At 62.3% G+C, this 115,343-nt stretch carries 104 protein-coding genes (1 of these 104 running past the window's edge); 39 read left to right on the top strand and 65 right to left on the bottom strand.

The genetic code is table 11. The annotated features are described in order from the left end of the window. Positions 1–1,497: the 5' portion of a TRAP transporter large permease gene (locus tag O4H53_RS14140; RefSeq protein WP_269364656.1), read on the bottom strand. It extends 480 nt beyond the left edge of the window; the window shows 1,497 of its 1,977 coding nt (coding positions 1–1,497); it begins with the start codon at positions 1,495–1,497; the stop codon falls past the left edge of the window. Then, entirely contained in the window at positions 1,494–2,507 is a 1,014-nt protein-coding gene (dctP, locus tag O4H53_RS14135; protein WP_269364654.1) for a TRAP transporter substrate-binding protein DctP, read from the bottom strand. The genes O4H53_RS14140 and dctP (O4H53_RS14135) overlap by 4 nt, the downstream gene beginning before the upstream one ends. A 386-nt stretch (positions 2,508–2,893) precedes the next feature. On the opposite strand from dctP (O4H53_RS14135), the gene O4H53_RS14130 reads away from it, so the two are divergent. From O4H53_RS14130 to O4H53_RS14115, 4 genes are all read left to right on the top strand, one after another. Then, positions 2,894–3,649, top strand: a complete 756-nt coding sequence (locus tag O4H53_RS14130; protein WP_269364652.1) for an IclR family transcriptional regulator — start codon at positions 2,894–2,896, stop codon at positions 3,647–3,649. 114 nt (positions 3,650–3,763) lie between these two features. Beyond that, complete coding sequence (locus O4H53_RS14125; protein WP_269364650.1) at positions 3,764–4,573, top strand: CoA transferase subunit A; 810 nt, start codon at positions 3,764–3,766, stop codon at positions 4,571–4,573. Beyond that, positions 4,570–5,352 carry a CoA-transferase gene (locus O4H53_RS14120; RefSeq protein ID WP_269364648.1) on the top strand — a complete coding sequence of 261 codons (783 nt, stop codon included), beginning with the start codon at positions 4,570–4,572 and terminating at the stop codon, positions 5,350–5,352. Before O4H53_RS14125 ends, O4H53_RS14120 begins: the two co-directional genes overlap by 4 nt. Beyond that, the gene (locus tag O4H53_RS14115; RefSeq protein WP_269364646.1) at positions 5,349–6,545 is read left to right on the top strand and encodes a CaiB/BaiF CoA transferase family protein; all 1,197 of its coding nucleotides are present in this window, start codon (positions 5,349–5,351) and stop codon (positions 6,543–6,545) included. The genes O4H53_RS14120 and O4H53_RS14115 overlap by 4 nt, the downstream gene beginning before the upstream one ends. Positions 6,546–6,554: 9 nt before the next feature. On the opposite strand, the gene O4H53_RS14110 is transcribed toward O4H53_RS14115, so the two are convergent. The 12 genes from O4H53_RS14110 to O4H53_RS14055 are packed head-to-tail and all read right to left on the bottom strand — an operon-like array spanning position 6,555 to position 18,530. Further along, on the bottom strand, positions 6,555–7,637 hold the full coding sequence (locus tag O4H53_RS14110) for an alpha/beta hydrolase (protein ID WP_269364645.1): 1,083 nt from the start codon (positions 7,635–7,637) through the stop codon (positions 6,555–6,557). A gap of 20 nt (positions 7,638–7,657) precedes the next feature. After that, complete coding sequence (locus O4H53_RS14105; protein ID WP_269364643.1) at positions 7,658–8,536, bottom strand: intradiol ring-cleavage dioxygenase; 879 nt, start codon at positions 8,534–8,536, stop codon at positions 7,658–7,660. A gap of 14 nt (positions 8,537–8,550) precedes the next feature. Then, positions 8,551–10,308, bottom strand: coding sequence for an FAD-dependent oxidoreductase (locus O4H53_RS14100; RefSeq protein WP_269364641.1), 1,758 nt, complete (start codon positions 10,306–10,308; stop codon positions 8,551–8,553). Then, entirely contained in the window at positions 10,308–11,354 is a 1,047-nt protein-coding gene (locus O4H53_RS14095; protein ID WP_269364640.1) for a branched-chain amino acid ABC transporter permease, read from the bottom strand. The genes O4H53_RS14100 and O4H53_RS14095 overlap by 1 nt, the downstream gene beginning before the upstream one ends. Next, positions 11,355–12,218, bottom strand: a complete 864-nt coding sequence (locus tag O4H53_RS14090; protein WP_269364638.1) for a branched-chain amino acid ABC transporter permease — start codon at positions 12,216–12,218, stop codon at positions 11,355–11,357. Then, positions 12,215–12,925, bottom strand: a complete 711-nt coding sequence (locus tag O4H53_RS14085) for an ABC transporter ATP-binding protein (RefSeq protein WP_269364637.1) — start codon at positions 12,923–12,925, stop codon at positions 12,215–12,217. Before O4H53_RS14085 ends, O4H53_RS14090 begins: the two co-directional genes overlap by 4 nt. Further along, positions 12,922–13,653, bottom strand: a complete 732-nt coding sequence (locus O4H53_RS14080) for an ABC transporter ATP-binding protein (RefSeq protein WP_269364635.1) — start codon at positions 13,651–13,653, stop codon at positions 12,922–12,924. The genes O4H53_RS14085 and O4H53_RS14080 overlap by 4 nt, the downstream gene beginning before the upstream one ends. 1 nt (position 13,654) lies before the next feature. Then, complete coding sequence (locus tag O4H53_RS14075; protein WP_269364634.1) at positions 13,655–14,935, bottom strand: ABC transporter substrate-binding protein; 1,281 nt, start codon at positions 14,933–14,935, stop codon at positions 13,655–13,657. 48 nt (positions 14,936–14,983) lie between these two features. Then, positions 14,984–16,057: a maleylacetate reductase gene (locus O4H53_RS14070; protein WP_269364632.1), complete on the bottom strand. Its 1,074-nt coding sequence runs from the start codon at positions 16,055–16,057 to the stop codon at positions 14,984–14,986. After that, complete coding sequence (locus O4H53_RS14065; RefSeq protein WP_269364630.1) at positions 16,054–16,692, bottom strand: alpha/beta hydrolase; 639 nt, start codon at positions 16,690–16,692, stop codon at positions 16,054–16,056. Before O4H53_RS14065 ends, O4H53_RS14070 begins: the two co-directional genes overlap by 4 nt. Further along, a complete protein-coding gene (locus O4H53_RS14060) occupies positions 16,692–17,648 on the bottom strand; it encodes a VOC family protein (RefSeq protein ID WP_269364628.1) in 957 nt (318 codons plus the stop codon). The genes O4H53_RS14065 and O4H53_RS14060 overlap by 1 nt, the downstream gene beginning before the upstream one ends. Positions 17,649–17,666: 18 nt before the next feature. Further along, positions 17,667–18,530, bottom strand: coding sequence for a dioxygenase family protein (locus O4H53_RS14055; protein ID WP_269364626.1), 864 nt, complete (start codon positions 18,528–18,530; stop codon positions 17,667–17,669). Between the two features lie 81 nt (positions 18,531–18,611). On the opposite strand from O4H53_RS14055, the gene O4H53_RS14050 reads away from it, so the two are divergent. Then, complete coding sequence (locus tag O4H53_RS14050) at positions 18,612–19,562, top strand: LysR family transcriptional regulator (RefSeq protein WP_269364624.1); 951 nt, start codon at positions 18,612–18,614, stop codon at positions 19,560–19,562. Between the two features lie 45 nt (positions 19,563–19,607). On the opposite strand, the gene O4H53_RS14045 is transcribed toward O4H53_RS14050, so the two are convergent. From O4H53_RS14045 to O4H53_RS14030, 4 genes are read right to left on the bottom strand one after another with little or no spacing between them, the layout of a single operon-like run. Then, positions 19,608–20,642 (bottom strand): extracellular solute-binding protein, encoded by a 1,035-nt coding sequence (locus O4H53_RS14045; RefSeq protein WP_269364622.1) that lies wholly within the window; start codon positions 20,640–20,642, stop codon positions 19,608–19,610. Positions 20,643–20,687: 45 nt separating this feature from the next. Beyond that, positions 20,688–21,491, bottom strand: a complete 804-nt coding sequence (locus O4H53_RS14040; RefSeq protein WP_269364621.1) for an ABC transporter permease — start codon at positions 21,489–21,491, stop codon at positions 20,688–20,690. After that, positions 21,484–22,407, bottom strand: a complete 924-nt coding sequence (locus tag O4H53_RS14035; RefSeq protein WP_269364619.1) for an ABC transporter permease — start codon at positions 22,405–22,407, stop codon at positions 21,484–21,486. The genes O4H53_RS14040 and O4H53_RS14035 overlap by 8 nt, the downstream gene beginning before the upstream one ends. Beyond that, on the bottom strand, positions 22,397–23,473 hold the full coding sequence (locus tag O4H53_RS14030; RefSeq protein ID WP_269364618.1) for an ABC transporter ATP-binding protein: 1,077 nt from the start codon (positions 23,471–23,473) through the stop codon (positions 22,397–22,399). Before O4H53_RS14030 ends, O4H53_RS14035 begins: the two co-directional genes overlap by 11 nt. Before the next feature lie 100 nt (positions 23,474–23,573). On the opposite strand from O4H53_RS14030, the gene O4H53_RS14025 reads away from it, so the two are divergent. From O4H53_RS14025 to O4H53_RS14015, 3 genes are read left to right on the top strand one after another with little or no spacing between them, the layout of a single operon-like run. Beyond that, entirely contained in the window at positions 23,574–24,251 is a 678-nt protein-coding gene (locus O4H53_RS14025; RefSeq protein WP_269364617.1) for a TetR/AcrR family transcriptional regulator, read from the top strand. After that, the gene (locus O4H53_RS14020) at positions 24,248–25,897 is read left to right on the top strand and encodes an amidohydrolase (protein WP_269364616.1); all 1,650 of its coding nucleotides are present in this window, start codon (positions 24,248–24,250) and stop codon (positions 25,895–25,897) included. The genes O4H53_RS14025 and O4H53_RS14020 overlap by 4 nt, the downstream gene beginning before the upstream one ends. Further along, positions 25,887–26,366, top strand: coding sequence for a DUF3237 family protein (locus O4H53_RS14015; protein WP_269364615.1), 480 nt, complete (start codon positions 25,887–25,889; stop codon positions 26,364–26,366). Before O4H53_RS14020 ends, O4H53_RS14015 begins: the two co-directional genes overlap by 11 nt. A 61-nt stretch (positions 26,367–26,427) precedes the next feature. Here O4H53_RS14015 and O4H53_RS14010 read toward each other — a convergent pair whose 3' ends face one another. The 9 genes from O4H53_RS14010 to O4H53_RS13970 form a co-directional block, all read right to left on the bottom strand. Next, positions 26,428–27,099, bottom strand: coding sequence for a GntR family transcriptional regulator (locus tag O4H53_RS14010; protein ID WP_269364614.1), 672 nt, complete (start codon positions 27,097–27,099; stop codon positions 26,428–26,430). 153 nt (positions 27,100–27,252) lie between these two features. Beyond that, complete coding sequence (locus O4H53_RS14005; RefSeq protein ID WP_269364613.1) at positions 27,253–28,014, bottom strand: SDR family NAD(P)-dependent oxidoreductase; 762 nt, start codon at positions 28,012–28,014, stop codon at positions 27,253–27,255. Positions 28,015–28,085: 71 nt separating this feature from the next. Beyond that, the gene (locus tag O4H53_RS14000) at positions 28,086–29,468 is read right to left on the bottom strand and encodes a glutamine synthetase family protein (protein ID WP_269364611.1); all 1,383 of its coding nucleotides are present in this window, start codon (positions 29,466–29,468) and stop codon (positions 28,086–28,088) included. Beyond that, on the bottom strand, positions 29,468–30,865 hold the full coding sequence (locus O4H53_RS13995) for a transaminase (RefSeq protein ID WP_269364610.1): 1,398 nt from the start codon (positions 30,863–30,865) through the stop codon (positions 29,468–29,470). The genes O4H53_RS14000 and O4H53_RS13995 overlap by 1 nt, the downstream gene beginning before the upstream one ends. A 247-nt stretch (positions 30,866–31,112) precedes the next feature. Continuing rightward, positions 31,113–32,780, bottom strand: coding sequence for a sulfatase-like hydrolase/transferase (locus tag O4H53_RS13990; protein WP_269364609.1), 1,668 nt, complete (start codon positions 32,778–32,780; stop codon positions 31,113–31,115). A gap of 61 nt (positions 32,781–32,841) precedes the next feature. Beyond that, positions 32,842–34,200, bottom strand: a complete 1,359-nt coding sequence (locus O4H53_RS13985) for a TRAP transporter large permease (protein ID WP_269364608.1) — start codon at positions 34,198–34,200, stop codon at positions 32,842–32,844. After that, positions 34,197–34,706: a TRAP transporter small permease gene (locus O4H53_RS13980; RefSeq protein ID WP_269364607.1), complete on the bottom strand. Its 510-nt coding sequence runs from the start codon at positions 34,704–34,706 to the stop codon at positions 34,197–34,199. Before O4H53_RS13980 ends, O4H53_RS13985 begins: the two co-directional genes overlap by 4 nt. A gap of 13 nt (positions 34,707–34,719) precedes the next feature. Beyond that, positions 34,720–35,742 carry a hypothetical protein gene (locus O4H53_RS13975; RefSeq protein ID WP_269364605.1) on the bottom strand — a complete coding sequence of 341 codons (1,023 nt, stop codon included), beginning with the start codon at positions 35,740–35,742 and terminating at the stop codon, positions 34,720–34,722. Positions 35,743–35,813: 71 nt separating this feature from the next. Further along, a complete protein-coding gene (locus O4H53_RS13970) occupies positions 35,814–37,271 on the bottom strand; it encodes an amidase family protein (protein WP_269364604.1) in 1,458 nt (485 codons plus the stop codon). 261 nt (positions 37,272–37,532) lie between these two features. Between O4H53_RS13970 and O4H53_RS13965 the strand changes: the two genes are divergently transcribed. Then, positions 37,533–38,246, top strand: a complete 714-nt coding sequence (locus O4H53_RS13965) for a TetR/AcrR family transcriptional regulator (RefSeq protein WP_269364602.1) — start codon at positions 37,533–37,535, stop codon at positions 38,244–38,246. Between the two features lie 26 nt (positions 38,247–38,272). Here O4H53_RS13965 and O4H53_RS13960 read toward each other — a convergent pair whose 3' ends face one another. Further along, positions 38,273–39,940, bottom strand: a complete 1,668-nt coding sequence (locus tag O4H53_RS13960) for an amidohydrolase (protein ID WP_269364601.1) — start codon at positions 39,938–39,940, stop codon at positions 38,273–38,275. Between the two features lie 310 nt (positions 39,941–40,250). Here O4H53_RS13960 and O4H53_RS13955 point away from each other — a divergent pair, with 310 nt between their 5' ends. Continuing rightward, positions 40,251–41,414, top strand: coding sequence for an ATP-binding protein (locus O4H53_RS13955; protein ID WP_269364600.1), 1,164 nt, complete (start codon positions 40,251–40,253; stop codon positions 41,412–41,414). 308 nt (positions 41,415–41,722) lie between these two features. Then, on the top strand, positions 41,723–42,898 hold the full coding sequence (locus tag O4H53_RS13950; RefSeq protein ID WP_269364599.1) for a M24 family metallopeptidase: 1,176 nt from the start codon (positions 41,723–41,725) through the stop codon (positions 42,896–42,898). Positions 42,899–42,925: 27 nt separating this feature from the next. Here O4H53_RS13950 and O4H53_RS13945 read toward each other — a convergent pair whose 3' ends face one another. The 7 genes from O4H53_RS13945 to O4H53_RS13915 form a co-directional block, all read right to left on the bottom strand. Further along, positions 42,926–44,686, bottom strand: a complete 1,761-nt coding sequence (locus O4H53_RS13945) for an ABC transporter ATP-binding protein (protein WP_269364598.1) — start codon at positions 44,684–44,686, stop codon at positions 42,926–42,928. Then, on the bottom strand, positions 44,683–45,525 hold the full coding sequence (locus O4H53_RS13940; RefSeq protein ID WP_269364597.1) for an ABC transporter permease: 843 nt from the start codon (positions 45,523–45,525) through the stop codon (positions 44,683–44,685). The genes O4H53_RS13945 and O4H53_RS13940 overlap by 4 nt, the downstream gene beginning before the upstream one ends. Then, positions 45,522–46,526, bottom strand: coding sequence for an ABC transporter permease (locus tag O4H53_RS13935; protein WP_269364595.1), 1,005 nt, complete (start codon positions 46,524–46,526; stop codon positions 45,522–45,524). The genes O4H53_RS13940 and O4H53_RS13935 overlap by 4 nt, the downstream gene beginning before the upstream one ends. Continuing rightward, the gene (locus O4H53_RS13930; protein WP_269364593.1) at positions 46,523–48,058 is read right to left on the bottom strand and encodes an ABC transporter substrate-binding protein; all 1,536 of its coding nucleotides are present in this window, start codon (positions 48,056–48,058) and stop codon (positions 46,523–46,525) included. Before O4H53_RS13930 ends, O4H53_RS13935 begins: the two co-directional genes overlap by 4 nt. 26 nt (positions 48,059–48,084) lie before the next feature. Beyond that, entirely contained in the window at positions 48,085–49,038 is a 954-nt protein-coding gene (locus tag O4H53_RS13925) for an arginase family protein (RefSeq protein ID WP_269364591.1), read from the bottom strand. 125 nt (positions 49,039–49,163) lie between these two features. After that, on the bottom strand, positions 49,164–50,972 hold the full coding sequence (locus tag O4H53_RS13920) for an acyclic terpene utilization AtuA family protein (RefSeq protein ID WP_269364589.1): 1,809 nt from the start codon (positions 50,970–50,972) through the stop codon (positions 49,164–49,166). 247 nt (positions 50,973–51,219) lie between these two features. Then, positions 51,220–52,140, bottom strand: a complete 921-nt coding sequence (locus O4H53_RS13915; RefSeq protein WP_269364587.1) for a helix-turn-helix domain-containing protein — start codon at positions 52,138–52,140, stop codon at positions 51,220–51,222. A 196-nt stretch (positions 52,141–52,336) separates the two neighbouring features. On the opposite strand from O4H53_RS13915, the gene O4H53_RS13910 reads away from it, so the two are divergent. The 13 genes from O4H53_RS13910 to O4H53_RS13850 all read left to right on the top strand — a co-directional run bounded on the left by O4H53_RS13910 (position 52,337) and on the right by O4H53_RS13850 (position 65,799). Further along, positions 52,337–53,350 carry a carbon-nitrogen hydrolase family protein gene (locus tag O4H53_RS13910; protein ID WP_269364585.1) on the top strand — a complete coding sequence of 338 codons (1,014 nt, stop codon included), beginning with the start codon at positions 52,337–52,339 and terminating at the stop codon, positions 53,348–53,350. 178 nt (positions 53,351–53,528) lie between these two features. Next, complete coding sequence (locus tag O4H53_RS13905; protein WP_269364583.1) at positions 53,529–54,809, top strand: ABC transporter substrate-binding protein; 1,281 nt, start codon at positions 53,529–53,531, stop codon at positions 54,807–54,809. Beyond that, on the top strand, positions 54,806–55,558 hold the full coding sequence (locus tag O4H53_RS13900; protein WP_269364582.1) for an ABC transporter ATP-binding protein: 753 nt from the start codon (positions 54,806–54,808) through the stop codon (positions 55,556–55,558). Before O4H53_RS13905 ends, O4H53_RS13900 begins: the two co-directional genes overlap by 4 nt. Further along, positions 55,555–56,274 carry an ABC transporter ATP-binding protein gene (locus tag O4H53_RS13895; RefSeq protein ID WP_269364580.1) on the top strand — a complete coding sequence of 240 codons (720 nt, stop codon included), beginning with the start codon at positions 55,555–55,557 and terminating at the stop codon, positions 56,272–56,274. Before O4H53_RS13900 ends, O4H53_RS13895 begins: the two co-directional genes overlap by 4 nt. After that, the gene (locus O4H53_RS13890; RefSeq protein WP_269364578.1) at positions 56,271–57,179 is read left to right on the top strand and encodes a branched-chain amino acid ABC transporter permease; all 909 of its coding nucleotides are present in this window, start codon (positions 56,271–56,273) and stop codon (positions 57,177–57,179) included. Before O4H53_RS13895 ends, O4H53_RS13890 begins: the two co-directional genes overlap by 4 nt. Next, on the top strand, positions 57,176–58,165 hold the full coding sequence (locus O4H53_RS13885) for a branched-chain amino acid ABC transporter permease (protein ID WP_269364576.1): 990 nt from the start codon (positions 57,176–57,178) through the stop codon (positions 58,163–58,165). Before O4H53_RS13890 ends, O4H53_RS13885 begins: the two co-directional genes overlap by 4 nt. A gap of 11 nt (positions 58,166–58,176) precedes the next feature. After that, positions 58,177–58,962 carry a coniferyl-alcohol dehydrogenase gene (locus O4H53_RS13880; protein ID WP_269364574.1) on the top strand — a complete coding sequence of 262 codons (786 nt, stop codon included), beginning with the start codon at positions 58,177–58,179 and terminating at the stop codon, positions 58,960–58,962. Positions 58,963–59,065: 103 nt separating this feature from the next. After that, a complete protein-coding gene (locus tag O4H53_RS13875) occupies positions 59,066–60,475 on the top strand; it encodes an FAD-binding oxidoreductase (protein ID WP_443069605.1) in 1,410 nt (469 codons plus the stop codon). Continuing rightward, positions 60,472–61,302: a sulfurtransferase gene (locus O4H53_RS13870; protein WP_269364573.1), complete on the top strand. Its 831-nt coding sequence runs from the start codon at positions 60,472–60,474 to the stop codon at positions 61,300–61,302. Before O4H53_RS13875 ends, O4H53_RS13870 begins: the two co-directional genes overlap by 4 nt. 117 nt (positions 61,303–61,419) lie before the next feature. Beyond that, on the top strand, positions 61,420–62,445 hold the full coding sequence (gene dctP / locus O4H53_RS13865) for a TRAP transporter substrate-binding protein DctP (RefSeq protein ID WP_269364570.1): 1,026 nt from the start codon (positions 61,420–61,422) through the stop codon (positions 62,443–62,445). Continuing rightward, positions 62,442–62,957: a TRAP transporter small permease gene (locus tag O4H53_RS13860; protein WP_269364568.1), complete on the top strand. Its 516-nt coding sequence runs from the start codon at positions 62,442–62,444 to the stop codon at positions 62,955–62,957. Before dctP (O4H53_RS13865) ends, O4H53_RS13860 begins: the two co-directional genes overlap by 4 nt. Then, positions 62,957–64,255 carry a TRAP transporter large permease gene (locus O4H53_RS13855; protein ID WP_269364566.1) on the top strand — a complete coding sequence of 433 codons (1,299 nt, stop codon included), beginning with the start codon at positions 62,957–62,959 and terminating at the stop codon, positions 64,253–64,255. Before O4H53_RS13860 ends, O4H53_RS13855 begins: the two co-directional genes overlap by 1 nt. Positions 64,256–64,335: 80 nt before the next feature. Further along, positions 64,336–65,799, top strand: coding sequence for an MFS transporter (locus O4H53_RS13850; protein WP_269364564.1), 1,464 nt, complete (start codon positions 64,336–64,338; stop codon positions 65,797–65,799). A gap of 216 nt (positions 65,800–66,015) precedes the next feature. Here O4H53_RS13850 and O4H53_RS13845 read toward each other — a convergent pair whose 3' ends face one another. From O4H53_RS13845 to O4H53_RS13830, 4 genes are all read right to left on the bottom strand, one after another. Beyond that, a complete protein-coding gene (locus tag O4H53_RS13845) occupies positions 66,016–66,675 on the bottom strand; it encodes a DsbA family protein (protein WP_269364562.1) in 660 nt (219 codons plus the stop codon). A 152-nt stretch (positions 66,676–66,827) separates the two neighbouring features. Continuing rightward, positions 66,828–67,727 (bottom strand): nitrilase-related carbon-nitrogen hydrolase, encoded by a 900-nt coding sequence (locus tag O4H53_RS13840; RefSeq protein WP_269364561.1) that lies wholly within the window; start codon positions 67,725–67,727, stop codon positions 66,828–66,830. 83 nt (positions 67,728–67,810) lie between these two features. Further along, positions 67,811–69,205 (bottom strand): amidase, encoded by a 1,395-nt coding sequence (locus O4H53_RS13835; protein WP_269364560.1) that lies wholly within the window; start codon positions 69,203–69,205, stop codon positions 67,811–67,813. Next, positions 69,198–69,398 (bottom strand): hypothetical protein, encoded by a 201-nt coding sequence (locus O4H53_RS13830; protein WP_269364559.1) that lies wholly within the window; start codon positions 69,396–69,398, stop codon positions 69,198–69,200. The genes O4H53_RS13835 and O4H53_RS13830 overlap by 8 nt, the downstream gene beginning before the upstream one ends. 248 nt (positions 69,399–69,646) lie before the next feature. Here O4H53_RS13830 and O4H53_RS13825 point away from each other — a divergent pair, with 248 nt between their 5' ends. The 5 genes from O4H53_RS13825 (at position 69,647) to O4H53_RS13805 (ending at position 74,967) form a co-directional block, all read left to right on the top strand. After that, a complete protein-coding gene (locus O4H53_RS13825; RefSeq protein WP_269364558.1) occupies positions 69,647–71,038 on the top strand; it encodes a phenylacetate--CoA ligase family protein in 1,392 nt (463 codons plus the stop codon). 5 nt (positions 71,039–71,043) lie between these two features. Then, complete coding sequence (locus tag O4H53_RS13820; RefSeq protein ID WP_269364556.1) at positions 71,044–72,420, top strand: MmgE/PrpD family protein; 1,377 nt, start codon at positions 71,044–71,046, stop codon at positions 72,418–72,420. Beyond that, the gene (locus O4H53_RS13815) at positions 72,417–73,235 is read left to right on the top strand and encodes a CoA transferase subunit A (protein WP_269364554.1); all 819 of its coding nucleotides are present in this window, start codon (positions 72,417–72,419) and stop codon (positions 73,233–73,235) included. Before O4H53_RS13820 ends, O4H53_RS13815 begins: the two co-directional genes overlap by 4 nt. Beyond that, complete coding sequence (locus O4H53_RS13810; RefSeq protein WP_269364552.1) at positions 73,235–73,969, top strand: CoA-transferase; 735 nt, start codon at positions 73,235–73,237, stop codon at positions 73,967–73,969. The genes O4H53_RS13815 and O4H53_RS13810 overlap by 1 nt, the downstream gene beginning before the upstream one ends. 71 nt (positions 73,970–74,040) lie before the next feature. Next, on the top strand, positions 74,041–74,967 hold the full coding sequence (locus O4H53_RS13805; RefSeq protein WP_269364550.1) for a LysR family transcriptional regulator: 927 nt from the start codon (positions 74,041–74,043) through the stop codon (positions 74,965–74,967). Between the two features lie 108 nt (positions 74,968–75,075). Here O4H53_RS13805 and O4H53_RS13800 read toward each other — a convergent pair whose 3' ends face one another. From O4H53_RS13800 to O4H53_RS13790, 3 genes are all read right to left on the bottom strand, one after another. Further along, entirely contained in the window at positions 75,076–76,782 is a 1,707-nt protein-coding gene (locus O4H53_RS13800; protein ID WP_269364548.1) for a thiamine pyrophosphate-requiring protein, read from the bottom strand. 86 nt (positions 76,783–76,868) lie between these two features. Next, positions 76,869–77,621 (bottom strand): IclR family transcriptional regulator, encoded by a 753-nt coding sequence (locus O4H53_RS13795; protein ID WP_269364546.1) that lies wholly within the window; start codon positions 77,619–77,621, stop codon positions 76,869–76,871. Continuing rightward, positions 77,621–78,598, bottom strand: a complete 978-nt coding sequence (locus tag O4H53_RS13790; RefSeq protein WP_269364544.1) for a LysR family transcriptional regulator — start codon at positions 78,596–78,598, stop codon at positions 77,621–77,623. Before O4H53_RS13790 ends, O4H53_RS13795 begins: the two co-directional genes overlap by 1 nt. Positions 78,599–78,727: 129 nt before the next feature. Here O4H53_RS13790 and O4H53_RS13785 point away from each other — a divergent pair, with 129 nt between their 5' ends. Genes O4H53_RS13785 through O4H53_RS13765 form a run of 5 tightly spaced genes read left to right on the top strand, consistent with a single transcriptional unit; the run spans position 78,728 to position 84,058 of the window. Beyond that, positions 78,728–79,768, top strand: coding sequence for a TRAP transporter substrate-binding protein (locus tag O4H53_RS13785; RefSeq protein ID WP_269364542.1), 1,041 nt, complete (start codon positions 78,728–78,730; stop codon positions 79,766–79,768). 14 nt (positions 79,769–79,782) lie between these two features. After that, a complete protein-coding gene (locus tag O4H53_RS13780; RefSeq protein ID WP_269364540.1) occupies positions 79,783–80,295 on the top strand; it encodes a TRAP transporter small permease in 513 nt (170 codons plus the stop codon). Then, complete coding sequence (locus tag O4H53_RS13775; RefSeq protein WP_269364538.1) at positions 80,288–81,646, top strand: TRAP transporter large permease; 1,359 nt, start codon at positions 80,288–80,290, stop codon at positions 81,644–81,646. The genes O4H53_RS13780 and O4H53_RS13775 overlap by 8 nt, the downstream gene beginning before the upstream one ends. A gap of 21 nt (positions 81,647–81,667) precedes the next feature. Further along, positions 81,668–82,564: a ketopantoate reductase family protein gene (locus O4H53_RS13770; protein WP_269364536.1), complete on the top strand. Its 897-nt coding sequence runs from the start codon at positions 81,668–81,670 to the stop codon at positions 82,562–82,564. A 48-nt stretch (positions 82,565–82,612) separates the two neighbouring features. Then, positions 82,613–84,058, top strand: a complete 1,446-nt coding sequence (locus O4H53_RS13765; RefSeq protein WP_269364534.1) for an aldehyde dehydrogenase — start codon at positions 82,613–82,615, stop codon at positions 84,056–84,058. Between the two features lie 120 nt (positions 84,059–84,178). Here the strand turns inward: O4H53_RS13765 and O4H53_RS13760 are convergent, their stop codons facing one another. The 7 genes from O4H53_RS13760 to O4H53_RS13730 all read right to left on the bottom strand — a co-directional run bounded on the left by O4H53_RS13760 (position 84,179) and on the right by O4H53_RS13730 (position 91,993). Next, entirely contained in the window at positions 84,179–85,048 is an 870-nt protein-coding gene (locus tag O4H53_RS13760) for a TauD/TfdA dioxygenase family protein (protein ID WP_269364532.1), read from the bottom strand. Between the two features lie 98 nt (positions 85,049–85,146). Continuing rightward, positions 85,147–86,058 (bottom strand): LysR family transcriptional regulator, encoded by a 912-nt coding sequence (locus O4H53_RS13755; protein ID WP_269364530.1) that lies wholly within the window; start codon positions 86,056–86,058, stop codon positions 85,147–85,149. Between the two features lie 114 nt (positions 86,059–86,172). Beyond that, positions 86,173–87,207 (bottom strand): ABC transporter substrate-binding protein, encoded by a 1,035-nt coding sequence (locus tag O4H53_RS13750; RefSeq protein WP_269364529.1) that lies wholly within the window; start codon positions 87,205–87,207, stop codon positions 86,173–86,175. Between the two features lie 35 nt (positions 87,208–87,242). Next, the gene (locus O4H53_RS13745) at positions 87,243–88,343 is read right to left on the bottom strand and encodes an ABC transporter ATP-binding protein (protein WP_269364527.1); all 1,101 of its coding nucleotides are present in this window, start codon (positions 88,341–88,343) and stop codon (positions 87,243–87,245) included. Between the two features lies 1 nt (position 88,344). Beyond that, complete coding sequence (locus O4H53_RS13740) at positions 88,345–90,126, bottom strand: ABC transporter permease (RefSeq protein WP_269364525.1); 1,782 nt, start codon at positions 90,124–90,126, stop codon at positions 88,345–88,347. 36 nt (positions 90,127–90,162) lie between these two features. After that, positions 90,163–91,488 carry an LLM class flavin-dependent oxidoreductase gene (locus tag O4H53_RS13735; RefSeq protein WP_269364523.1) on the bottom strand — a complete coding sequence of 442 codons (1,326 nt, stop codon included), beginning with the start codon at positions 91,486–91,488 and terminating at the stop codon, positions 90,163–90,165. A 28-nt stretch (positions 91,489–91,516) separates the two neighbouring features. After that, positions 91,517–91,993 carry a flavin reductase family protein gene (locus tag O4H53_RS13730; RefSeq protein WP_269364521.1) on the bottom strand — a complete coding sequence of 159 codons (477 nt, stop codon included), beginning with the start codon at positions 91,991–91,993 and terminating at the stop codon, positions 91,517–91,519. A 305-nt stretch (positions 91,994–92,298) separates the two neighbouring features. Between O4H53_RS13730 and nthA the strand changes: the two genes are divergently transcribed. From nthA to O4H53_RS13710, 4 genes are read left to right on the top strand one after another with little or no spacing between them, the layout of a single operon-like run. Next, the gene (gene nthA, locus O4H53_RS13725) at positions 92,299–92,910 is read left to right on the top strand and encodes a nitrile hydratase subunit alpha (protein WP_269364519.1); all 612 of its coding nucleotides are present in this window, start codon (positions 92,299–92,301) and stop codon (positions 92,908–92,910) included. Then, a complete protein-coding gene (nthB, locus tag O4H53_RS13720) occupies positions 92,910–93,557 on the top strand; it encodes a nitrile hydratase subunit beta (protein WP_269364517.1) in 648 nt (215 codons plus the stop codon). Before nthA ends, nthB begins: the two co-directional genes overlap by 1 nt. Further along, complete coding sequence (locus O4H53_RS13715; RefSeq protein WP_269364515.1) at positions 93,547–93,999, top strand: nitrile hydratase accessory protein; 453 nt, start codon at positions 93,547–93,549, stop codon at positions 93,997–93,999. The genes nthB and O4H53_RS13715 overlap by 11 nt, the downstream gene beginning before the upstream one ends. A gap of 45 nt (positions 94,000–94,044) precedes the next feature. Continuing rightward, complete coding sequence (locus O4H53_RS13710) at positions 94,045–94,959, top strand: LysR family transcriptional regulator (RefSeq protein ID WP_269364513.1); 915 nt, start codon at positions 94,045–94,047, stop codon at positions 94,957–94,959. A 20-nt stretch (positions 94,960–94,979) separates the two neighbouring features. On the opposite strand, the gene O4H53_RS13705 is transcribed toward O4H53_RS13710, so the two are convergent. The 16 genes from O4H53_RS13705 to O4H53_RS13630 form a co-directional block, all read right to left on the bottom strand. Further along, complete coding sequence (locus tag O4H53_RS13705; protein WP_269364511.1) at positions 94,980–95,717, bottom strand: helix-turn-helix transcriptional regulator; 738 nt, start codon at positions 95,715–95,717, stop codon at positions 94,980–94,982. 100 nt (positions 95,718–95,817) lie between these two features. Continuing rightward, entirely contained in the window at positions 95,818–97,191 is a 1,374-nt protein-coding gene (locus O4H53_RS13700; RefSeq protein ID WP_269364509.1) for an amidase family protein, read from the bottom strand. A 2-nt stretch (positions 97,192–97,193) separates the two neighbouring features. Then, the gene (locus O4H53_RS13695) at positions 97,194–97,889 is read right to left on the bottom strand and encodes an ATP-binding cassette domain-containing protein (RefSeq protein WP_269364508.1); all 696 of its coding nucleotides are present in this window, start codon (positions 97,887–97,889) and stop codon (positions 97,194–97,196) included. Then, positions 97,886–99,622: a branched-chain amino acid ABC transporter ATP-binding protein/permease gene (locus O4H53_RS13690; protein WP_269364506.1), complete on the bottom strand. Its 1,737-nt coding sequence runs from the start codon at positions 99,620–99,622 to the stop codon at positions 97,886–97,888. Before O4H53_RS13690 ends, O4H53_RS13695 begins: the two co-directional genes overlap by 4 nt. Then, on the bottom strand, positions 99,609–100,460 hold the full coding sequence (locus tag O4H53_RS13685; protein ID WP_269364505.1) for a branched-chain amino acid ABC transporter permease: 852 nt from the start codon (positions 100,458–100,460) through the stop codon (positions 99,609–99,611). The genes O4H53_RS13690 and O4H53_RS13685 overlap by 14 nt, the downstream gene beginning before the upstream one ends. 5 nt (positions 100,461–100,465) lie before the next feature. Then, complete coding sequence (locus O4H53_RS13680) at positions 100,466–101,626, bottom strand: substrate-binding domain-containing protein (RefSeq protein ID WP_269364504.1); 1,161 nt, start codon at positions 101,624–101,626, stop codon at positions 100,466–100,468. A 259-nt stretch (positions 101,627–101,885) separates the two neighbouring features. Then, entirely contained in the window at positions 101,886–102,788 is a 903-nt protein-coding gene (gcvA, locus tag O4H53_RS13675) for a transcriptional regulator GcvA (RefSeq protein WP_269364502.1), read from the bottom strand. Positions 102,789–102,946: 158 nt separating this feature from the next. After that, positions 102,947–104,149: a 3-oxoadipyl-CoA thiolase gene (gene pcaF / locus O4H53_RS13670; protein ID WP_269364500.1), complete on the bottom strand. Its 1,203-nt coding sequence runs from the start codon at positions 104,147–104,149 to the stop codon at positions 102,947–102,949. 76 nt (positions 104,150–104,225) lie between these two features. Beyond that, entirely contained in the window at positions 104,226–106,292 is a 2,067-nt protein-coding gene (locus tag O4H53_RS13665; RefSeq protein WP_269364499.1) for an acetate--CoA ligase family protein, read from the bottom strand. A gap of 10 nt (positions 106,293–106,302) precedes the next feature. Further along, a complete protein-coding gene (locus O4H53_RS13660) occupies positions 106,303–107,103 on the bottom strand; it encodes an enoyl-CoA hydratase/isomerase family protein (protein ID WP_269364497.1) in 801 nt (266 codons plus the stop codon). A gap of 33 nt (positions 107,104–107,136) precedes the next feature. Next, entirely contained in the window at positions 107,137–108,486 is a 1,350-nt protein-coding gene (locus O4H53_RS13655) for an MmgE/PrpD family protein (RefSeq protein WP_269364495.1), read from the bottom strand. Continuing rightward, positions 108,483–109,715 (bottom strand): CaiB/BaiF CoA transferase family protein, encoded by a 1,233-nt coding sequence (locus tag O4H53_RS13650; RefSeq protein WP_269364493.1) that lies wholly within the window; start codon positions 109,713–109,715, stop codon positions 108,483–108,485. The genes O4H53_RS13655 and O4H53_RS13650 overlap by 4 nt, the downstream gene beginning before the upstream one ends. A 72-nt stretch (positions 109,716–109,787) precedes the next feature. Beyond that, positions 109,788–110,783 carry a Bug family tripartite tricarboxylate transporter substrate binding protein gene (locus O4H53_RS13645; protein ID WP_269364491.1) on the bottom strand — a complete coding sequence of 332 codons (996 nt, stop codon included), beginning with the start codon at positions 110,781–110,783 and terminating at the stop codon, positions 109,788–109,790. 138 nt (positions 110,784–110,921) lie between these two features. Then, positions 110,922–112,418 carry a tripartite tricarboxylate transporter permease gene (locus O4H53_RS13640; protein ID WP_269364488.1) on the bottom strand — a complete coding sequence of 499 codons (1,497 nt, stop codon included), beginning with the start codon at positions 112,416–112,418 and terminating at the stop codon, positions 110,922–110,924. Positions 112,419–112,430: 12 nt separating this feature from the next. Then, the gene (locus O4H53_RS13635; RefSeq protein WP_269364486.1) at positions 112,431–112,934 is read right to left on the bottom strand and encodes a tripartite tricarboxylate transporter TctB family protein; all 504 of its coding nucleotides are present in this window, start codon (positions 112,932–112,934) and stop codon (positions 112,431–112,433) included. A gap of 165 nt (positions 112,935–113,099) precedes the next feature. Continuing rightward, entirely contained in the window at positions 113,100–113,981 is an 882-nt protein-coding gene (locus O4H53_RS13630) for a LysR substrate-binding domain-containing protein (protein WP_269364485.1), read from the bottom strand. A gap of 130 nt (positions 113,982–114,111) precedes the next feature. Between O4H53_RS13630 and O4H53_RS13625 the strand changes: the two genes are divergently transcribed. Then, complete coding sequence (locus O4H53_RS13625; protein WP_269364483.1) at positions 114,112–115,269, top strand: acyl-CoA dehydrogenase family protein; 1,158 nt, start codon at positions 114,112–114,114, stop codon at positions 115,267–115,269. Positions 115,270–115,343 lie beyond the last annotated feature (74 nt).

Raw genomic sequence — 115,343 nt, 5'->3', positions numbered from 1 at the left:
CTCGGGCGTGTCGCGCAACCGGTAGGATTTGCGCAGCACCAGCACGAGGGCCGCAAAGACAGCGCCGACGGCGGCGGCTTCGCTTGCCGTGAAGATACCGGCGAACATGCCGCCAAAAATGACCACGAACATGATGACAGCCGGCTGCGCCCGCCATCCGCAGCGCAGGATCTCGCGGGCGTCCCAGCTGGCCTCGCTAGGCGCGCTGTTGGGCGAAATGGCAAGGAACAGAAAAACGGCGATGATATAGAGCATGATCGTAATCAGAGCGGGCACGAAGATTGCCGCATACATCAGCCCGATCGACTGCTCTGTCATCATCGCATAGATGACCACGACGGTGGAGGGCGGCACAAGCTGGCCAAGCGTGCCACCGGCGGCGATAACACCGCTCGACAAAAGGGGCGAATAACCACGGCTCTTCATTTCCGGGAAGGCGGCCTTGCCGATGGTGGCGACGGTGGCGACAGAGGATCCGGTCAGCGCGCCAAAGCCCGCGCATCCCCCGATGGTGCCCAGGGCGAGCCCGCCGCGGAACGGCGCTGAAAGCGCGGAGGCGAAGTTGTAGATGTCGGCCGCCATGCCGGACCGGACAGCAAGACCGCCCATGATCAGAAAGAACGGCACAACGGCGATGTCATAGCTCGACAGCAGGGTCATGGTTTCACTGCCAAGCGTGGCAACGGCACCTTTGACGCCAAAGATCAGTGCGACCCCCAGGATCGAACAAAGCGTCAGCGTGGCGGCAACCGGGACAAAGGTAAAGATCAGCACCCAGATCAGGGCAACGATGGCCAGCATCGAGGCAACCATGTTGCCCATGAAATAGGCCCCAAAGCTCAGCGCGATCCAGGTGAAGAAGGCCAGGATCAGCACGCCGGGCACAAAGACCAGTGCAATCGCAACCGGCCAGCGCGCATGTGTTTCAAGCGCGAGGCGCAGGGCGACAACCAGCTGGGTCGGGATGGTCAGCAGAAATAACAGGGCAACAGCAGCATAGAAGGGACCGACCGGAACTTCATTCAGGATCGTGTAGGTTCCCCTGTTCAAGGTCGATTGCGCCTGCAGCGTCACGCCCCAGAAGATCAGGACGAGCGCACCCAGATACAGCACCGCACCAATCCCGCGCAGGTAGCGCACTGCCCGGGGCGACAGGATCCCCGCCATCATGTCCACTTCCAGCGTCGCGCGCTGTGACAGGCCAGCCGCCAGCACAGCGGCGATGGAAACGGGAAAGACCGTGGAAAAGATCTCGTTGATGCCGGTGAGCGGAGAGCTGAAGATTGCCCGCATCACGATCACATCAAGTGTCTGGATCAGCGCTGTGACCAGGATGGCGACAACCCCGATCAGAGCGATCAGCCGGTTGAACCCGGCCAATCTGGTATCAATGCGGGCCAGCAGCCCGTCGATCTGGCGACCATGATGTTCCGATCCGTACAGTTCGACATGACGGTCGCGCACATTGGTCGGAATTGTCATGGTCGCCTCGCTCACTTCGCGGCTGCCTTGTAGCTTGCCATGAAGGCGTCATAGGTTTCCTGCACGCCGTCACCCTTCTTGAGCCATTCCTCGACAACCGGGGCAATTGCATCCTTCCAGATCTTGTATTGTTCGGGCGACAGCTTGTGCCAGGTCAGCCGACCGTCAGCCACCATTTCGTCCGAGAACTTTTTCTGGATACCGGTCTGTCCAATCGCCAGCATCTCGGTCAGCGCCATGCCGGAATGCTTGTCGACGATGGCTCTCATCTCCGGCGACAGGCCCTCGTATTTTTCCTTGTTCATGATGATCGCAAAGGGCGTCATGCCAAAGGTGATGTCTTCGATCCCATGCTTGAGGTAGTCGGACCACTTGTAGGTATATTGGGTGATCTCATTGCCGGAAGAGGCCTCAACCACACCGCGTGAAATCGCCTGGTAGCCTTCGGAGAAGGGGATCGAGACTGCCGCTGCACCGAGCTTGTCCATCGCCATCACCATGTTGGCATCCTGGGCGCGAACCTTCATGCCTTTGAGCTGTTCGACATCCGAGATTGGTTCACGGCTGAAGAAACGTGTCGGCAGAACCGTGTAAAGTGCCAGGATCTTGACCTCATCCAGAGAGGGGTCGAGCAGGCCTTTCTCGTAGGTTTCCGCCAGCGCGATCGAGGCGGCTTTCATGTCGGTCACATCCGTCGAGGGCAGCGTGGTCACCAGCGTCCGTTTCAGCGGAATACCCGAGATCGGAAGCCCTGCGACCCCCATGTCTGCAACGCCCTGAACAACGCGTTCCCAGGTGTTTGTCGCATCCGCAAACGGCGGCGGAAAATTGGTGATGGTCAGTTCGCCAGCCGCCTCTTCATTGATGGCGTCCACCCATTTTTTGTATGTGAGCTGATAAAGCGGGCTGTCGTTCGGCTGTCCCGATGCAAAGCGCAGGGCTTCCTCGGACTGCGCTCCGCCGGCCATCGCCAGGGAAATAGTCGCAACCAGAACCGACGATATGATACGTCCAGAATATTTCATGTTTTCTCCTCCAGCGGTCACAGGACCGTCCCGTAACCCGATGCCCGCGCTTGCGGTGCATGCGGCCGAGTCCAGCCAAACCTGAGGCCGGACCGCGACCTGCGACCCTCGTCATTGAGCGTGATTGCCGGTGACGCAGACCGCGACAAACCTGAGCGCCTCCTATTCACTCAAGCCTTGTATGCAAAATGCAATACTCCAAACCGCTCTGTCAAACGAATTATATGGTTTAAAAACAACATGCTATGTCATAATCGCGCAGGTTGTATCAAATTAGAATACTCTGTTCCATATGGCAGAACACTTTCAACTGCCTCGGCGAACAATCGGGGCCGCCCCGGGCGAGGGTCATTGCGTTTTCCTGTCAGCCGATGGATGTTTCAGAAATGGACAAGGCATTCACAAAAGGCATTCGGTTGATCGAGGCGCTGGCAAACAGTGACCGCCCGCGTGGCGTCACGGATCTTGCCGTTGAACTGGAACTGACCAAGAGCAACGTTCACCGCCTGCTGGCGACGCTCCAGGCGAATGGTTTTGTCCAGCAGGTGCCGCATCAAAGCACATATGAGCTGACCATCAAGATCTGGGAGCTGGGATTGCGCGTGCTGCGCCGCGTGGATCTGGTCAGCGCCGCCCGCCCCGCCATGCAGCGACTGGCCGAGCTGACGCATGAAACCGTGCATCTCTCCATTCTGCAGGGTCAGGACGTGGTCTATATCGACAAGGTCGAAACCAACCATCATGTCCGCGCCCATACCCGCATCGGCGCACGCGCGCCCGCCTATACAATGGCCACGGGAAAGGCGATGCTTGCGCAGATGCCAGACGCCTATCTGGATGTGCTCGGCCCCGAACTGACCGCTTTCACAGCAACAACGCGGACCCGATTGAAAGATCTGCGCGCCGACCTGGACAAGATCAGGCGCCAGGGATACGCGATTGTGCCGCAGGGTGAATGGCGCGACGGCATCGCCGCCTGCGCCTGCGCGATTCTGGGTCCCAACGGCAGGCTGGCCGGTGCCATCGGCATCTCTGGCCCTGATGTCAGACTGAAAACGCGACACCTGCGCGAGTATTCGCAACATGTCGTTTCCGCAGCAAAAGACGCTTCCGCCAGCCTGGGATACTTCGGCGACAGCTGACCGCCTCCGGTCTGCATGCGCGACCAGATTGACACATCTGCGCCTTCTTGTAACTTTGGAACAGTGGTTCATAATATGGAACACACAGGTTTCTCATCACGAAGAGGTACACCCATGTCGACCGACGTGCACAGACTGGCCGCGCAAATCGCATCGGGAAGCACCGTTGCGGTTCCTGTAGATTATGCCGGCGTCTCCATGGCGATGACCCGCGCGCTGATCGAAATCGGCACATCGGACCTGACGCTGATCTGCGTGCCCACCGGTGGGATGCAGGCGGATATGCTGATCGGGGCCGGGCAGGTCCGCGCGGTCGAGACAAGCGCCGTGAGCCTCGGTGAAGCCGGGGGCGCGCCACGTTTCAATGCCGCCGTCAGGGAAGGCAGTATCGGCCTGCGCGATGCCACCTGCCCCGCGATACATGCGGGCCTTATGGCCGCCCAGAAGGGCGTTCCTTTCATGCCGATGCGCGGGCTGATCGGCAGCGACCTGCTGCGCAACCGGCCCGACTGGACCGTGATCGACAACCCGACATCCGAAACACCCGATCCCATCGTGCTGATCCCCGCGATCCACCCCGATACCGCGATCTTCCACGCCCCGATGGCCGACCGCGAAGGCAATGTCTGGATCGGCCGGCGTCGTGAACTCGCGTCAATGGCCTATGCCGCGCGCCAGACCCTGGTCACCGTCGAACGGATCGTGGACAAGCGCCTGCTTGATGACGAAACCCTGGCCGCCGGGACCCTGCCAGGGCTTTACGTCACCGATATCGCCATAGCTGAAAAAGGTGCCTGGCCCTATGGGTTGTGGGGCGAATACCCCACCGATCAGGAGGAGATCGCGCGCTACGCCAAAGCTGCGCGCAGCGATGACGGCTTTGCCGACTATATCGGCGCCAACAAGGCGGAGGTGATGGCATGAGCCACGACATGTCCCCCGCCACCCCGCGCGAGATCCTGATCTGCACAGTCGCGGGTCTGCTTGACGGATGCCGCTGCGTCGCCGTCGGCGCAGCCTCACCCGTACCCGCTGCCGGTGCCATGCTGGCGCGCGCCCTGCGCGATACCGCAGGCGAACCGCCGCTCAGGATCTCTGTTCTCGGGTCCGAGGCCCATAACTTCTTCACCAATGGCTCTGCCGAACTCTTTGATGCCGCAGGACAGGGCCGGATCGACGCGTTCTTTCTGGGCGGAGGCCAGATCGACCGGCACGGCAATATCAATCTGGTCGGAGTTGGCGATTACCCACGCAGCGCGCCGCGCTGGCCCGGCAGTTTCGGATCGGGCTATCTCTATTACGTGGTGCCCCGTGTGATCCTTTATCGCGAAGAACACAGCCCGCGCGTCTTCGTCGAAAAGGTCGACTTCATCTCGACCCCGGGCACCAGCGACCCCGGTGTCTATCGCCCCGGCGGACCCTATGCGCTTCTGACCGGCAAGGCGCTGTTCGACTTCGACAAGGACAAGCGCGGCTTCCGTCTGGCGTCGCTTCACCCCGACCATACGCTGGAAGAGGTGACAGCGGCGACGGGCTTTGCCTTCGACCACGACCCAGATCCGGCCACGACCCCCGGCCCCGACGCGGCAACGCTGCAGCTGCTGCGCAGCCGCGTGATGGACGAACTTTGCGAAACCTACCCTGCATTCGCCGCCGAACTGCGCGCGCGCATCCAGACCACCGACAGAAAGGCCACCGCGTGACCAAAGCTCAGACGTCCCCGTCCGGTGCCCTTGCCGGTCTTCGCGTGATTGATGCCAGCCGTGTGCTGGGCGGCCCATATGCCGGGCAGATCCTGGCCGACCACGGCGCGGATGTCATCAAGGTCGAACCGCCCTCGGGCGATGAAACGCGAGGCTGGGGCCCCCCCTTCAAGGACGACGCGGCAAGCTATTTCATCGGCGTCAACCGCAACAAGCGCGGCATGGCCATCGACCTGCGCCAGGAAGCCGGTCAGGCCTTGCTGGGCAAGCTGCTTGAGACCGCAGACGTCTTCATCGAAAACTTCAAGACCGGCACACTGGATCGTTGGGGCCTGTCGGAAGAGGAAATCGAACGCCGGTTTCCGCGCCTTGTCCATTGCCGCGTGTCCGGCTTCGGCGCGGACGGCCCGCTGGGCGGCATGCCGGGCTACGACGCCGCAATTCAGGCCTCTGCCGGGATCATGAGCGTCAACGGAGAGCTGGGTGGTCAGCCGCTGCGTGTGGGCCTGCCGGTCGTCGACATGACCACCGGGCTCAATGCCGTGATCGGCATCCTGATGGCCATCAACGAACGCCACAGCAGCGGCAAGGGCCAGTTCGTTGAAACAACGCTTTACGACTGCGGGTTCTCGTTGCTGCATCCACATCTGCCCAACCATTACCTGTCGGGCAAGGTGCCCGGACGTTCGGGCAACGCCCATCCCAACATCACGCCCTACGACACTTTCGCCACGGGAACGGATCCGATCTTCCTGGCTGTCGGGAACAACCGCCAGTTCGCCACGCTTTGCCAGATGATCGGGCGCGAAGCCCTGACCGGAGACGCCCGTTTTGCCGACAACAGCGCGCGCAACCAGAACCGCGATGCGCTGAAGGCTGAACTTGAGGCCGCCATGGCCAAACATGATTGCGCCCAGCTGGCGGATGATCTGCTCAAGGCCGGGGTGCCCTGCGGCATGGTGCGTTCGATTGATCAGGTAATCGCCGATCCACATACACGGCATCGCGAGATGGTGGTGGACATCGAGGATTATCGCGGCACCGGCAGTCCGATCAAACTGTCCCGCAGCCCCGCGCGCTACGACCGCAAGCCGCCTGCCTTTGCCCAACATGGTGCAGAGGTGATGGAAGAGCTGGGTCTGGACGCCGAGAGCTTTGGTGACGCGCTGATCAAACCCGACAAGACAGACTGAAGATCTCAGTCACGAAAGGCCGTTGTCGGTCAGCCAGCCCGCAATCAGGGCCGCGATCTCGCTGCTGTTGCGTTCAAGCATCATGGCATGGCCGTTGCCGTGAACCCCATGCTGCTCCAACCGCATATGCGCCACATCGGCCCCGGCCTGCGCCAGGAAATCGACCATGGCGTGATTGTCCATCGACATCCAGGAGGCCTCCGCCGTGACAACCACAATCGGAAAACCGCATAGGTTGGGCAGGCGGCGGATGGGTTCTGCCTGTAGGTGGCAGGGAACGGCGCCTTCGAAGGGGGCGGATCGCACCTCGGTCGCGATATCTTCGGGCCGCGCGGCGGGCGGATCAAACGTCATGGGCGCAGCAGTGATCCCCCAGGAAAGCCGCCCGCCGCCCCGTTCGGCAAAGGGCGGGCCCAGCGGCTCGACCGCGACAATCCCCGCCACAAGGTCCGGGCGCGCGTCCGCCATCAGCCAGCCGGTCGGCCCGCCTGCACTATGTGTCAGCAGGATCGCAGGCCCGATCAGGTCCAGCAGTTCCGCCCCGGCGGCCTGACAATCCCGGTGGCTTTGTTCCATATCGGCGGCCATGGGGCCCGCACCGGCGAAAAAGACATCGAATGCCGGATCCCCCAACTGCCCGCTGCCGGGCCATTTGTCATGCAGCGCAGCGGTTGCATATTGATCGGGATAGGCTTCGGGCCGCGTGAACAGTTTCTCGATCATGTCCGCGACCGGAGGCGGACCCATCTCGCCCTGCACCGCGGGATGATGCGGCGACCGTCCATGCCCTGGGCGGTCCACCACGTAAACGGCATAACCGCGCCGGACAAACCAGTGCATCCAGCCCTCGCTGCCGTCAGCCGTTCCGAGAAAATCGGTCCCCTGCCCGCCACCGCCGTGGATCATCACCAACGGCAGCGGATGGCGCAGGTCCGCCGGTATCCAGTATTCCACATACATCTGACCGCGCAGGGCCTTGCCCGCCGGCAGATCGACGGTCTGCGCCCCGGTCCAGAAGAACCCATGCGCCGCAAGCTGCAGGTCCTCGGTCGAGCGCGCATGAAGCTCAGCGGGCCGAAACGATAGGGTCATCACAGGTCCTTAAGCCGGGGTCAGGTGCGGGACAGGACGAAATCATGCACGACATCGAAATACGGCGTGTCGAATCCGGCTTCCGTGATCCGGTCAGGCGCCTCGATCAGCGCGAACTTGGCCATCAGGCTGTCCTTCACCCCAAAGACCGCATCGGTTTCGATATAGGGATCGTCCGGGTCAAAGATATGAGTGGTCAAGGTCTCGAACCCCTCGGCCTCGATGATGTAGTGCAGATGCGCCGGGCGATAGGGGTGGCGGCCAAGCGCTCCCAGCATCTTGCCGACGGGGCCGTCGTCCGGGATCGGGTAATACTTCGGCTTCACGCCCCGGAACCAGTACGCGCCCTTGTCATTTGTGCGGAACACGCCGCGCAGGTTGAAATCGGGCTGGATGCCCTTTTGCTGCACGTCATAGAAGCCTTCGTCGTTCGCCTGCCAGACGTCGATCCTGGCATTTGCAATCGGCGCGCCCTCAAGGTCCAGGATCCGGCCCCGCACCAGCATCGGCTCGCCCTTCTGATCCAGGCAGATGTTCGCGCCCAGTTCCCGCTCGGGCGCGCCATCCACGTGGAACGGCCCGAGCACCGTGGATTCCGATGCGCCCGATGGTTTGCGGTTGTTGATCGCATCGACCAGCATCGACACGCCAAGCACATCCGACAGCAGGATGAATTCCTGCCGCCACTCGTCGCACATATGACCAGTTTCGGTGAGGAACATGATCGCCTTCAGCCATTCATCCTGCGTCGGTTCGATCTCTTTCACCGCCTCATGCAGCTTGCGGATGATGACGTTCATGACCTGCGCCAGCCGTTCGTTCCCGGCCTCGGCATTGCGGCTTGTCACAACCTCGACCGAGCTCTCTTCGGTGAAATAGGCGTTGCTGTCCTTCGGCATCTGCTGCCTCCCTTTCAACGGTTCAGAATAGAAGTGAGCACCCGCCGCAGATCCTGCGCGGCATCGCCGCTCAGGGTCTCGCTGCGCCAGGCCACATGATGATCCGGACGGACCAGAACACAGCCATTGTCGCGGATTTCGCGGGCGCGGGCCCAGTCGCCCGTGTGGTCCTCGTAATCGCGGCGCGGCCCGATGACATGAACATCAAGCGGGAGCCCCAGTTCATCGGCGATCTGCCCTGCGGCCTCCGCCCAGTCTTCACCGCCGATCCCGGTCAGGAGGGTGAACCGTCCGTGTCCGCAAATGTCGAGGGTCGAGAGCTTGCGGCCGTCGCGGGCGAACAGCCAGACATGGGGCAACCGCGCACCGGGCCATGTGGTGGGCTGGTAGTGCAGCTCTGGATCGCGGGCGAATGCAGGCTCGGGCTGGCCATCCGTGACCACGGCGCTGGAGGCATACCGCTGGTTCATCTCAACGCCGTGACAATCGAATTCGTAGGATTTCAACTCAATGGCCTTGCGCAGGGCGGCACGCTGCGCTTCGGCGGCGTCGGAGGCATCGGCGCGGGCGGACATGTTCTGCTGAATCTTCTCCGGATCTACCCCGCCATCCATGCCGAGCGCCTCGAAAATCGGGCCGAATTCGCCAATCGACTTGTTGGCGCGGGTGACGATCTGGCGTGCAACCGGCGCGCGTTCTTCCGAATAGCTCTCAAGCAGCCCCGGCCCCGCCTGCCCCTTGAGGACCGCAGCCAGCTTCCAGGCCAGATTGAAACCATCCTGAATGGAGGTATTCGATCCCAGACCGTTCGAGGGCGGATGCCGGTGTGCGGCATCGCCCATGATAAAGACCCGGTCCTTCTGCATATGCGTGGCGAACATGTCGTTCACCGTCCAGACATTTGCGCTCAGCAGTTCGATCTCAAGCTCGGGATCGCCGACAAGCTGCCGCGCGACACCCTGCGCGAATTCGGGCGTCACATCGGGTGCGGGTTCGTTGATGTCATAGCCCCAGACAATCAGCCATTCGTTCCAGGGCCGGACCATGCGGACCAGTCCCATACCGATGCCGCCCACATCCGCACCCGGCTGCATCACCCAATAGAGAACCGAGGGGCGGTGCGCGACAAGGTGCGAAAGGTCGGCGCGGAACAGGATGTTCATCGACCCGCCGACACCCATCTTGCCTTCGAACGGCAGGCCCAGATGCTCGGCCACGGCGGAATTGCCGCCATCGGCACCGACCAGGTATTTCGATCTGATCCTGATCTCCCGCCCCGACAGCCGGTCGCGGCAGGTCGTGGTGACCCCGTCGGCATCCTGTTCATGCGATAGATACTCGGTGCTCATCCGCGTCTCGGAGCCACGGGAACAGGCGGTCTTGAACAGGATCGGCTCCATGAAGGTCTGGGGCAGGTCGTTCATCCGGCAGGGCGAGGACAGCAGATGCTCGGCCATGCTTTCGGGATGGGTGCCCCAGCTGCGCATCCGGCCCAGTTCCTCCCCGGCGAGGCTTTCGCAAAAGACATTGTTGCCCATCAGCTCTTGCGAAGTTGCGTGGAGATAGGCCTCTTCCTCGACGCTTTGGCCCAGATCGCGCAGCACCTCCATCGTGCGCTGGTTGGTGATATGTGCCCGCGGCGTATTGGCCAGCCAGCGGTAGCGGTTGATCATCATGTTCGAAATCCCGTAGCTCGACAGCAGCGCACCGGTAGCGCCGCCCGCAGGCCCGGTTCCGACAATCAGGACATCCGTCTTGTATTCGGTTTCCATCAGTCTTCCCTTTCTTTCAATTTCAAACGGCGTTGGATCGGGAACAGCGCGAAACCCGTCCGTCCGGAGATCAGCCCCCACAATCCACGAGGGGCAAACAACATGACAAGGATGCCCAGAAAGCCCAGCACCATCAGGTACCAGGTGCCGAGATCCGCAAGCAGTGACTGAAGCAGGAAAAAGATGATCACGCCGATGATCGGCCCCTCTATCGTTCCGATGCCGCCGATCACCACAATGAAGATCACATAGGCCGTCCAGTCGATCACCGAAAAGGCGCTGTCCGGTGACACCCTTCCGTTCTGCATGAAGATCAGCCCGCCGGCGATCCCCGCACCCACCGCCGAAATCACATAGACCGCCAGCTTGATCCGCCTTGCGTCCAACCCCACCGAGGCCGCCGCCTGGGGGTTATCGCGCATCGCCGCCAGCGCCAGCCCTGTCCTGCGCCGCATCAGCCAGTAGATGCCGCCGATGGTCGCCACGACGAGGCCAAGCGCCAGCCAATAGGACACGACGTCCATCGCCGCCGCCGCACGCAGGCCGGTCACCTCTTCGACCCACTCCGTGCCCCACATGTTCCGGCGTGCCTCGCGGGGGAGCGATGTGCCGGTGCCGCCTCCAACCGCTTTCCATTGCGCAAAGCTCAGCCGGGCAACTTCGGCCACCACCCATGTCCCGATGGCGAAATATGCGTCGTTCAGGCGAAAGACAAAAACGGCAGAGACAAGCGCAAGCACAAGCGCCGCCAGGGCCGAAACCGCCAGCCCCGCGACGGGATTGATCCCCCAAAGGATTGCGGCCGCGAAGACGCCATAGGCACCGGCCCCGACGAACATCTGCTGCCCGACGCTGACCAGGCCGCCGTAACCGGCAAGCAGGTTCCAGAACTGCGCCAGCGTCAGCATGGTAAAGACGAAAAACAGGTCCTGCATCAGGCTGCGCGATCCGAAGAAAGGCAGCGCGGCAAAGACGATGACAATCACCAGCACAACAAGCGCTACGACCCAGCTTGATCCGTGACCGGTTTGTACACGATACCGCATTCAGCGCCCCCCTGCCGGAAACAGGCCACGCGGACGCACCAGAAGGATGACCAGAAAGGCCAGATGGCCCGACAGGATCTGCCATTCGGGGTTGATCGCAGCGCCCATGGTCTGGGCGACGCCGATGACGATGCCGCCGATCAACGTCCCCCACAAACTTCCCATCCCGCCGATGATCACGGCCTCGAAAGCATAGATCAGCCGCGCCGGGCCGATGGTCGGATCGAAATTGGCCCGCATGCCCAGATAGAGCGCGGCAATGGCCGCCACGACCATGCCCAGACCTGTGGCAACGGCAAAGATATTGCCGGGCCGGATGCCCATCAGACTTGCCGTGTCGGGATCGTCGCTGGTGGCGCGGAAGGCCCGGCCAAGTGCGGTGCGGTAGAAGATCAGTTGCAGCGCCAGGGTCACGAGTATCGCGGTTGCAAAGGTCAGCGCCGGCATGACCCCGATGGTGACCGGCCCGACCGAGAAAGACGCGATCTCGAGCGATCCTGCCGGTATCCGGCGGCTGTCGGCGTTGAACCCCTCAAGCAGCGCATTCTGGATCACCACCGACAGGCCGAATGTGACCAGAAGCGGCGGCAGCACGTCCGCGCCGACGGTGCGGTTCAGGACCATCTGCTGCAACAACCACCCCACCCCGAACATCAGTGGGGCCGCCAGCAAAAGTGCGACGAACGGGCTGAGGTTGAGCGCCGTGACCAGCACGAGGATCAGGTAGGCCGCCATCACGATCAGATCGCCATGCGCCAGGTTCACCACCCGCATGATCCCGAAGACGAGGCTCAGCCCCGCCGCGAAAAGTGCGTAAAGGCCGCCCAGCAGGATGCCCTGAACCAATGTATCCACCCAGATCATGCCTGCACCCCGAAATAGGCATCATGCATGGCGGCGCGGCTGATCTCGCCCGGGCGGCCTTCCAGCGTGACGCGCCCCTCCATCAGGCAATAGACCCGGTCCGCGATGCCAAGCGCCTGTTCGATATTCTGTTCCACGATGATCAGGCTCGCGCCCCGTTCAAGGATCGAGGGCACCGCTGCATAGATGTCGCGGATCACCACAGGCGCGAGGCCAAGGCTGATCTCGTCGCACAACAGCACCTTGGGGTTCGACATCAGCGCCCGCCCGATGGCGACCATCTGCTGCTGCCCGCCCGACAGGGCAAGCGCAGGGTTGGCGCGTCTTTCTTTCAGGACCGGGAACAGGCCAAAGACCTCCTCCAGCGTCCAGGGACCGGCACGATCGCTGCGCCAGCCCCCGATCAGAAGGTTTTCCTCGACAGTGAGCGAGGGAAACAGCCTGCGCCCCTCGGGCACCAGCGTGATGCCTGCGCCATTCACGCGGTCTGCCGAAAGATGGCCGATGGGCGCGCCATTCAGGCGGATCATCCCGGGCGCCTGCCGCACCGACCCGGCGATTGACCGCATCAGCGTCGATTTTCCGGCACCATTCGCCCCGATGACGGCCAGGGTCTCACCCTCGGCCAGGGTCATGTCCACACCGTAAAGTGCCTGAAAATCGCCGTAGAAGGCGGTCAGGCCGGATGTTTCAAGAAGCGTGCTCATGCTTCGATCCCCAGATAGATTTCCTGAACCTCGCGGCTGGCCATGACCGTGTCGGGGGGGCCATCCTGAATGACACGCCCGAAATCCAGAACGATCAGCCGCTCAACCACCGAATTGAGCGCATGCAGCACATGTTCGATCCACACGATGGTGGTGCCGCCCGCATGCAGCTCCTTGATCGTTGCGACAAGCGAGGTGCATTCCGCCTCGGTCAACCCGCCCGCGATCTCGTCCAGCAGCAGAAGGTCCGGGCCCGTGGCCAGGGCCCGGGCCAGTTCAAGCCGCTTGCGTTGAAGCAGGTTCAAAGAGCCTGAAACCTGATTGGCGCGATCCAGCAGACCGGTCCGTTCCAAAATCGAAACGCAGTCTTCCGCCGCCTCGCTTTCGCTGATGCCGCGGCCCTGAGAGGCCGCGACAAGCAGGGTTTCGAACACTGTCAATTGCGAGAACGTCTGCGGAATCTGGAACGCGCGCCCCATGCCCATGCGGCAGCGCTGGGTCAGGCTGGTCCCGGTGACGTCCCGGCCGTTCAGCCTGATCTGTCCCTGATCCGGCGCAAGATTGCCCGCAATCAGGTTGAGCAGGGTCGATTTGCCTGCCCCGTTCGGCCCGATGATGCCCAGGGCCTGCCCTCGCGGCAGGTCAAGCGTGACCGCATCGGCCACCACGAGGGAGCCGAAACGTTTGGTCACACCCTCAAGCGACAAAAGGGGGCCCTTGTCCGCCATGTCAGCTCAGCGCTTCCATGCTGCCCTGCGTGGGAATGTCCGGCGCCGTCTGGTTGTCGACGACCAGAAGCTCGAAGCTGCCATCCTCCTGCCGCCGCCATTGCCCGCCAACCAGCGGGGTCTTGCAGACATTGGTCGCCGCAAAGGGCGGAAGGCCTTCGCCGTTGAAAGCGATCCGGCCCACGATGGTCTCAAGGTCCGTCGCGGCAATCGTCTCGGCGACACCGTCCGGATCGGTCGGATCATCCGCGCGTTCGATGACGTTCGCCGCCATTTCGAAAAGCGAATGGATATAGCCGATGGGCTGAGTCCAGGGCCGCCCCGTCGTCTCGGTAAAATTCGCCGCAAGTGCCTCGCAGCTCTGACCGGTCAGGGACGAGGTGAAGGGATGGTTCCTGGACCACCAGACCTCTGAGCTGAGGTTATGCCCCGACTCTCCCAATGTCTCGACCGATTGCGGGAACAGGATCGCCTTCGCCACCGTGATCGCCTTGGGGGAAAAACCCTGCTGCGCTGCCTGGTTGCGGAAGGTCGTGAAATCCGGCGGGATCACCACGCCGGTGACAATGTCGCAATTCGCCTGTTTGAATGCGTTGATCTGAGCCGAGAAATCGTCTGTCAGGTTCTGGTAGCGACCGGGATCGACCGTCTCGTAGCCATCCTGGGCAAAGCCGGGTGCGACGCCGTTCTGGGGGTCGCCCCAGGCGTTGCCGTCCGCATCGTTGGGGAACAGGCCCGCCACCTTCTTGTTGGTGTCCAGCTGATCCCACATGTTGGTGAAGACCGCGATGACATCTTCAAGCCCCCAGAAATAATGGAAGGCATAGTCGAAAGGCCGCCAGCTTGCCGGGTCTCCGGGATTGCCCTGCTGCCCGATGAACCAGGGCTGCCAGGGTGCCATGGTCGAAATGCAGGGGATGAATTCATTCTCGCATACCGTCGTCACCGGGTTCGTCGTTTCGGGCGTCGAGGCCACCAGCATGAGGTGCACGCCATCCTCGATGATAAGCTCCTGCGCCGCGTCTGCAGCGCGGTTCGGATTGGACTGGCTGTCCTTCACCACAACCTCGACGTCCATGCCCTTCTCCGCCGCCACGCGCTTGAACATCTCCAGCGCAAAGGTGTCGGATTCCGCAAAGCCGGCCAGCGGCCCCGATTGCGGCGAGACATAGCCGATCTTGATGCGGGTCCCCTGCGCCAGTGCGGGCATGGCAAGCCCGCCCGCGCTGACGGCAAAACCGGCCGCCGCGCCTGTCTTGAGCAGTTTTCTGCGATTGATCATTTTTCTTCCTCCCTAAGTGCCTGACATTTTCGCGTCAGGCGGTTCCGTTTACTCTCCCTCGGGCCGCGAACCCTCCCAGGCAGCCTGAAGCAGGTTTCTGATGTCGCGGCGGTCGAAGGGCCGCGGATTGGGGTAAGGCGCGCGGGTCGCAATCTCGGCGGCGCGGTCCAGATCAGCCTCGCTCAGCCCAAGGTCGCGCAACCGCAGCGGTGCCCCCGCCCCCTTCGCGAAATCCCACAGGCCACCGCCGACCGATCCGCCGAAAATTTCGGCGACCGGGGCCAGAAGCTCAGCTGTGGCGGCGGCATTGAACCCTGTCGTATGCGGCAAGAGGATCGCATGGGTTTCCGCATGTGGCATACCGAAGGACCCGCCGATGACATGCGCCAGCTTGTGATGCAGCGCCATCGACACATAGCCAAGCGCGGTGGAGCAAAGCCAGGCACCGTAGAGCACATCCGTTCGCGCCGCCCGGTTTTGCGGGTCCTCGGTGACCCTGTGCAGGCTGCGCTTGAAGACCCGCATCGCCTCCACCGCCATCTGGCTGAGGATCGGGTTCCGGTCTTCGGCATAGAGCGCCTCGATCCCGTGCGAGATCGCGTTGAGTGAGGAGGTCACAGTCATCCCGACCGGCAATGTCAGCGTGGTGTCGACATCGTAGACCACGGTTTCGGGCCTGATCGAAGCGTCGCGGCGGGTGGTCTTTTCGCCATCCACCGTCTCACCCAGAATGTCCGTCATCTCGGACCCCGCATAGGTGGTCGGGATCGCGACATGGTCCGCGCCGGTCCTTGTGGCAATTGCCTTGCCCAGCCCGATGGTCGATCCGCCGCCATAAGAGACGACGCAATCCGCGCCTGCCGTCTTGTAGGTCTCCATCGCCGCCTCGGTCACCTCGATCGGCGTATGCATGGTGGCCTCGGTGAACGTCCCGGCGGAGAGGCCGCCAAGTTCCCCGGCCAGCGTCCCCGCGGCCTCGGCCTGTGGCGGGGTGGACAGCACCAGCGCGCGGGACCGGCCAAGCGCCTCGATCTCCTCACCAACACGCGACAACGTACCCGAGCCGAAGACGACCCGCGTGCGTATGCCGGGGAAGGTGAAACCTTGCATCAGATCGCTCATGACGCCGCCTCCAGCGCCCTCTGTCCCGCAACCGCCGCTTCGAGCATCTCCGAAAGCGTCTCTATCTCGACATCGCTCACCTCATGGCCACGGCCGGGAAAGATATCCATCCGCAGCCGTGCGCCGCATTCCGATAGCTCGCCGACAAGTTTGCGATGCGCCCAGAGCGGGATCCAGGGATCGTCGTCGCCATTTGTGGTATAGACCGGCAGCCCGGCCAGATCCGCGCGGACAAGGTCATCCTGCACCGCGCCCACCCGGCAGGCCGTCAGCAGCGCCGCCGAGGTAACCTTGCCGCCCCGCATCAGCCATTCCGCGGCCATGCAGGCGCCCTGCGAAAAGCCGATGAGGACAAGCGGCAGGCCGTCCTGCCGCGCCGCGTCGATGCAATTGCCGATGGCATCCAGCGCCGCATCGAGTTGGCGTGTGGTGCCCTCTTCCAAAGGGTCAACGGCCTTGGCGTCGTACCAGGCCTCCCCCTCGGACTTGGGCAGGACATAGTGAACATCCGCCACCTCCAGCCGGGACAGGATCATGTCGATCATGTCCTGCTGGGTCTGCCCGCGTCCGTGCACGACGACACAAACGGCCCTGGCCGTCTGTGCCGTCGCACCTTGATGGAGCGTTTCTGCCATCACGCGAATTCCGCCTCTTCGAGGCCTTCCATCAGCTCTTCCTTCTTGCCCTCGAACCAGGGCGGGAAGACAAGCGTCTGACCGATGGCATCGGCAGGCTCATCACGCGCCCAGCCTTCGGGCACCGTCCAGGCAAGCTCGAACAAAGCGCCGCCGGGGCTGCGCACATAGCAGGATTTGAAGTACATCCGGTCCTTCTGCTCCGAGATGTCGGTAAAGCCGAGGCCCTCGATATGGGCGCGCAGCTTCATCTGGCTTTCCTCATCGCCGGTGTTCAGCGCCATGTGGTGGATGGTGCCGCCGGCAAGCGTCCAGGTGCCCTGTTTTTCGTTGGGCTCGTGCAGGACTTCGACCCGCTGGATGATGCCATTGTCGTCCGGCACCCGGAAAACGAGGCCCTCGTCGCTGTCCGCTTCCTTTTCGAGCGGCAGCGCAATGGTCATGAAATCGTCCATCGCGGTGCGGTCCGTCACGGCCACGGCCCCGCCGTAGATCCCCTTGATCCCGTGTTCCTTGCCGATGCCCTGATCGTCATTGGTGATCGGGCCGCGCGGATCGTCGGGGCTTTCGACCAGCTCATGCGGAATACCGCAGGGATGGGCAAACACCACCCGGTCCGCGCCGAAACGCGAAATCCTGGTGGCCTCGATGCCGCGCTCGTTCAGGCGGTTCACCCAGAAATCGGCGGCACCCATCGGGATGGACTGCATCACGATCTTGGCCTGGTTTGTCCCGCGTTTGCCGTAGACGCCCGGCTTCTTGAACGGAAAGGTGGTGATAATGGTCGAGGCATCGCCATTCTTCGACCCATAGTAGAGGTGATAGACCGGCAGCACCCCGTCAAAGAGCACCGTGCGCTTGACCGAATGCAGACCCAGGGTCTTGGTGTAGAAATCGAAATCCTCCTGAGCGCCATGTGTCGATAGCGTAAGGTGGTGATATCCGCTGATTTTCATTGTTTCCTCCTGATTGCTTCAGCTCTGAATGTCTTGGGACCGGTTCGAGGCCAGAACGAAGCGGAACTCCGTTCGCAGGCCGCCATCGCCGGTTTCGGTAAATTCGGCCAGCAGCTCGGGTCGCACGGCAAGGAGCGGGTCGTCCGCGATGCAGGGATCGGTGCGGTCGAAAATATGGGTGGTCAGCGTGCGGTGCCCGGGGGCGCTGATCCGGAAATGGATATGGGCGGGCCGGTCAAGACCAAGATCCAGCAGTTTCATCAGCGCGCCAACGGGCCCGTCATCGGGCACGCGGTAGCCTGCGGGCCGCACCGTGCGGATCGAGACCCGACCCGAGCCTGGCACCCGGTAGCGACCGCGCAGGTTGAATTCGGGCTGCGCGTCAGGGTCCTGGTTCTCATAGATCCCATCGCCATTCGCCTGCCAGACTTCGACCACCGCCCCTTCGATCGGACAGCCGTCGAGGTTCTGCACATGCGCCACAACCTCCAGCGGCACCCCGCGTCCGTCGAGCGAGATCGACTCGCCATCCTTTCGAAACGCCACATCCGGGCGATAGAACGGGCCGGTCAGTGTCGGCGGAGTAAGGCCTTCGGCCTTCGGGGCCAGTTGCGCCTCCACCTGGCTCGTGACACCCAGCACGTCGAACAGCAGAACCCATTCATGGCGCGTATCGTGACAGGCTTCGCCCACGTCCGTCAGAAACGCTATGATCTGCTGCAGTTCCATGCGTGTGGGCTGAAGTTTGGCAATGATGTCGCAGATGGCGTCGACCACAAGGCGCACGGCCTGCGCGGCCCGTGGGTCTTCGGCATTCTTCAGGCGTTGCGCAAAATCCTGCGCGACATACGAGCGCCCTGAAATCGACTCTGCGACCATCATTCAAACTCCTCCCGACTCAACGGTATTGTGAGAAATTTGCCTTGTGGATTATTATTTTCACTTCCATCATAACAAACTGGTATGAAGATCGAAGAACGCCATCTCGCTCAACTGGCCGCCGTGGTCGACCTTGGCAGTGTCACCCGCGCGGCCGAGATGCTTGGCGTCAGCCAGCCAGCCATCTCCCGCGTGTTGACCTCGCTTGAGAAGCGGCTTGGGGAACCTCTGTTCGAGCCGGGCCGCCGCCCGCTTCGACCCACGCTGCTCGGCGAAACCCTTGCGCTCCACGGCCGTCAGATCCTCGAAGCCTCGCGTCAGGCGACCGAGGCCCTGCGCAGCCTGCGCAGCGGCAGTTCAGGCACCGTGAAGGTCGGCGGGGTGCCCTTTTTCATGGATGCCTACATCAGCCGCATGATCGGCACGTTCCATGTTCAGGAACCCGGCATCCGGGTGGACCAATCCTATGGAAACCTGCCGGAGCTGCAGAAGCGCCTGTTGTCGCATCAGCTGGATTTCGCGATCTGCCCGCTCGGTGTGGTCGAGGCGGCGCCCGAGATGGAGTTCACCGAGATCCTGCCTGCCCGGAACGTCCTGGCCTGTCGCCGCGGACATCCGCTGCACCGGCGCGGCCGGATTTCGACACGGGACCTGGTAGACTTCCCCTGGGTCGCGCCGCTGCCCGGCTCCCCGCTTTTGGCGGATCTGCATGCGATCCTGCTGGCGGTCGGCATGAATGACATATCTGTGCGCTATTCCGGCGGATCGCTGATGTCCGTCTACAACTATCTCGAAGAGACCGACGCGCTGACCGTCCTGCCGCATTCGGTCGTCTTCGCGCATCGCAAGGCCCACGACATTTCAGTGCTGCCTGTCAAAATTCCGCAACCTGCCCGCAGTCTGGGCATTCTTCGCGCGAAGAACGCCCAGTGGACGCCCGCCGCGCAAAAGCTTTTCGAACATGTGACCCACGATTTCCGGCACCTCAGCACCATGATCGCGCGGCACGAAAACGCAATTGTCTGGGGCAATTGAGGGTGACGGGATCGGCACGTGCGTCGCGCCGATCCCGGGTGAAAATCACCGTGTCAGTTCGGTCCAGATCCGGGTGTAGAGGTCTTGCGCCTCGGGCGGGCAGAGGGTCTGCTCGATCGCGGCACCTTGCAGGGCCTCGGGTACATTGAGTTCGGGCGCATTGACCAGTTCGGGATCCATGAATTCTTCGGACCCCACAATGCCGTTGCTGTACATCGTGTAGTTCGAGATCATCGCGGCATTCTCTGGTGCCATGATGAAGTTCATGAACAGCTTGGCGTTCTCGACATTGGCGGCATCGGACGGGATGGCGACGTTGTCCATCCATTTCATATAGCCGCTTTCGGGCCAGCCATAAGCGAAGCCATCGTTCAGCCCCCGCACACGGGCAGCGGCACCGTTCCAGAAGATTGTGGCGTTGAGGTCCTCGTTGATGAACTTTTCGAAGGACGGATAATCGACCGAGGCCCAGTTTTCCTTGGCCTTGAGCAGCAGGTCGCGCGCCTTGCTGAGGCTGTCGCGGTCGGTGGTGCAGGTTTCCGCGCCGATGTAGCGCAATGTCATGTCGATCGTGTCGTTCATCGACGGCACCAGGTTGATGCTGCCCTTCAGCTCTTCCGGTGGGTCAAGGAAGATCGCGGCGGTGTTGATGTCGCCGTCATAGACCTTCTTGTTGACCATGACGCCGGTGGTGCCCCAGACCCAGGGCACCGTATACTTGCGGTCGGGGTCGGTGGGGATGGATTTCCACTGCTCCGCGATGTGTTTGAAGTTTTCCATCTCGGTCGGGTTGCTTTCCATCAGCAGCCCCTGATCGACGTAAGCCGGGATGAAGTAGCCGCTGACGATGATCACGTCCATGCCGTGACCGCCGGCCTGGATGCGGGCGATGGCCTCTTCATTGGCGACAAAATCGGTCAGCGTGACCTCGACGTCGTATTCTTGCGAGAATTTTTCCAGCAGGTCGGGCGGGGTGTAGAGCCCGAAGTTGTAGAGGTTCAGCTTGCCTTCGGCCGTGGCGGATTGCGCGCACAGTGCCAGTCCTGCGGCAAGTGCTGCGCTGGTGGGGGTGAGTTTCATGGAAAAGTCTCCGATGTTGGATTGGGGTTGGCGGTTTCTTGTTGATTATTCCTTGGTGCGGGTGACGACCCACGATGCGGCGACGATGGAGATGCTGGCAAAAAGCAGCAGCGCCGAGATCGCGTAGATTTCCGATGTCAGATTGCGGCGCAGTTCGCCCATCAGGTAGGTGGGCAGGGTTTCCTGACCCGGCGCCTTGACGAAGCTGCTGACCACGACGTTGTCGAGCGAGATCACGAAAGCCAGCATGAAACCGGCGAGAATGCCCGGCAGCAGCAGCGGCAGCGTGACCCGCCGGAAGGTGTAGAACCGGCTGGCATAGAGATCCATCGACGCGGTTTCCAGCGTCAGGTCCATGCCCGACAACCGCGCGCGGATCGGCAGAAAGGCAAAGGGGATGCAGAATGTCGTATGTGCCGCGATCATATAGCCGAGGCCCTGGTAACCTGTCGCCTGCTTGAGCTGCGCCAGCACGATCATGAGGGCGATGGCAAAGACGATTTCGGGCACCAGCAGGGGCTGATTGAGAATGACAAAGATGCTGCCCTGTCCCTTGACGGGTCGACCACGGGTCACCGCAAGCGCGGCCATGGTGGCAAGGGCGGTCGCAATGCTGGAGGCGGTGGCTGCCACGATCAGGGAATTGAGCGCAGCATTGCGGAAAGCTGCATTTTCCGTCGCCGCCGCGAACCAGCGCAGCGATGCGCCCTCCCACTGGCCCGCCGTGTCGCCGCCGTTGAAGGCGTTCACCACCAGGATCAGCACCGGAACATAGAGCGCCAGAAAGGTGACGCCTGCAATGAGCGCGGCTCCGGGAACATGGGTGACGTCAAAACGTTTCTCAGCCATTGGCCTGATCCCCTTTCGCGGCGCGGCGGGCGTACCAGATCAATGCGCCCAGCACGACAAGTGTGAGCGTGATCGACAGCGCAGCGCCCAGCGGCCAGTTGCGGCCCTGTCCGAATTGCAGATCAATCAGGTTGCCCCACATCATCGCGCGTCCTCCGCCCATCAGACGCGGCGTGACATAGGCGCCGAGCGCGGGAATGAAGACCAGTATCGACCCCGCAATGATGCCCGGCCACATCAGCGGCAGCACCACCCGGCGCAGGCAATAGAGCCGCGAGGCGTAAAGATCGTAAGCTGCCTCGGACAGGCGGAAGTCGAACTTCTCGATCGCGGCATAGACAGGCAGTACCATCAGCGGCAGGTAGACATAGGTCATCCCGACCAGCACGGCCCCGTTGGTGAACATCATCTGCAACGGTTCGTCGATGATGCCTGTGGCCAGCAAGATCCGGTTGAGCGTGCCGTCAGCGCGGATCACCTCCTGGATCGCGATGGTGCGGACAAGCAGGTTCGTCCAGAACGGCACCGTGATGAGGAACATCCAGAAGCCGCGCGAGGATTGCGGGCGTGTCGCGATGAACCATGCAGTGGGGATGCCAAAGACGAAGGTAAGCGCGGTAGTGGCCAGGGCCAGCGCGATGGACCGGCCCAGGATCGACAGATGCGCGGTTGCCGGGATCAGGCTGTCGTCAAAGAAGTCGCGTTCGAAAAACACCGCGCGCCATCCGTCGAGCGAGAATCCCGGCTCGACACCGGCGTACTGGCCCGCTTGCATGAAGGAATAGGCGACCATGACGGCCAGCGGCGCGATGGACAGCAGCGTGATCACCGTCAGCGCGGGCAGCGCAAGTGACCAGCGCCGCCGGGTCTCATTCCGGATCAGGGCGCTTTCGCTGGCGGAAGCGTCATGCGGCATCTGCGGTTTCCTCCGGCAGGACACGCAGCGCGTCGATGGGCAGGGAAACCGTCACGCTCTGGCCTTCGGTCAGGGGCGTTGCGGCGTGGGATGTGTTTGGTGCGCGCAGGCTGAGGGTACTGCCGTTTTGCAGGCGCAGGCTGACATGGGTATCGGTTCCGGAGAACACCAGTGCCTCGATGCGGCCATCGAGGGTGATGGCCTTTTCGGCAGTGGCTCCAACCACAACCTGTTCGGGGCGGATCATGATCGTGACCGGCCCCCCGCCCTTCGTATCGCGCGGCAGAGGCGCGGGCGGGCAACCTGCCAGGATCAGCTTGTCATCCACAATGGTGCCGGGCAGGAAATTTGCCTCTCCGATGAATTCGGCGACAAACCGGTTTGCAGGATGGTCATAGAGCGCGCGGGGGCTGGCCACCTGTTGCAGCGTCCCGCCTTCCATCACTGCGATGCGGTCCGACATGGTCAGCGCCTCGTCCTGGTCGTGGGTGACAAAGATGAAGGTCAGTCCCAACTCGCGTTGCAGGCGCTTGAGCTCGACCTGCATCTGCTTGCGCAGCTTGAGATCAAGCGCGGAAAGCGGTTCATCCAGCAGCAGGATGCGGGGCCGTGGGGCCAGTGCCCGCGCAAGCGCCACACGCTGTTGCTGACCGCCCGACATCTGGCTGCTCTTGCGGTCGCGCAGATGCGCCATCTGCACGATTTCGAGTATCTCATCCACCCGCGGGGCGATCTCAGCCGGATTGGTGCCCCGGGCCTCCAGCCCGAAGGCGACGTTCTGCGCCACGGTCATATGCGGAAACAGCGCATAGCTTTGAAACACGGTGTTCACGGGGCGGTGGTTCGGCGGGATCATCGCAATGTCCTTGCCGTCCAGCACCAGCTGCCCGCCACTGGGTTGCTCAAAACCAGCAATCAGCCGCAGCAGGGTTGTCTTGCCGCAGCCGGACGGGCCGAGAAGCGTGAAAAACTCTCCCTCCTCGATGGTGATGTCGATGGACTTCAGCGCGTGAAAGGCACGCGCGCCTGAGCCGAATTTCTTTGAAAGCGAACGTATGTCGAGCATGTGCAGCATCCTTGCGAATTGCCCGAAAGTTATTGACATAAATTTTTTAGTCAATAAAAATTTTTATGAAGACAAATGTTAATGCCGTGAAGAGAGCCAGATGCCCCAAGATGCAGAACCCGGATTGCGTGATCGCAAGAAAGCCCGGCGCCGCGATGATATCATCGCGGCGGCAATCGAGCTGTTCGGGAAGAAGGGCGTCGACGCGACCACAATCGCGGACATCGCCGAAGCCTGCGACGTGTCGGCACCCACGATATTCAACTACTTCGGATCAAAAGACGGCATCCTTGTCGCCCTCGTCGAGGAAGGCACCCAGCGCAAGCGCGAGCGCGGATCACGCAGGCCGCGTCTGGAGGGGGTTCCGCTGGCCACCATCGTGCTGGACCTGTTCTCCGAGGTCTCGCAGGAAACCCTGGATATCGCTTCGCGGCGGGTCTGGCGCTATGCCGAAGCCGCGGTGATCCGGCGGCCCGAGACGAATCTGTCGGAGCGGTTCCGCGATACCTCCCACCTGTTGATCGAATCCATTGTGGAGCGGTTGCAAATCTACGAACTGCACACACGGACCGGCACGCCGATGGACATCAACTACCTTTCGAGCGTGCTCTATGACCTGTGGATGCCCTGCTATCTGAACCTGATCACCGACCCGCAGATGACACTGGCGGATCACGACGCAATGCTGTTGCAGCGGATCACACCCTTTCTGACCTATGTCTTCGACGACAGCACCCTGACCGCCACGCGCCTCAGCCGGACGGAAAAACGCGCATGACCCCCACCCTCGTATTTACAAACGCCAGCGTTCTGACGATGGACCCTGACGCCCCCCGCGCAACCGCGGTGGCGATATGCGGTGACAGGATCACCGCCGTTGGCACCGACGCCGAGATCGCGGCCATGGCAGGGCCGGAGACAAGCAGGATCGACGCAAAGGGCCGGACTCTGTTGCCCGGTTTCGTGGAATCGCATGTGCATCTTTTCATGGGCGGATACAATGAAACCGTGATCCGCGCAGACCGGGTCAGCGGATTCGAGGCATTGCGCGCAGAGGTTGAGGCATATTCGGCGGCCCATCCCGACCTGACCCTGCTGCTGGGACAAGGAGCCGATTATGCCATCCTCGGTGCAGGCCGGCAGCTGGACCGGCAGGTATTGGATGAGATTTGTCCCGACCGTCCGCTGGCCATCATGGCCTATGACTTCCACACCGCCTGGGCCAATACCGCAGCACTTGAGGCGGCGGGCCTGTTGCAGGGTTGCGACCTGCCGCGCGGCAACGCGGTGGTGATGGGCGCGGACGGCAAGGCCACGGGCGAGCTGCACGAGAAGCTGGCGATCCTGCCGGTGCTGGAGCTGCGCAATCTGGGCGGACGTGAATCGCTCGGCATGTCGGGGATCGAACCGCCGGTGCCGCCGACACAAAAAGAGCGGGCAGAAGACCGCGAGACCCTGAAGGTCGGCCTGCGCCATGCGGCGCGTCACGGCATCACGTCGATGCACAACATGGACGGCAACCGCTACATGCTGGAGGTCCTGCGCGAGATCGAGGACGAGGGCGCGCTGATTTCGCGGCTGCGGGTGCCGTTCCACCTGACGGCGGAAATGGACCTGTCGGAACTGGACCGCGCAAGTGCCATGACCCGGGATTTCACGGGTGACATCCTGTGTTCAGGCTTCGTTAAGATTTTCCTCGACGGGGTGATTGCAAGCGGCACTGCGGCGATGCTTGACCCCTATGCCAACCGCCCCGACCACTGGGGCGACATGCTGTTCACCCGCGAGGATTTTATCGCGGCGGCGGTAGAGATTGATAAACGTGGCATGCAGATCGCCATCCATGCCATCGGGGACGCAGCCGTGCGGCTGGCGCTGGAGGGATACGAGGCCGCCGCGCAAGCCAACGGTCCGCGCGACCGGCGTCACCGGATCGAACATGTTGAGATGCTGCACCCGGACGATCTGGGGCGCTTTGCCGAACTGGGTGTCATCGCCTCGATGCAGCCGCCGCACGCCCCGCTGCGCGCGGATGAGACCACCGTGGGGATCGGTCCGGACCGGGCGGGCATGGCCTATGCCTGGCGGACCATCGCCGACACGGGCGCGGTCGTCGCTTTTTCCTCGGACTGGCCGATTGTGCCGATTTCTCCGCTGGCAGGCATTCAGGCGGCGATGACGCGGCAGAACTGGGTCGCGGGATTGCCGGACCAGCGGCTGACCCTGCACGAGGTCTTGGCGGCATACACTTGCAACGGCGCGTATGTGGGTTTCGCGGAAGGGCTGACCGGAACAATCCGGACCGGCATGAAGGCGGACCTTGCCCTGCTGTCAGCCGATATCGAGAACACCGCCATCGACCGCATCGGTGGGATGGAAGTTGACCTGACACTGTTCGACGGGAGGGTTACCCATGAACGCTGATTGCCCCGACATCACGACGCTGGGTGCCCCCTTGTCGCCCGGAAAACCCCGCCTGACACGGATCTGTTCGATCCAGGCCGGGATTGGACCGGCAACCGAATTCGAGACCACCCGCGGCACCGGCCGCGCATTATTCCCGATTATCGGAGGAGAAGCTGTTGGCGCAGGCTGGCGCGGCACGATCCTGCCCGGCGGTGCCGATTTCGCCCGCCGCCTTCCCGACGGGACCTATGAGATTGAAGCACGCTATTTCCTTGAGCTTGAGGATGGAACAATCCTGATGGTGCACAATGCGGGGCGCATGGTGCCGCAGGCGGACGGCAGCTTTCACGGACGCACCCGGGCGGAGCTGGAGGTGCCCGCAGGCCCCCACGCTGGTTTAGGCGACATGGTGCTGTTTGGAACTGCCTATGCCCCTGCCGGCGATGATAATAACGTCTTCATCGAACTCTGGCATGCCGAGAGCTGAGGCGGGGATCACATCCGCCCTACCCACGATAACGAACGGTGCCCCGCGATGTCCCGTCAGTTTATTCCGGGTCGTGGATCTTTTCATCCGGCCTGTCATCCAGCGTCTGCTTCAGCAGATGAACGCCATCGGCAATGTCTGCCCTGATGGCCAGCCCCAGCGCTTCGGCGTCGTTGCGCCGGATCGCCTCAAGGGTCATCTGGTGCTTGTCCACGATGTCGGATTTCTCTTCCATCTTGAAGACGCTGCGCATGAAAGGGCCGAACTGCATCCACACGCTTTCCAGCAGCGGCACCAGCACTTCTGACGCGCCTGCTCTGTAGAGGGTAAAGTGGAACTGGTAGTTCTCCTGCATATACACCCCGGCGTCACCCGTGGTGTAGCTGTGGTTCATACGCTGGTCGCAGGCTTCCATTTCCGCGATTTTTTCCGCTGTCATGAACGGCAGGGCGCGCATCGCACACAGCGGTTCCAGCTGTTGTCGGGCCTGCATCAACTCGTCGAAGCGACGGCGGGTCAGCGCCGGAACGCAAAAGCGGCCGTTGCGCTGAACCTCAAGGGCGCGTTCCCCGACCAGCCGCGTGATGGCGCCGCGCACGGGCATAAGCCCCACATCCATCGTCTGGCTGATGTCGCGGGCATTCACATTCGTGCCCGGCGCAAACTGCCCCGAAATCAGCTGCTCGCGCAGCGTCTGATAGATCTGTTGGTGCAGGGTCGAAATATCGCGCATACAGGTCTGCCATTGCTTTCGTGATCCGGACGGCTGCGGCGGCATGACGGGTCCCGCGCAACAAAGATGTCCAACATAGGTCGGTTGGTGCCTCAAGCCTAGCCAGTCAAGATGTCTTTGCCAATTCGGTCAGGCCCGGAGCCCCCTTGGCATTCATCCGATTTGAACCTTGCTCTCTTGCAGGATGTTGCCGCCGTCCACGACCAGCATTGATCCGTTCACATAGCTTGCCTCTTCAGCGGCGAGAAAGGCAGCCGCCGCCGCGATTTCGTCAGGGCGTCCGGCACGGCCCAATGGCGTATGGCGTGCGGCGATCCGCTCTTCTTCGGTCGAGGCGCCGGTGTCGACCCAGCCGGGGGCCACCGCATTGACCGTGACGCCAAAGCGCCCAACCTCCAGTGCCAGCGCATGGGTCATGCCGACCATGCCGGCCTTGGCTGCGGAATAGGCCGCCTCGCCTTCGTTCGAGACAAGCGGCCCGGTCACGGAAGCGATATTCACAATCCGCCCGATGCCCCGGTCGGTCATGTCGCCAAGAAACGCCTTGGTCACAAGGAATGCGGTCTTGAGGGTCACATCAATGCCGACATCCCAATCGGCTTCGGTGAGGGACAGAAAGCTGCGCTGTAGCGCGGGGGCGGCGACCGACCCCATACCCGCATTGTTGACCAGCACATCGACGCTGCCGACCTCGGCCCGCAGGCGCGCGACCTCGTCCGCTTTGGTCAGGTCGGCGACATGCGATGTGATCTGGAAACCCTCGGCGCGCAACTCTTCTGCGCGTTCGTGAACCCGCGCGCTGGCACCGGCAATTGCGACCGAGAGCCCGCGTTTTGCAAGCGTTCTGGCAATTGCCACACCGATGCCGTCACGCGCACCGGCGCCGGTGACCAAGGCCGTTTTGAGTAGGGTCATGTTGTTTCGCCTGTCCAGGTCCATCTCCCATCGCGGACAGTAGTCTGCGATGGGAAACCGGTGTTTGCGCGTCAGATCGTGTTGCTGAAATAGTCGAATTCTTCTGCCGTGACCTCGGCGATGAAGCGGTCGTATTCCGATTGCCGCAGCGCCAGAAACACATGTGCCATCTTCTCTCCCAGGGCTTGCCTGAGGAAAGTGGAGCCTGACGCGCATGCAATCGCGGAGGCCCAATCCGCAGGCAGCCCATAGGCGCTGTCTGCGTCATAAGACGTCGCTTCGGCCTCTGGCTGCACTTTGTCGCGGATGCCCTCGTACATCCCGGCCAGCACGCCCGCCGCCACGAGATAGGGGTTGGCATCGACACCGGGTGTGCGGTGTTCGATGTGGCGGTTGGCAGGGTTCCCCGCGGGGACCCTGATGGCGACGCTGCGGTTGTTGCGGCCCCATGTGGCAGCCGTAGGCGCATAGCTGTTGCGTCCGAACCGGCGCCATGAGTTGATGTTGGGCGCATAGAGCAGCATGGACTCGGCCAGCGTCTTTTGCAGCCCTGCCACAGCATTCAGCAACAGCGGCGCGAGGTCCCCGCCCGTATCCGCCATCAGGTTCTTGCCCGCCTCATCCGTCAGGCTGGTGTGCAGATGCATCCCCGAGCCGGAGCGCCCGCCAAAAGGCTTTGCCATGAAGTTCGCCCGCATCCCGTGACGGATCGCAAGGCCGCGTACCAGCCGTTTCAGCATCACCAGATCATCCGCCGCGCGCAGCCCGCTGTCGCGGTGGCGCAGGGTCAGCTCATACTGTCCGGGTGCGTATTCGGAGATCATGGTTTCGACCGGCAGGCCCTGCGTTTCGGCATGGGCATAAAGCTGGGCGATGAAGGTCTGCATGTTGTCCAGCGGATCCAGACTGTAGACCTGATTGGTCTGGTTCAGGTCGCCCGTGATCGGCATCCGCGCGGCCTGCGGGCGGCCATCGGCATCGCGGGTGGCGTCCAGCAGGTAGAACTCCAGTTCAAAGGCCATGACGGGGTTCATGCCGATCTGGTTGAAGGCCTCGATCTGGCGCGACAGCGCATGACGTGGATCGGCGCCCATGCGCGTGCCGTCCAGTTCATAGAGACTGACGCGGACTTCGCCCCGTTTTGGTGAGGTCCAGGGCAGTTCCACCAGCGATCCGGCAATTGGCCAGGCAATGCGGTCCGCATCGCCGTCGTCCCAGACCAGACCGGTTTCGTCCACATCCTCGCCCGTCACGTCGAGGCCGAGGATCGAGCCCGGCAGGTGACGGCCGGATTTGTACAGGCCCAGCAGTTCGTGACGGCGGATGATCTTGCCGCGCGCGATCCCGTTGGGGTCGATCAGCACAAGGTCAAAGGCGGAGATGTCCGGGTGTTTGGCAAGAAAGGCTTCGGCTTCTTCGATCGAGGCGGCTTCACTCGGTCTGGTGTCGGTCATCATATGCCCTCCTGCGCGACGAGACGGGTCAGCACGTTTTCATAGGCGCTCAGCAACCCCTCGACCTGTTTGTCGGTCGTGGTTGGCGCGACCAGCACCATGTTGTGGAAGGGCGTCACCAGATAGCCTTGGTTCAGCACGCCGATGTGCAAGGCATGTTGAATGTCATCAATCGCAGCCGCGCGCGCCTCTGCCGCGTTGCGCACTGGGTTAGCGGAAAAGACGATTTCAAGCCGCGCGCCAACGCGGCTGACATGCCACGGCAGCCCTGCGGCGCGGATCGCGTCCGTGAAACCTTGTTCAAGCCGGTCGGCGTGGCGGTTCATGGTGGCGTAGGCCTCTGCCGTCATGACCTCCGACAGGCAGGCGCGCAGGCAGGCGATTTGCAGCGTGCTGCCCGAAAGCGTCGTGCCGATGCCGGAATGGCCGATGCCGGTCATCCTGGCGCGAATGTCGGACATGGCTTTGGCGACCTCCTGCGACATGCCCCAGATCGCAACCGGCACGCCGCCGCCCACGGGTTTGCCGACGACAAAGATGTCCGGGTCGAGCCCATGCACCGCAGTATAGCCGCCAAGGCCGGTGGAAATCGTGTGCGTTTCGTCGATATGCAGCAATGTGCCCGTCGTACGCGTCAGGTCGCGCAGTGCCGTCAGATAGCCCTCGTCCGGCAGGATCATGCCACAGTTCGTCATCACCGGTTCGGCCAGAACGACGGCGATATCGCCCGCCTCAAGCGCGGTTTTCAACGCGTCAATGTCATTGAACGGGATGCTGAGGGTCGTCGTGGTGACATCGACAACCTGACCCAACAGGTTCTTTCGGGCGACTGTTTGGCCGTCCTCAAGGTCGACCAGCGTTTCGTCGACGGCCCCGTGATAGCAGCCATCGAAGACCAGGATTTTGTTGCGCCCGGTCACCGCCCGCGCGACCCGGATGGCAAAGCGGTTGGCATCGCTTGCGGTGGTGGCAATCTGAAAGACGAAGGGGCCGAAACGGTCGGTTAACAGCTTGCCGACTTCCGCGACTTCGCCCGAGGGCAGCATGGTGGTCAGGCCGCGCGCGCCCGATTGCGACAAGGCCTCGACAATGGGCCGGGGCGCATGGCCGAACATTGCGCCGGTGTCACCAAGGCAGAAATCGACAAGCGTGTTGCCGTCAATGTCGGTCAGGGTGCTGCCGGAGGCACCGGCGACTGCAAAGGGAAAGGGCATTGGCCAATCGCGCATCCAGTGCTGCGGCACCTGATCGTAGAAACCCGGCGCTGGGTTGGCGAACATGGCTTGGCTGCGCGGCCGACGCTGTTCGTAAATCGGGGCTTCACGCGCGACCAGATCGCGGGCCGTGGCACACACCTTGGCAAGGTCAACGGGATGGGCGGTTTCTTGGTAACTCATGATGGTCCTCAGGGCGCTAAAGTTATCACTTTAGTGCTTGGGAAGACCCGTGCTGTCAACATATTTGATCAAATTACGCCATAATTTGGCGTCTTTTGATGGTTTTTGAGAGTCGCAAGAGCATAAAGTTATAACAATATACAAAATTGAGGTTTGCTCCCCCGGCTCGGCGGAGGTTCAGCCTACGCGCCGCGCCTGAATTTACGCACCTGCCACGGCGGCGCCGCTTGGCTTGCCGCTGGCCGGACTACATCCCTCTTTTGTCGGGAGCTTTGCGGCCAATGTATTTCGCGGCGGAATCGCCGGGGGCCTGACGCGCATCCGCAATGCCGATGAGCACGCCCAGGGATCGCGGCGCGTTGCGCATATTGATGAAAGTGCCGTTTGACAACGTCGTGCGTGCCGACGGGCGGCGCGCCCATGTGTTCAGCTTGATATACATCTCTGCGATGGTTGCTGCGTGTTCTGCGCGGCCACCCAGATCGCACAACTCGTCCGGGTCGGCGTTCAGGTCGAACAGCATCGGGCGGTGGCCGCTTTCAAAGTGGATCATCTTCCAGCGGTGATCCGCGACCATGAACATGCGCGACTGGTCGGGGTGCAGGTCCAGCCGCCCGGCCAACGGCGTGGCGGAATAGTCGTATTCGCAAATGCTGTAGTCGCGGGCCGGGGCCGCGCCGCCGCGCAGCAGCGGCAACAGCGAATGCCCTTCCAGAATGTGATCCAGCGCCGATGCATCGCCCCCCGCCACGTCGACAAAGGTGGGGGCCAGGTCGATACATTCCACCAGCGCGTCGCTGGTGGTGCCACGGGTCGCGTCGGCCGCGTCAGACGGATCATAGATGATCATCGGCACCTTGACCGAGGCATCGTGAAAGAACGTCTTTTCCCCCAGCCAGTGATCGCCCAGAAAATCCCCGTGATCCGAGGTGATGACGATCATCGTGTCGTCCATCCGCCCCGTCTTTTCCAGCCAGTCGAACAGCACGCCCATCTGATCGTCGCATTGCTTGATCAGCCCCATATAGGCGGTCAGCACCTTGTCGCGGATGTCGTCGCGGGCAAAGGCGCGGCCCACGGGGGCGTTCTGAAAGCCCTTGAACACGGGATGGTCCGTCTCGCGCTCGGCATCGCTGCGCACGGGGGGCAGGAAGTGTTCGGGGCCATACATGCTGGCATAGGGTTCGGGGACGATATAGGGCCAATGCGGCTTGATATAGCTCAGGTGGCAGCACCAGGGCTGATCACCCTGGGCCTTGATGAACTCGATCCCGCGACGGGTGAGATAGGGGGTTTCGCTGTCTTCTTCGCGAATGTTGGCGGGGCGGTCGGAGTTTTCCAGAAACCAGCCGGACAGCACGTTGCCCTCGTCGTCGATCCCCGAGTTGGCATAGTCGTGCCAGGGGTTGTCGCTCTCATAGCCCTTGTCGCGCAGGTAGTCATTGTATTTGAGCGCCCCGCCCGGATCATAAAAACCGTCCGGCCCCTCGGGGCGCATGCCGTCGTCGCGCTCCCAAATGTCGAACCCACATTCGGCCACACGCGCGCCGATCACGCTGTCCGGCGCCAGCCCCAGCCGCTGCATGCCCTCGGCGTCGGCGGCCATGTGGGTCTTGCCCACCAGCCAGCAGCCCATGCCAAGAACGCGCAGGTGGTCGCCGATGGTGCGCTCGCCCACCTTCAGCGGCACGTTGTTCCAGGACGCGCCGTGGCTGTGCACATAGCGCCCCGTATAGGTCGACATGCGCGACGGGCCGCACAGCGGCGACTGGATGCGGGCGTTGTCGAACCGCACGCCGCGCGCGGCAATCCTGTCGATGTTGGGGGTTTCCAGATGCGGATGGCCATAGCAGCCGAGGTAATCCCAGCGCAGCTGGTCGAACATGATGAACAGGATGTTCTTTGGCTTGGCCATCTGGCGCCCCCCTAAAATGCGCGCCGCGCGGGGCGACGTGCAGGTTTGTATTACATCGATACTAGCGCCCCATGAGCGAAGGCACCAAGGTGGCGATGGACGGGAAGGCCAGCACCAGCCCGAGCAGCACCAGCATCGCCCCGACAAAGGGCATCACGCCGCGGAAGATGGTCCAGACACTGATCCCCGTTGTTGCCGCCTTGACGACAAAGACGTTGATCCCGACCGGCGGCGTGATCAGCCCCAGCTCGATTGCGATGACCGCGACGATGCCGAACCAGACCATGTCCACGCCCATTGGCTTGAGGATCGCGGCGACCACCGGAACCGTCAACGTCAGCATGGCGATGCTGTCGAACACGCAGCCCATCGCCAGATAGGCCAGGACGATGCACAGGACGACCTGAAAGGGGCTGAGGTCATAGAAGGCCAGCACATCCGTCATTGCGCGCGTGAATCCGGCGATGTTCACGAAATTCGAAAAGATCAATGCGCCGATCGCCACGATAAAGATCATGCCGGTGGTAATCCCGGTCTCGACCAGGCTTTCCCACAGGCTGCGCCATGTCAGCCGCTTGCGAAACATCGCAAAGAGCGCGGCAAAGATGACACCGACCCCGGCGGCCTCGGTGGCGGTGAAGATGCCCATGTAGATGCCGCCGATGATCACGACAAAGATCACCACGATGCCCCAGACCTTGAGCACCAGCCGAAACCGTTCGACCATCGGGACGCGCTCCGCGCTTGGGCCGGCGGTCGGGTCAATCATGGTGGTCATGCCGATGGTGAAGAAAAACATCACTGTCAGCAGCAGGCCCGGCAGGATACCCGCCATGAAAAGATCGGCAATGTCCGTTTCCGCAAGGATGCCATAAAGCACCATCGGCACCGAAGGCGGGATCAGGATGCCCAATGTGCCGCCCGCGGCGATTGACCCGGTGGACAGGGAATCCCGATAGCCGAAGCGGCGCATGGAAGGCATCGCGACCTTCGAGATCGTTGCAGCGGTGGCGATGGAGGAGCCACAGACAGCGGCGAAGCCAGCGCAGGCAGCCACGGTGCCCATCGCCATCCCGCCCCGGCGGTGGCCGAGAAAGGCATTTGCAGCCTCGTAGAGATCCTGGCTCAGCTGGCTGCGGTGGATAAAGGCGCCCATCAGAACAAAAAGCGGAATCACCGTCATCCCGTAGTTGGTCGAGACATCGAACATCTGCTGTCCTGCCATGGAAAAGGCCGCGTTGAAGGCGCGGGCGTTGACCTCCAGCCCGCCGTCCCCCCACCAGATCAGCGCCTGGCCGACCATGTCAGCGCGGGCAATGGCAAAGCCGACCACGCCCACCAAGATCAGCGAAAAGCCCAGCGGTACGCCGACAAAAGCCAGCGCCAGCAACACCACAAAACCAATCAATGACAGGATCATTCTACCGCCTCCTCGGGCTTGGCTTGCGCCGGTGGTTTGCCGCCAATCGCCTGTACCACCAGCACGGCCGACACTGCGGCCGCGAGCCAGGCGAGAACCGTCATCGCATAGGCAACCTGTGCCAGGGGAATGCCCAGCGAGCCCGAAAGTGCCGCACCGCGTGCGAGATGATCCGCCTGGACACCCATGCGCCAGGCCAGAAAGGCCAGCATCAGGGTGATGATGAACAACATGATCACGCGGTGCAGGCGCCGCGCGCGACCACCCATGCGGTCGGTCAGCAGTGAGATGGTCAGGTGCCCCTCCGCGCGCGTGGTCAGGGGCAATGCCGCGAAAACCGACAGCGCCATGAGGTATTGAACGATCTCATAGCCGCCCGGCAGAGGGGCGCTGAAAAAGTAGCGCCCCACCACATCGGCGGCCGTGATCAGCGCCATGGCCAGAAGGAAGGTCGCCATGATCACTTCCAGAATGCGTTCTACCCAGGTCCAGGCCCTTGCGAACATCGCCCTGTTTCCCTCAGTTGCCGGCAGCGATCAGGGCAACCTGCTCGCGGTAATAGGCAAGTGCCGCTGCGCCATCGATCCCGGCCGCATCCGCCGCATCGGTCCAGTCCTGATAGATCGGAGCCCAGGCGTCGGCCAGGGCCGCGATCAACTCGTCAGAGGCCTGATGGACCTTGCCGCCCGAGGCGATGAAGGCTGCGCGGTCCGCTTCGCCCTCGGCCTCCGAGATGATCATGCGGCGGGCAAGCGCCTCGCCCGACAGGCCGCGAATGATCGCCTGGTCTTCGGGCGAGATCGTATCCCAGATGTCGCTGCCGATGTAGAATGCAAAGGACCCGGAATACAGGCCATTGGGCAGTTCGGTGGCGGATTTGGTAAATTGCGTGACGTTGAAGGCGGCAAGGCCGGAAAAATCGAGACAGCAGTATGCGTCGACCACACCGCCGGAAATCACCTCGTACATGCGCACCGCGGGGCCCGGCGACACCACGGCACCCAATGCCGACAACGACCGCGACGCCAGGCCGGGAAGCGCCCAGAATTTCACCCCCTGGAAGTCCGAGATATCGTCGAACTCGGTGTCATTCATCGAATAGAAGCTCCCCGGCGAGAGGGTCAGAAGGCCCAGCAATTCGACGCCTTCCAGGGTTTCCACCTGCGACAGGTGGTTTTCATAGGTGCGCCAGGAGGCAATCGAACCGGCCATAGCGCTGGCGTTCACCGAAGGCAGCAGGGAAATCTGCAAGAGCGGGTTCGAACCTTCCAGAAAGCCCGTCATGATGAACCCCCCGTCCGCGATGCCCTGCTGCACCATGGTCAGCAGTTCCGGCGGCGGCGCGAGCGAGGCCTCCGGGACATGGAACGTTACCCGGCCTTCGGTCTCGGCCTCGATATCGCTGAGCCAGGGCTGAATGATATCGGTGTAGAGCCCGTCGGTCGGCCCGAGAAAGTTGTTGAACACAATGGTTGTGTCGGCCTGCGCCGCGAGCGGTGTCATCATCATCGCTGCTGCCAGGAGTCCTGGGAACTTAGTCATCTCGTCTTCCTTTCGTTGTGTCTTGCGCCGCGGCGCTTTCCGGGTGAAGCGAACAGAGGAAACCGCCCCGATCAGGCGAAACCTGGTGGCGGGACAAAGCCGCCGAAAATCTCGTCGCACAGCGCAGTGAAGCGCATCGTCGTGCGGTCTGCGTATTCCGCGCCGATGGCCTGTACGCCGGCGGGCATGCCGCGTACCGGATCGGGCAAGGGGCGCACAGTTGCGGGCAGATGCCCCAGTGTCGCGATGCCAGGCCAATAGAGGTTTTCCATATAGGGCCGAGTCTCGCCGCCCACGTCGAGCACGCGTGACATTTGCGGCACCGGGCCGTGCCCGTCTTCGGTCTGATGCGGAAAGGCGACGGTCATGCTGACCGGGCAGAGAAGGATGTCGAAATCCGCAAACCAGGCGCGCCAGGCCTCTCGCACCCTTTCTTGCCGTTCGACCAGACCGGCGAAGTCGGCCAGACTGGACCGGGTTGCCCGGGCCACCCGTTTGGGCAGGCTGCCGTCCGGGTGGCCTGCGGCTGCGGCGGCATAGGCACCAAGCTCGGCCCGGGGCACGCCGGAGCCGATCGTGGCAAAGAGCAGTGCAATATAGAGATCGTCATTGCCGATCAGCGGCGCGGGCATTGTATCGAGGCGCGTGACCTGAACGCCCTGGTCCGCCAAAGCATCGGCATAAGCGGTGATCGCGGCGGCATAGGCGGGATCGACCGGATTGTCGCCGGTCCAGACGGCAACGCGATAGTCTGCCAGCGTCTCGTGTCGAGGTTTGCGAAGGTTCAGGACCCAGCCACTGTCCGGCATTCCCCCGGCAAGCAGGTCAAGCCCCAGTTCAAGATCCGCCCCGGAGCGCCCCATAGGACCGCAGACCGACAGCGGAGAATCCGCCAAAGCACCCGGCGGCGGCACGTGGCCGCGTGCGGGGACGATGCCATAGGTGGGCTTGTGCCCCCAGACCCGGCAGAAATGCGCGGGAATGCGGATTGAACCGCCGATGTCGCTGCCCAGCTCCAGCGCCGTGTACCCCGCCGCCAGCGCAGCAGCCGCGCCGCCCGAGGACCCGCCGACCGTGCGCGACGTGTCCCAGGGGTTGCGGCAGACCCCGTGCAGGGGATTGTAGCTTTGATGATCGGAGGCGGCGACCGGCACATTTGTCTTTCCCCAGATTACCGCACCGGCCCCGCGCAGGCTTTGCACCGTCACGGCGTCCCCGGTCGAGACGTAATCCTTCAGTTCCGGCATCCCGGCGGTGGTGTGAAAACCTTCGACTTCGTAGGTTTCCTTGATGGTCATCGGCAACCCGGCAAGCGGGCTGGAGGCGTCGGAGGCATCCGCCGCCCTGGCTGCCTCGCGTGCGGCCTCTGCCCGGATCTCGACCACCGCATTCACCTCGCCATCAAGACGGGCGCGGCGGTCCAGACAATGTTCAAGCAGTTCAAGCGCGCCGATCTTGCGGGCCTTCAATGCCGCGACGGTCTCGACGGCGGTCCACTGATGTGGGGCTTTTTGTAGGAATGCAGTCATGGATGGGCCTTGCCTGTGGACGATTGAATAGGTTTCGGGAGGGCATACCGGCGTGATGTTCCGGCACTTTCGACTTTCAACATCATGCTCAAATCCGCCTCCTCTTGCGGAAATGTCACCAGTGGTGATATTAAGATCAAGCGATCTGTTTTTGTCAAGCGTCATCGCTGAACCCGTCGCATTGCGGGCCAGCAACGCTTGTGAAACGGGGCTGTCGCATGTTAAAAACGGAGCGCCTTTTATGTCCGGAAAGAAGCAGCCGTGAACAAACCAGCGACACCCGCAGCGCCCAAAGAATTGCGCAAAAAGGGGTATCATCACAAAGACTTACGCAATGCGTTGCTGGAGACGGCCCTGACACTTATCGATCAGCGCGACGGGCCCCATTTTTCGCTGCGCGAGCTGGAGCGCGCGCTTGGCGTCTCGCATGCCTCGGCCTATCGCCACTTCGCGGATAAGGCCGCATTGCTCGATGCGCTGACCGCAGAAGGATTCGCCAGGCTGGCCGCCTGCCAGAACGAAGAGCTGGAAAAAGCGCAGGGCGACCCGATGGAAAAGCTCAAGGCGCTTGGCGTCGCCTACATTCGCTTTGCCCTGAACAACAAGGGGTTCTTCTCGTTGATGTTTTCCGAACGCGGCGACGAGGATCTGGAACGCAGCAGCCGAATTCAGCACAATCAGCAGGCCCTGACGACCCTGCTGGACTGCATCGTCGATTGCCAGTCCGCCGGGTTGATCGCCGATGGCGATCCAAAGCGCATCGCAGGTTATGTCATTCTGGCCACGCATGGTCTTGCGGTATACCGGACGCAGGGCCACGACCCCCTGGGCAGTGGCAACGACGATGCCTTCTTTCCGGGCATTGACGCGGTAAACGAAATGACGATCACGCCCCTGCTGATCAACCGCCCGAGCGCGGAGGAGATTGCCGCACGCTGGTTCGCGCCCCTTGATCCTGCATCATCAGAAAGCTGATCGCGGCGGCGGCGCGCAGTGAAAGCTTACTGTGCCGCCTCATAAGTGACCTTCCCGCCGCATATCGTTGCGATGGGCGTCATCTGCGGAATATCGTCGGTTGGGACAGCTTCAATATCAGCCGAAAGCACAACGATATCGGCAAGCATGCCAACCTGAAGCCTGCCTTTGATATCCTCGGCATGTTCGGCATAGGCGCCTTCAACCGTGTAACTGTAAAGCGCCTCGTGAAGCGTAAACCGCTGATCCGGCAGATGCGGTAGATAGGGTTCACGCGTCATGGCGGCGTGCACCCCGCGCATCACGTTCAGGTCGGCAACGGGCCAATCGGACGCAAAGACAACATGCGCCCCTGACTCCTTGAAGGCGCGGAAGGCGTAGAAATACGGCAGACGTTCCTGCCCAACCACTGTGAGCGTAGGCTCCAACGGCGTGCCCATCATACCCGGCGGATGGGGTGGCTGAACCGAGGCGATGGCACCCAGACCTGCAATGCGCGGCAGGTCATCGGGATCGATCACCTCGATATGTTCCAGACGATGCCGGCTGTCCCTGGTCCCGTTGGCGTCGGCCGCCGCTTCATAGCCGTTCAGGACGGACCGGACTGCACCGCTTCCGATGGCATGGACGGCAATTTGCAATCCGCGCCTGTCGGCCTCGATGGCGACCTCGTTGAACTGTTCCTGAGTGAACAACGGCTCGCCCTGAAAGTCCGGCTGATCGCCATATCCGTCCAGCATATAGGCTGTGTGACCGTCCAGAACCCCGTCATAGAACATCTTCACCAGCCCGCTGGACAGCCATTCGGTGTCATAGCGCGCGGTCATGGTCGATGCCTTTTCAAGGTCGTCCAGTTTCATGAAATTCTTGTAATGGAACGGCACCTTCACCCGGCACAACAGATCGCCATCGCGCTGGATTTTCTCAAGGATCTCGAAGGTATAAAAGTTGCCATCCATATTGTGGATAGATGTGATCCCATGCTGAGCGCACCATTTCAGCGCGTCCTTCACCATTCTCACGTCGGATGCGAATTCATCCTTGGTCGGCTTCGGGTCAGGTTCACCGCCGGTGGTCATGCCAAGCATGCCGCGATCGAGACCACCGAACCTGAGGAGCGGATTGTAGGCTTCGGCTTCATTAAGCTCGCCATTCGCGAGGCCATCATCGCCCATGACAACCGCATTGCCCGGGCTGACCTCAAGGCCCTGCAGCAATCCTGCCTTTTCAAGGGCAAGCGTATTGCCCCACATCGTGTGATTGTCGAAGGAGACGAAAGCAAGCGGCCGATCCGGCAGAATACGGTCCAGATGATGCCGGTCCAGCCGGGTCCCCTCCCCCAGCATCGTATAGCTCGCCATCTTGCCGGTCAGCAGCCTGGCATCCGGATTTGCCGCGGCATAAGCTCTGACCGCTTCAGCCACGTTTTCGAAGCCGAACAGACCTGTCAGATCAAGATATGACAGCTGCGATGCCCCGCCGAAAAGATGCATATGGGATTCGATAAAGCCGGGAAGAACCGTACCCCCGCGCGCAGAGATGACTTTGGTCTCCGGCCCGATCAGGATTTCAATTTCGGTGTTGGACCCGACCGCAATGATCTTGCCGTCCGAAACGGCAACAGCCTCTGCTCTGGGGTGATCCCGATCCATGGTCAGGACACGCCCCTCCAGAACAACTATATCAGCTTTCATCCCTGGACCTTCCGCCAAATATGTTTCTCTGTGATCGCGGGTTTGCGATATTCTTGATCTGGGAAATATCACCGCTGGTGACATATGGGCAATATACGTCGGTCCCGTCAATCGGTCGATTTCATCGAAGCGTATGCTTCAGGCGGAATCGCACGGGTAAAGCGTGGTTGGCGCGACAAGACAGATACATCAACGCCTGAACGACGCCCTGCCTGACCGGGGCCATAAAATGCGCTTCCTCGGCGAGATAGCGATAACCGCATCACAAATAACCTTGCAAATCTTCCACCACATGGAGTAATTGCAAGGTATGTATACACGCCAGACCCATCAAATTGTGCAATCCGCGCTGGAGAACCAAGCCGCTGTTGTCCTCCTTGGCCCCCGGCAGGTCGGGAAAACCACGCTTGCTCTCGACATCGCATCGGAGCAACCATCAGTCTACCTCGATCTTGAACGTGAGGCAGACAGGCAAATCCTGACCGAACCGGATCTCTATCTGGATGAGCAGGCGGGAAAACTCGTCATCCTCGACGAAGTGCAGCAGATGCCCGGCCTCTTCAAGAGCCTGCGTGGCCAGATCGACCAGCGCAGGCGGGCCGGTTTCCGGACGGGACAGTTCCTGCTTCTGGGATCAGCCTCCAATGTCCTGTTGCAACAATCGGCAGAATCCCTCGCCGGACGTGTCCGGTATATCGAGATGCCGCCTTTGCAGCTTCCCGAGGTCGGGGCCGATCAGTTGAATACGCTCTGGCTGCGTGGCGGCTTTCCTGACAGTTTCCTGGCCCCTAGCGATCAGGCCAGCATGGACTGGCGTCTGGATTTCCTGCGCACATACCTGGAACGTGACATCCCGGCCCTCGGGCCGCGTATTCCGGCGGCAACCTTGCGGCGCTTCTGGACCATGCTGGCGCATGTGCAAGGCGGCCTGCTGAATGCTGCGGCCCTTGCTGAGGGGCTTGGTGTTTCCGGCCAGACCGTTGGTCGTTACCTCGACCTGCTCGTTGATCTCATGCTGGTGCGGCGTCTGCAGCCCTGGCATGAAAATGTCGGAAAGCGCCTGGTGAAATCTCCGAAGGTCTATGTGCGGGACAGCGGGATCGTGCATGCCCTGCTGGGTATTGGTACGACCGAGGGCTTGCTCGGGCATCCTGTCGTCGGCGGCAGTTGGGAGGGGTTCTGCATCGAAGCGCTTCTGGCCGCAGCACCTGCCGGCACTGAACCCTTCTTCTATCGCACCTCTGCCGGCGCCGAGCTTGATCTGGTGCTGCGACTGCCGGATGGCGACATCTGGGCCATAGAGATCAAACGCACCACGGCACCGAAGGTCTCGCGCGGTTTCCACACCGGCGCGGAAGATATCAAGGCCAGCCGAAAGCTGCTGATCTACGCAGGCGAACGCGACGTCCCCGTGGCAGGCGACAGCCGGGCAATCTCTCTAGCACAGGGAATCGGGCTGCTGAAAGCACTCTAACGCCGCATATGAAATGCACGGAATTTCAGCCTGCCACCGCTGTTCCCGACACCAAGGTTGGTGATGTCACCTCTGGCACATGCAGTGCCAGGTCGAGATCGGCGGAATGACACCATCAGGTCGCGCTAACGCGTGCTCTGCGGGTCCGCGTCCGGTCAAACTTTTGTTTTCCGTTGCCATGCAGCGGGTTGGAAGACCTTTCGGGCCGGTGCCATCAAATCTCTGCGCCTCTCGGTAGTTCTGCCGATAGGCCCTCCGCCGGGTGGCGGTTAATCTGGGGCGAACCATCCGGACGGTGCCTCGGGCTCATGATACCTCAGCATTTCGAAAAGTGTGAAATTGACCACCGCGGGCAACGCCTGATCGAGGAAATGGCGCGGCGCAGGCTCGACTTCATCCTGCTCATGGATCCCTGCAACTACTATTACGTCACCGGTTTCCCGATCGGCGTTTTGAAAGGGACCTTCGGGGCGCTCGTCTCTGCTGATGGCAATGTCTTCTGGATTGGCCGGAAAACCGACATGAGCAACGTCAAGGCGTTGATCGAAGCGGATTGGTCCGGCGACCGGCATGAGATCGGCGCAGAGATTGCCGATGATCAGGACCCCTATGCCGCCGTGGGAGAGGCGATTGAACGCATTGCGCCGCACGGCACGCGGATCGGCTTCGAACTGGCCAAAGCGGTCATCCCGCCACGGGGCATGACGCAGATCGCCGCCGCTCTGCCCGGGCGCGAGGTCGTCAATGCCGCCGACCTGATCGAGCCGATGCGCGCCGTGAAGTCGGCGGCCGAACTGACCTATATGCGCCGGTCCGGACAGATCGCGGCAGAGGCCACGCGCGCAGCCCTTGACGGCCTTCTGCAGGGCGCGACCGAAGCGGACCTGGCCGCCGATCTGATCGGCCACGCCATCCGCGCCGGAGCAGAGCCCTTTTCGCTGGAGCCTTTCGTCTGTTCGGGCCCGCGCTCTGCCCTGGCACATAGCACCTGGACGATGGCCCCCTTGCGGCCCGGCACAATCATCAACACGGAACTGGCCCCACCGGTTGCCCGCTATAGCGCGCCGCTGTTCCGGGTGTCGGTCATCGGGCCGCCCGGCGATGACATCTGCCGGCTGCATGACGCCTCCCGCGCGGGGCTTCTCGCCGGGCTCGAAAGGATCGGGCCCGGCATGAGCTGCCATGACGCCGACGCCGTTGTCCGCGAGACCATCGCCCGGCTCGGTTACGCCCGTATGTTTCCGGTGCGCGCGGCCTATGGGGTCGGCATCAACTTTGCACCGGATTGGAGTGAGGAAAACGTGGCCAGCATCCGCCCGGGCAACCAGACACTGCTGGAGCCGGGCATGTGTTTTCACCTCGTGCCCGCGCTCTACCAGCCGGGGGTGGGTTGCGCCTGCTGCAGCATGACGATCTGCATCACCTCCGACGGGGTGGAAACACTGACCCCGTTCGAGCCGGAGCTTGTTGTGCTGCACCCCTGACAAGGCGGCGCTTAACGGTAGCCCGGCTCAGGCGACTTCCAGCACCCGATCCAGAAGCGATCTTGTATAGGTGTGCTGCGGCGCGCCAATGACATCTGCCGCTGCGCCCTCTTCCACAATGCGGCCTTCGTTCAGCACGATCACCCGGCCCGCGATTGTGCGGACGACTCCCAGGTCGTGGGTGACAAACAGGAGCGAAAGGTCACCGCGCATCAGATCATGCAACAGTTCCAGGATCGAGGCCTGAACCGACACATCCAGCGCCGAAGTGACCTCGTCGCAGATCAGCAGGCTGGGTTTGCAGACCAGGGCACGGGCGATGGCCACCCGCTGACGTTCCCCTCCCGAAAGCTCTGAGGGGAAGCGGTCAGCCAGCTGCGGCGGCATCGCCACCTGCTCCAGCGCGTCCCCCACTGCATCCCGAACCGATCCGTTTCGCCGCCCACCCGCAATCCGCAGCGCTGCTCCGATACTGTCGCCAACCGTGCGCCGGGGGTGAAGCGACCCGTAAGGGTTCTGGAACACATATTGCATGTCGCGGTGCATCCAGCCCGGCCGCTGGCGGATGGTCGGCGGCACCGGCGTTCCGTTGAACCGGACCTCGCCATCGAAGCTGCCGTGAAGCCCGATCAGGCAACGCGACAGGGTTGATTTGCCACTACCGGATTCGCCCACCAGAGCCGTGCATGTACCGGGCTCGACCCGGAAAGAAATGTCGTGGAGCACCTGATTGCCGGAATACCCGGCGGAAAGCCCGGACACTTCCAGTACAGGCTTGGCAGCCGCCGGGGGGCGGTCGCGCAACACCTCAGCCGCTACAGGGTGCGGCACCACAGCGCCGCGGATGCAGCGCAGCCGGCCTTCGCCATGCGGCACGAGAGAGGGAAGCGCTTTGCGGCAAGCGGGCTGCACCAGGTCGCAGCGATCTGCAAAGAGGCAACCGGGGATTGCCGGCCGCTCGGCCAGCACAGGCACACGCCCCGGTATCCCGTGCAGGGCCTTGCGTCTTCGCGTGGTTGGCATGGCTTGAAGCAATGCGCGGGAATAGGGATGCGCCGGAGCCTCAAAGAAACGGTCACGCGGAGCGGTTTCGACCACCTGTCCCGCGTAGAGCACCATCACATCGTCGGCCACCGCCGAGATCACGCCAAGGTCATGGGAGATATAAAGGCTGCTCATGTTCAGATCGCGATTGAGCTGCGCGACGAGGTCCAGAACACTGGCCCGTGTCGAGACGTCAAGAGCGGTTGTAGGTTCATCGAGGACAAGCAGGCGTGGATGCGACACGATGGAAACCGTGAGACCAACCCGCTGCAACTGACCACCCGAGAGTTCGCCGGGGTAGCGTGCAAGAAAGCCCGCGTCGGTCGGCAGGCCCACACGTTCCAGTGTTTCACAGACGCGCTGACGCGCATCAGAGGCCGATAGCCGGTCCTGCCCGGTGCGCAGCCTTTCGGTCATCTGCCGCAGGATCGGGATCGCCGGGTTCAGGGCGCTGGATGCGTCCTGTGGGACATAAGCGACGACCGGCCCGCGCGCCCGGCGGCGTGCTTCGCCCCCCAGCGCCAGCAGATCGGTCCCTTCGACGTTGAAACTGCCCCTGGCGATGCGCAGGCCCGGCGCGGCGTAACCCAAAAGCGCCTTGCCGATGGTGCTTTTGCCGGAACCGCTTTCGCCCACCAGCCCCAGCACCTTGCCGGGTGCGATGGAAAAGCCGATCTCTTCGACGATGGGAAGGCCTTTGCGGGTCTCTACCCGGAGGTCCCGCAGATTTACGGTTTCACTCATTCGGTCCCTCCGGTCCGGCCGATCGCGCGGGTCACCCCTTCGGCAAAGAGATTGCAGCCAATGGAAAACAGCGCAATCAGCACGATGGGGGCCAGAACGGCGAAGGGCTGCACCGACAGGGCGTTGCGGTTCTCGTTCACCATGAGGCCCCAATCGGCGGCCGGCGGCTGAATGCCGTAGCCGAGAAAACTCAGACCGGCCAGAAGCGAGATCGACCACATCATCCGCAGACCGAACTCCACCAGCAGCGGCGAGGTCGTGTTGGGCAGCACCTCGGCCCAGAGCACACGCCAGGCACGCATGCCGACGGACCGCGCCCATTGCACGTATTCCTGCCGCACCACATCCATTGCCACCCCGCGCATCACCCGCGCCACGCTGGGTGCCTGCGAGACGCCGACCACAATGGTCAGCAGCCCCTTGCCGGGGCCAAGCATGGTGACAAAGAGCAGGGCGAAAACGATGCTTGGGAATGCGAGTTTCAGCTCGACCACCCGCATCAGGACGGTTTCCGTCCAGCCCTTGAAGAAGGCGGCGGAGAGCCCCATCGCCGTGCCAAGCGCAAGGCCCAGCAAGGTGGCGCAAAAGGCCATCCAGACCAGATCCTGGCCACCATGCATGACGCGCGACAGCACGTCGCGTCCCAGATTGTCGGTGCCAAGCGGTGCGCCCTCGGTCGGCAGGCCGTAGGGGGCGCCAACAAATTCCGAATGTGTATGCGGCGATACCAATGGCCCGATGAAGGCGATAGCAGCAACAAGCAAGATCAGCGCAAAGCCCACCTGCGCCAGCCGGTTGCTTGCGATCTGAACAATGTATCCGTGACGAGACTTGTTCATCGTACCCCTCCCCGGCCCGGCGGTGTCAGGGCCATGGTGATCAGGTCGGTCACGATATTGGTGGCGAAGAAGATCAGCGCGATGGTCAGCGTGATCGCCTGCACCACCTTGATGTCCCGCGCGCCGACCGCATCGGCCAGTGCCGTGCCAAGACCGGGAAAGGCAAAGACATATTCGATCACCACCACGCCCCCGAACGAGATGGCAAAGATCGTCCCGGCCGCCTGCACCGCCGGGACCAGCGCGTTGGGCACCGCCTGGCGCCACAGCACATTGCGCCGGGGCATACCCTTGAGCCGTGCGAATTCAACGTAATCGCTGGCCAGAACGTCGATCATCGTCGCGCGGACCAGACGGTAAAAATAGGAGGCCTGCAGCAGCGCCAGCGTCAGGACCGGCAGAGCGATCTTGGGCAGCTGCATCCAGATCGAAACTCCCGGGCTCAGCAGGGCGACACCGGGAAAAATATGAAACACCTGCACGCTGAGCAGCAGGACCAGCAGCAGGGCCAGCACGAATTCGAGCATGGCATTCAGTGCGATGCCGAAGAACAGGATCACCCGGTCCGAGACTCGGTCTGCATTCACGGCGGTATAGACGCCCAGCACCAGCGACAGGGGAAACGAGATCAGGAAGGACAACAGGACAACCACAACCGTATTGGACAGCCGCGTCTGCAGAATATCGAAGACCGGCTGGCGCGACACGAAGGACACACCGAAATCGCCCTGCAAGAGATTGCCGGCCCAGATCAGGTATTGCCGCCAGACCGGCGCGTCGAGGTTGAGCGCGCTGCGCAGCCGGTCCACCTGTTCCGGTGTGGAATCCCGGCCCAGCACCATCTGTGCAATGTCGCCCGGAAGGGCCTGTGTCGCTGCAAAGACAAGCACCGACATGATGCACAGCAATAGCACACTGCTGGCAAGGCGCCTGGCAATCATGCGCAGGGTGGCACCTGCGCGGTTCGAACCGCGCAGGAGGTTTCTTGTCTGGTCACTCATGCCTTCGACACAAGCCTCAGGTGATAGAACGGTGAGCCGCTGACGTAGGTTTCGACACCCTGCACATGGGCCCCGGTCGCGTTCAGCGTGTTCGAGAACCCCCAGATGATGTTGCCGCCGCGTTCATATTCGATCCGGCGCATTTCCTGAATCAAGTTGCAGCGTTCGGCCTCGTCCGATGTCGCAGTTGCCTGTTCGAACAGGTCGATGAACTCTTCGTCATGCCAATGGGTGTTGTTGGAGGATCCGCCCGGCATGAGGCTGCGCGCGGCGACGGGAAGGTAGGTATCTGACAGGAAATCCACACCGAAGGTCCAGTTGCCGTAGTTCGCGATATAGGAGGCTTCGTCCATCACATTGGCGCGGATGTTGATACCGGCCGCACGGGCCTGTTCGGACAGGATTTGCGCACATTCAACCATGCCGCTGGTGCCCGAAGTCGTCGCGATCTCGACATCCAGATCGGACTGGCCTGCCTCTGCAAGAAGCTCTATCGCTCGCTCGATGTTTGGCGTCCGCTGCGGCACATCCGTATCGCCGCAGGGTGCAATTGTGCGGCCCTGCATGTCGTTGCCGACTTCACCGTATCCCGACAAGGCAATTGCCACCATCTGCTCTCGGTTTGCGATCAGACGGATCGCCTCGCGCACGCGGGGGTCGTCGAAGGGCGCGACATCGGTGCGCATATAGATCGGGATCGACAGGCTGCTGGGATTGTTGACCAGCGACAGGGCCGGATCGGCCTCGATGATGCGCGCCTCGCTGATCGGCACGTTGTAGACCATATCGACCTGGCCACCACGCAGCGCGTTCATCGATGCGGTCGCGTCCGCCACATTGACGACCACCAACTGTTCGACCTTGGCAGGGCCACGGAAATAATCATCGAACCGGGCAAATTCGGATTCGCGCCCCGGCGTGAATGACGTGAGCTTGAAGGGCCCGGTTCCGACAGCCGTTTCAGGGTCGAAACCGCGTGGCACCATGCGCAGATAGCGGTTGGCCCAGATGTCCCGGAACGGCCCGTAGGGTTTTTTCAGCCGGAAGACCACGGTCAGATCGTCCAGGGCTTCGACATTTTCAGCATCGATGAAGCTGATCAGCGATGCGCCCCGGGTCGGGTTGTCCGGGTCCAGCATCCGTTTGACAGAATAGACGACATCTTCGGCGGTAAAGGGTTCGCCCGCATGGGTGGTCACACCGGACACGATCTTGACCTTCCATTCGGTGGCATCCGCATTGGGCATGAAGCTCTCGGCCAGGACGTTCACGACCGTCGCATCGGGCGCATAGTCGCACAATCCGTCAAAAAGGTTGGTGAAACGGATGATGTCGGTGATCTGGGCACGCGTGCGGTGCGGGTCGAGGGAATCGCTGGTGCTGCCATTTGCTGCGACGCGCAGCGTGTTGGCATCCTGCGCAAAGGCAGGCAGGGACAGGCCGGCACCCAGCGCCGTACCCATCGCGAATGTCCCGATCCCGCCAAGTACCCTGCGGCGGCTGGGGCCGGTTCCGTTTTTTGCGTAAGTCATGGTTTTTCCCTTGTTGGCATTATCGTTCATGAAGTCTTGCTGATGCTTCTGGCGGCCGCCTCTGCCGCCTTCACCATCAGCGGCGCGATCACCGAAGGGCCGCGCGGATCGACATCGGGGTCAAAGGCGGTGAAGCAGCAGGCAAGGATCCGGAACCTCTTTGCGATCATGTCCAGACCCGTCGCCACCTGCCCATCCGTCAGGCCGCCATCGGCGCAATGCCTGCTTGACCGCAGGACGCTCGGGTCCATGCAATCGTTGTCGATGTGGACATAGACCTGACTGCACCGGGTGCTGAGCACGTCCAGCGCGTGACCCAGCGCTGCCTCAAAGCCCAGTTTCTGAATGACCGGAGGGTCGATGATGGTGCCCATCGCACGCGCGCCGCCGGTACGGCCGCCTTCGGCATATTTCTCGTGAATGCCGACCGAGATGATGCGCTCTTCGGGGATCTCACGAAAACCGGGCACCCGCTGCCGGTAACGCGGCCAGCAATGGCCCGCAATGGTCGAGGTCAGCATGCCTTCGATAAACCCGTTGGAGGAGGTATCGGGCGTTTCCGCATCGGCATGGGCATCGAACCAGATCATGCCAATCGGCCCTTCGGCGACACCGACGCCACCGACCATGCCGAAACAGGCCGAACAGGTGCCCGCTGTCACGATGGGTATTCTGCCCTGGCTTATGGCGTCGCTCACCACAGCGGCAAGGCGGATGTTCTGCACCAGAATCCGGCCCATCTGATCGCCCACGGGGATCGTGCGATAGTCACCGCCATTCTCCGCGTCATTGGCGCGCTCCGCGTTTTCGATCATGTGGCAGTCGACGTCGGAAAATACGGCGCGCAGGGCGGCGGGCGCATGTTCGTCCTGCATCAAAACTTCGGGGCCCACCGCCATTGCGTTACCCGGAACACGACCACGGTCGCCGCAGTGATACGGAAGCCCGATCAGCGAAACAGGTGTTTGATTGGCCGTCACCTCAAATCCTCCGTCGGTATCTGATAAAACGCTAGCAGCAGGGAATTTGGGGCCCTATCGACAGAAATGCCGATATACCCAGTCGGCATGACTCCAAAGCGGGACACGCCCACTTTACCGCGATTTCACGGGGCATTACCTTGCATTGCCGCGGCAAGGGCGGTGGGCACAAGAACCGGGAAATCAGCCAGCTGGTGCGCCAGCCCCCGGCCCATCGCGTCAAAGCGAAGCGAGGCCACCGCGCCGCCGTCCAGCGCCTCGTCGATCAGGAAGTTGAAGGCATGAAGGCCTGGCAGCTCGTATTTCCGGACTTTCGGGTTGGACGGGTCCGCGAGGATATGAACAAACCATGTGGCAACGGCCTCTTCTGTAAGCCCGGCGTTGATATGGGGCACAAAATCAGGATCGCGGGCGATCACACCGATATTGACCTTGTCCCCCTTGTCGCCAGAGCGCATCCACGCCAGCGTGCTCAAAGGCACCTCAACCGTAGCGGCAATATCACCGGCCTTTGGCAGCGGCGCATTCGGTGCAAGCATCTCCCGCCGGAACGGTGCCGACGGCAGAACCGGGGGCACGCTCACGGTCTCACCCGCTGCCGTGATCCGGGCTGGAACCCTTGCCGCGTCCATCAAAAAGGCGCTCATACGCATCTTGCGGCTGACAACCGGAGCGCCAAGCCGGTTGGATGTGCCCGGCGCCATGGAGGCCAGCGATGCCCCGGCGACGCGGGTCAAAAGCTCCGCGCCGGCCCGGTCGGCATGGTCCATAACCACCCGGAACACCGCCTCGCGGGTGTCCATATCCTTAGGCCGCTGCGCCCCGTAGCTTGCCCCGGCGCCGATCACCTCGGAGGCCGCGGCGGTCCAGTTCCCCAGATTGCGATCCCGCAACAGCGTTTGACAGCGCGACAGAATGGCCTCGCCCGTCTTCTGCGCCATTTCAGCCGCGCTGCGTCCTGTTGTGACACCCGAAAAGACGCCCTGCCAGCCGTCATCGCTCAGGGCGAATACCTTGTATTTACCCGACGGCGGTTGGCCCCTCGCGCCCCAGACCCGGACCTGATCCTCGGCCAGCACCTCCAGCTGAACATTGCTGAAATCGCAGGTCACTTCCGGCATGGCATAGGCCTGAGGATCGCCGATCTCGTAGAGGATCTGCTCGGCCAGACTGCCGGTCGATATCTGCCCCCCTGTCCCCGCAACCTTGCTGAACACCGCCGTGCCATCGGCGAGACAATCTGCGATGGGAAAACTCATGTCGGCCCAGTCGACCTCGCGCCAATCGCTGAAAATACCGCCAGAGGGCTGCGCCCCGCATTCCAGCAGGTGCCCGATCAGGACACCCCCTGCGAGGCGGTCGTAATCCTCCATCTTCCAGCCGAATTCGTGGATCAATGGCCCCACGATCAGGGCCGAGTCGACGACGCGCCCGGTCACCACGATATCGGCACCCGTCGCCAGCGCCTGCGCAACCGGCCAGGCGCCGAGGTAGGCATTGGCGCTGATCAGATCATGCGGGACCGGTTTGCCGGTGAACATGTCATCGAAGGATTCCTTGCCATCCGCAATCTGCGGGAGGACGTTGTCACCATCGACAACCGCGATCTTCGGCGACAACCCAAGCCCCTCAGCCATCGCTTTGAGCGCCTCGGCACAGGCGTGAGGTTGCAGGCCGCCCGCATTGGTGACAAGGCGAATTCCCTTGTCCAGCATCTGCTTGAATTCACGCTCAAGCTCCGGCCCGATCAGGTCGATACCGAACCCGCGCCCCGGCTCCGCCATATCGCGGGCCTTCATCTTCGAGACTGCGACTTCGGTCATGAAGTCGATCACGATGTAATCGACCTCTCCCTTGCGCACCATCTGTGGCAAGGACAGCGTCATGTCGATCGAACACCCCGCACCGATCCTGATTGAACGATTTGTGGTCATGTGCGCTCCTCCACCGGAACCTTCTGCCCCGGACAATTCTGTCAGAGGGTCAGCGCCGCGCGGCTTCTTCACTGCACGCAGCGGTCATTCCGGTTTCCTTCTAGTGCAGCCCAGGAACGCTCCACCTATATCAACACGGTATAACCGCGGCAGGGAGTTCGGAGGACCGGCGACGGTGACCGACAGCCAATGTCACAAATCCGAATCGCTGTTTTCCATGAAAAGGGGGCCAAGAGGCCCCGGCCTGTCAGCTCAGGTTCCGCCAGTTTCTGGCGCTGGTGCCGTAGCGCTGCCGGAATGTCCGGCTGAAATGGGAAAGATCTCCGAAACCACATGACAGGGCAACGTCCGTGATCGACCTTTTCGCCTGTGCCGGGTCCCGCAGGATCTGCGCCACCTGTTTCAGCCGTTGCTCCGCCACCCATTGAGACGGCGAAACCCCATCAAGCTGGAACAGGCGTTGCAGGGTGCGCAGGCTCATCCCCTCGGCCGCCGCCACATGCGCAAAATCGAGATCGGGATCGCGCAGCTGATCCCTGAGACACCGCTTCACCCGTTCCAGGCGGCTTGTCTGGGCGTCGCCCTGCATTTCGGTGCGTTGCCGGATCGCGGTTGCCAGCATCTGTGCCGTGACCGTTTCCATGCCCGCAAGATCCGCATCTGTCAGGCTGCCGCCCTGTTCCGTCATCTGTCGTATGAAGCCCGCCGCGATCAACCCTGCCTTGGCCTTGCCGTCGAACCGTCTGGCTGTCTCCTGGCTGAGACATGGCAAATGATCCGCCAGCCTGTGCCGGGGCAGTCGCAGGATGACCTGCCGGAACGGGCTGTCGAACGCGAGGCGATATGGCCGGTCCGTCATGTAGCAACCGAAGTCACCCGGATCGAGCCGCGCCTGCCTTCCATCCTGTTCGATAAAACCGTGCCCCTCGATCTGGAACGCGAAAAGCATGTCATCATGTGGATCGCGACGCAGATTGGCTTGCGTCCGTTCCGTGATCTGAGTGGTGGAATGAACGGTGGAAAGCCGGTTGGACCCGGGCACCGCCGCGCTGACATGGCCAAAGAAATCCTCGTCGCTGGAAGAGCTTTCAAGCCGGACAAACCGCGACCAGAGTTGCGAGCGCCACGTCTCCCAGACGCGCCGGGATTCTGTCGAATTGCCGCGCAAGATCTCCCTCCCCGTCAGAATTCATGCAGCATGATCTGCCTGTGGCGTCCAAAGTCAAACGATTTGTCGTCGCACGCAAAGTCGCGATCCACAAGTTGTGCAGAGATGTCCGGCAAGGCCTCAACCAGCAAAAGAGCGCCAGAAGTGACGGCCCGCCGCACGTCGGCGGACGATGCCAACAAGGAAGGATATATTGATGAAACCGTTCAAGGCCGCCTGTGTGCAGGCCGCTCCTGTCTTTCTGAATCTCGACGCTTCGATCGAGAAGGCCGGGGACCTTACCGCAGAAGCGGCCCGCGCCGGGGCCAAACTGATTGCGTTCCCCGAGACATGGCTGCCGGGCTACCCCTGGTGGATCTGGACCGGTGCACCCGCCGAGGGTGTCGGTTTCCTGCCCGAGTACCATGAAAACAGCATGGCGGCAGGTTCGCCCCAGATGAAACGTCTGCAGCAGATCTGCCATGACAATGCGATCACCATGGTCATGGGCTATTCCGAACGCGCGGGCGGCAGCCGCTACATGAGCCAGGTCATCATCGGCGAGGATGGCACCATTCTGCTCAATCGCCGCAAGCTCAAGCCGACCCATGTGGAACGCACGATCTTTGGCGAAGGCGACGGATCGGACCTGATGGTGGTCGACAGCCAGATTGGCCGCCTCGGCGCGCTGAACTGCTGGGAACACGTGCAGCCACTGGTCAAGATGTCGATGTATGCACAGCACGAGGAAGTCCATGTTGCCGGATGGCCCAGCTTCTGCGTTTACCGTGACCTTGCCTATGCGCTGGGGCCGGAAGTGAACAACGCCGCCTCGCAGGTCTATGCGGTGGAAGGGTCCTGCTATGTTCTGGCCGCCTGCGCCATCGTCAGCCAGGAGATGATCGACCGGGTCGCCGGGGACAGCGCCGAAAAGGCGCATCTGCTGAACCCGCGCACCTCGAAGCCCGGCGGCGGCTTTGCCCAGATCTTCGGCCCGGACGGTCGCCCGCTCTGCGAGCCGCTGGCGGAAGACGAGGAAGGCATTCTCTACGCCGATCTCGATCCGGCTATGCTGGCCATTGCAAAGGGGGCCGCTGATCCGGCGGGCCATTACGCGCGGCCCGATGTGCTGAAGCTGGTGGTCAACCGCGAGAAACGCAACGTGATGGAAGAACGGAACGGAACCGGTGCTTTCACGCCGGTCCCCTACGAGGACGCGGCAGAGGTCTAGGCCCCCGCGTTGGCCAGGCCCTGTCAGTCTCCTGTTTCGCGCCGTTCTCCCCGGGCGATGCGACGGCTGACAGGGCCCAACTGACGCCCGCCGATCCAGTGGTGACGCGGGCGTCGGCCATACCCGGAAACCGGGAAAATCAATGCCCATCAAAGGGTAAACCAACAGGGAAACGATCATGACACATATCAAATTGAACCGACGTCAGTTCTCCGGCCTTCTGGCCTCAACCACGCTTGTCCTGTCCGCCCGTGGGGCGCTGGCGCAGGATGCCGACACCATCCGCATCGGCTTTGTCAGCCCCCGCACAGGGCCGCTGGCGGGCTTCGGCAAGACCGACGGTTACGTGCTGGAACAGGTCCGCGCCGCCCTGACCGATGGCATCGAGGTCGCGGGCAAGAGCTATACCGTCGAGATCCTCGACCGTGACACCCAGTCCGACCCGGCCCGCGCCGCGCAGTTGGCCAAGGAGCTGATCAACGAGGGCGTCGACCTGATGCTGGCCGTCTCTACCCCCGAGGTGATCAACCCGGTATCGGACGCCTGCGAGGCGGCGGGCGTGCCCTGCCTTTCCACCGTCATGCCCTGGGAGGCCTGGTACTTTGGCCGTGGCGCCAAGCCGGGAGAGCCCTCCCCGTTCAAATGGACCTATCACTTCGGCTTTGGCGTGGGCGAGATTTTCAAGACCTATACGTCGACCTGGCCGCAGATCGAGACCAACAAGAAAGTCGGGGTAATGTATCCCAACGACGCCGACGGAAATGCCGTGCGCGCGGTCCTGGCACCGCAACTGGCCGAGGCAGGCTACACCATCGTCGATCCCGGCGCATATGAGACCGGCACCACCGATTATTCGACCCAGATCGCGCTGTTCAAATCCGAGGGGGTCGAGATCATCAACTCCTTCCCGATCCCGCCCGATTTCGCCGCCTTCTGGCGTCAGGCGGCCCAACAGGGGCTGGCGCGCCAGATCAAGATCATGCAGACCGCCAAGACCGGCCTTTTCCCCTCCGAGATGGAGGCGATGGGCTCGCTCGCCGAAGGCATGGCCTCGGCCGCCTATTGGCACCGCGACTTCCCCTATGCCTCACCCGTCACCGGCCAGACAGGTCACGAACTGGCTGACGGTTGGGAAGCCCAGAGCGGCGAACAATGGACCCAGCAGCTTGGCGCGACGCTATCGCTTCTGGATGCGGGCATTCTCGCGCTGAAGGCCGCGAGCGATCCGAAGTCCAAGGAAGCCCTGCGCGATGCCATCGCAACGCTGAACGTGGAAACCATCGGCGGCAAGGTCGATTTCACCTCCGGCCCGGTGCCCAACGTGGCCCATGGCCCGATCCTCGGCTCGCAATGGGTGAAGACAAAGGAAGGTCCGTTCGATCTGGATTACGTTCTGGTCAACAACGCGACCGATCCGAATGTCCCGATCACTTCCCAGCTCGCGCCCTATAACGAATGAGCGGGGCGGTGGCACAGGCCGGACAGGAAGCCCGGCTCACGGGCACGGGCATCCACAAGTCCTTTGGGGCACTGCCCGTGCTGAACGGAATCGATTTCTCGCTGACCTCGAATGAGGCGGTGGGCATCATCGGGCCGAACGGTGCGGGCAAGTCCACCCTGCTGGGCGTCCTGGCCGGTGCCACCCGTCTCACGAAGGGCACGATCCAGCTCAACGGCGATGACGTGAGCGCCCTGCCCGCGCGCGACCGGGCGGCCATGGGGCTGGTGCGCACGCATCAGATCCCCAAGCCGTTCTCGGGGATCACCATCTTTGAGAACGTCCTGGTCGCCGCGACCCATGCCGGATCGCGGCGCAAGGGTGAGGCCTATGACCTGGCGCTGGACGCGCTGGATGTCTGCGGCATGTTGCCAGTGGCCAACCGACCGGCGGAAAGCGTCGGTCTGCTCGACCGCAAGCGGCTGGAGCTGGCCCGCGCACTGGCCACCTCGCCGCGCCTGCTGCTGCTGGACGAGATCGGCGGCGGGCTGACAGATGCCGAAGCCTCCGAGCTGGTGGACACGATCCGCTCCCTGCGCGCGCGCGGCATCGGCATTGTCTGGATCGAACATATCGTGCGCATCCTTTTGCAGGTGGCCGAACGGCTGGTCTGCATGGACGCGGGCCGCATCATCGCCGAGGGAGCCCCGGAAAAGGTCATGTCCGACGCGCAGGTCGTCTCGGCCTATCTCGGGGGGGCCCCGGCATGAGCATTCTGCGCGTCACCGACCTTGATGTGCGCTATGGCCAGTTCCGCGCCGTGCGCGATGTGAGCTTCAACGTCGAACAGGGAGAGATCCTTGCCATCGTTGGCGCCAATGGCGCAGGCAAAACCACGCTTTTGAGGGCGCTGGCCGGGGCCAACCCGGTCAAGGCCGGAACCGTCCACCTGAGCGGCACAGACATCACCCATATGCCCAGCCATCTGCGCGTGGCCTCCGGGCTGGCGCTGGTCCCCGAGGGGCGCAAGCTGTTCCTCGACATGACGGTGGAAGAAAACCTCAAGCTGGGCCGCACCGTGGGCCGGATGGGCGACTGGACGGTCGAGCGCATCTTTGAAACCTTCCCCAACCTCGTCAAACGCCGCCATGCCGCAACCGGCACCATGTCGGGCGGTGAACAACAGGCAACGGCCATCGGGCGGGCGCTGATGTCGAACCCCGATGTGCTGATCCTCGACGAGGTCAGCCTCGGGCTGTCGCCGCTGGTGGTCGATCAGGTCTATGCCTCGCTCGAAGGGCTGATGACGACGGGCACGACAATCATTCTCGTTGAGCAGGACCTCTCGCGCGCCATGGCCGTGGCGGACCGGGTGGTCTGCATGCTCGAAGGGCATGTGGTGCTCGACAGTCCGATGGGTGCGACCACCCGCGAGGCGATCACGGCGGCCTATTTCGGCACCGCTCCGCAGGGGGAACACGCATGACCAATATCCTGATCCAGGCCGTCCTTTTGGGCGGCTATTACGCCCTCATTGCCTGCGGGCTGGCCTTCATGTTCCAGGTCATGCGGGTCATCAACCTCGCCCATGGTTCGCTGGCCGTGGTCAGCGCCTATGCGGTCTGGAGCCTTTCGGACAGTTTCGACATGTCGCCCTTCATCGCTTTGCTGGCGGTTGTACCGGTTATGGGCGTGGCAGGCTGGTTGCTGCAACGGCTGGTGCTGGAACGTGCAGTGCGTGGGGGTGAACTGTTGCCGGTGCTGTCCACTTTTGGCCTCGCCATCGTGCTGGACAACCTGCTGTTCCAGCAGTTCGGCGCTGACACGCGGTCGCTCTCGCCCTTCGTCGGCGACCTCAGCTGGGAGGCTTTCGAACTGCCCGGGGGCATCTATGTGGGCAAGTTGCCGGTCTACATCCTGATCGCGGTGATCGTGATCATCGGCGGACTGGACCTGCTGCTGAAGCGCACCGCCCTTGGCCGGCAGATCCGTGCCACCGCGACCGACCCTGACACCGCGGGGCTGGTCGGGGTGGACGCGCGGCGCGCTGCCGGGATCGCTGCGGCACTCGCCACCATGACCGTCGCCGTCTCCGGCGCAGCACTTGGCCTGCGCGGCACATTCGACGCCTATGCCGGCGCGCCGCAGCTTTTGTTCGCCTTCGAGGCGACGATCATCGGCGGCGCAAGGTCGCTTTGGGGCGTGCTTGCCGGGGCCATCGTTCTGGCCGTGGCGCAATCTGTCGGCGCACAGATCCACCCGCAGGGCTTCTTGCTGGGCGGCCATGTGGCGTTTCTTATCGTCCTGTTCATCCGCCTTGCGCTGAAGGGCAAGGCGCCGCTGCGACTGGCAAAGATTGCGCGGCTTACCCGGAAAGGAGCAGCACAATGACCATCCACCGCTGGACCTGGCAGTCCAAGCTGGCCTTTGCCCTGGCCACCGGGGTGATCCTGATCCTCGCGCTGGTCCCGACCTTTGCCACAGACAGCGTGATCGAACGGCTGACGGTGCTGTTCATCTATGTGATCCTCGCCGCGATGTGGAACGCGCTGGCGGGTTATGGCGGGCTGGTCTCCATCGGCAACCAGCTGTTCTTCGGCCTCGGTGCCTACATGACGATCCGGCTGGCCGATGCGGGGATCAACCCCTTTACCGCCATGCTGCTGGGTGCCGGGATCATTGCCGGATTGTCCTGGGTGCTGTCGCTTTTCATGCTGCACCTTCGCGCGGGCGAGTTCGCCATCGGCATGTGGGTGCTGGCCTCCATCGCGCATCTTTGCGTCAATCTCGACCCGCTGATCCAGGGTGAAACCGGCACCTCGCTGATTTCACTGAACGCCTATGCCATCGCGGACCGGCGGATGATGATCTTCTGGGCGGCGCTGATCGGCATGGTGGGGCTGCTGGCGCTGCTGTTCGCGGTGCTGCGCACGCCCTCGGGGCTGGCAATGCAGGCGATCCGCGACAATGAGGAGGCGGCGGATTCCATCGGCGTCAACCCGATGCGCACCAAGCGGCTGTTCTTTGTGCTCGCGGGCTTCGGCACCGCCGTCGCCGGGGCGCTCTGGCTGGCGCAGGTCTCGGCCTTTCAGCCCAAGACCTACTTCAGCGTGCAATGGACGGCCTATATGATCTTCATGGTGCTGGTCGGCGGCTTGGGCCGGTTCGAGGGCGCGATCCTTGGCGCGCTGATCTTCTTTGCTGCGGAAACCTGGTTCGCCGATACCGGCGTCTGGTATCTGATCGGCCTTGGCGCGGCGGCGCTGCTGTTCTCGCTGCTGTTGCCCAAGGGGCTCTGGGGCTGGATCGCCACAAGGACAGGCGTCAGCCTGATGCCGCTGGGCTACCGCGTCCAGATGGAAACCCCTTCAAAATAGGGAAAGCGCTCATGCTGTTTGGAAAGACCATCGTGGTCACCGGCGTGGCCAGCGGCATCGGGCGCCGCACCGCCGAGCTGGCGGGCCAGATGGGTGCAAATGTGATCGGCATCGACCGCAGCAAGCCAGAGCAAAGCTTCGGCCAGTTCCTGAAAGGCGACCTCTCGACCGCTGAGGGCGTGGCTTCCATCGCGGGCGCCCTGCCCGACCGGCTGGATGCGCTGTGCAATGTCGCGGGCGTCTCGGGCAAGAGCGGCGCGGCAGACACGCTGGCGATCAACTTCTTCGGTTTGCGCGCCCTGAGCGAGGCATTGGCACCAAAGCTGCGCGAAGGCGGGTCGGTGGTGAATGTCGCTTCCATCGCGGGCTACGGCTGGCGGGAGAATGGCGCGCGTGCTGCGGCCATTGCCCGCACGACCGGCTTTCCCGACGCGACGGAGATCGTGGCGCAGCATGACATCCCCAACGACGCGGGCTATCCGGTGTCCAAGGAAATCCTGCTGGTCTGGACCATGCTGGCCGCGTACCAGGAGCAGTTCCGGAGCCGGGGCATCCGGGTGAACGCGGTCTCGCCCGGCCCGGTCGAAACGCCGATCCTGCAACAGTTCCGCGATGTGCTGGGCGACGCACGGGTGAATTCCGACGTTGAGGCCGTGGGCCGCGCGGGCACCCCCGACGACATTGCACCGGCCATCCTGTTCCTGTGCTCCGACGCCGCTCGTTGGATCAACGGCACAAACATCGCAACCGACGGCGGGCTTGAGGCTGCCGTGACGGTGCAGGCGCATTTTTCCTGACGCTGATGGTCGGCTCCCGAGGCACCAACTGGCCGTTATCTCCCATTGGCATATGCGGGCTTCCGGGTTGCCTGTTTATCCTGTCCTTCCGACAGCCCCTCGAATGCGGAAGGAAACAGCTTTGATCCTCGCAGCAGACCTCCCCCGGTTGCTCAGCGCCATGCTGGGAGACCGATTCTCGCAAAGCCTGGCTGAGCGGGAAGCACATGCCGGGACCGAAGCGCATCACCAGCCGATGCCTCCCGAGGCCGTCGTGCGCCCGGTGTCGACCGAGGAAGTATCACAGATCGTCAATCTTTGTGCCTTCTACGGCACGCCCATCGTGGCCTATGGCAACGGGTCATCGCTGGAGGGGAACGCATCGGCAGCCGAAGGCGGGTTATGCATTGACATGTCGCTGATGAACCGCGTTCTCGACGTGCGACCTGCCGATCTCGATTGCACCGTGGAGGCGGGTGTGACGCGTGAGGCGCTGAATGAACACCTGCGCGAGACCGGCCTGTTCTTTCCCGTGGACCCGGGCGCCAATGCCACCCTGGGCGGAATGACGGCCACACGGGCGTCGGGCACCACCGCCGTCAGGTATGGCACCATGGCGGACAACGTGATCAGCCTCACCGTCGTCATGCCGGATGGTGAAATCCTGCGGACGGCACGCCGGGCGCGCAAGTCTTCTGCCGGATACGACCTGACGCATCTTTTCACCGGCTCCGAAGGGACGCTCGGCATCATCACCGAGGTCACTCTGCGCCTGCATGGACGGCCCGAAGCGGTGCGTTCGGCCGTCTGCACCTTTCCCGACCCGCTGTCGGCAAGCGAGGCGGCCTCCGTGGCGATCCAGATCGGCCTGCCGCTCGCGCGGATGGAATATCTGGATGCGGGCTGCATCCGAGCGGTGAACGCCTTTTCCAATCTCGAAGAAGCGGAGGCCGACACGCTGTTCCTCGAATTCCACGGGTCGGAAGCCGGCGTGGGTGAACAGGTCGAGATGTTCCAGCAGATCGCAGAAGATCAAGGCGGGTCGGACTTCCGCTGGGCCGCGAAGGAAGAAGACCGTTCGCGCCTCTGGGCCGCGCGGCATTCGGCCTATACCGCCACAGTGCGGCAGCGCCCGGGTGCGCGGGGCTGGGCCAGCGATGTCTGCGTGCCGATCTCGGCCCTCCCTGGCTGCATCGAACATGCCAAGGCGCTTCTGGCCGATTGTCCGGTCCCGGCCTCGATCATGGGGCATGTGGGCGACGGAAATTTCCACGTGGTCTTTTCACTCGACCCCGAGTCCGCCGAAGAGCAGGAGACCGTGGCACGTATCAATGACGCCATGGTGGAACGCGCCCTGGAATGCGACGGCACCTGCACCGGCGAACATGGCGTGGGCCTTGGCAAACGCAAGTACATGGAACGTGAACACGGCCCCGCGCTGAAACTGATGCGCCGGATCAAAGCCGCGCTCGATCCTGATGACCTCATGAACCCGCAGAAGATTTTCCCACCCGAAAGGAATGGCAACGCATGACCTACGACCCTCTTGTCAGCCCGAACTGGCTTGCCGAAAACCTGGCGCAGGCGGTGGTGCTGGACGCGACCTATTTCCTGCCGCCCGACCCTGAACGCAGCCGCGCCGAATACCTTGAGGCGCATATCCCCGGCGCGCAATTGTTCGAAATCGACGAAATCGCCAGCACGACAAACGGGCTGCCGCATATGCTGCCCGATCCCGATACTTTCGCCGGTGGCATGGCCCGGCTGGGCATCGACGGCAGCACCCCGGTGGTGGTCTATGACCGGAGCGCCAACCATTTCAGCGCACCGCGTGTCTGGATGACGCTCAGGCTCTACGGCATTTCGCAGGTCTATGTCCTGAACGGCGGGTTGCAAGCCTGGACCGAGGCGGGTCATGCAGTGGCCAATGGGGAGGAAGAACCGCGCCCAGTCGCGCCGCGCAATTGGTCCCTGAACGCCGCAAGCGTGATCGACGGTCAAAGCCTGCGCGACGAAATCGAACAGCAAGATCCGGTCATCCTCGATGCCCGGTCGCAGGACCGGTTCGACGGGCGCGCGCCGGAACCGCGGGCGGGTTTGCAAAGCGGTCATATGCGCGGCGCGACCTGCGTGCCTTTCACCAGCCTTACCCAGCCAGACGGCAGTTTCGCGACGTCGGGGCAGTTGCACGACATATTCGGCGACGTGCCAGAAACGACACCAATAGTCAGTTGCGGGTCCGGCATGACAGCCTGTGTTCTCGCCCTTGGCCTGGCCCGGATCGGCCGGCCGGCACAGCTTTACGACGGATCCTGGTCAGAGTGGGGACAAGGCCACCTGGGCGAGATCCTGCAGGCGTGAACATCCCGGGTCCTATGCAGACAAAGTATAACGTCCCGGCGATGGAAAGCATCATTATCCTTCCCACAACAGACCGGGAAACACCCCGGCAAGACATCCAACAGTAGGAACAACACCATGACCAGCATTTTCAAGAAATTCCTCGGCAGCACCGCCATCGCAATCGCCGTGCTTGCGCCGGTATCGGCCCTGGCCGAGGCCGTTCAGCTCAAGTTCGCGACCATTGAACCCCCGACCACGCCGGTTTCGCAGATGTTCCAGCAATGGATCGACGAAGTGAACGCCGCCTCAAACGGCGCGCTGGAAATCGAGCTTTTCCCCGGCGGCGCGCTTGGCCGCGATCCGCGCGCCCAGCTTGAACTGGTGCAGAACGGCGTGACCGACATCGCCTTCGGCTTTCCGTTCCTGACGCCGAACAAATTTCCCAACGACCTGGTAACAACCTTGCCGCTGGTGATCCGCAACGCGAGCGAGGGCACCTATGCCCACTGGAAACTGTACGAACGCGAGATGCTGAGCGGCTGGGACGATGTTGTGCCGCTGCTGCTGTGCACGCCTGCGCCCACCAACGTGATGTCGGTGGAAGACGTGCCGACCATCGCGTCGCTCGAAGGGCTGCGCGGGTCCGCCACCAACCCGCTGGCACAGGACATCCTGAAGGCACTGGGTGCGGTCCCTGTCTCGGGCTTCAACTTTGCCACTGCCGCCGAAGCGATGTCGCGCGGCCAGCTTGACTTTGACCTGGTTGGCTTCACCCCCGCCAGCATTTTCAAGCAAAGCGAGGTCGCAATCTCGGCGCTTGAGATCCCGCTGGGGGCAAGCCCCTGCGCCGTGTTCATGAACCGCGAAGCCTATGACGGCCTGCCCGAGGAGGCCCGCGCGGTTCTGGATGCGCATCGCGGCCTGCATTTCGGACAGATGTGGGCCGAGACAGTGGAGCGGGTCGAGGCCGCGAAGCGCGACGAATTCGCTGCAACCGAAGGCAAATCCGTCTACACCCCGTCGGAGGCGGATCTCGCGAAAGCGGAAGAGGTCACCGGCCCGCTGGTTCAGGCCTGGATCGAGGCAAACGCCGATGGCTCGGCCCTTGTCGAGGCGCTGAAAGCTGAAGTCCAGACCTTCCGCGAGACTGGCTGGAAATGATCAGGCTCCTCGAACGGGGCCTGCATCACGCGGCGAGGCTGGTCGCCTATGTCTCCGGGGGCCTGGTCCTCGTCGCGGCTGTTGTCACCCTGTATGAAGTCTTCATGCGGTCGGTGATCAACCGGCCGTTCTTCGGCGCGAACGACCTGGTTCTCTATGTGCTGACGATCGGCGTGATCGGCTTTTTCCCACTGATGGTGGACAGCGGCCATCACATCAAGATCGACAGTTTCGGCAAATTTCTGGGGCCGCGCTGGTTCAGGCGGTTCGAGTGGTTCGGGAATATCGTGACCCTCTTCGTGCTGGCGGCCTTCGTCTGGCAATTCTGGCGGCAGGGCATGCGCATGGCCGGCTACAACGATGTCACCCAAATCCTGCAACTGCCGCTGGCACCGATGTGGTTTGCCGCATCCGCGATCCTGGGCCTGGCGACGGCGATACAGCTGCTGATCGTTCTGACCGGAAACATTGACCGCGTGGCGGTCCACGAAACGCTGAAGCAGGAAACCTGATGGAACCGGTCATCCTTGTCATGCTTTCCCTCGTCGCGATCTTCGCGCTGATAATGCTTCATGTTCCCGTCGGTATTGCGATGACAGTCGTCGGCGTGGTCAGCTTTGGCCTGCTTGCGAACTTCAAGGCAGCCTTTTCGCTGCTGGCCTCGGAACCCGCGTCGATCTTCGGCACGGTGGACATCGCGGTTATCCCGCTGTTTCTGCTGATGGGCAGTTTCGCCAACGCCGGGGGGCTGGCTGACGATATCTACCGCCTGGCCTCGGCCCTTGTGGGGCGCTGGCGTGGCGGCGTGGCCATGGCAACGGTGATCGGCTGCGGGCTTTTCGGGTCCATCGCGGGGAGTTCGGTGGCCACCACGGCAACTTTCGGCAAGCTTGCCCTGCCACAGATGCGCGACCGGGGCTACGAACCGGGCCTTGCCGCCGGCACTGTGGCTGCGGGCGGGACTCTGGGTGCCATGGTGCCGCCTTCGATCATCCTTGTGGTCTATGGCGTGATTGCCGAACAATTTATCCTCGACCTCTTCGTAGCGGTAATCATCCCCGCCATCCTCGCCGTGCTGGGATACCTGGCCGCGATCTGGATCTATGGGCGGCGCAATCCCGATGCGATGCCGACCCCGGTGCCAGCGCCGCGCAGCGAACTGCGGGAAGCTGCGCGCAACTGCATACCGGCGCTGATCCTTTTCGGCACGGTTTCGGGCGGTATCTATGGCGGCGTCTTCACCGTGACCGAAGCTGCCTCTGTCGGGGCGCTGCTGACCTTTGTCATCTCGCTGCTGCGATCGAAGGTCACGATGGAGGTCTTTCTGGGCGCGCTCCGCGAATCCGCGGCCAACACGGCGATGATCTATATCTCGATCATCGGTGCCTCCATCATGACCTATTTCGTCGGCCTCACCCAGGTCTCTGACGACCTGGCGCGACAACTGGCGCAGATGGATTTTCCGCCGTTGGCCGTGATCGGTTTGCTGGTGCTTTTGTACCTCATCCTCGGTGCGATCTTTGACGAGATGGCAGCGATGCTGATCACCCTGCCTTTCGTCCTGCCCGTGGTCACGGGGCTGGGTTACGATCCGGTCTGGTGGGGCGTGATCATGCTGGTGCTGATCAACCTTGGAATGATGACACCGCCCATCGGCATGAACGTCTTCCTGCTAAACCGGCTGGCACCCGACATCGGTCTGGTCAATATCTACCGGGGCGTGATGCCCTTCATTCTGGCCGACCTTTTCCGGCTGGCATTGCTGATCCTTGTGCCCTCGCTCTCGCTGTTTCTCGTGGGAAGGCTGTGATCGCAGGACACTCTTTCTGACAGCCCGGCCCGTCCCTTCCGAAAGGGGCGGGCTTAACGGCTGCTATCGACGATGAGCATATGCAAGCTGCCATCGGTGGACGGTATGAAGCGGATGCCGAGATGCCATCGGCGGATAACAAGGAAAGAGCAGCACGCGTGGGCCCTTATCGCTATATCGTTCTTGCCGCGCTGCCCATTGCCATCGCGGGGCTGGAACAATCCATCATGGCCACGTCCGCCACGACCATCGCCCAGATGGCGGGTGCCGAAACGGGGTTGGTCTGGATTCTGGCGGCCTTCTTCATTCCGGCATCGGTTGCGACCATCGTCCTGGGTCAGCTCGGCGATTCCTTTGGGCCGATGCGGATGCTGGTCTATTCCCTGCTGATCTTTGCCGCGGGCAGCCTGCTTGCCGCACAGGCACCGACCTATCCCGTCTTGCTGGTCGCGCGGTTTGTCCAGGGCGTGGGCGGCGGCGGGTTGCTGGCGTTGCCGCAGGCATTCCTCGCGCAACGCATTCCACCGCGCGACCGGGCGGCCTTTCAGGGCTATCTTGTGGCCGTCGCCTTCTTTGCCAACACCTTCGGGCCGGTGGTCGGCAGCCTCTTGATCGCCGCCTTCGGCTGGCAATCGGTTTTCTACGCGCTCATTCCCATGGCTTTGACGGCTGCCGCCATCCTGTGGCAAGCGCGGCGGAGAAGTCGTCCTGCCCGCCCCCCCGTTGAGCTGAACTTCGATTGGTGGGGCACGCTCTTTCTCATCATCGCGGTCTGTTGCATCATCCTCGCCTCGCAAACATTGGCCGAACCTGATCGCATTGGCCTTGCACTGATCTGGATCGGGGGCTTTGTCCTTTCGCTTGCCGGCATGATCCTGTGGATGCGGGCCAGGGAGGATGCGCTGGTGCCGCTGGAGCTGGTGCGCATTCCTATGGTCTGGAAATGCGGGTTGGTCGCGTTTCTCTATGGGGCGCTGTTCACGGGGGTGGTCAGCCTGTTCCCGATCCTGTTCCGCGACTACTACGGTCTGGACCTGCGGCAGATCGGGCTGGTGATGATGCCCTTTCTCGGCGCGGTCGGGGTGGGTTCGATCCTGACCGGCCTGCTGGTGCGCAAAACGGGGCGAATGATGATCTTCCCTGCCGTCGGCCTCGCGGTCTTTGCATGTTCCATGATCGGGCTGGCCCTGTTCATGGACCGGCTTGGCGCATGGCAGACAGCCATCGCACTTGGGACCGCCGGCATGTGGATGGGCACGACGCTGAACGTGGTCAACATCAGCGTACAGGCCAATACGCCGCCTGACATGATGGGCCGGGCAACCGCCTTTGTGCAGCTCAGCCGTACCGTCGGGGCCAGCCTGGGTGTCGGACTGGGCACATTGGTCTACTTTCGCAGCCTCAACACCTTCGCGGCAGAATGCACAGGGCATTGCGACGGCTCTGTCCGCTATGCCTTTGCCCTGCTTCTGTGCTTTTTCGCATTGTTGTCGATGAGTGCCGCGCTGGTTGCCCACCGCGCGCGACGGTTCCGCCTGAGCTGATCCTCGCGGCCGCCAGCCCCTTCATGCGTGGCAACAAAAGCAGGGCCAGTACCGTCGTGAGAGCACAGAGCAGCGTTCCCTGAGCCCCCGCAGCACGGTGGGTTTAACTGCGCGTTCGGGTTCTGATTGCGTGGTCATCCTCGTTCACCCCTTGATAAGGTTCCGGCACAAGCGGTCGGCGGCCGTTGCAACGCTGGACACCTGAGGCGTCACTGGTTACGCGGCATCGCCAAATGCGCGCAGAACGGCATCGCCGCCTGCATAAAGTGTTTGGCTGTCCACGGTGCGGGTTCCGCCGCTGTCGGTGACGACAAGCTGCGGGATACCCCGAAGGCCCAGCATTTCCATCATCTTCCGGCCTTCAAGAATGCGGCTGTCTGTATCGGCGGCAAGGTGCTGGTCCTCCGTGAGCCTGACCAGCAGATCACCCTCATTGATCTTCAAACCTGAAGCCTGCGCAACGCTGTGGGCAACACCCGCGACGATTTCTGGACGCGAAGTATCGCGCCCCTCGACATAGCGCGCGGTTTGCGCCTCGTGCAGGAACCGTGGTTCCAGCGCGGGGTTGATCTGACCCAGCGCGACAAGCGCACGCGTCAGGGGCAGCGAACTTAACTGGCCGCCGGGCGCGCGCATCACGCCCTGATGATAGGCGCTGGTAAAGGGCTGACCCGTCAGTTCCTGGATGCGATCGTCATTTGCACGCGCATGATCTGCGATGGTCGCCACCGGGCGAAGTTCGGTGAACAAGCCCGTCGGCATTAACCGCAGACTGTCGCCATGGCGCTCCGCGATCCGTTCCAATGCCGGTGCGGCGGCATAGCACCAACCGCAGAGCGGATCAAAGAGGTAGGTGAACCGATATGTCCTGTCCATAAGTCGTCCTTTCGTGTTGTGACAACCATCTGGTGTATCCTGCGGCGAAATTACAGGTCAGCATGGTGGCTTCCTGCTGCACGATCTGAACATCTGGATGCTGCAACGCGCCATCGCCGCGTGGTTCTTTGGTGAAACAATCGACCCCCGGCCTAATCTGCCGGAACCGGGGCCAGCGGATCGGGGTCGAAATAATCGAGCCGCAGGCGGGACAGGTTGATTTCGGCAATCAGCAAACCGTCCGTGTCATGCGGCAGCGGCGGCACGGCATCCTGCCCCTCGGGGTCGAATATATGCGTCGCACCGCCGCCCAGCGAAATCTTCTCCGCCCGTTCTGGTGTGTCGGTGAATTCGGCAAAGATATCCGCGCCGATCACCAGCGTGGGGGCCAGCACGTACATTCCGCCTTCGGCGGCATAGGCGCTTGTGGTGCCCATGATGGTCTTGGCATTCATGATCACTACCTTTGGGACCAGCCCCAATGCCGGCCATGCGGCCACATGAATTTCCTCGCTTTGCGAATACATCAGGTGGCGCAGCATGGGGCGCTTGTGCTCGGCACAGTTGAGCGCGCCGATGGTACCCACCGCGGTCTTTACCACCTTGAGGTTCGTATCCGGGTCGCCCGAAGCAAAGAACCCGCCTTCGAGGCTTGGCGGTTTCAGCTTGCGGCGTGTCATCACCGTCTTGCCCTCGGCGTCGATGATCCATTGCGAGATGTAGATCCTGCCCGCCGCGTCGCGTTCGGACAGGCCCAGCACAACCTCGATCCCGTGCGCGCGCGCGGCGGCTGCAATGGCCTGATGCTCGGGTCCGTTCAGCATGGCCGAATTCTCGATATAGCGCGCGCGGCGGCTGGCCTGCCAGGCTTCGTCCCCCAGCCACAGGAAAATGGGATATCCCGGCAGCCACAACTCGGGAAAAGCAATCAACCGGACGCCCTGCTCCGCCGCCTCGGCGATCAGCCGGATGGTTTTCTGCGTCGTCCCGGCCAGGTCGAACCAGACCGGTTCGCTTTGCACGGCGGCAACCTTGATGATCCGCTCGCTCATATTTGAAACCCTTTCAATTCAAGACCCCGATCGGCCCATGGTTCCTGGCGAAGCCAAACCGCCCGCTTCCATGGCCATTTTTTTCAGTCACCGAACTGCGGCCAATTCGGCAAGTCGCCCCTGTCCGCCAGATATCGCTCCATCGCCCGGCCAGCGGCAAGCAGCAGCGCGTCCCGTCCATGGCCGCCCCAAAGCTGCGCGCCCACAGGCAGATCACCGTCCATGCCCGTCCGCAGGACCAGCCCCGGAACGCCGATCACATTGATCTGCATGTTGAACCCCGCGTGGGCCCATGTGGCAAAGCTGACTTTCGGACGATCCGGCGCGGGCGGTGCGGCGCCAAGCACGGGATGGGTCAGGATCACGTCCACCTTCGCGAACAGGGCCGAAAATTCCGCAATGAACCGCTGCCGCAGGCGGGAAGCCAGCAGGTAGTCGTCTCCGGAAATCAATGCGCCGATCATCAGTTTCAACCGCGCATCGCGCCCGTATTTCTCCGGTTGTTGTGCCAGCCTTTCGCGGTGGTAATGCCAGCTTTCGCAGGTGGCCATCAGCGTGCCGACCGCATCTATAGCGTCCAGGTCGGGCAGATCCACCTCCACCGCCTCTGCGCCACTTGCGACCAGCGCAGCCTCTGCAGTGTCGAGCGCCGCAATCTGACCCTCCGGCAAAAGATGATCGTAGCGCCGCAGCCTGAGATAGCGCAGCCCCTTCGGGCAATCGCGGCTGGCCACATCGAAGGAACCTGCCGGCGTCACCATCTGCGCGGTTTCCGCAGGATCCGCGCCGACGATACCGTCCAGCAGCAAGGCAAGATCCTGCACCGTGCGCGCCATCGGCCCGAGCGAATCCATCGTTTCCGACAGGGGCATGGTGCCCGTGCGGCTGACCAGGCCACGCGAGGGTTTCAGCCCCGCAATCCCATTGAAGGCCGCAGGCACCCGGATCGAGCCACCGGTATCGGTGCCCAGGGCCCCCAGCACTTGGCCCGCCGCGACGGATGTTCCCGCACCCGAAGACGACCCACCCGTGCTATGTGCGAGGTTCCAGGGATTGCGCGGTTGCGGGGCCAGCGCCGTATCGGGGTCATGCAGCCCGATGGCGAATTCGTTGGTGGCCAGCTTGCCCATGAACACGGCCCCAGCCGCGCGCAGCCGCGCCACGGCAAAGGCATCCTTTTGCGCGCTCCGCTCCGCGTAAAGGCGCGAGTGCCCGGTTGCGGGCAGGCCTGCCACGTCAATCACATCCTTCACCCCGACGGGTATTCCGGTCAACGGTGTCGCCCGTCCGCCCGCCCGCGCGGCATCAGCCTCGGCGGCGGCTTTCAATGCGCCTTGCCTGTCCAGGGTGATGAAGCTGTGCAGCTTGGGTTCAACACGCTGACATAAATCGAGCCTGTCCTGCACCAGTTCAACGGCGCTGATCCTGCCTGCTTTCAGCGCGGCGGCGGCGGCGGCAATCGTGTCGAACTCAGCCATCGGACCGCACCGCCTCATCAAGCGGATCAGGGAATGTACCCTTATCCCTGGCCGCCAGTTTCCGAAGCGCTTCGATCTTGCCGTCGATCGCCCGCAGGCCCGGGGTAAGATCCGCCAGGTCCTGCTCGGTCAGCAGGGTGACACCTGAACGGATGAGAAGGGTTCGGTAATCGGGCATCTGACTTTCGGACATGGAGCCTCACGTTTTTGGTCTGATCACTGGCAAGCCCCGCAGGCAGGCATGACGCCTGAAACGAGCCAGCCGTTCTGCCACCATCCTTAACGCGAGCTGCCGGGAACCCACCTATATCAAGACAGTATAACGCGGGTCCTCTGATCGGAATCTACACAGAACGCAACGAAGCAAACCGTTTTGAAAAGATGCACCCGGGCATTGATCCCGCTGCCTGCGGTTTGCCACTGATGGAAGGGAGAGCCGTCATGACCATACAAAAACTGCTTGCGACAAGGGACGATGCCATCGCACGCGAAGACGCTCCGGCCTATCTCGCGGCGCTCGACGCGATCCGCCTTGCGCGCATTCCCGCCCAGATCGACCATTGCATCGGCAATGAATTCTACGGCCCTAAGCTGCGGGATGCCGGGATCAACCGTGGCGCAGACATCAAGACGATGGACGATTTCCGGCGTCTGCCCGCCTTCATGACCAAGGCCGACCACCGCGCCTCGCAGCAGGCCAGCCTGGAAAAATACGGCCATTCCTTTGGCCTTCACACCTGCGTACCGAAAGAATCCATCATCCATGTGGCCGGCACCTCGGGCACGACAGGGATGCCGACCTTCTACCTCTTTACGCGCCGCGACCTCGATATGACCTATGAGATGGTCGGTCGGATGCTAAAGAAGGCAGGTGTGCGCCCCGGCGATACCGTGCTGCACCTCTTTGGCCTCAGCATGTGGCTGGGCGGCACGACCTTCATGCAATCGCTCGAAGCTTACGGCGCGCATCCGATCCCGCTGGGGGCCGAGGCGGGCGTCAGCCGCGCGCTGCAATATCTTGCCGCCTGCCGCCCGCGCGTCATCGCCGGCACGCCATCTTTCCTCAGCTATCTGATCGACCGCGCCCCCGAAGAACTGGGTAAGCCGGCCAGCGCATTCGGCGTCGACATCGTCTTTTGCGGCGGGGAACCCGGCCCCGCGATCCCGCCGGTGCGCAAGAAGCTGCAAGAGGGCTATGGCGCGAAGGTCTTTGACACCATGCTTGGCGGATGGGGCAACGCGGCGCTGGAATGTGGCGGAGAGCATCACAACGGGCTTCACTTTCTGGCCGATGAATACTGCTTCCGGTACGATCTGGTCGATCCGGCCACGCGCGAACCCATCGAGCTGAAGGACGGCGCGACCGGCGAAGGCATCCATTCCGGCCTTTACTACGAGGCCGGGCCGGGCCTGCGCTATGCCACCGGCGACATGCTGACGCTGCATGTGGGCACCTGCCCGCATTGCGGCGAGTTTGGCACGCGCTATTCGGTGCAGGGCCGCGCCGATGATCTGCTGAACGTGCGTGGGGTCAAGATTTTTCCCTCTGCGATCAAGGAGGTGGTCGAAAGCCTTCGGCCCCGCACCAATGGCCAGCTTGAGATCGTGCTGGATGCGCCGCCGCCGCGCGTGGTGCCGCCGGTGGCCGTCACGGTCGAGGCCGCAGAGGGCGTCGCGGCGGCGGACTTTGACAGCCTCGCCTCCGAGATCGAGGACCAGATCAAGGCCAGGCTGCGCATCCCGGCCAAGGTCTCCATGGTGCCCGAAGGGACGATCCCGCGCTCGTCGCACAAGACGAAACTGGTGCGCGTGCGAGACGCGGGTGAAGGGTGAGCGGAATGGACAGCGCATCCCCGGCTTCAAAGGGCGTGACTGCGGCGCTTGCCGCCTCGGTTGTCGCCCTTCGGCTGGAAGACGTGCCGGAACCCGCCCGGCGCGCCGCCAGCCTCGCGCTGCTCGACTGGTACGCGGTGACCATGGCAGGGGCGGGCATCGAACCCGTGCCAATGCTGACCGGTGACGCCCAGGCCGAGGCAACCGCCCCCCGCGCCCGATTGGTCGGGCAATGCGGTGCCGTGTCGCCCTCGCTGGCCGCACTTGTCAACGGCACGGCGGGGCATGTGCTGGATTACGACGATGTGCACAACGCGGTGCCGGGCCATGTGACCATCAACATCGCCCCCGCCCTTCTGGCGCTCGGCGAGGACATCGGTGCCACCGGCGCCGAGGTGCTGACCGCCTTCATTGCCGGGTTCGAAATGATGTGCAAACTCGGCCTGGGTTTCGCCGGGTCGCTGTTCCAGCAGGGCTGGCAGGGCACGACGCTGGGCGCGATTGCGGCCGCCGCCGCCTGTTCCCGCCTGCTGCGGCTGGATGAAACGCAGACCCAGATGGCCATGGCGCTCGCCGTGGCGCAGGCAGGCGGCGTACATGGCAATTACGGTTCCATGACCAAGAGCCTGAACGTCGGGCTGGCCGCGCAGGCCGGGCTGCGGGCGGCGGTCTGGGCCTCGAAAGGCATCACCGGCCGGACAGAGATCATCGAGCGCGGCAAAGGCTTCATCGAGACCTTTGGCGGGCGTTTCGATGCCGCGGCGGCGCATGTCCCGGCAACGGGCGGCTGGCATCTCTATCGCAATCTGTTCAAGGTCCATGCATCCTGTTTCCTGACCCATGCTGCCCTGATGGCCTGGGACGAACTGAACACAAGGCAGGCTCTGCCCCTCTCCGCCATCGCCGAGGTCCGCGTCCGGATCGAGGCGGAACGCCACCGCATCGTGCTGACCGATCCGCCCAAGGACGGGCTGGAGGCCAAGTTCAACCTGCCCTTCTGCCTTGCGATGGCGATGCATGGGGTCGACACCTCTGATCCGTTCAACTTCGATGTGAAGACCACCGCGCGCGCGGACCTGCAGGCCACCGCTGCCCGCGTCGTCGTGGACATCGACCCGGATCTCTGGTTCGAGGCCGCCGAGGTGACCGTCACCCTGACCGACGGGCAGGTGTTCAAGGCCTATGGCGATGCGGGCAAGCCGGTGACGGATATGGATGCCCTGTCCCGCTCTGTCGAAAACAAGGCGCTGCGCCTCTTCCGGTTGCCAAAGGCCGAAGGTAACGCATTGATCCGCCGGTTCCGCGAGCTGATCGACTTGCCCGAGATCACCGATCTGCATCCGGATGAATGCCTTCTACCCAAGCGGAGCGTCAGCCAATGACCCGATCAGACACAAATGTCACCTTGCTGGCAGAACAGATCAAAGACGGCGCGCGGCTGGCGCTTCCCAGCGAAAACTCCGGCGTTCCGGTGGCCGTCGTGCGTGCCCTGATCGCGCGCGGCGCGCGCGATCTGCGCCTTGTCGGTGGACCGACCGGGGGCTTTGCCATCGACCTGCTTGTTGGTGCCGGCTGCGTTGCATCGGTCGAGGCCGCCGGGGTCAGCCTAGGCCCGCGCGGTCTGGCGCCACGGTTCTGCGCCGCCGTCGAGGCGGGCGAGATCGAGATGATCGACAGCACCTGCCCCGCCACACATGCAGGATTTGTTGCCGGGGAAAAACGTCTTCCTTTCATGGCAGTACGCGGTGTCTTCGGATCCGACATGCTGAAGAACCGCAGTGACTGGACCTTCATCGACAATCCCTTTCCCCCGCATGACCCGGTCGTGGTTGTCCCGGCCATCCTGCCGGATGTGACCGCCTTGCACGCGCCATTGGCAGATGAGGCGGGCAATGTCTGGGTCGGCAACCGGCGCGAGCTCAAGACCATGGCCCGCGCCGCAAAACAGGTTCTTGTGACGGTGGAAAAGATCCACCCCGGCAACCTGGTCAAAGACAGTGCCATGGCCCCCGGGCTGCTGACCGCGCCTTATATTGACCTGATCGCGCTGGCCCCGCGCGGCGCGGCACCAACCGCCCTGCCGCCGGACTACGGGCCCGATGATGCCATGCTCGACAGCTACGCCAACGCCGCGAAGACCCGCGAAGGTTTCGATGGCTGGCTGGCCGACTTCCTCGGACCCGATGGGGCAGCATGATGCGTGAATACACCAGAGAAGAATTTCTGATCGCCACAATGTCGGGGCTTTTCGGCGAGGGGCGCTTCATGGTCTCCGGCGTCAATTCACCGATCCCCGCCGCTGCGGGGCTTTTGCACGAACATCAGCAACCGGGATTTTTCGTGTCAATTCACGGCGACCCGGACCGCACGCCCTTTGTCGACGGCGGCGTGGAACCTTTCGACATGGCCGCGCAGGGGCGGCTCGACACTTTTGTCTTTGGCGGTGTCCAGGTCGACGGACAGGCGAACATCAATCTTGTCTCGATCGGTGACCCGAAACGCCCCAAGAAACGCTTTACCGGGTCGTTCGGCGCGGCGGGCCTTTATTACCTGATCCCGAACATCGTCCTGTTCTTCCCGTCGCATTCCAGACGCAGCCTGGTGCAAGAGGTCGATTTCCGCTCCGCCTCGCCCGAGGCACCCGAAGGTGCCTTTCGCCAGGGCGGGCCAAGATGGCTGCTGACCGACCTTTGCCTGTTCCGGTTCGATCCAGCGACAGGAGGGTTCGAATTAGCCTCCGTCCACCCCGGCCAGACGGTTGCGGCCATCAGGGACGCGACGGGGTTCGATTTTTCCGTGACCAAGGACGTGCCGACCACAGCAGAACCGGATGCGGCAACACTGGCGCGCATTCGCGGCGACGTCCGCGACGGGCTGTCGGTGGCTTACGCACAATTCGCGAAAGACTGCATCAAGGAACTAGGCTCCTGACACTCTGGAAACAGGTGCGGCAGTCATAGTATGTATCAAGGCAGGCTTTCTTCGCCGAAAGGACCATCACCTTGGGCATTGACCGGAACCAGCTTCAATACTTCATGGATGTCGCCGCCTTTCGGAGCATCAACAAGGCGTCGGAACACCGCAACATCGCCCAGCCAGCGCTGAGCCGCCGGATGAGCCAATTGGAATACGACCTTGGCTGCGATCTGTTCATCCGGTCGACCAGGGGCGTGGACCTGACACCAGCCGGCAAAACGCTGCTGAAGCGGGCCGCGTCGATCATCCGGCAGCTGGACGACCTGCGCGATCTCCCGCAGGAGGAGGAAGCCGATGGCCGCAACCTGCGCATCGGCATGCCCCCCGGCGTGAGCCTGATGCTGCTGGACGATGTCGTGCGCAGTGTCTACCGCGAGATCGACGATATCATCCTGACCATCGAGGAAGAAAATTCCTGGTTGCTGCTTGAGCAATTGAGCAAGGGCGAGTTGGACATTGCCGTGGTGTCCCGGCGCAGGCCGCAAAAGGGCCTGACCTTCGAGCCCTATTTTGTGGAGCCGCTCTATTTCGCCATTCACAGCTCGAAACTGGATGCCGTGGGCGAGCAAGCGCCGCCTTTCGCCTTGCCCGATGCCGATGAGGCGTTTTTTTCGACCGCCAAGATGGCGATGACCTCACTGGGCCGTCCCGCCCACATCGACATGAAGCTGGCCTCCATCGGCAGCATCAAAAGGTTGGTGGACAAGGGACGGGCCTGCACCCTGGGGCCCTATTCGGCCTTCACATCCGAACTGGCCGCCGGGACATGGGCATTCGAGAAGGTGGGGCAGCCACTGCTGTATCGCGATCTTGCCTGGCGCAGCGGAGAGCACGACAGCGACCTGGTGTCACGCGCCCGCGTGATTTTGCAGGCTGTCATCGAACGCTGCGCAGAGGATGGACCGCCCGGCGCGGTAACGATCCTGCCCGAAAGCAAGACGGCGCGACGCTGACCTGTTTCGTGACATGTTGGGCAAAGGCGGTTTTCTCGCGCGGGATCAAGGCCGCAGGTCGCCGTGCATCACCCGCCGACACGGCCTGTCAACGCATGGCATGGGACCTCAGGACTTCCCGACCGCAACCTCGATCAAGGCAAGCCCTTTTTTGGCGTCAATATGGGCAAGCGCGTCTGAAAGAGCCTCTCGGAAACCAGCGACATCGCGCGCATGACGCGCGAAGGCGCGGGAGGCTTCGGCCACCTTCACGAAATTCGGGCTGGGCGAGAGATCAGTCAGCGGCATGGCATTGGCGCGGGATGCGTGGCCGTCGGGGTAGATGTCCAGCACCGATTGGCGCACGGCACCCCATTCGCTGTTGTTCAGCACGATGACCAGCATCGAGATCCCCAGCGCTTCGGCGATCTGGTGGCAGGCGACCGGGTTGGCAAACATGTAGGACCCGTCACCCATGGAGGCCACCACCGTCTTGTCAGGTCGGGCAAGGGCAAAGCCCATGGCCGCCGGGAACCCCCAGCCAAGCCCGCCTGCATGGGGGCCGTCGAACCAGCTTTGGTGGCGTTCCAGCTTCATCGAAGGCAGCTGACAACCAAGTTCGGAGAAGACGGCGGCGTCACGTTCGCGCAAGTGAAGAGACAATTCATGACTGACCCAGCGCTTGGTAAGGGAAGCCGCAGTTTCACCCGCCAGGGCCGCATCGAAACGTGCCGCACGGTCGGCGGCATTCCTTTGGGCGATGTCCTTGCCGCGCTTTTCCGCGGCATCTGAGCCCTCTAGCCTGCTCAATGCGGCTTCCAGCGCCAGGATGGCCGGTGCCACCTCGCTGCTGATGCCGATGTCGCAGCGGAAATTACGCACACCGGAACGGTCCTGCAGCGGCCGAGGACCGATCTGGATCACGGTCGCATCCTCCTGCGGCTCGACCTCGGCCGGGGACCAGGGCGCCAGCGCATCCAGGCACAGGACGACATCTGCGTTCTCCAGCCAGGGGCGCGGATCGGGGCCGGTGGCCATCGGATGCGTCATCGACATCGCCAGTTCAACCGCCCAGTACTGGCAGACCGGGATGCTCCATTGCTCCGCCAGCCGCGCCAACGCATCAAACGCCTCGGCGCTGCCTGCGCCGTGTTGCGCGAAGATCACCGGATTCTTTGCCCCGGCAATCAACCGGGCGATTTCTTCCACAGTGGCGGCATCGACACCGACGGCCGGCGCGCGCATCTGTGGACGGCGCAGCGCGCCTTCGGCGGGCACGGTCTCACACAGCACTTCGCGGGGCAGACTGACATAAACCGGCCCCTTGGGTGTGGATGTCGCGATGCCATGGGCACGGTCGGTGACGTCAAAGACCTGTTCCGGGAAGCGCAGCTCGTAATCCCATTTGGTCGCCTCGCGCACCAGACTGGCCTGGTCGAGCATTTCCTGCCCCCAGCCGATCGGCACTGACCGCGCGCCCAGACGCCCCTTTTCCAGGGTTGGCGTACGACCGGAAAACACGAGCATCGGAATGTTGTCACAGGCGGCGTTGATCGCGCCCATCGCCACATTGGCAAGACCCACGTTGGTGTGGACCATGACCGCCTGCGGCTTGCCCGTGGCCAGGGTATAGCCATGCGCCATCCCGATGGCGGCGCTTTCGAATGGTACGGTAACCGTGCGCGGGAGGGACATGCCCTCTGCCTCCGCTTCGGATAACCCCTCGATCACCGGCGGAAAATCTGTCCCGGAATTGGCAAATACACAGTCGACACCAAGCGCGCTGAACCGCGACAGCAGCGCTGCTCCGGCAGTCATTCGTTTCGATTCCGTCATCTGCTCCTCGCCATTCCATCTCATATAGTGAGATTAAAATCTCATAAATATTCGGCAGTTCAGGAAGCTTTGTCAACCGCGACTTTTCAGCGGCCCGGAATCGCCTCTGCAACGTCCCGCGCCGCATCCGTCAGACTTGCCGCGATCCAGGATTCGTGATGGCCTGAAAAACGGCTCGCCATGCCGAAGGCAGACAGGGTAAGCCGCAGGGCACCATCCGCGTCAAAGACCGGCACCGCGACCGCACCGATGTCGGGCTCGCTTTCGCCTCGATTGCAGGCAAAGCCGTTTTCCAAAGCCCCTGCGATGTCACCGCGCAGGACCTGCAAATTCTGCTCCGTCAGCTTTTCGGTCGCTGCCAGTTCACTCAGTCGCGCCTCGCGCTCAACCACATCCATATGCGCCAGCCACACCTTGCCCTGCGCCGATTGGTGCAGCTCAAGCAGGCGACCCACCTGAATGTTGACAGAGATCGGACGCGGGGCAATGGCCGTGGCAATGCACACGACCCCGTCGCGCGACAATGCACCGACCATGACGGATTCGTTCAGCATGCCGCAGATCCGGGCGATCACCGGCTGCACCAGCCGGGCCAGCGGATTGGTGCGTTCAGCGACGCGACCCAATTGCGCGATGTGGTGACCCAATCCGTAAACGCCGCGCCTTATCTGTACCAGCGCACCCACCTCTTCCAGCGTATTGAGAAACCGGTGCGCCGTGCTGTGGCTCATCTCAAGCGCGCTTGCCACCTCGGCGGAGGTGACCTGTGGCTGCTGCTCGGACAACAGATCCAGAATTTCGAACGCCTTGATCAAGGATCCGTTCAGCGGTGTGGCCATTATGTCTGCTCCGGTCTGATGCGCAGGGATTCTGCGCTGCGGCGGGGTTTGGTTTTCAGGGCACCTTCGCCGATATCCGGATTTTGGAACAGGTCCGTAATTTGCTTGCGCAACCAGATGCAGCCGGGATCCTGCATCGTGTTCATGTGCCAGACCAGCTGCACCTTCTGCCTGCCCCGTGGCAGTATCATGTCCAGAAGGGTCGCCTGCCCCGCCGCGCTCATTCTACGGCCAAGATATGCGGGAACGATTGCGAAGGCACCCAGCGTGACCAGCAATTCCGGCAACGCGCCAAAATTGCGGATACGCATGCAGACATTCTCCGCCATGCCCAGTTCGCTCAGCACCTTTTCGACGTCGTCGGCATAGGTAAGGCTTGGCACGGCCATCACAAGCCGCTCGCGGCTCAGGTCCACGGCCGCAGTGCGCTGTGGTGACAGGCCGGGCGGGCCGATCACGCGGTAATCCTCATCGAACAGGTGGCACTGGCGCAATTGGGGTTCCTGCAACTCAAGCAGGCCGATGGCCAGTTCCGATTCACGGGCCGCAAGCGTTCGGTACAGGTTCTGGAACGGAGAGGAGACGTTCTCCAGACGCACCTGCGGTGCCAGTTCGAAAACCCGCTGCGCCAGGGGGCCAAGAAAGACCTGTTCACCAAGACCGGAAAGGGACAGCCGGAACGTGCGTCTGCTGTTGGCCGGATCGAATGTCGTCGCGTCATTCAGGACAGAGGCGATGCCCGAGAGGTGCTCGCGAATTTCCGGCACGATGCGTTCGGTAAAGGGGGTCGGCTCCATCCCCCGCCCACCACGAACGAACAACGGGTCCTCCAGCATCTGCCGCAACCGCGCCAGCGCGTTCGACGTCGCAGGCTGGCTGAGCCCCATGTTCGACCCTGCCGCCGAGACCGATTGTGTGTCGTGCAGCTGAAGCAGCAGCTCCAGCAGGTTCAGATTAATATGTCGTGAGTTTATCATTTTTCTGAATACCGAATATCCAAACTATCATTTGGACATTATGCGATATCCCGGTCATCGTCCAGTCGGCTTTGCCGAGGAGTTGCCCCCTGCCGGGCAAGGAGAGCCACTTAATTTGGGGAGAAAACCATGAACCGTCGTATTTTCATTGGCGCGCTGACAGCCGCCGTATCAACATTCGCCTTGTCCACCGCCGCCATGGCGCAGGACTTCACCTTCCGTCTGCACCATTTCCTTGGCCAGCAGGCCCCGGCACAAACCAAGATGCTGGAGCCATGGGCCAAGGCGGTCGAAGAGAATTCAGGCGGACGCGTCAAGATCGAGATTTTCCCGTCCATGACCCTTGGCGGCCGCCCGCCGGAGCTGATCCAGCAGGTGCGCGATGGCATCGTCGATCTGGTCTGGACCGTGAACGGCTATACGCCGGGCCTTTTCCCCCGCACCGAAGTGATGGAACTGCCGATCGTCTACAAGAACGATCCCCGGGCCGCGAACCTCGCGCTTTATGACATGTTCGAGGACGACCTTGCCGAAGACTACAAGGGCGTCGAAGTGATGTTCCTGCATGTGCACGCCGGTCAGGCCCTGCATACCGGTGATCTGGACGTGACCAGCCTGGAGGACCTCAAGGGGGCCAAGCTGCGCATCCCGACACGGACAGGCGGCTGGGTGATCGAGGCGCTTGGTGCCACACCGGTCGCGATGCCGGTGCCTGAACTGCCGCCCGCGTTGCAAAAGGGCGTGGTCGATGGCGCACTGATCCCCTGGGAGATCATTCCACCGCTCAAGATCCAGGACCAGACCAAGTACCAGATCGAGCTCAACGAACGCGAGCGGTTTGGCAATACGACCTTCCAGGTCTCGATGAACCAGGCCCGCTGGGACGATCTGCCGGAAGACATCCAGCAGGCCTTCCGCGACGCATCGGATCGCGACTGGTGGGGTCAGGTGGGCGACATCTGGCGCGCCTCCGACGACTTCGGCATCAAGGTCGCCACGGATGCGGGCAACACGCACCGTATCCTGTCCGAAGAGGCCACGCAGCCCTTCCTTGACGCCATGCAGCCTGTCGTGGCCCGCTGGGTCGAAGAGGTCTCTGGCAAGGGCATCGACGGCGCCGCGCTGGTCGAAAAGGCGCGCGCGCTGGTCGCCAAGAACACGGCGAACTGACCTTGGCCGAGGTGATGCAAAATCCGGACCGCCCCGAAGGCAACGGGGCGGTTGCAACTGCGGTGACCGCCTGGGCGCTGCTGGGCGGCGCGCTGTTGCTGGCGGTGGTCTTGATGAACGTCGCTTCGGTGCTGGGCACGCTGGTCGGCTGGCCGGTGCCGGGCGATTTCGAGATGACCGAAATGGGCGTTGCCATCGCAGCCTTCTCCTTTTTGCCCTATTGCCAGCTGACACGCTCGAACGTGACCGCCGACATCTTTACCCAACGGGCCGGGCCGCGCTTGCTGGCCATTCTGAGCCTGCTCGGGTCGCTGATCGCGCTGCTGTTTGCGCTGCTGATGCTGTGGCGGATGTACGATGGCATGCTCGACCAGAAGACCTATGACTACGAGACATCGATCCTGCAAATCCCGGTCTGGCTGGCCTATGTCCCCATCCTCGCGTCCCTCGCCCTGCTCGCGGTCGCCGCGCTGACCACGCTGGTGCAGGACGTCCGGCATCTGTCGAACGGAGGCCTGCATGACTGATCCCCTGACACTGGGCATCGCGGCGCTTGTCGTCCTTGTTGCGCTGATCGCCATCCGCATTCCCATCGCTTACGCGATGATCCTCGTGGGTGGCGTGGGCATCGCGCTGGTGAACGGCATCGCGCCGGTGTTCAACCAGCTCAAGACGCTGGCCTACGGTCAGTTCTCTGTCTACGACCTGTCGGTTGTGCCCATGTTCGTCCTGATGGGTGCGCTCGCGTCCAAGGCGGGGCTCAGCCAGGCGCTGTTCCGGGGGGCCAACGCATGGCTTGGCTGGATGCGCGGCGGCACTGCGATGGCGGCCATCGCTGGATGCGCGGGCTTTGGCGCGGTCTGCGGATCCTCGCTGGCGACCGCCTCGACCATGGGCCGCGTTGCGCTGCCCGAACTTGAGAAATACCGCTATTCCGGCGCGCTTGCCACCGGGACATTGGCGGCAGGCGGGGTGCTGGGCATCCTGATCCCGCCCTCAGTGGTGCTGATCATCTACGCGATCATTGTCGAGGCGAACATCGTCACCATGTTCGCCGCCGCCCTGCTGCCCGGCCTGCTGGCGGTGGTTCTGTTCATCCTGACCATCGCGATCTACGTCTGGATCAAGCCCGAGGCCGGCCCCGCCCACGGCGGCGTCGGCGGGGCAGAGTTCCGCGCCGCGACCGTGGGCATGATCCCGGTGCTGGGCATCTTCGGCGTCGTGCTGGGGGGTATCTATGCCGGGCTGTACAACCCGACACCCGCCGCCGCCATAGGGGTGGCGCTGGTCTGGCTCTATGGCGCGATCACCCGCGAAATCCGCCTGCCCGACATGATCGGCGCGCTTCGGGAAACCGCCTCGACCACCGGCATGATCTACCTGATCCTGCTGGGCGCGGAGCTGATGAAGATCTTCATGTCCCGCATCGGACTACCCCAAGCGACTGCCGAATGGATCATCCAGTCCGGCATGGAACCGATGATGGTCATGGTCCTGTTGCTGGTCGCGCTGATCCTGCTGGGCTGCCTCATGGACAGCCTGTCGATGATCCTGCTCGTCATCCCCTTCTTCTGGCCGGTTCTGGTCGAGTTGAACGGCGGCATCTACATGGGGGCCGACGGATCTGGCTTTGGCATGAGCACCGAGGACCTGAAAATCTGGTTCGGCATCCTCGCCCTGATCGTCGTGGAACTCGGCCTGATCACGCCTCCCGTGGGCATGAACGTCTTTGTCATCTCGGCCCTGGCCAAGAACACACCCATGTCCGAGACCTTCAAAGGCGTGCTGCCCTTCTTTGGCGCCGAGATCCTGCGCGTGGTCGTGCTGCTGGCCTTCCCGGGGCTGGTGCTTTGGCTGCCGCAGATACTCGGCAGCTAGTTTAGTTGAATGGAGAACAGGATGAAAATCGCAATACTCGGCGCGGGTGCCCTTGGATCGGTGATCGGGGCAGAGCTTCATACAGCGGGACACGAAGTCGTTCTGCTGGATCTGAACGAGGCGCATCTGGAGGCGATCACAGCAAACGGGCTGCGCGTCGATTGGGACGACCGGACCGAGCACCTGCCGATCCCCGCGATGCGGCCCGATCAGGCCCCGCAGGTCGATCTGGTGATCCTGTTGACCAAGACGATGCATACGGATGGGGCATTGCAGGGCATCGCGTCCTTGATTGACGGCGGGGCCTGCGTGCTGACGCTGCAAAACGGGCTTGGCAACGTGGAACGTGTGCAGGTGCGGGTGCCGGACGATCAGATCCTGTTCGGCTGCACCATGACGCCGGGCGACCTGCGCGGCCCGGGTCACGTGGCCAGCCACGGCATGGCCTACACGCCGTTTGACGCACTGACCCCGGACGGACCTGCGGCACAGCTCGCGGAAAAGCTGAACGGAGACCAGCTCAGCTGGACCAGCGCTGCCGCCGCACAGGTCTGGCAAAAGGCCGCCTTCAACTGTGCAATGAACGCCACCGCCGTTCTGGGCGCGGGCACGGTCGGCGCGATTGCCGAACATGTCGGCGCAGGGCTGTCGCGGGACATTGCCGCCGAAGTGCTGGCCGTGGGCAAGGCCGAGCGCGTCACCGGCGATATCGACGCAGTGGCCAAGCAGATCGACTTTGCCCTGCGCGAACACAAGGGTCACAAACCGTCGATGCTGCAGGACGTCGAGGCAGGCCGCCGGACGGAGATTGAATCGCTCAACGGCTATGTCGAACAGGCCGCCGCACGGCACGGGATCGATGCGCCGATGAACCGGTTGCTCGCCGCACTCGTGCGTATGCGCGAGAGCCAGAACTGACACTCGGGCAATGTGCCCAACATTGAACCATCCCAGGAGGAGAAAACGATGACAGTAGCATTTGTAGTCAACAACAAGGACGCGGATGCGTCCGACAAAGGTACTTTCGACAGGATTGACCCGGTCACCGGCGATGTCGCATCCACCGCTGCCGCCGCAAAGGCCGCCGACGCCGCCGCTGTCGCCAGTGCGGCAGGTGCTGCCTTTCCTGCCTGGTCAGCCACCGGCCCCGGCGAGCGCCGCGCGCTGCTGAACAAGGCGGCGGATATCATGGACTCCAAGTCCGACGACTTCATCGCAACCATGATCGCCGAAACCGGCGCGACCGGCCCCTGGGCGGGCTTCAACGTGATGCTGGCGGCGGGCGTCATCCGCGAAGCCGCCGCAATGACCACCCAGATCGGCGGCGAGGTTATCCCCTCGAACAAGCCCGGCACGCTGGCCATGGGTGTCGCGACACCCAAGGGCGTCTGCCTTGGGATCGCACCGTGGAATGCGCCGGTGATACTTGGCACCCGCGCCGTGGCGATGCCGCTGGCCTGCGGCAACACGGTGATCCTGAAAGGCTCCGAAGCCTGCCCCAAGACGCACCGCATGATCGTCGATTGCTTTGTCGAGGCTGGTTTCCCTGAAGGTGTCGTCAACTATATCTCCAACGCGCCCGCCGATGCCGCCGAAGTGGTCAAGGCGCTGATCGAAGCGCCGCAGGTCAAGCATGTGAACTTTACCGGCTCCTCTGCCGTGGGCCGCATCATCGGGCGTCTGGCCGGTGAAAACCTCAAGCCCTCGCTGCTGGAACTGGGCGGCAAGGCACCGCTGGTGGTGCTGTCCGACGCCGACATCGACGGCGCGGTGAATGCCGCAATCTTTGGCGCCTTCATGAACCAGGGCCAAATTTGCATGTCGACCGAACGCATCATCGTTGATGAAGAGATCGCCGACACCTTCGCGCAAAAGCTGGCCGACCGTGCGTCCAAGCTGCCCTATGGCGATCCGCGCGGGCAGGTCGTGCTGGGCTCGCTCGTGAACCCCGAGGCGGGCGAAAAGATGGATGCGTTGATCGCCGATGCCACGTCAAAGGGCGCAAAGCTGGTGGCAGGCGGTCAGCGCGACGGCGCGATCCACTCCGCTACCCTGCTGGACGGAGTGACGTCCGACATGCGCATCTATGGCGAGGAAAGCTTTGGCCCGGTGAAATCGATCATCCGCGTCAAGGGCGACGCCGAAGCGATCCGCGTGGCCAATGACACCGAATACGGCCTGTCCGCAGCGGTCTTCAGCCAGGATATCCAGCGCGCGCTGTCTGCGGCCAAGCAGATCAAAAGCGGCATCTGCCACATCAACGGACCCACAGTCGGGGACGAGCCGCAGATGCCCTTCGGCGGCGTCAACGACTCCGGCTATGGCCGTTTCGGCGGCAAGGCAGCGATTGCGGAATTCACCGACCTGCGCTGGATCACCATCGAAGATCCGAACCAGCACTATCCGTTCTGAACGCTGTAAACACTTTGGCCAGCGCCGCCCCGGCAGCGCTGGCCACTTTACTTCATATTGACCTTATTGCTGAGCCCACCTGTCCGCCGACTTGTCGGCGACCACGCCAGGATGGCGCAATTAGCGGATCGTGGTGCGGTACATGCGCCGCCGCATGCTGGACTGGAAATCTGCTATCGCGCAATGCAGGCAGGAATAATTGTCCCACATGACCAGGTCCCCCACCTTCCAATTGTGCCGATACACCGCCTCCTCGCGCGTCACATGCGCGAGCAGTTCATCGACAAGCGCCATCGCTTCGGCGTGTTCCATCCCGTCGACACCCACGATGGCCCCCTCGCTCACGTAAAGACAATCGCGGCCCGTGACCGGGTGGGTCTTCACCAGAGGATGCTTGATGTCGGGAATTGAGGTGGCGCTACGTGTTTTCCGGGCCGCAGACTTGTCGTCCGCCTGCTCCGCGGCTTTGGCAGCGCGCCATTCGGCATGAAAGTCGTGGCTGAAGGTCGCCGTCCGCCCGTTGACCAGCTTTTTCAGATCCGCAGGCAGGGTGTCATAGGCATGTGCGGTACTGGCGAACATCGTGTCCCCCAGGGCGCGACCGTCCTTGACCGGAACTTCGCGCGCATGCAGCAAGGAGCCGCGCGGCGGATTATCCGTGTACCACATATCAGTGTGCCAGCACCGGCCCGCATCGCCGACACCGATCGGCTTGCCATCCTCGATCACGTTCGAGACCACCAGAATATCAGGCTCCTCCGGCAGGTTGAACTGCACCATCGGAAAGCGCACCAGCTCGCTGAACCGCTTGCTGAAACGGATCAGATCCTGCGGCGAGATGTCCTGTCCGGGAATGACGATCACGCCGTATTCTTCATACAGCCGTTGCACCTCGGCGAAATCAGCCTCCGGCACCTCTTGTCCCAGGTCCAGACCAAGAACTTTCGGACCGAGCGGCTTGCCGTTGGGCTCCAGGGTAATGTTTGTCATGGGTTTCCTCCTTCATCGGGCTGAGCCTATCGCGGGAGGGAAGCGGGCCGATAATACCATCGCGGCATAGTGGCGCGAAAGCTGTCAGGGCCCCGGGCCTAGTCTGAAGGCAAGGTCAGAAACCCATGGGTGTCCTGCTGCGCCGCATCCGCGACGGCATCCTGAATGACACGGATACTGCGCGCGATGACGGGTGAATCGCTCTCGTTGCGGCGCCAGACAACATATCGCCTGAGTGGCATTTCAGGTACGGCGGTAAAATTCCATTCTGCCCTGTCAAGCTCGCCGATAAGGGCCGAATAGGGCCCGATGGTACATGCCAGCCTCCGGGCGACCAAAAGCTTGATGCTGGAGATCGTGGCCATGAACATATCGACTTCCGTCGGACGTCCGAGCCTTGTCAAAGCATCATAAGCCGTCTCAAGGAAATCCTGATCCAGATCCGGCAGCGCGAAGGGCAAGGCAACCTTGGCAGGTGCCTCTGGCGCGCCGGGGCCGGCAACAAAAAACAGCGTTTCGGCATAGCAAAACGCAGAGTCCAGTGGTGCTGCGAAATCGCGTTCCGTGACGATGGCGATGTCGATCTCCCGCTCAAGAAGCCGGTCCAGCAGGTCCTGCGTCCCGCCCTCCCTGACCTGCAGGAGCACGCCTTGCGACCCGCCATAGATCCCGCGGGTGATCCGGTCGAGCAGCATCAGGCTGACACCGGGTGGCATGCCCAGCGACAGGGTGCCGGATGTGGGCTCTCCGCTGCTTCGCAGGACCGCGCCGATGCGGTCGAAATCCCCGATCAGCTTGGCCGCATGTTCCAGCAGACGCCCGCCCGCTTCGGTCAGGGATATGCCCGCGTTGGATCTGTTGAACAGTTTGACCCCAAGGTCGTGTTCCAGCTGCCGCATGCGGCGGCTCAGCGCCGGCTGCGCGATATTGCGATGCTCTGCCGCCTTGTTGATGCTGCGAAAGGTTGCGACATCGACGAAGTAACGCAGCTGCCTGTCGTCTATGGGCATATGTGAACCTTCTTGTTGCTGTGACGCGACGGATCGCAGCCTCGCAGAATGATGATGGGGCCACCCAGTCATGCCGACCGGATGACCCCAATTTTCAAGACGGATGATCCGGCCTTACTGACTGAACACTTCCTGAAACATCGTCAGGTAGCCGCCATAGTTTTCCTGAAGCGTCTTCCAGTCGATGGCATGCAGTGTCAATCCTTCCGGCGTACCGTCGACGCCCGGGGCACCAGGCATTGTTCCCTGCAGGCCGGACTGCGCGATTGCTGCCTGTGCTTCGAGGGTGAACATCCAGGCCACGAACAGCTTGGCTGCATTGATGTTCTTGGCCCCTTCGAAGATGCCCACATTCCGGGGGATGGAAATGCCACCCTCCGCCGGGAACACCATTTCAATCGGCGCACCCTTGGCCTTGGCTTCCACATAGTAGTGGAAGGGAATGTCCAGTCCGATGTCAGACTGGCCGTTGACCACGGCAAGGGTTGCGGCCGACGCACGTTCGGTGACGAAAGGCTCCTGGGCCGCCAGCCCTTCGAACCACGCGCGGTCCACAACCCCGTCACGAATGGCCGCTGCAAAGGCCTGTCCGGTGCCGCTGATGATGCGGAAAGAGGTCATCGAGATGCGGCCTTTCCACTTCGGGTCCAGAATATCCGCGTAGCTTTTGGGCGCATCCTCTGCAGTGACATTCGACGTGTTGTAGAACATGCCGCCGATGGTCATGCCCCAGTCCAGCCATTGATCCTCATTCCCGACATAGATTTCTGGCAGCGCGGCGGCGGTCTCGGGACGGAACGAGATCAGCCGACCGGCCTTGCCGACTTCGGGTGTATCGGCTGGCGTCGAGGCGACGACGTCACCCAAGGGGCCGCCGGCCGCATATTCACTATCGACCCGCGCCAGCAGCTTTGAACCAAAGAGGTCCACACCCTTGATGCGGATCTCAGGGAACCGTGCTTCGAATGCCTCGATGACCGGCTCAAGGCCGCGTGTCGTCGGGTTGTAGATGATGACTTCGGATTCACCCGCATCGACGGCCTGCTGGTAGAATCCGTCAAGATAGACATCGGTGTCCTGCGCGGCGGCGGGCAATGCCGACAATCCAAAGGCAAAGGTAAGCGCGATTGCGCGGCTCAAGGTTTTCATTGTTTGTTTCCTCTCCTGTTTGTTTTTGATGTGGTTCAATTGTCCCGAAGCAACGGGCAGTTTTCCGGGATCCTGATCCAGACGTCCTGGTTGGTCCGAAAGCGAGTATCGGCCTTGTCGCGTATCCAAAGCGTCTTTCCGGATACCTCGGCCTGGTATTCCATGACCGAACCGAGCTTGGCGCGGTCCGTGATCCGGCCCGACACCGCATTGGTGGGGGCGGCACCACCCGCCTTATCGAAAATCTCAAGCTGGTCACCCCGTGCGGCGATCAGCACCGGTTCCAATTGTGTCACGGCCAGATTGGTGGCGACCGCCACAGTCTCGCCATTGGGCAGGGTGACGCTCACACTGCCCGCGCTCTGCCCGGTAACGGTGCCTTTCAGAAAACACTCGTAGCCGACAAATTCAGCCACATAACGATTGTCGGGCCGGTCGAGCACATCTTCGGGGCTGCCCGATTGCATGATCATGCCGTTCTGCATGACGGCGATCACATCGGCCAGGGCCGCGGCCTCTTCCTGGTCATGGGTGACCAGGATTGACGTCATGCCCAGGCGGTCGTGAAGGGCGCGCAATTCGCGGCGCAACTGATGCCGCAGCACCGCATCAAGGTTCGACAGCGGCTCATCGAGCAGCAGCAGTTGCGGATCCCCGGCAAGCGCGCGGGCCAGTGCGACCCGCTGCTGTTGACCACCGGAAAGCTGATTTGGCCGACGCTCCAGGTAGGGCTCCAGACCGACCAGCCGCGCCAGCCGCTCGACGTCGCCGCCCCGGTCCCCGGCACGGATGCCGCGCTGGCGCAACGGATAGGCGATGTTTTCCCGCACCGACATATGCGGCCAGAGCGCGTAGTGCTGGAACACCATGCCAAGCCCCCGGCGGTTGGCCGGCACCATCTTGCGCGCGCCTGCATCGAAAACCGTGACATCCCCGATCGTGATCGTGCCGCGGTCCGGTTCCTCCAGCCCTGCGATGCTGCGCAGCAAGGTGGTCTTGCCGCAGCCGCTGGGACCCAGCAGGCACAGGAAGGTGCCCGGTTCGATCCGAAAGCTGATGTCGTGCAGAACGGTCTGTGTCCCATAGGACTTTTCGATACCGGAGAACGACAGCCCGGTTGCGGTTCTTGTGTCCATGTCAAACATCCGTCTTTTCCATTGCAAGGGGTCGGGCCGCTTTGCCGGACCAGTGAAATCCTGACGCCGCGGTGCGCAGCAACATCATCAGCCCGATCAAGGCCGCCATGAAGGCAATGAGCAGGCCGATGAACAGCACGTAGAGCGCTGCCGCTTCAGCCACGTCGCCGTTGTTGAACATGCTGTAGGACAGCGTTGCTACCATCTGGGTGTTGGTGGTCTGAAGCATCATCACCACGTCCAGCGCACCCGAAATCGCAAGGCTGATCAGCAACCACGCCCCCAGCAGGCTGGGCGTACACAGGCGCGCGGTGATCTCGGCAGCCGCGCGCCAGGGCCCCGCACCCGAGACCCGCGCCGCCTCGTCCAGGCTGGTGCTGACCTGCACGATGATCCCCTCGCAGGCGCGGGCCGCAATCGGCACATGCGCGATGACAAGCGCGATCAGCATCAGGAATGGCGTGCCGTAGAGGCTGCGGACCAGTGGCGTGGAAAGATAGGCCCAGACGAAGGCAATACTCAGGACGATACCGGGGGCGGTGGCGGGCAGCCACGACAGTATCTTCAACAATGCGACGGTCGGTCGGGACTTGGACCGCTGCATCACGTAGATCATCACGAAGGAAAGCGTCACAACAAGGAACCCGCCGCCGACCGAAATCAAAAGCGAGCTGACCAGCGCATCAAGCGTGTCACGGTCCTCGATCACCGCAACGTAGTTTGCGGTCGTCAGCTTGGTGTAGAGACCGAAGTACGGTTGCAACGAACCGATCAGGATCTGCAGGAAGGGCAACACGAAGGCCACTGCGAAGAACCCAACGATGATCACATCGAAGAGCACCGCAAGTTTGCCGATCTCGGCTGTGTCGGCCCCCCGCGCCTTGCCGCCCACGGTTGCGAAATCGCGCCCGCCCAGCAGCCGGGACTGCAACAGGATCAACAGGGCGATCACAACAACCACGACGAGCGAAAGGGCATTGGCCGCCCCCCACTTCGGCGTGACATCGGTGTTGATGAAGTCGTTGATCAGGGTCGAGAGGGTTGTAATGCCTGCCGGACTGCCCAGAACCGCAGGAAAATCGAATACCTGTATGCCTTCGACGAAAAGCAACATGCCGATGGCCAGCAACGAAGGGGCAAGCAGCGGCAGCGAAATGCTGAAAAACGCGCGCAGGCGGGTTTGGCCACACATGACCGCCGCGTCTTCAAGACTGCGGTCAAGCAACCGCACCGGCCCGGACAGCAGAAGGTAAGCCACCGCAGTAACCTTCATGCTGCTCACCAGCACCAGCCCCGGCCAGCTGTAGACGGTCAGCCAGGCGGGATTGGCAATATCGAAGTATCTGAGGATATTGGCGGCAAAGCCGCTGCCGGGATTGCCCATCATGCCCCAGGCGAAGGCATAAAAGAGCCGCGGCGTGCAGGCAATCAGCACCATTGCGGGCAGCACCAGCCAGCCGAACCGCAGTTTGAACCGCGAGGTGATGATGGCAAAGAAGAGCCCTCCGGCGATGGAGATCACCATGACGAGGCCGGAGAACAGGAAGGAAGACAATGTGCTGCGCAACGCGCGCGGATCGTTCAGAACGGTACGAAACCCATCCAGCGTCCACTCCCCGCCACCATAGGGAGAGGTCAGGAAAGCGCCGATCACCAGCATGACGAAGGGCCAGACAAAAAGGTAGGCAAGCACAAGCACAGCGAGGCCGGTGATGACTTTGCGCGGTGTCAAAAGATGCGCCATACGCCAGGACTGCCCGCCTTGATGGATATTCTCACTCATCGTCGACCCTCCCGTCGGTGTGGTATGGGTCACGCGTCATTCCGGACACTTGAGGCCAAGGTTTTCGCGCAGGGTCGCGCCCTCGTACTCTTCCCGGAAAAGCCCGCGCCGCTGGAGCTCCGGCACCACGAGGCGCGCAAAGTTGGCGATCCCGCCCGTCATTGCCGACGGCATGACGTTGAAGCCATCGGCAGCCTTGTCGGCAAACCATTCCTCCATCAGGTCGGCAACCTGCGTGGGGCTGCCCACCACGTTCAGGTGGCCCTTGGACACCGACGCGCGGATGTATGTCTCCCGAAGGGTCAGATTCTCCTCGCGGGCCATGTCGATGAACAGTTTCTGGCGGCTCTGGATGATCTTGGCGCTGGCTTCCGGGATTTCCGGCAGGGGGCCATCCACCGGATAGCCGGTCACATCGTAGCCCAGGAAGCTGGACAGATGCGTCAGCCCCACCACCGGGTCGATCAGCGCCTCCAGCTCCGCCACCTTGGCCTTGGCTTCTTCCTCGGTTTCAGCCACGGTGACCCCCATGCCGGGCATGATCTTCAGATCGTCCGGGCTGCGCCCGTGGGTTTCGGCCAGCGTCTTGATCTCGCTATAGAAATCCTGCGCCTTTTTCTTGTCGGGCTGGGCGGTAAAGACGATCTCGGCGGTGCGGGCGGCCAGTGCCTTGCCTGGCCCCGACGATCCCGCCTGCACGATTACCGGATGCCCTTGCGGCGAACGCGGCACGTTGAGCGGTCCCTTGACCGTGAAATGTTTGCCGTGATGGTCAAGCCTGTGCAGCTTGGAAGGGTCAAAGAACTCTCCCGTGGCCTTGTTGCGCAGGAACGCACCCTCGTCCCAGGACCGCCACAGGCCCTTGACCACCTCGACGAATTCCTCGGCGCGGTCATAGCGTTCTTCCGCGCTCGGCGTTTCGGTGTAGCCGAAGTTCTCGCTTGAATCGGTATTGGCCGTGGTCACGACGTTCCAGCCCGACCGCCCGCCGTTGAGCACGTCGAGCGATCCGAAAAGCCGGGCAACGCGGTAGGGATCGTAATAGGTCGTCGAGGCCGTCGCGACCAGCCCCACATGGCTGGTATGCTGGCTGAGCGCCGACAGCAACGTCAGCGGCTCGAACTGTGCGACAACCCTGTTGGCAGTGTGCGACAGCGCTTCAAGTGGCCAGCCGCCGTGAATGCCATCCCCGTCCGCAAGGAAAAGAAGATCGAATTTCGCTGCCTCCAGTTCCCGCGCAAGCTCGGCGTAATGGGCCGCATTCATGTGCATATCCGCCACCGTTTCTGGCAGGCGCCATGCGGCGACATGCTGACCCGTTGGCAAAAGGAAAAGACCGAGTTTGATCTGGCGTTTGGACATGGGTGTTTCCGCTCGTTATTTGAGTGCTTCAGATGGCTTGGGTAAGTTCGCGGTACCCGCCCCGGAAATAGACCAACGGGTCACCGCCTTCGGACTCGGCGGACAGCACATTGCCAATGATGATCGCGTGGTCGCCGCCCGCGTGGATGGTATCGACCTCGCATTCGATGATCGCCAGCGCATCTTCGACGCAAGGCACGCCGCGTGCGGTCTGGCCGGTCAATTGTTCCAGCTTCTCGGGGTTTTTCGTCGCAAAGACCTGAGAGACAGCCTGCTGCGTGTGCTTGAGGTAATTGATGCAGAACATCCCGCTTTCGCGAATGGCGGCAAGCGTTGCGGACTTCTGGTCAAGGCAGATCAGATATTGCGGCGGATCCAGCGACAGCGAGGTCACGCTTGTGATGGTCAGGCCAGAGGCCCCTTCCGCTCCGCCCGCAGCAGACACGATCGCGACCCCGGAGGCCCAATGGCTTGCAATCTTCTTGAACTGTTGTTGGTCCAGCACGTCGTTCCCCTCTTCAGAGCGTCAAAGTTGCGTATTGTCCTGTTCGGGATAGCACCGGCTGTGATGCTTGGGCGGAATACCAGAGATGACTTTTTGGACTGGGCTTCGTGGCCAGAACCGGCGTCATTTTCCATGATGCAGCACCGGTCGCGCTATGCGGATTCGGCATGAGTGCCGATTCCGGCTTTGCGCTATGCTCGATAAACGGTTGCGCAAATTTTTTTGGCTCCGGCTCGCTGAATTCGGCAGACCCTGCAGGGACGCGCGAAAGACCGGACTGTCCCAAAGCCAAATCCGGAGAAGACATGTCAGACCAGAACCACACCGATCCCCCATCCGATTTCGCGCTGCGTGTCCGCGCATTGGAGACCCTGCTTTCTGAAAGGGGGCTTGTTGATCCCGCCGCGCTGGACGAGCTGATCGACATTGCCGAGGCCCGGATCGGCCCGCGGACCGGCGCAAAGATCGTTGCCCGTGCCTGGGCGGACCCCGATTACAAACGCCGCCTGCTGGAGAACGCCCAGGAGGTGACCGAAGAGCTGGTCGACATCACCGGTGCCAATGTCATCGTGCTGGAGAACACGCCGGATGTGCACAACGTCATCGTCTGCACGCTCTGCTCGTGCTACCCCTTCCGGCTGCTCGGCATGTCGCCGGGCTGGTACAAATCCTACGCCTATCGGTCACGCGTGGTCCGCGAGCCGCGCAAGGTGTTGGCCGAGTTCGGTTTGACCGTGCCCACAAGCACCGAGGTCCGGGTCTGGGATTCCAATGCCGAACTGCGCTATCTCGTGCTTCCCATGCGGCCCGAAGGCACCGAAGGGATGGCGGAAACTGACCTTGAAAAGCTGGTGACGCGCAATTCCATGATCGGGACCGGGCGCCCGCTGACCCCCGGCGAAGTGGGGGCAACCTGATGGACGGCATACATGATATGGGCGGCTTTCACGGCTTCGGGCGCGTCGACACGACCAATGAAACCACCTTCGCCAATGATGCGCAGAGACGAATTTTCGCCATCAACATGCTGTCGGTCATGCAGGGCGTCTACAACATCGACAAGACCCGTTACTACATGGAAAACGTGGACCCATCCGATTACCTGAATACTCCCTATTGGGAGCGCTGGCTGGGCATGGTCGAACGGCTGTACCGCGAAGCAGGCATCACCGCTGAATCGGATCAGTCAGAGATACCCGGGGCGCGCCGGATTCCAGGCGACAAGTTATGGGATGGTTTCCGCAGCTTGCGGATCCCGGAACCGCCCCCGCTTCCTGCCCCGATCTACAACGTTGGCGAAAGTGTCCGAATGCGCCGCGACAGTGTCCCGACACATACCCGCCTGCCACACTTCCTGCGCGGTCGCGTAGGCAGGATAGAAGACTACAAAGGCATCTTTCGCTTTGCCGACGCCTATGCCTCGGACCGTCCGGAAAACCAGCATGTCTATTCCGTCCGTTTCACCGGTGACGAGATCTGGGGCAGCGGCTGCGAGGAAAACACATCCGTTCAGATCGAAATCTACGAACCCTACATATCGGAGCGCGTGGCCCATGAAAGCTGAAGCCGGTGATGAAGCCGTGTATTCCACAGCACTCGATACCCAGACATTCAACGATCCTGCACAGGCGTCTCTCTTCGCCCTGACCGTCGACGCCAGCCGTCACAACCTCTTTAGCTGGAGCGAATGGGGTGAACGCTTCTCCACCAATCTGGCGGCGGGACCGCAGAACCAGACGCTGGACGATTATTTCAATATCTGGATGGATACCTTGCAGTCACTGATTTCCGAAAAGTCGGACATCGGGAATGCGCAGGTCGCGGAAATGGCAGAGCACTGGCGCCGGTCGTACCTCGCCACACCTCATGGCGATCCCATCGAACTTTGCCTGACTCTGCCCCGACAGGATCATGTACATCACGATCATCACCACCATCACCATCACCATGCGCAGGGAACCCCGGCGGCTGAACCTGTTTTCGTTGATCGCGCGTGCCAGGTCTGATGCAACCCCCAGACACTTCCATGCCGGTTCCGCGGAACTGACACGATGGACATCAAGCAGCTGAAGTACTTTCTGCTGGTCGCCGACATGGGGGGCTTCACCAATGCTGCGCGGGCTATGGGCCTCGGGCAATCCGCCATCAGCAAACAGATCAAGCTCCTTGAAACGGAAGTGGGCGCGCAGCTTTTTCTCAGGCACGGGCGCGGCATCGTGCTGACGCCGGCCGGGCGGCAACTTCTGGACCATGCACGCGACATCACCGAACGGATCGAGGTCGCCCGCGCCGACATGTCCGAACTCAGCAAGTCGGTCGCGGGCGAGATCACCTGTGGCCTTCCCGCCAGCCTGGGGTCGACGCTGACCACCCCGCTGCTCAAGCGCTTCCTGGATTCCTATCCGCTGGTCCGGCTCAGCCTCGTCGAAGGCCTCAGCGGTCATCTTTACGAATGGTTGCTTCGGGGTGACCTCGATCTTGCCGCGCTCTACATGCCCAGCGTTAACAACAGCCTGTTCTCCGAATTCATCCTGTCCGACCAGATTTATCTCGTGTGGGCAAACGATGGCATCCCGGCTCCGGAAACGATCCCCTTCGATGAGGCCGTGGGCAAACCTTTGATCCTGTCCTCTGCCGCCCATGCATTGCGCAAGCGGGTCGAACACATTGCCAGCCAGCGCAACCTGAAGGTCAATATCCGGTGCCAGGTGGACTCGATTGCGGCAATCCGCAACCTCGTTCTGCAAGGTTACGGCTATGCCCTGATGCCGGTCAGCCTGATTCAATCCGAACTCGAACAAGGCATGGTCAGCTGTTCACGTCTGGTCGACCCCACGCTCAACCGCGACCTGCTGCTGGCGATGTCGCCATACACCCGCAACACACCACTTACCCGCACCCTGCGCCGCGAGATCAGGCAATTGGTCTCCGACACAACATCAGGTGTTCTGTCGACCGGGCATTGATTTCCTGCGGAACGTGCCCGTCAGTGCCTGTGGCGGTGCGAGATGAACGCAGCCAGCTCACTGCGGTTGGCGCAACCCAGCTTTTCAAAACAGCGCGCCATATGCGTCCGCACCGTTGAAAAGCTGATGCCGAGAATGCGTTGGATATCCGCGTCCGTACATCCGCGTGCAACCAGTTTCGCAAGCTCGCGTTCGCGCGCGGTCAGGATATCGAGGGCACCCTCGTTCGACTGTTCCAGTTCCATGGTCTTGACGAGATAGCGGCTCATCGAGTCGATCATCAGCAAGTCGCGACGGCTGAAGGCTGGGCTCTTCGGGCCGCGAAACAAGCGAAAATCGCAAAGCACATCGCTTCCCGTCCGCAGAAACACGTTGACCCCGTGGTACATCTCATCGGGGCGCAGAAATTCGTTGTAAAAGGCCAACCGTTCGAAATCCTGCAAAGGCACCACGTCCTGAATACGCGTTGCAGTCCTCTGGTTCCGCATCATCGGCGTGATCGGGTCGTCGTGCTGTAACACGTCGATGTAATGCTGGCTGTGCTGCGGGTTGAGGTTAATCAGCAGGGGTTTGTGATACTTCCCGGTTTTTGCATCCCAACGGTAGGATGCCAAGCGTTCCGCATGAGTCAGATCGAACAAAGCACGGGCAACGATCTCGCGCGGAGACCGGTCCGTATTGCTCTGGCCGAGATCAAAAATCGCTCCGGCGAAAGTGTCCAGTTCGGCGGAGGTCAGAACACATGAAGAGTCGTTCATCTGCAGTCCTCTGGATTGCCATCGGCAGAGTCTAGCGCGCTCTCCGGCTGCAATGCAAGAGAATCAAGAAATGCCCGCCTGATTCGCAAACATGCAGGACCTATGCCGGCACGGCGCGTGTTTCACGCAGCTTCTCCTCAATCGCGGTGCCCCATGCCAGAACGGAAAGATCCGCACCGGCAGGCCCTTCAATCATCAGTCCGACCGGCAGGCCGTCCCGGTCGACGCCCGCAGGAAGTGACAGGGACGGCACCCCGATAAGCGTTGCAAGCGTGGTGTTATGGACCACCGTAAAAAACGTGGGACGTTCGATGCCTTTTACCTGCATCATCTCGGCTTCTTCCCAGCGTGGCGGCTGGACCACCGCTGTCGGCATCACCATGGCATCAATGTCGAACCGGTCGTAACACGCCTGCACGCGACGTTGCAGGTCGGATCGTCCCTTGTGGCGGAAGGCTTCGTAACGCCGAAGTAGGTCATCGTCGTCTTGCAGCATCGAATGGAAGGCTTCGCGCACAGCCGGGTCACCCAGGCGCGGAACAAACTCGGCCAGTTCGCACCCCAGTTTATCCGGGCAAAGCCTGCGCCAGGTTTCTGCCGCCTCGGTCAGGGCAACGGGAAAGCCAAGTTCGGCCTCCATCGCACCCAGCCCCAGTTCGGGCAAGTCGATCAAATCGATGATCGCCCCCGCCGCGAGATCAAACAGCGCCGCGCGGAAGGCCTCCTCGACCGGTGCGCAGAAACCGGGCACCGCATCAGCAGGCAGCCCGAGCCGCAGCGGACGGTCGGGCAAATCCGGAAGCGGCACCTGCGATCCGGACAACACGGCGTCAACTTCGCATATGTCCGCAACGGTTGCGGCAAGAACGCCGACCGTGTCCCGCGTCTGCGACAAGGGCAGAACGCCGCCACCGGGATAGCGACCCGTCGAGGGGCGGAACCCGGCAACGCCGCAGAAACTGGCGGGTATCCGAACCGACCCGCCCGTATCCGTCCCAAGTGCTGCGGGCACGATACCCCGGGCCACTGCCGCACCGGACCCGCCGGACGAGCCTCCGGCTGTCCTGTTGCTGTCAAAGCGGTTGAAGACGCGGCCAAAGCACCCGTTGTCACTGGTGATGCCGAAAGCCAGTTCGTGCATGTTCAGCTTGCAGGCCACAATCGCCCCTGCCTCTCGCAAGGCGGTCACGGCGGGGGCATCCGAGCCGGGGCGATACTCCTTCAGTGCAGGCGAGCCGCCGGTCGTAGCAAACCCCGCCACATCGATGTTGTCCTTCACGCCAATCGGAATGCCCGCCAACGGTCCGGTCGAACCGGCATCGGAGAAATCACAGGCGATGACCGCATTATGGCCCGGGGCGAGCGCGCGGGCTTCAAGCCGTTGCATCAGACCGGACAGCCCTTCGGTTACAATCACCTGACGCGTTTGGGTCAGGGTCATCGGACCATCCGTGCTCTGTTCACCGTTGTTCATGCTCATACCTTCAGCTTCTCTAGAATTTCCGCGCGCATGTCCGGGCCGTTGCGCGTCTGGTGAACGATTTCGCCGTGGTCGATCACAATGACCCGGTCCGCGGCCTGCTCGATCAGGGAAAGGTTCTGCTCCACGACAACAAGGCCGCGCCCCGCCTCTGCGGCTGCCCGAATTTCTTCGGCCATATGGGCGATGTTTTCCGGCTGCACCCCTTCGGTCGGCTCGTCGAGGCACAGCAGGCTTCCGCCCTCGGCCATCACCCGGCAGAAGGCGAGGATCTTGCGCTCACCGCCCGACAGAGTCCCGGCAACCTGACCAAGGCGTTCTTCGATCCGGGGAAAGCGGCGGAAGAGACTCTGGTATCGGTCAAGACTGTGGTCCTTGTGGTGCAGGGTCAGGTTTTCGCGCAGGGTCAGCGGCGCAAAGGTCACCGAATCCTGTGGCGCATAGCTCAGCCCGATGTGCTGGCGGGCGTGCGGTTCCAGCGGCGCGATGTCCTGACCGTTCATCGCGATGGTCCCCGATTGCGGTGGCAGGGCGCCCGAGATCAGACGCATGAGGGTCGTCTTGCCGACCCCGTTTCGGCCCGAGATACACAGCACCTCGCCCGCCGCGACGGTCAGGGAAATGTCCCGCAGAACGGTCAGGTCGCCATAACCTGCGCTGATCCTGTCCAGCTTCAGAAGCGGTTCGCTCATTTCGATCCTCCGGCATAGACGGCCTGCACCTCGGTGTTGGCGCGGATCTGATCAAGCGTGCCCTCGGCCAGCAGCTCACCCTGATGCAGGACATAGATGTGATCCGACAATGTCTCGACGACGCTGAAATCATGCTCCACGATCAATGCCGAGATGCCGAACTTTTCCCGCATCCGGGCAATCGCACCGGTCATGTCCGTGGTCTCCAGCTTGGAGAGGCCTGCACAGGGTTCATCCAGCAGGACAAGCGTCGGCTTGTTCATGATCGACATTGCGAACTCCAGCATCTGGCGATGACCCAACGAAAGCTCTCCGGCGGTCTTTTGTTCGTCGCGCAGGAACGGAAACAGGGTGAACAGCTCGTCCATGACGGGGTTCCTGCGGCAAAAGCTTGAGGGACGCAGGGCATCGCGGGCCGAAAGGTTCTGCGCCCAGATCGCGATATTCAGATGATCGGCCACGCTGAGATCGTGGAAGATCATCGGAACCTGCAATTTCCGCGCGATCCCGAGCCGGGCGACCTGATGCGGCAGCATCCCGGTCACGTCCCGCCCGTTCCAGTGGATCGCCCCCCTGGACACCGGCAACAGGCCGGACAGGGCGTTGAACGATGATGTCTTGCCCGCCCCGTTCGGGCCGATCACACAATGCAGGCCCGGGTCTTTCATATCGAAGGACAGTCCCCGCAGGATGTGAACCGACCCCATGGTCACCTCAACATCAGAGAAACTGAGGTCCGGTTGCGACGGCGCATCGGACAGCGGGATTATCACGTCACGCGCGGGTGCCTTGCGCTTGCGCGACAGTTTATCGAGAAGCGGCCTGGCCAATCCGCCCAAGCCCTGGGGCATCAAGAGCACAACACCGATAAAGATCGCGGCCAGCAGCACCTCCCAAAGGGCGAAACCATCGCGCAGCTCGGAGGACAGGAACCCGATCAGCACCGCACCGACCACTGGCCCAAGGACAGTCTGACGGCCACCGACGGCGGTCCAGATCAACAGCTCGCCTGACAGCACATAGCCCAGCGTCTGTGGCGAAACGATGCCCTGCTGGCTGGCATAAAGCGCCCCGGCCAGTGCCGCGAGTGCCGCGGAACCGGCAAAGGCCAGCGCCTTCAACCCCGCCACATTGTACCCAAGGAACGAAAGCCGCGCCTCGTTCTGCGCCACGGCGCTCCACAGCGTGCCGATGGGCGCGCGCAGCACCCATGTGGTGCCAAGCGTCGTGACCAGAAGCGTGCCAAGGATGACCCAATAGAGGTTGCCCCAGGGGTCGGTGCCCGGCAGCGGCGGGATACCTGTCAGCCCGTTGAAGCCCCCGGTCAACTCGCTGGCGGTCAGGGCGATCTGATAGGTCAGCATCGACAGGGCCAGCGTGATCAGCGAAAAGAACGGCCCGCTGCCGGTTTGACGGCGGAAGACGACCAGCGCCACCAGCCCGGCAAGCAACGCGGGCAGCAGGATGGCCAGCACGAGACAGGGCAGCAGCAGCGCCCAATTGCCCTCGGCCCAGATCAGCGCACCGCCGCCCAGATAGGCACCTAGACCAAAGAACATCGCCTGACCCAGCGGCAGGATGCCGACCCGGCCCCAGCATAGCGCGATCCCCTGCCCTACGATGCCATAGAGAATGAACAGGCTCAGTTGATAGGCCGTGAAGTCGCCGAAGCTGAACGGCACCAGCGCCAGAAGGGCAAAGACAGGAAGCAGGAAAGCATCAGCGGCGCGCATAGAGCCCTCCCGGTTTCAGCCAGAGAAACAGAATGGAGATCACCAGCACGGTGACATAGCCGCCCGTACCGCCAAGGATCGTCGAGGCGGTGGTTTCCGCGCCGCCGATGACGCCGGAGCCGATGAAGACACCCTGCAGGCTGCCAAGCCCCCCGACCACGAGCACGAAGAAGGACGACAGCAGGTAGTCCACGCCCATATAGGGATCGATGCGGATCAGCGGTGCCATCAGACAGCCCGCCAACCCGGCGGACGCTGCCCCCAGCACAAAAGCCCGTCGCGCCAGTTTCGCCGTTTCGATGCCAACAGCCGAGGCCAGCATCGGATTTGCAACCATCGCTCTGACGCGGGTGCCCGCATGCGAACGCCGATACCACAGGAACAGCCCGACAAACCCCAGCACCACAGCCACCATGAGCCATATCCGGTAGGTCGGATAATCCGCGCCCAAGATCGTTATGCTGCCCCCGACAGGCTCGATCACCGACTTGTACTCAAGCCCGAAACAGATCTTGATCGCCTCCCGCAGAAGGATCGAAATGCCCCATGTCGCCAGAAGCGTATCAAAGGGACGCCGGTAGAGATGACGGATGATCGAAATCTCCATCAGCCAGCCGATGGCCCCCGCCGCAATTGCCGCGACGGGCAGGGCAAGCAGCAGGGGCAGGCCGGCGGACTGAACCGCCCAGGCGGTATAGGCACCGATGGCGACAAGCTCACCATGCGCCATGTTCAGCACGCCAAGCAGCCCGAAAATGATCGCCAGCCCCAGCACCAGCAGCGCAAGGCTGATGATGCCGTAGCTGACGTTCAACGAGAAGACGATCGCTTCCTGCATCGTATTCAGCCGTTGGTGCAGGCGTTGCCGGGTGCGACTTTTTCAAATCGCTGGACGATCTCGAAAACCGCGCCTTTCGCCGTGGCCAGATAGATATCCGATGCCGCAAACCCCTCGGACAAGGTGGTCGTGCCGCGCGGGCCGGTGTAGCTGACGCCATTGGCCGCTGCCGCGACAGCATCGGTCTCCGTCGAACCTGCCGCCTCGAACATCGCACGCAGGGCCATGGCGCCTTCGTAGCAGCCCTCGCCCAATGTATTGAGCACGGGCGCATCCGCGCCAAAGCGGTCGTAATACGTCTTGCGGAACGCCAGCGCCGCCGGCGTGTCGAGCGCGTCGAAGTAGCCCGCGGTCGAATACATACGGTTGCTGTTCGCCTCGCCGATCCCGGCCAGCGTGTTCTCTTCGATCAGCGTGCCCAGACGGATCGCCTGCTTGTCCAATCCGAAGCTTGCAAAAGCACGGTTGAAGGTCACCGAGGCGCCGCCCACCAGCGTGATAAGCACCGCATCTGCGCCGCTTTCCCGGATCCGCGTCAGCGAAGTGTCAAAGTTGTCGACGGTGAAGGGATGGTATTCCTCTCCGACGATCTCGCCGCCGGTTTCCGCGATATAGGTCTTGGCCGCCGCATTGGTGCCGCGCGGCCAGACATAATCGTTGCCGATCAGATACCACTTTTTCAGCCCATGTTCCTTGGCGAGGTACGGGATGACCGGCGCCAGTTGCTGATCCGGCGTCTCGCCAAGCGAATAGGTGTTCGTGTGGCAATAGCCGCCTTCGTTCACCGGCGTATAGACATAGGTCAGCTGGCCACGCAGCATCGCGGCAACCGCCTCGCGCGAGGCGCTGTCGTGCTGGCCGATCAGGGCTTCGACCCCATCGCGCCGCCAAAGCCGCTGGGCCGCCTGAACCGTATCCGAAGGCGCGCCGCCCGCATCGCCATAAAGCGCCTCGACCTGGCGGCCCAGAATGCCGCCCGATGCGTTGATTTCCTCGATTGCCATCGTCGTGGTGGTTTCGCTGGACGGGCCAAAGATACCGGCCGGCCCCGACTTGGGGATGAGGAAACCCAGTTTCAGGGGTTTGCCCTGTGCCCAGGTCGGCGATGCGATTTGGCTTGCGGCCAATGCGCCAATGGTTGTTTTCAGAAAGTTGCGGCGGTCCATGTTGGTGGCTCCTTGATATTTATCCGGGATGGTTATTTTTCGGACAATCAAGGCGTATTCAAACGCGTTCGGCAATCGGCAGTATTGTCGATGGCGAGGTCATCAGGCTTCGCCCCGCTGACGTCACATCATGCATCCCGGCCTCGGCAATGGTGCCCGCACCATCATTGCCCGGCATCACATGTGCGGTGTCAGCGATAGCCGGGCCGCGAGAATGGAATGAGACATTTGCCTGGGCGCGACCAGACAAAACCGCTGGTTATTCGGAACTTGATTTTCCTTCCTGATCAATCCGTTCCCGGATCCAGTTCAGGAATTTCATCAATGTCTGCGACGGCGTCGTGTTGCGCGGCCAGGTCAGGAAATATCCCTCTCCGCTGTAGCATGTGTCAGCGAACGGCGCGACAAGACTGCCGTTCTGCAACTGGCGCTGTACGAACAGTTTCACCGCAATCGCAACACCACCATCCAGCGACGCGGCCTCGTAGGCCAGGGCCGAACTTTCAAACCGTATGCCTGGTTCCGGATCCACATTGGCCCCCACACGTTTGATCCAGGCGCCCCAATCCGTCGGGCGCGCCATCGAATGCAGCAGGCGCGCGCGCGCCAGGTCGTCAGGTGTTTCAAGCCGGTTCTCGCGCTGGTAGTCAGGGGAACAGATCGGAATCAGTTCCACATCAAGCAGCTTTTCGGAATGCAACCCGTCCCAGACCCCCTTGCCTGCGCGAATGGCGGCGTCCAGATTCTGGGTTTCGAAATCAACCGGCGCAATTGACGAACTCAGGCGTACTTCGATCTTGGGAAAGAGATCGTGAAAATGCGTCAGCCTTGGAATCAGCCACCGTTGCGAAAACGTGGTATAGGACTGGATCGCCAGAATATCGCGACGTCCCCGGCGCGACACCCGGCGCGAGGCGTTGGCGATGTCCTGAAAGGCACCGGTCACCCCCTCGTACAATTGACGCCCCTCATCGGTCAGTTCCACGCCCCGGTGCATCCGGCGGAACAGCGTCACGCCCAGATAATCCTCAAGTGTCTTGACCTGTCGGCTGACCGCGACCTGACTGACGTTCAACTCGTCGGCAGCAAGCGTCAGGCTGCACAGCCGTGCGGCGACCTCGAAGGTGCGCAAGGGGTTCAGTGGCGGGATAGAACTGGACATCTATAGATCAAATTCCTGATAGCACCGACCCACGGATGCTGCCTGTGAACAGCTTGCACCAACGAAACCGGCAAGACGTGCAGCCATCCAAGATCAACACCTTAACAGCAGCATTCACCAAATCCAATAAACAAGGCATCCTTGCGCTGCCTTCAGGATCAGACCGCCTCCAGCGCGATTGCGATACCCTGCCCGACACCGATGCACATGGTCGCCAAGGCCAGTTTGCCCCCGTTGTTTTTCAACTCCAGCGCAGCACTTCCTGCGATACGTGCTCCGGACATCCCCAGCGGATGCCCCAGCGCAATCGCTCCGCCGTTGGGGTTTACCCGCGGATCGTCATCCGCAACTCCCAGCGCCCGCAATGTCGCAAGTCCTTGCGAGGCAAAGGCTTCATTCAGCTCGATCACGTCGAACCGGGAAACGTTCAGGCCCAGCCGCGCCATCAGCTTTTGCGACGCAGGCGCAGGTCCGAACCCCATGATACGGGGTGGCACCCCGGCGGTGGCGCCGCCAAGGATACGTGCGACAGGCGTCAGCCCGTGCGCCTTGACGGCTGCGGCGCTTGCAAGGATCAGCGCCGCAGCGCCGTCATTCACGCCAGATGCATTGCCCGCCGTCACCGACCCGCCCGAACGGAACGGCGCGCGCAGCTTGGCAAGCCCCTCGATTGTCGTGTCCGGACGCAGGTGCTCGTCCTGGTCGACCACTTTCGGGTCGCCCTTGCGCTGAGGTATCAATACCGGCGTGATCTCTTGTGCCAGACGAAGGTTCTGTTGCGCCACGCCTGCCTTTTGCTGCGACCGCAGGGCAAACTGATCCTGATCCTCGCGCGAGATGTCGAAATCCTCGGCCACGTTCTCGGCCGTTTCCGGCATTGAATCGACGCCATACTGCGCCTTCATCACCGGATTGACAAAGCGCCAGCCGATGGTGGTGTCGTGAATTTCAGCCGAACGGGAAAAAGCGCTTTCGGCCTTGGGCAAGACGAAGGGCGCGCGCGACATGCTTTCCACCCCGCCCGCAATCATCAGATCGGCTTCACCCGCCCTGATCGCCCGGGCCGCCGTGATGACCGCATCCATGCCCGAACCGCACAGACGGTTCATGGTGGTGCCGGGCACCGTGTCGGGCAGGTCGGCCAGCAACGCCGACATCCGGGCAACGTTGCGGTTGTCCTCGCCCGCCTGGTTGGCGCAGCCAAAGATCACTTCGTCGACCGCCGCCCAATCCAGATCATGACGCGCCATCAGGGCGCGCAGGGGCACCGCCCCCAGATCGTCAGCGCGGACAGAAGCCAGCGCGCCGCCAAAACGGCCAATCGGTGTACGAACATAGTCACAGATAAATACGTCGGTCATGATGCCCCCCTAATGTCTGCCACATGCACCGCAACCAGGGCACATTGGCAGACCATTTCAATAGATGAATAACCCGTCAGCGCAGCACGACCAGGCTGTCACCCGCACGCGCGCCCTTCCCTTCAGGCAGAACGAAGACAGGATTGATCTCGGCCTCATCCAGACGTCCGTCCAGCGTCTCTGCCATCGCCGAGAACGACATCATCGTCTCGACCAGAGCATCGACATCCGCAACCGGATTGCCCCGGAAACCTTTCAGAAGCGCGCCTGCCTTGATCTCGTCAATCATGCTGCGGGCGCTGGCGCGGTCCAGAGGAAGCAGGCGGATCGCCACATCCTTGTAAAGCTCTGTTGTCACACCACCTGCGCCCAGCAGCGCATAGGCCCCAAGCTGCGGATCGCGGTTGAACCCCAGGATCATTTCGACGCCGCCCTGGATCATCTCCTGCACCAGAAAGCCGTCGATCTTGGCGTCTGTCGCTGCGCGCACCCGCGCCAGCATCGTTTCACAGGCGGCACCAACGTCAGCAGGTGCAATGTTCAGCGCAACGCCACCCATCTCTGACTTGTGCAGAATTTCGCTGGACAGGATCTTGATGACCACGGGGTCGTCAAACTGCGCGGCGGCCACTGCTGCTTCTTCGGGTGTTGCCGCTGTCACTTCGCGCGTGACCGGCACGCCGAAGCGGGCGAACAGCTTCTTGGCCTCGGCCTCGTTCAGCGACCCGGCAGCGATGTCGGAACAATCCACATCGCGCAGGTTGGAGGTGGCCACGCTCACCGTGCCACTGTTGGGCAGCAACCCCTTCAACGCCGACGCACAACTTTCCGGGGCCGCAAAAGCAGGAATGCCGCTGCTGTTGAGATGGCGCACGATGTTGGGCGCATCCGGGCTGACATAGGCCAGGATCGGCTTTTCGGTCAGGGCCATGGATTCAAGCACCGGCTGCGCAACCAGATCCGGCTGGGCAATAGACGACGAGCCGGCGACCACGACAATTGCATCAAACGACGGGCTTTCCGCCAGGATTTTCAGGATCGAGCGGAACAGATCCGGCCGCAAACCAGCCAGCGTTACGTCAATCGGATTGCGATCCAGTTCGGCTTCTTTCAGCTCAAGCGCCAAGAGCTTTTCGCTGGTTTCCTTGTCCGGCTTGGGCATTTCCAATCCCATCAGGCCCACGTTGTCGGCAACCACAGTCGCAGCACCGCCGGTCGATGTGACAATTGCAACGCGCGGGCCTTTCATGCGGCGGCCCTGGGCCAATGCGGCAGGAATATCCAGCAGGTCCGCGAAGGTCTGCGCCCGGATCACGCCAAGCTGCGCAAACAGGGCATCGTAAACCTCGTCAGCGCCCGCCAGTGCACCGGTGTGCGACACGGCAGATTGCGCACCGGATTCCGAACGCCCCACCTTGTAGGCGACAATGCTCTTGCCCGCAGCGATGACCCTGGCCGCTGCTTCGCGGAATTTCGACACATTGCGGATTGTCTCAAGATACAACGCCACGACCTGCGTCGCGTCATCCTCGGCCAATGCCCCCAGAAAGTCCGAGACCTCCAGATCAGCCTCATTGCCGGTAGCGACCAGTTTCGAAAACCCGATACCGCGCGCCACGGCACGGCTTAGAAGCGAGCCCAGAATGCCACCCGATTGAGACAACAACGCCACCGATCCTTCGGGGAAGTTGTCGGATTCCATAGCCCCGCTTGCCGTCAGTGGAATCTTGTCGGTGATGTTCACAAGTCCGATGGTATTCGGCCCGAGCAAACGCATCGCGCCCGCGGCTTCGCGCAGCTGTTCCTGGCGCGCGCGCCCCTCTTCCCCCGCCTCGCCGAAGCCCGACGCCAGCACCACCGCAGCCTTGGTGCCCTTGGCCGACAGATCACGCACCGCGTCGATCACGCGGTTTGCCCCCACCAGCACCAGCCCCAGATCGGGTGCCTGCGGCAGGTCACCTGCGCTGCCATAGCATTTCAGGCCCGCAATTTCGTCATAACGTGGATTGATCGGGTAGATATCGCCGTCAAATCCCTGCTCTTGCAAATAGGCAATAGGACGCCCTGTCAGCTTGGCCGGATCATTTGACGCGCCGACGACGGCAACGCTTTTGGGATTCAGGATGGCTTGGATGGTTGTCATCTGTCTGATCTCACTTCGAAACTTTGTTAAGGAAATCTTCGACGGATTTCCGGTGTTCGGCGGTGGTGTAGCAAACCGCCTGAGCCTCGCGGCCGAGCGCAAAAATCTCTTCGTCGCTGCGTTCGAACGTCTTGTCGATGATCTCCTTGGTCAGGGCGATGGCGGTGGCGGAACCGATGGTCAGTTCCTTGGCCCAGGTGTGTGCCTGTTCCAGCAAATCCTCTGGCGCGGCGATCCTGTCGATCATCCCAATCGACAGCGCCTCCTCCGGTTCGACAATCTTGGCCGAAAAGATCAGTTCCTTGGCCTTGGCCAGACCGACACGGCGGGGCAGGAAATACATGCCGCCGCCATCCGACACGAGCCCGCGTTTGACAAAGCTCATCGACATCTTGGCGCCTTGCGCCGCAATGATGAAATCGCAGGACAAGGCCATGTCCAGCCCCAGGCCAAAGGCCGCCCCGTTCACCGCAGCAATCACCGGCTTTGAGACACCGTGAATGGCCGCGACGCCCTTGTGCGTGCTTTTTTGACGCTTCCAGCCGTTAAAAGCGACCTCGCCGCTCGGTGCATCCAGACGTGCGCGCATCCCCGCGATGTCGCCACCCGAGCAGAAACCCTTGCCGGCACCTGTCAGGATGATGGCCCGCACCGTGGCATCGGCATCTGCTTCGGCAAAGGCAGCTATCAGTTCGGCACGCATCACGTCGTTGATGGCATTGCGCACATCGGGGCGGTTCAGGGTAATCGTTGCGACCCCATCGCGATGCGAGACTGCGATAAACTCGGGCGCTTTCACTGCAGTATTCATGTCGGCTTCCTATTCTGTCTGATTTTCTTTCCGTCAGGCGACGGCGGTTTTTGCGTGCAGGTCCATTGGCAGGGTTTCACCCTGCAAAATGACATCTCGAAGATGATCCAGATCACCGGGCGGCAGGACCGGCCCGGCAAGTTCAACGTATTTGGCAACAAGTTCGTCCAACCGGATGGGCTGTTCCGGGTCGCCCCGCCGGGTTGGCTGAAACTGGCTGAAACTGCGTCCGTCCGTCAGGGTCAGGTGCAGACGGGCCATGCGGCGACGCGGATATTCCGCCGCCAGATCCTCGGCGCGTTCAACCGTGATACATGGCATGATCGCGCGGATTTCGGGGTTGGCCAGCGCGTCAGGCTCAAAGGCCGCCAGCCGGACCTGTCCCAGCACCAACTGCGCCGCCAGGCAATATTGCAGCGAGAACCGCGCCTCCTGCGCGATCTGCGGGTCGGGGCGGTCGCAGATATCCTTGGTGGGGCCATAGCCTTCGACATGAATACTGGCGATGTCACCCGCCCCGAACCCGTGTTGTTTTTGCAGGCTGTCCAATGCGTCAAGCGCGGCAAAGATATGGCCGCAGCACCCGTGGATCTTGACCGTCATCCGGGTGATCGGGGTCCAGTCGCCTGCCCCCTCAAAGGCCGCTTCCCAGTTGCCGGTGCCGGTGCTGGTGGCCGCGGCATAGCCCTTGGCGCCATCCAGGCTGTCAGGCGCCCCGGTGGCACCTGCCGCGGCGGCATAGGCGGCCAGCAGTCCGGCATCGGCGGCATGTCCGGGGTGCATGGCCTTGACCATGCTTTGCCCTTGCAGGTTCTGCTGGTGACCCCCGGCGAAACTTGACGCGATGGCAATCGCATTGGCAATGCCCGCGCTGTCACAGTTCAACAGCATTGCGCCCGCAACCGCCGCGCCCATTGTTCCAACCGTGCCGGTGATGTGCCACTTCTCGTAGTGGCTGGGTTGCAGCGCCATCGCCAGACGGCAGCCCACTTCGTATCCCGCAATCACTGCCCGGTCGAATTCTTCGCGTGTCGCCCCGATCTCCTGCGCCACGGCCAGCGCGGCCGCAATGGTCGGCGAACCGGGGTGATAGCCGCCATCGCGAAAGATGTCGTCAAATTCGACGGTATGGCTGGCCGTCGCGTTGATGAAGGCAGCCGCGCGCGCGCTGACCCGGGCACCGGTCACATAGCACACCGCATTGCCTGCACCCGCCCCAAGCAACCCCGCCGCCAGCAACGTTGCAGGTGGGCGAACCGTGCCCGGCAATGTCGTCGCGAACCAATCCAGCGTCGCATGGCGCACTGCGCCAAGCACCTCATCGTTCAGCGGAGAGGTTTGCCACCCTGCCGCCAGTCCGGCCAGTTTCTCAAGCGGGGTCATTGCTCATGCTCTTTCATATGCCGCTCCGCCACTGCTGCCTGGCTGGCGATCCCGGCGGCACAAAGGGCTTCGATCTCGGCCTCCTTCAGACCGAGTTCGCGCAAGATGGCTGTGGTTTGAGCACCAACCGGCTGCGGTGGCTGCGTCACGCCTGACGGGCTGTCGGACATGCGGAAGGCAGAGGTTGCGACGCGCAGCCCGTCAACAGGCCCCTGCGGATCGGCCAGCCGCTGAAACTGTCCGCGTGCCGCGACTTGGGGGTCGCAAAGTGCCTCTTCCATACGACGTATGCGGGCCGCCGGAATGCGCCGCTCGTTCAGGAAGGTCTCCCAATAGGCGGCGGGCATGCTTTTGATGATGGTGGACAAAGCATCGTATTCGCGCTCGAAATCTTCCAGCCGCTCGATGTTGTTCTTTTTCACCAGGTCCTCACGGCCAAGCGCGATCCAAAGCCGCCTTTGCTGCGTCAGGTTCGAGGCCGCGATCATTATTTCGGTGTCGGATGTATGATACATCCCCAATGTCGCGAAAGAGAACTTGTTGCCCTTGGCGGTGGGATGCTTGTGCGACCACAGGAAATCCGTGGCATGCGATGTCAGCAAGGTCAGCGCCACATCCAGCATCGACACGTCGATAAACTGGCCGCGACCGGTGCTTGTGCGCTGAAACAGGGCGGCGGTGATGGCAAAGGCCGCTGTCAGCCCAGTCGCATAATCCACCGCCGGTGCGCCGCATTTCAGCGGGCGGTTGTCGCCGTGTCCGGTCAGGTCCATGATGCCGGAAAATGCCTGTATGACGTTGTCATAGCCAGTCTGTTCCCGGCGCGGGCCCATGGCCCCAAAAGCCGAAATCGAACAGTAAATCAGATTGGGATTGAGTTGCGAAAGCTCTTCATATCCCAACCCGAGACTGTCGAATGCGCCCGGCCGGTAGTTTTCGACAAAAACATCCGCAGTGGCGATCAGAGACCGCAGGGCATCACGCCCCGCTTCGGTCTTCAGATCCAGCGCAAGTGCGCTCTTGCCCGCGCCCTGCGCAAGAAAGGCGGTGCCCATTCCCGCCCTGACAAGGTCACGATCAGACCCCTGAAAACGCGCCTGATCCGGGTCGCTTGGCGATTCAACCTTGATGACCTCGGCCCCCAGCAGTGCCAGCTGGTAGCTGGCAAAGGGCCCTGCGAGCACATGGGTCGTATCAACCACCCGCAATCCTGTAAAAGCACCGTTCATCTGACCCATCGCACCTTTGGAAAATTCTGCATGTGCCGCCCGCCAGGCCACTGCCCGACGGGCGACGCCGTATCAGTTGTTGAGCAACCCGGCGGCAGTCAGCTGCGCCTCGGCCACTGCGGTCAGGTTCTTGACGAAAGCTGCGTATTCTTCCGGACCGTAGTCGCTGTCTTCGACACCTGATGCACGGGCGTAGGTCTGGTAGCTGTCGGTGGCCATCGCCTTGTGAATTGCATCCGCAATCTGCTGCTGCAGTTCCAGCGGCATACCTTTCGGGCCAAAGACGCCGCGCACCTGGATCCAGCTTGTATCGACGTCAAAACCCTGCTCGCCAAAGGTTTGCATGTCGGGCAGCGTCTTCAGACGTTTCTCTCCCAGAACACCCAGTCCTTTCAGACGGTCGGCCTCGAAGAAGGTCAGGGCCGGGCCAAGGTTCGAAACGCCCACATCCACATGCCCGCCCAGAACGGCAGCAATGATGTCGGGGGTGGATTCAAACGCAACCCAGTTGAATTTCACGCCTGCGGATTCTTCCAGCATGGTCATGCCGATGTTCTGCATCGAGCCCACCGGGCCAAAGCCGCCAATATTGACCTCGCCGCCGTTTTCCTTGGCCAGCGCCACCAGGTCCTTCAGGTCGTTCAATTGTGAACCCTTGGCAACGAAGAACATGATCGGATCTTCTTGTGCCAGGGCGATCCATTCGAAATCTTCCGAGGTGAACGTGCCACGCAGGTTGGTCAGCATGCCGGTGAAATGCGTTACCGTGTTCACACCCAATGTCAGCCCGTCGGGCTTGGCGGCCCTGACCTTGGCCATTTGCGAGGCCCCGCCCCCACCGGGGGTGTTAACCACGACGATTGTCTGGTTGATGAGCGGCTCCAGTTCCTTGGCGAGGGTACGGGCGAAAACATCCACACCGCCCCCGGGCTTTGTGTGAAGAACGACGTTCACCGGGCCTTCGGGTTGCCATCCGTCCTGGGCCTTTACTTCCCCTGACATACCAATGGCGAAGGCGGCAGCGCCGACAAGGCCGATGGCCGCGGATTTGAAATTGAAGACTGACATGCTTGGTTCCTCCCTGAACTTTCTAGCGTGGCTTTTTCGAGCCGTGTCTTTAGTTTCGAATGTTTGATCCCCGGTGTGAACTGAGGGTTGGTCAGGCGATCCGTACCTTTTTCTTGGGCAAATCGCCTGGGTTCTACATCAAGCCTTCTCGGCTCTTGCGCGTCTGGCGCGCAGCGCTGCAATGCCCGGTACGGCAAAGGCCAGCAGAGCGATCAGCAGCAGGATGACGGTCATCGGCGAGGTATAGAAAATGTCCCACTCGCCCTGGTTCGAAATCAGCGCACGGCGGAAGTTGGTCTCCATCATTTCGCCCAGCACCATCGCCAGAATGATCGGTGCCAGCGGCACGCCCAGCTTGCGCAGAACATATCCCATGATCCCGCAGGCGGTCATGACGTGAACCGGGAACATGGTGGTTTCGGACGAATAAGCGCCTACGTAACAGATGCCCGCCACGATGGCCGCAATCGCCGGACGCGGAATATTGGCCACTTTCGCCCAGATCCGCGCACCCGCCAGGCCGATAAAGATCATGACCGGCACACCAATCCACAGCGATGCAAACACCGTGTAGGGAATCTCGGGGGTGCGGGTGAACAGCAACGGGCCGGGCTGAATGCCCTGGACCATCAGCGCACCGATCATCACGGCGGTGGTGGCCGAACCGGGAATGCCCAGGGCAAGCAGCGGTGCCATGGCCCCCGCAACGGCCGAGTTATTCGCAGCCTCGGAAGCGGCGACACCTTCGAGCGATCCCTTTCCGAAAAGCTCCGGCTTCTTCGAAAAGCGTTTGGTTACCGCATAGGACACGAAAGATGCGATGGACGCCCCGGCCCCCGGAATGACCCCGATCACATACCCCAGAAGAGAGCTGCGCACGATCACTACCTTCAGCCCTTTTACGGCCTTGTAGGGGATGGACGCCAACCCGCCGACTGCCGCGCTCTTGATCTTGGCGGATGCACCTTCTTCGATCATGAACAGCACTTCGGACAGTGCATAGAGCCCCAGCAGAACCGGCACCAAGGGCAGGCCCTCGAACAATTCGTAGTTCCCGCCGGTAAAACGCGGCACGCCGATTTGCACATCCAGACCGATTGTCGCCATCGCAAGACCGATGCCCATGGCAACCATACCCTTGATCGGCGACCCGTCCGACAGACCGGCAACCAGACTGAGGCCCACCAGAGCAAGACCAAAGTATTCTCCCGGTCCGAAGTTCAGCGCGAATTCCGACAAAGGCACCGCGGTAAGGATCAGCAGACCGGTGGAAACGAAGATGCCAACGCCGGACGAGATGATCGAGACGGTCAGCGCCTCGCCAGCGCGTCCCTGTTGGGTCAAGGGATAGCCGTCCCAGGCTGTTGCAACTGCGGCTGCGGTCCCGGGCGAGTTGATCAGCACGGCGGTAATGGCACCGCCATATTCTGCCGCCGCATAGAGCGCGACAAGGCCGACGATGGAAACCACCGGATCGACGCCATAGGTAAAAGGGATCAGCAAGGCCACCCCAAGGCTTGGCCCGAGGCCGGGGATGGCCCCGATCAGGTAGCCCACAAGCGCTCCGAAAACGAGCGCGCCCCAAACCATCGGATCACCAAAAGCGGAAAAGCCAAGTGCGAGATTAGCCAGCATATTCATCACTCCTCAGGGCAGGTTGACGTGCAGCGCAAGCACGAAGACCACATAAATGAAAGCAGCCAGCGCAATCGGCACACCGATCAGATGGAGCACGCGCCGTTCGCCGCAGGCGAGCATGGTCAGCAGGCCGAACAGCAACACGCAGGGCAGCGCACCCAACTGTTCAAAGTAAACGGATTGAAGGATCAGAAGACCAATGGTCAGCGCCACAGATACCGGACGGCGCACCGAGACCCAGCTGACCGGCACACGGTCAAGCAGGCGGTAAATTGCGCTGATCGCCATGGCGACAATGGCAACCAGCGTCGCCAGAGCCAACAACCGGGGGAAACCGCCCGCGCCGATATCGATATCGTTCAGCGGCGGTGGCAGCGCCAGCGACGACCGGAGGTAAACCCAGAAGATGCCGAACAACGCCACAGAACCTATCAAGTCGATAACCGGTGATGCACCACGCAGAAGGCCCAGCTGAAACCGCCAGCCTTTGTCGTTCTTCAAAATATCGTCCATGTATTCCTCCCTTCGCAGCCCCGAACTTTCGTTCAGACCTGCGTCTCCTCCGGCAGCATACAGACCGCAAAGCGGACGATAGTTGAACTGAGCATTGGTTAGCCGACAGCACCCATTCAGTTAGTCAAGATTTAATGACTATGAATCAATGACTTAAGCGGGAATTCAGGCCCCCCGCTTGAAGAACTCCGGCATTTCACCCGCTTCCTTCAGCAACCAATCAATGAATCGACGGGTTTTTGTGCTGACCGACAATGTCGTGGGCCACACAACATGAAAGGCCTGTCCCGTCAGAACCGGCTGGTTCAGTGGCGCAACCAGCCTTTCTGCGGCCAGTTCTCCTGCCAGCAGATCCACCTGACCTATCGCCAGTCCAAAGCCCTGTGCGGCGGCACTATACGTCAAAAGCGAGCTGTCAAATTCGATCCCCGAGGCCTGATCAAGCGCCGCATTGCAGGCCCGCGCCCAATCGTCCCATGCCCGCCGCCGATAATGCGAATGCAGCAGATCGCCACCCGCCACCGCCTGTGGGTCAACGAATGGCCCCATCCGCGTGGCATAGTCCGGTGCGCAAACCACATCCACCCGCTCGTCGAACAGCTTGCGTGAGCGGGCATCGCGCCAGGGGCTTGTTCCCAGCTGGATTGCCACGTCAAGCTGCGTGCCCCTAAAATCCAGCGGCGCCACCTGCGTATCCATCCGCACCCGCAGGCCCGGATATTGACCCGTAAAGCGGGACAAACGCGGCAACAGCCAGTAATGCGCGACGCTGGGATAAATCCGCAACTGGATCGTATTCGCCGTTTCTATGTTCAGCAAACGGGCCGTTGCCGTTTCCAGCCCCTCGAAATGCATGGCAATCTCTTGCCCGTAAGCGCGACCAATATCGGTCAGTTTCGCCGACCGGCCATCCCGGTCGAAAAGCGGGACGCCGAGGTAATCCTCCAGCAAAGCTATCTGGCGACTGATCGCCACCTGCGTCACCCCCAGCTCCTGGGCGGCTGCGGTAAATGTGCGGTGCCGTGATGCCACTGCAAAGGCACGCATCGGATTCAAAGGCAACCGCGACAATCCTCGTTCCATAACCTCAGATTTGCCTCATATGATAAATAGCAAGTTCAACAGACTTTTTATCAGGTTACTTTGCAAGCCAAACAGGCACAAGGAAGGTTGCAACATGCATTTTGACCTCACGGAAGATCAACAGATGTTCCGGGACAATGTTGCCCGGTTTGCACGTAGCGAACTGGCGCCGGAGGCGGCCAGACGCGCCCGCGCGCCCGGCTATCCCTGGGAAATTGCAAGGCGCATGGCGGAGCTTGACCTGATGGGCATCCCCCTGCCCGAAACCGATGGCGGCATCGGCGGCACGCTTGTGGATGCGCTGATTGCCTTGCAGACCGTTGCCGAGGCCTGCCCGCGCAGCGGCGACGTGATACAAGCCGGCAACTTCGGTCCCATGCGTACCCTTGCCGAATACGGCACCGCAGATCAGAAGGCCCGCTATCTGGTGCCGATCCTCCAGGGCCGTGCCGTGATGTCCCTGGCGATGACCGAACCCCAGGCGGGTTCCGCCGCGACCGAGATGACAACCTCCGCCACACCAGATGGCAACGGATACCTGATCAACGGCACCAAGATCTTCGGCACGCACAGCAGTGAAGCCGAAGTCTTTCTCGTTTATGTCCGCTTTGGTCCGGGTCCGGATGGCATCGGGTCCGTGCTGATCGAAAAGGGAACGCCGGGTTTCGTCGTGGGACAACCCTCGACCTTCATGAACGGTGAAGACTGGTCACAGCTTTTTTTCGACAACGTCCGGATTCCGGCCGAAAACCTGGTGCTGGGCCCCGGCGGCTTTCGCAAGCAGATGGCGGGTTTCAACATCGAACGGCTGGGCAACGCCGCCCGCGCCGTCGCAGTCGGGCGGCATGCCTTCAACCTTGCCCGCGATCACGCCGCAGAGCGCAAACAATTCGGTCGTGCGCTCTGCGAGTTTCAAGGCCTGCAATGGAAATTCGCAGAGATGTCGCTCAAACTGGAATCCGCGCAGCTTTTGCTGATGCGCGCCGCCGTCAATGCGCGAGACGGCCTGCCGGATGCCCGGGACACGGCCTTGGCCAAACTGGCATGTAACGAAGCGGGATATTTCGCCGCCAATGAGGCGCTTCAGATCATGGGCGGCGCTGGCTTTTCGGAGGAAAGTACGGCGCAATATTGCCTGCGCCGTACCCGGGGATGGATGATCGCCGGCGGCTCTGTCGAAATCCTCAAGAACCGCATTGCCGAGGGCATCTTTGAGCGCCGCTTTCCGCAGAACCCGCAGAAATCTGCCTAGGCTCTGGACCCATTGATTTCTGCATAGCGGCATGATTCACGGTTCAAAAACGAGCGGTGAACATGTCTGATCTA

The organism is Sulfitobacter sp. G21635-S1 (assembly GCF_027213915.1).
In the GTDB taxonomy this organism is placed as follows: Bacteria; Pseudomonadota; Alphaproteobacteria; order Rhodobacterales; family Rhodobacteraceae; genus Sulfitobacter.
The sequence above is the reverse complement of the archived record's forward strand: the minus strand, read 5'-3'. Positions and strand labels throughout refer to the sequence as shown.

Bases quoted from the DNA above. Each gene is read 5' to 3' on its own strand.
- O4H53_RS13950 (WP_269364599.1), top strand. From the start codon at position 41,723: ATGATACCTCAGCATTTCGAAAAGTGTGAAATTGACCACCGCGGGCAA.
- O4H53_RS14095 (WP_269364640.1), bottom strand. From the start codon at position 11,354: ATGCGGTATCGTGTACAAACCGGTCACGGATCAAGCTGGGTCGTAGCG.
- O4H53_RS14035 (WP_269364619.1), bottom strand. From the start codon at position 22,407: ATGCCGCATGACGCTTCCGCCAGCGAAAGCGCCCTGATCCGGAATGAG.
- O4H53_RS13850 (WP_269364564.1), top strand. From the start codon at position 64,336: ATGCAAGCTGCCATCGGTGGACGGTATGAAGCGGATGCCGAGATGCCA.
- O4H53_RS13750 (WP_269364529.1), bottom strand. From the start codon at position 87,207: ATGAAAACCTTGAGCCGCGCAATCGCGCTTACCTTTGCCTTTGGATTG.
- O4H53_RS14000 (WP_269364611.1), bottom strand. From the start codon at position 29,468: ATGACCGACACCAGACCGAGTGAAGCCGCCTCGATCGAAGAAGCCGAA.
- O4H53_RS13740 (WP_269364525.1), bottom strand. From the start codon at position 90,126: ATGAGTGAGAATATCCATCAAGGCGGGCAGTCCTGGCGTATGGCGCAT.
- O4H53_RS13640 (WP_269364488.1), bottom strand. From the start codon at position 112,418: ATGCTGGCTAATCTCGCACTTGGCTTTTCCGCTTTTGGTGATCCGATG.
- gcvA (WP_269364502.1), bottom strand. From the start codon at position 102,788: ATGTCCAGTTCTATCCCGCCACTGAACCCCTTGCGCACCTTCGAGGTC.
- O4H53_RS14100 (WP_269364641.1), bottom strand. From the start codon at position 10,308: ATGGAAACCGAATACAAGACGGATGTCCTGATTGTCGGAACCGGGCCT.
- O4H53_RS13860 (WP_269364568.1), top strand. From the start codon at position 62,442: ATGATCAGGCTCCTCGAACGGGGCCTGCATCACGCGGCGAGGCTGGTC.
- O4H53_RS13910 (WP_269364585.1), top strand. From the start codon at position 52,337: ATGAAACCGTTCAAGGCCGCCTGTGTGCAGGCCGCTCCTGTCTTTCTG.
- O4H53_RS14075 (WP_269364634.1), bottom strand. From the start codon at position 14,935: ATGATCAATCGCAGAAAACTGCTCAAGACAGGCGCGGCGGCCGGTTTT.
- O4H53_RS14045 (WP_269364622.1), bottom strand. From the start codon at position 20,642: ATGAAACTCACCCCCACCAGCGCAGCACTTGCCGCAGGACTGGCACTG.
- O4H53_RS13930 (WP_269364593.1), bottom strand. From the start codon at position 48,058: ATGACTTACGCAAAAAACGGAACCGGCCCCAGCCGCCGCAGGGTACTT.
- O4H53_RS13745 (WP_269364527.1), bottom strand. From the start codon at position 88,343: ATGGACACAAGAACCGCAACCGGGCTGTCGTTCTCCGGTATCGAAAAG.
- O4H53_RS13875 (WP_443069605.1), top strand. From the start codon at position 59,066: ATGCGGAAGGAAACAGCTTTGATCCTCGCAGCAGACCTCCCCCGGTTG.
- O4H53_RS13660 (WP_269364497.1), bottom strand. From the start codon at position 107,103: ATGAATACTGCAGTGAAAGCGCCCGAGTTTATCGCAGTCTCGCATCGC.
- O4H53_RS13705 (WP_269364511.1), bottom strand. From the start codon at position 95,717: ATGAACGACTCTTCATGTGTTCTGACCTCCGCCGAACTGGACACTTTC.
- O4H53_RS14005 (WP_269364613.1), bottom strand. From the start codon at position 28,014: ATGACCCTACTCAAAACGGCCTTGGTCACCGGCGCCGGTGCGCGTGAC.
- O4H53_RS14040 (WP_269364621.1), bottom strand. From the start codon at position 21,491: ATGGCTGAGAAACGTTTTGACGTCACCCATGTTCCCGGAGCCGCGCTC.
- O4H53_RS13940 (WP_269364597.1), bottom strand. From the start codon at position 45,525: ATGAACAAGTCTCGTCACGGATACATTGTTCAGATCGCAAGCAACCGG.
- O4H53_RS13775 (WP_269364538.1), top strand. From the start codon at position 80,288: ATGACTGATCCCCTGACACTGGGCATCGCGGCGCTTGTCGTCCTTGTT.
- O4H53_RS14050 (WP_269364624.1), top strand. From the start codon at position 18,612: ATGAAGATCGAAGAACGCCATCTCGCTCAACTGGCCGCCGTGGTCGAC.
- O4H53_RS13790 (WP_269364544.1), bottom strand. From the start codon at position 78,598: ATGATAAACTCACGACATATTAATCTGAACCTGCTGGAGCTGCTGCTT.
- O4H53_RS14105 (WP_269364643.1), bottom strand. From the start codon at position 8,536: ATGCCGAAGGACAGCAACGCCTATTTCACCGAAGAGAGCTCGGTCGAG.
- O4H53_RS13785 (WP_269364542.1), top strand. From the start codon at position 78,728: ATGAACCGTCGTATTTTCATTGGCGCGCTGACAGCCGCCGTATCAACA.
- O4H53_RS13880 (WP_269364574.1), top strand. From the start codon at position 58,177: ATGCTGTTTGGAAAGACCATCGTGGTCACCGGCGTGGCCAGCGGCATC.
- O4H53_RS13835 (WP_269364560.1), bottom strand. From the start codon at position 69,205: ATGGCTGAGTTCGACACGATTGCCGCCGCCGCCGCCGCGCTGAAAGCA.
- nthA (WP_269364519.1), top strand. From the start codon at position 92,299: ATGTCAGACCAGAACCACACCGATCCCCCATCCGATTTCGCGCTGCGT.
- O4H53_RS14025 (WP_269364617.1), top strand. From the start codon at position 23,574: ATGCCCCAAGATGCAGAACCCGGATTGCGTGATCGCAAGAAAGCCCGG.
- O4H53_RS13800 (WP_269364548.1), bottom strand. From the start codon at position 76,782: ATGACGGAATCGAAACGAATGACTGCCGGAGCAGCGCTGCTGTCGCGG.
- O4H53_RS13955 (WP_269364600.1), top strand. From the start codon at position 40,251: ATGTATACACGCCAGACCCATCAAATTGTGCAATCCGCGCTGGAGAAC.
- O4H53_RS13760 (WP_269364532.1), bottom strand. From the start codon at position 85,048: ATGACAAACATTACCCTGGAGCCCAACGGCAAGCCGCTCGGTCCGAAA.
- O4H53_RS13855 (WP_269364566.1), top strand. From the start codon at position 62,957: ATGGAACCGGTCATCCTTGTCATGCTTTCCCTCGTCGCGATCTTCGCG.
- O4H53_RS13990 (WP_269364609.1), bottom strand. From the start codon at position 32,780: ATGGCCAAGCCAAAGAACATCCTGTTCATCATGTTCGACCAGCTGCGC.
- dctP (WP_269364570.1), top strand. From the start codon at position 61,420: ATGACCAGCATTTTCAAGAAATTCCTCGGCAGCACCGCCATCGCAATC.
- O4H53_RS13905 (WP_269364583.1), top strand. From the start codon at position 53,529: ATGACACATATCAAATTGAACCGACGTCAGTTCTCCGGCCTTCTGGCC.
- nthB (WP_269364517.1), top strand. From the start codon at position 92,910: ATGGACGGCATACATGATATGGGCGGCTTTCACGGCTTCGGGCGCGTC.
- O4H53_RS13815 (WP_269364554.1), top strand. From the start codon at position 72,417: ATGACCCGATCAGACACAAATGTCACCTTGCTGGCAGAACAGATCAAA.
- O4H53_RS13665 (WP_269364499.1), bottom strand. From the start codon at position 106,292: ATGACAACCATCCAAGCCATCCTGAATCCCAAAAGCGTTGCCGTCGTC.
- O4H53_RS13795 (WP_269364546.1), bottom strand. From the start codon at position 77,621: ATGGCCACACCGCTGAACGGATCCTTGATCAAGGCGTTCGAAATTCTG.
- O4H53_RS13960 (WP_269364601.1), bottom strand. From the start codon at position 39,940: ATGAAAGCTGATATAGTTGTTCTGGAGGGGCGTGTCCTGACCATGGAT.
- O4H53_RS14020 (WP_269364616.1), top strand. From the start codon at position 24,248: ATGACCCCCACCCTCGTATTTACAAACGCCAGCGTTCTGACGATGGAC.
- O4H53_RS13820 (WP_269364556.1), top strand. From the start codon at position 71,044: ATGGACAGCGCATCCCCGGCTTCAAAGGGCGTGACTGCGGCGCTTGCC.
- O4H53_RS13780 (WP_269364540.1), top strand. From the start codon at position 79,783: ATGCAAAATCCGGACCGCCCCGAAGGCAACGGGGCGGTTGCAACTGCG.
- dctP (WP_269364654.1), bottom strand. From the start codon at position 2,507: ATGAAATATTCTGGACGTATCATATCGTCGGTTCTGGTTGCGACTATT.
- O4H53_RS14055 (WP_269364626.1), bottom strand. From the start codon at position 18,530: ATGATGGTCGCAGAGTCGATTTCAGGGCGCTCGTATGTCGCGCAGGAT.
- O4H53_RS14110 (WP_269364645.1), bottom strand. From the start codon at position 7,637: ATGACCCTATCGTTTCGGCCCGCTGAGCTTCATGCGCGCTCGACCGAG.
- O4H53_RS14010 (WP_269364614.1), bottom strand. From the start codon at position 27,099: ATGCGCGATATTTCGACCCTGCACCAACAGATCTATCAGACGCTGCGC.
- O4H53_RS13945 (WP_269364598.1), bottom strand. From the start codon at position 44,686: ATGAGTGAAACCGTAAATCTGCGGGACCTCCGGGTAGAGACCCGCAAA.
- O4H53_RS13845 (WP_269364562.1), bottom strand. From the start codon at position 66,675: ATGGACAGGACATATCGGTTCACCTACCTCTTTGATCCGCTCTGCGGT.
- O4H53_RS14125 (WP_269364650.1), top strand. From the start codon at position 3,764: ATGTCGACCGACGTGCACAGACTGGCCGCGCAAATCGCATCGGGAAGC.
- O4H53_RS14085 (WP_269364637.1), bottom strand. From the start codon at position 12,925: ATGAGCACGCTTCTTGAAACATCCGGCCTGACCGCCTTCTACGGCGAT.
- O4H53_RS14030 (WP_269364618.1), bottom strand. From the start codon at position 23,473: ATGCTCGACATACGTTCGCTTTCAAAGAAATTCGGCTCAGGCGCGCGT.
- O4H53_RS13885 (WP_269364576.1), top strand. From the start codon at position 57,176: ATGACCATCCACCGCTGGACCTGGCAGTCCAAGCTGGCCTTTGCCCTG.
- O4H53_RS13980 (WP_269364607.1), bottom strand. From the start codon at position 34,706: ATGTTCGCAAGGGCCTGGACCTGGGTAGAACGCATTCTGGAAGTGATC.
- O4H53_RS13755 (WP_269364530.1), bottom strand. From the start codon at position 86,058: ATGCCCATAGACGACAGGCAGCTGCGTTACTTCGTCGATGTCGCAACC.
- O4H53_RS13900 (WP_269364582.1), top strand. From the start codon at position 54,806: ATGAGCGGGGCGGTGGCACAGGCCGGACAGGAAGCCCGGCTCACGGGC.
- O4H53_RS13735 (WP_269364523.1), bottom strand. From the start codon at position 91,488: ATGTCCAAACGCCAGATCAAACTCGGTCTTTTCCTTTTGCCAACGGGT.
- O4H53_RS14120 (WP_269364648.1), top strand. From the start codon at position 4,570: ATGAGCCACGACATGTCCCCCGCCACCCCGCGCGAGATCCTGATCTGC.
- O4H53_RS13645 (WP_269364491.1), bottom strand. From the start codon at position 110,783: ATGTCAGTCTTCAATTTCAAATCCGCGGCCATCGGCCTTGTCGGCGCT.
- O4H53_RS14080 (WP_269364635.1), bottom strand. From the start codon at position 13,653: ATGGCGGACAAGGGCCCCCTTTTGTCGCTTGAGGGTGTGACCAAACGT.
- O4H53_RS13650 (WP_269364493.1), bottom strand. From the start codon at position 109,715: ATGAACGGTGCTTTTACAGGATTGCGGGTGGTTGATACGACCCATGTG.
- O4H53_RS13635 (WP_269364486.1), bottom strand. From the start codon at position 112,934: ATGGACGATATTTTGAAGAACGACAAAGGCTGGCGGTTTCAGCTGGGC.
- O4H53_RS14065 (WP_269364630.1), bottom strand. From the start codon at position 16,692: ATGGCAGAAACGCTCCATCAAGGTGCGACGGCACAGACGGCCAGGGCC.
- O4H53_RS13710 (WP_269364513.1), top strand. From the start codon at position 94,045: ATGGACATCAAGCAGCTGAAGTACTTTCTGCTGGTCGCCGACATGGGG.
- O4H53_RS13840 (WP_269364561.1), bottom strand. From the start codon at position 67,727: ATGAGCGAGCGGATCATCAAGGTTGCCGCCGTGCAAAGCGAACCGGTC.
- O4H53_RS13825 (WP_269364558.1), top strand. From the start codon at position 69,647: ATGACCATACAAAAACTGCTTGCGACAAGGGACGATGCCATCGCACGC.
- O4H53_RS13685 (WP_269364505.1), bottom strand. From the start codon at position 100,460: ATGCAGGAAGCGATCGTCTTCTCGTTGAACGTCAGCTACGGCATCATC.
- O4H53_RS13920 (WP_269364589.1), bottom strand. From the start codon at position 50,972: ATGACCACAAATCGTTCAATCAGGATCGGTGCGGGGTGTTCGATCGAC.
- O4H53_RS13830 (WP_269364559.1), bottom strand. From the start codon at position 69,398: ATGTCCGAAAGTCAGATGCCCGATTACCGAACCCTTCTCATCCGTTCA.
- O4H53_RS14090 (WP_269364638.1), bottom strand. From the start codon at position 12,218: ATGATCTGGGTGGATACATTGGTTCAGGGCATCCTGCTGGGCGGCCTT.
- O4H53_RS13970 (WP_269364604.1), bottom strand. From the start codon at position 37,271: ATGACTGCATTCCTACAAAAAGCCCCACATCAGTGGACCGCCGTCGAG.
- O4H53_RS13870 (WP_269364573.1), top strand. From the start codon at position 60,472: ATGACCTACGACCCTCTTGTCAGCCCGAACTGGCTTGCCGAAAACCTG.
- O4H53_RS13935 (WP_269364595.1), bottom strand. From the start codon at position 46,526: ATGAGTGACCAGACAAGAAACCTCCTGCGCGGTTCGAACCGCGCAGGT.
- O4H53_RS13715 (WP_269364515.1), top strand. From the start codon at position 93,547: ATGAAAGCTGAAGCCGGTGATGAAGCCGTGTATTCCACAGCACTCGAT.
- O4H53_RS13995 (WP_269364610.1), bottom strand. From the start codon at position 30,865: ATGAGTTACCAAGAAACCGCCCATCCCGTTGACCTTGCCAAGGTGTGT.
- O4H53_RS13700 (WP_269364509.1), bottom strand. From the start codon at position 97,191: ATGAACAACGGTGAACAGAGCACGGATGGTCCGATGACCCTGACCCAA.
- O4H53_RS13765 (WP_269364534.1), top strand. From the start codon at position 82,613: ATGACAGTAGCATTTGTAGTCAACAACAAGGACGCGGATGCGTCCGAC.
- O4H53_RS14060 (WP_269364628.1), bottom strand. From the start codon at position 17,648: ATGAAAATCAGCGGATATCACCACCTTACGCTATCGACACATGGCGCT.
- O4H53_RS13690 (WP_269364506.1), bottom strand. From the start codon at position 99,622: ATGCGCGCCGCTGATGCTTTCCTGCTTCCTGTCTTTGCCCTTCTGGCG.
- O4H53_RS14130 (WP_269364652.1), top strand. From the start codon at position 2,894: ATGGACAAGGCATTCACAAAAGGCATTCGGTTGATCGAGGCGCTGGCA.
- O4H53_RS13975 (WP_269364605.1), bottom strand. From the start codon at position 35,742: ATGACTAAGTTCCCAGGACTCCTGGCAGCAGCGATGATGATGACACCG.
- O4H53_RS13680 (WP_269364504.1), bottom strand. From the start codon at position 101,626: ATGGACCGCCGCAACTTTCTGAAAACAACCATTGGCGCATTGGCCGCA.
- O4H53_RS13890 (WP_269364578.1), top strand. From the start codon at position 56,271: ATGACCAATATCCTGATCCAGGCCGTCCTTTTGGGCGGCTATTACGCC.
- pcaF (WP_269364500.1), bottom strand. From the start codon at position 104,149: ATGACCGACGTATTTATCTGTGACTATGTTCGTACACCGATTGGCCGT.
- O4H53_RS14070 (WP_269364632.1), bottom strand. From the start codon at position 16,057: ATGAGCGATCTGATGCAAGGTTTCACCTTCCCCGGCATACGCACGCGG.
- O4H53_RS14015 (WP_269364615.1), top strand. From the start codon at position 25,887: ATGAACGCTGATTGCCCCGACATCACGACGCTGGGTGCCCCCTTGTCG.
- O4H53_RS13895 (WP_269364580.1), top strand. From the start codon at position 55,555: ATGAGCATTCTGCGCGTCACCGACCTTGATGTGCGCTATGGCCAGTTC.
- O4H53_RS13630 (WP_269364485.1), bottom strand. From the start codon at position 113,981: ATGCGTGCCTTTGCAGTGGCATCACGGCACCGCACATTTACCGCAGCC.
- O4H53_RS13770 (WP_269364536.1), top strand. From the start codon at position 81,668: ATGAAAATCGCAATACTCGGCGCGGGTGCCCTTGGATCGGTGATCGGG.
- O4H53_RS13985 (WP_269364608.1), bottom strand. From the start codon at position 34,200: ATGATCCTGTCATTGATTGGTTTTGTGGTGTTGCTGGCGCTGGCTTTT.
- O4H53_RS13810 (WP_269364552.1), top strand. From the start codon at position 73,235: ATGCGTGAATACACCAGAGAAGAATTTCTGATCGCCACAATGTCGGGG.
- O4H53_RS13655 (WP_269364495.1), bottom strand. From the start codon at position 108,486: ATGACCCCGCTTGAGAAACTGGCCGGACTGGCGGCAGGGTGGCAAACC.
- O4H53_RS13695 (WP_269364508.1), bottom strand. From the start codon at position 97,889: ATGAGCGAACCGCTTCTGAAGCTGGACAGGATCAGCGCAGGTTATGGC.
- O4H53_RS13625 (WP_269364483.1), top strand. From the start codon at position 114,112: ATGCATTTTGACCTCACGGAAGATCAACAGATGTTCCGGGACAATGTT.